Here is a 111,755-nt window from a genome sequence, read left to right on the forward strand (position 1 = left end):
ACTCGTGACGACGTGGCGTCCGCGTGGGGTTGCCAGCGCGATCCCCTTGACCGCGGTGTTCGCGCCCTCGGTCCCACCCGTGGTGAAGACGACCTCGGCCGGGCGGCAGCCGAGCACCCCGGCGACCGTGGCCCGTGCGGCCGCGAGCCCGCGTGCGGCTTCGTCCCCGACGCCGTGGGTCGACGACGGGTTGCCGAACACCCCGGTCAGGTACGGCCACATCGCCTCGAGGACCTCGCGGCGGACGGGGGTCGTGGCCGCCCGGTCCAGGTAGAACACGGTCAGTCCCCGGCCGCCACCGCGATGTCGAGCCCGAGGTCGAGCGCCCGGGCCGAGTGCGTGAGCGCCCCGACCGAGATGACGTCGACCCCGGTCGCGGCGATGGCCGCGACGGTGTCGAGGGACACCCCGCCCGACGCCTCGACGAGCGCGCGACCCGCGACGATGCCGACACCCGTCGCGAGCTCGGCCGGCGTGAAGTTGTCGAGCATGATCGTGTCGACGCCCGCTGCGACGACTGGCTCGATCTGGTCGATGCGGTCCACCTCGACCTCGACGTGCACGGTGTGCCCGAGCCGCTGCCGTGCTGCGGTGATCGCGTCACCGATGCCGATGCCACCGGCGAGCAGCACGGCCAGGTGGTTGTCCTTGGCGAGCACGGCGTCGGACAGCGACGTGCGGTGGTTGTGGCCGCCGCCGCAGCGCACGGCGTACCGCTCGAGGGCGCGGAGGCCGGGCGTGGTCTTCCGGGTGTCGACGATGCGCGCCGAGGTGCCCGCTGCGGCCGCGACGTGGGCCGCGGTGGCGGTGGCGATGCCCGACATGCGTTGCACCAGGTTCAGCGCCACCCGCTCGGCGCGGAGCACCGAACGCGCCGACCCCGTCACGGTGGCGAGCGTGTCACCGGCGGTGAACGCGTCCCCCTCGTCGGCGTGCACGGTCGCCCGGATCGACGGGTCGACCGCGTGCATGACGGCCACGAAGACGGTCCCGCCGCTCAGTACCCCGGGTTCACGGGCCGCGAGGGTCGCCGTCGCGGTCGCGTCGGCCGGGATGAGCGTCTCGCTGGTGACGTCGCCCCAGGGCGCGTCCTCTTCCAGCGCGCTCTCGATGACGCGGCGCAGGGCGTGCGGCGGGATGGTGCCGGGGTCGATGGTCATGCGGGAACCTCCTGCGGGACGGCGATGTGTCGAGTGACCGTCTCGGCGACCCAGGCGTACGAGGCCGGGGCTGCTGGATCGGTGTCGGGGTGGTCGGTGCGGGCGTGGGCGCCGCGGGACTCGGTGCGGGTCTCGGCGGCGAGCGCGACCAGCCGTGCCAGGTCGAGCAGTGCGCGGTCCTCGTGCTCGCGCACGCCGCCGGTGGCGGGCGCGGTGAGCGAGTCGAGGTCGCACCGGGCGCTCGCCAGTCCGGTCGCGTCACGCAGCAGCCCGACGCGGTCGGTCATGACGGCCTGGACCGCCTGGCGGACGTCGGTGGACCCGTCGCGGTGATCCGGGCCTCCTGGCCAGGTCTGACTGGGCCCACGCCTGCCGGTTCCGGCGCGCTGCGGAGCCTGCGGAGCGGCGTGACGGCCGAGCAGGTGGGGAGAGGCGCGGATCACCTCCGCCGCTCGGGGAACGCTGGTCACGCGCAGGTCTGCGTTCCCCCGCAGGCGGAGCAGGCCGGGCCGGGATCCGGCGACCGCGTCCGCTGCGCGGACCGCGAAGACGAGTCCCTCGAGCAGGGAGTTCGAGGCCAGACGGTTCGCTCCGTGGACCCCGGTGCAGGCGGCCTCGCCGACGGCCAGCAGCCCCGGGAGGCTGGTGCGCCCCTCGGCGTCGGTGGCGATGCCGCCCATCGAGTAGTGGGCCGCCGGCGAGATCGGCACGCCCTGGCGGGTCCAGTCGAAACCGGCCGCGCGGGTGGCCCGGGTGAGTCCGGGGAAGCGTCCGGTCAGGAAGTCCGCGCCGAGCCCGGTGGCGTCGAGGAGCACGGGTGCGCCGCCCTGGTCGCGGACGGCGGCGGCGATGCCGCGGGCGACGACGTCGCGCGGAGCGAGCTCGGCGTCCGGGTGCACCGCCGTCATGAAGCGGCGTCCGCGCGCGTCGCGGAGGACGGCTCCCTCGCCGCGGACGGCCTCGGAGACGAGCCCGCCGTCCGGTACTGCGAGGCGGGTCGGGTGGAACTGGACGAACTCCAGGTCGGCGACCACCGCTCCGGCACGCCACGCGGCGGCCACGCCGTCCCCCGTCGCCACGAGCGGGTTGGTGGTCTCGCGGTACAGGTGTCCCGCTCCCCCGGAGGCGATCACGACGGCGTCTGCGTCGATCCGTCGGGGTTCGCCGAGCAGGTCGAGGACGTCGACGCCGACGACGGCGCCGTCGCGCACGACGAGGTCGGTGAGGCAGGTGCGCTCGAGGATCGTGACGTGCTGGCGGTGCAGCGCGTCGATGAGCGTGCGCTCGATCGCCGCGCCGGTCGCGTCGCCGTCGGCGTGCACCACGCGCCAGCGTCCGTGTGCGGCTTCGCGCCCGCGGGCCAGGTCGTCGCCGTACCGGTCGAGGCTCGCCGGATCGGTCGAGCGGTCGAACGGCACACCGAGGGCGAGCAGGTCGCGGACGCGGGCCGGTCCGTCGCTGCAGAGGACCTCGACGGCGCGCGCGTCCGCGCTGCCGGCCGCCGCGACGTGGGTGTCGGCCTGGTGCAGTGCCGGCGAGTCGTCGGCGCCGAGCGCCACCGCGACTCCGCCCTGGGCGTACGCGGTGGCACTGTCGGCGAGCGCGCCCTTCGTCACCAGCGTGACGTCGTGGACGGCGCTGGCACGGATCGCTGCGGTCAGTCCGGCGATGCCGGAGCCGACGATGACGACGTGCACGGTGGTCTCCCTCGGTCGTTCGGGATCGGGATCGGGATCGGGCTTCAGCCGCGGGGCTTGGCCGCCAGCATGCGCTCGAGCGCGACCTTGGCGTCGGCCTGGACCTCGGCGGGGACCACGATCTCGTTGAGGACCTCACCGCGCACCAGGGCCTCGAGCACCCAGGCGAGGTAGCCCGGGTGGATCCGGTACATCGTCGAGCACGGGCAGACGACCGGGTCGAGGCAGAAGATCGTGTGCTGCGGGTACTCGGCGGCGAGCCGGTTCACCATGTTGATCTCGGTGCCGATCGCGAACGTGGTCGGTTCGGTGGCCGCGGCGACGGTCTTCCGGATCAGGTCGGTGCTGCCGGCGTGGTCGGCGGCGTCGACGACGGCCATCGGGCACTCCGGGTGGACGATGACCTGGACGCCGGGGTGCTCGCGTCGGGCCTGGTCGATCTGGTCGACCGTGAAGCGACGGTGCACCGAGCAGAAGCCGTGCCAGAGGATGACCTTCGCCGCTTCGAGGTCGCTCTCCTCGTTGCCGCCCAGGGGCTTCCGGGGGTTCCACATCGGCATCAGGTCGGTGCTGATCCCCATGGCCTTGGCGGTGTTGCGACCGAGGTGCTGGTCGGGGAAGAACAGCACGCGCTGCCCGCGCTCGAACGCCCACTCGAGCACCGTCGCGGCGTTCGAACTGGTGCAGACGATGCCGCCGTTGCGCCCGCAGAACGCCTTGAGGTCGGCAGCGGAGTTCATGTAGGTGACGGGGATGACGGGCACCCGGCCATCGGCGTCGGGCTCGGTGCCGTAGACGGCGGTGAGCTCGGCCCAGGCGGCCTCGACGCTGTCGATGTCGGCCATGTCCGCCATCGAGCAGCCCGCGGCCAGGTTCGGCAGGATGACGCGCTGGTCGTCGCGGGCCAGGATGTCGGCGGTCTCGGCCATGAAGTGCACACCGCAGAACACGATGGCCTCGGCGTCGGGCTTCGTCAGCGCGGCGTTGGCGAGCTGGAACGAGTCACCGAGGAAGTCCGCGTGCCGGACGACCTCGTCGCGCTGGTAGAAGTGCCCGAGGACGACGACCCGGTCGCCGAGCGTGGCCTTCGCGCGCTCGATGCGCGCGTGCAGCTCGTCGGTCGGCGCGGTCTTGTACTCCTCCGGCAGCACGCCCTGCCGTGGTGCGCTCGTCGGGATGACGTCGGTCATCGACGAGCCCGGGCCGTACCCGGGCCGGGAGTCGAAGTCCCACGTCGGCATGGCGAGGTCGGGCGTGCAGGTGCTGCCGCCGGCCTTGCCGTTCGAGATGAGGTCGATGGTCGTCGCGATGGACACGGTGGTTCCTATCGGTTCTGCGGTCGTGTGCCCTGCTGCAGCGGGCCGTTGTCCGCGTAGGCCAGGTCGGGGTTCGAGCGGTACAGCCGGGCCGGACGGTGCCGACCCCCGCTCGTGGTCTCGTCGGTCGGCAGGATCGCGTCGGTCTTCTCGACCTGCCGACGGAAGTTCGCGGGGTCGAGCGCGCGCCCGAGCACCGCCTCGTACACCCCGCGCAGCTCGGCGAGGGTGAACCGGTCCCCCAGGAAGGCCTGGGCGATGCGGGAGTACGACATCTTGGTGCGGAGCCGCCAGAGCGCGTACTCCACGATCCGGTCGTGGTCGAAGGCGAGCGGCGGGTGCTCGTCGGCGAGGAACCAGCGGACGTTCCAGTCGTCCGGCACGACGTTCGCCTCGTCCGGGTGCACGAGCGCCCAGTACACGATCGACACCACCCGGCTCGGTGAGCGGCCGACGTCGCCGAACGCGTAGAGCTGTTCGAGGTAGCGGGGCTGCACGTTCGTCGTCTCGCGCAGGCGGGCTGCGGCGGAGTCCTCGAGTCCCTCGTCGACGCCGACCCAGCCGCCGGGCAGTGCCCACGACCCCTCGAACGGTTCGGCCACCCGGCGTACCAGCGGCATCCACAGCGCCGGCACCCCGGTGTCGGGGTGCGGGCGCAGCGCGACGATCACCGTCGAGACCGCGACGCGGATGCCTGCTTCGTCCATGGCGGACCTTAATGTCAGTGTGACTCGAAGTGTTCGGGTTGCGATGACACTATCACCGCTGGGCGGTGTGTTGCGCCCGTGCGGGACTCCGGGTCGTCACGAACCGGAAACAGATCGTCACGAGGCCGAAAACTCCGGGACGCCCCGCGTGGATACGGTGAGCACCATGACGACGGTGACGAGGATGCATGCCGTGGTGTCGGGGACCGTCCAGGGGGTCGGGTTCCGGTACTGGACGGCACGGAAGGCCGACGGGCTCGACCTCGTCGGGTACGCCAGGAACCTCTGGGACGGCACCGTCGAGGTCGAGGCCGAGGGGCCGTCGGTCGCGGTCGAGACGTTGATGGAGTGCCTGCGGAGCGGGCCGCCGTCGGCCACCGTGACGGACGTCGAGCTCCGGCCGGTCGTACCGCACGGCGACGCCGACGGGTTCGCGATCCTGCACTGACCCGGTCGCACCGACCGTTCCCGTGCGGATGTCGGTGCGGAGCGGAATAATCGAATCCACTCAGGCGGTTGCCCTGTCTGCGCGTCCTGCGCCACCTCGTTCCACCAGTCGTGATCCACCAGGAGCTCCCGCATGACCCAGGCCGTCGATTCCGCCCCCCGCACGGGAAGCGTCTCGCAACCGACCGCTGCCGAGACCCGTCTCGTGATCGGGCTGCTGCTCGTGTCCGCGTTCGTCGTCATCCTCAACGAGACGATCATGGGCGTGGCGCTGCCGCGGCTGATGGACGACCTCGACATCAGTGCGGCGACCGGGCAGTGGCTGACCACGGGCTTCCTGCTCACCATGGCGGTCGTCATCCCGATCACCGGGTTCCTGCTGCAGCGGTTCAACACCCGCCCCGTCTTCGTCTGGGCGATGGGCCTGTTCTCGGCCGGCACCCTGATCGCCCTGCTCGCACCCGGGTTCACGCTGCTGCTCGTCGGCCGCATCGTCCAGGCGAGCGGCACCGCGATCATGATGCCGCTCCTGATGACGACGGTGCTCACCCTCGTCGACCCGGCCCACCGTGGCCGCATCATGGGCAACATCTCGATCGTCATCTCGGTCGCACCGGCCATCGGCCCGACGATCTCCGGGCTCATCCTCAACGCGTTCTCGTGGCGCTGGCTGTTCGGCTTCGTCCTGCCGATCGCGATCGCCGCGCTCATCCTCGGCATGGTCAAGGTCCGCAACGTCTCGACGCCCCGCAGGGCACCGCTCGACGTGTTCTCGGTGATCCTGTCCGCGTTCGCGTTCGGTGGGATCGTCTACGGCCTGTCCAGCATCGGCGAGGCCGGCACCACCGGCCTCTTCGTCCCGGTCACCGCGCTCGTCGTCGGTGCCGTCGCCCTGGCGGTGTTCATCCTCCGACAGACCCGCCTGCAGCGCACCGACAGCGCCCTGCTCGACCTGCGCACCTTCCAGACCCGCGGCTTCACCGTCCCGATCGTCGCGATGGCGCTGAGCTTCATGGCGATGTTCGGCACGCTCATCCTGCTGCCGATCTACCTGGAGCGCGTCCTCGGGCTCGAGGTCCTGAACGTCGGACTGCTGCTGCTCCCCGGCGGGCTGCTCATGGGGCTCCTCTCCCCCATCGTCGGACGCATCTACGACCGTCGCGGACCGCGCGTGCTGCTCATCCCCGGCTCGATCATCGTCAGCGCGGTGCTCTGGGCGCTCTCCACGGTCGGCGTGGACACCAGCGTGTGGTTCGTCCTCGGCGCGCACGTCGTCCTGAGCATCGGCCTGGCGCTCACCTTCACCCCGCTGTTCACGGCGGCACTCGGTGGCCTGCCCCCGAAGCTCTACTCGCACGGCAGCGCGGTGCTCGGCACGGCGCAGCAGCTCGCCGGAGCCGCCGGCACCGCCCTGTTCGTCACCCTGCTCACGATCGGCGCCGCCACGGCAGCGACCGGCGCGGGTGCGGACGCCGTGGCCGCAGCGACTGCCTCCGGCGTGAAGACCGCGTTCCTGGTCGGCGCGGTGATCTCGCTGTTCGGCATCCTGGCATCGGTCTTCGTCACCCGTCCGGCGGTGCCCGAGGGCGCGCCGACGCCCCCGCCCGCGCACTGACCGCGGTGCCGCCCACGGGTCCACGTGGCATCGTGGGCGGCATGCGGTCGACGGCGAGCGAACTGAACTGGTCCGGCACGGTCACCTACACGGCCGAGCAGGTGCTCCGACCGGGCTCGATCGACGAAGCAGCCGAGGTCGTCGCACGCTCCCCCCGGGTGCACGGGCTCGGCACCCGGCACTCGTTCAACGACGCCGCCGACGCACCGGGGGTCCTGCTCGACCTGACCGCGATCCCCACCGACCTGGTCGTCGACCCCGACCAGCGGACGGCGACCCTCGGAGCCGGCACCCGCTACGGAGTCGTCGCTCCCGACATCGAGCGCGCCGGGTTCGCGCTGCACAACCTCGGCTCGCTCCCGCACATCTCCGTCGGCGGCGCGGTCGCCACCGGCACCCACGGCTCCGGCACCACCCTCGGCTCGCTGAGCACCGCGGTCCGGTCCCTCGAACTGCTCGGGCCCGACGGTACGCTCCGGACCGTCGACCGCTCCGACCCGGCGTTCCCCGGCACCGCCCTGCACCTCGGGCTGTTCGGCATCGTGACCCGGGTCACGCTCGACCTCGAACCCACCTACCGGATGCGACAGGACTCGTACGGGCCGTTCCCGTGGAGCACGTTCACCGACCACGTCGCCGCGGTCCACGCAGCCGGGTACTCGGTGTGCGCCTACACGGTGTTCGGCGACGAGATCAGCGAGGCGCTCGTGAAGTCCCGGGTGCCCGACGGCGCCGACGACGTCGCCGTGCCGGACGACCTGTTCGGCGCACCCCGGCTGCCGGGTTCCCCCGGCGACGGCCACCACACGGCGCGCGACGGCTCGGTGGGGCCGTGGTGGAACCGGCTGCCGCACTTCCCCATCGAGTCCGTGCCGAGCCACGGGTCCGAGGTGCAGAGCGAGCACTTCGTCCCGCTCCGGCACGCGGCGGCGGCGCTCGACGCCCTGCGCGGGCTGGCCGACCGCATCCAGCCGCACCTGCACGTGTGCGAGCTCCGGACGATGGCGGCCGACGACCTCTGGCTGAGCCCGACCCAGGGCGAGGACGTGCTCTGCATCGCGTTCACCTGGCAGAAGCACCCGGAGGCGGTCGCTGCACTGCTGCCCGACCTCGAGGCGCGGCTCGCACCGTTCGACGGGCGACCGCACTGGGGCAAGATGAGCTCGCTCGACGGCGACGCGATCGCGGAGCTGTACCCGCGGGTGGCGGACGTCCGTGCGCTGATCGCACGAGCCGACCCGGACCGGACGTTCGCATCCGCGTTCGGCGAGCGGGTGCTGCGGGCCTGACCCGGGCCTCCCGTCCGACGCCCCGTTGCCCCGTTGCCCCGTTGCCCCGGAACCAGGTTCCGGACACAGCACCACGCGATCGCGCAGTTCCGTGTCCGGAACCTGGTTCCGCAGGTGCGTCGCGACCGGGAGGCCCGGTGCCGGTCCGCAGCGCGCGTCAGCGCAGTCGGGTGACCACCTTCACGTCCCCGTCCCAGTGCCGGAGACCGCCCACGGTGAGCACCTCGGGCAGGGGCGCGTCCGCAGCGAGGACCCGGAGCGCCGCCGGCAGGTCGACGTCGCGGATCCGCCGAGCGAGGGTGACGTGCGGTGCCCAACGACCCGGCAGCGACGAGTCGAGCGAGCCGGGAGCGGCGGCGTCGACCGCGCGGTGGAAGCGGGCGAGTGGCTCGTCGACGACCACGCCGAGGCCGAGCACGTGCCGACCAGGGCCGGCGGGGAACAGCAGGACACCGGCGACGCGCAGGGTCTCGGGCACCGCGACGTCGAGGTCCGGCGGCACGGGAACGGCCTCGCCGGCCACCAGGGTGACGTGCGGGTCGTTCGTGCCCGAGTGGCCGAGGCTCGGCAGCTCCGCGGCGACGAGGGCCTGCCAGAGCGCCCGGACCGCCGCGTCGGAGGGGCCGTCGAGGACGAGTTCGATGCTGCGCACGTACCGAGTGAACCAACGCACCCCGTGACGGCGATGTAACACGGCGGAACCGAACTCGCACCGGGGACCCGCGCCCGTCACACTCGACTCCACGCCGCGTACCCGACGCGGCTCCCCCGCACAGCACGGCCCACGAGGAGCACCAGCATGTCCGCAGCCCCCGCACTGCCCGAGAAGCCGAAGGGCAAGCGCCCGATCGGCTGGATCATCGCCGCCGTCATCGTCGTCGTGGCGATCGTCGTCGCCGTCATCGTCGGAGTCGTGCGCTCCGGTGGCGACAGCGGTGGCGCTGCCGCCGGTGACGCCGCCCCGAAGACCGTCACCATCGGCGTCTCGGACAAGTCGCTGCCCTACTGGAACACCTACGTGAAGGCCGCCAAGGAGCAGCTCAACGTCACCGTCAAGCTCCAGAACTTCTCGGACTACTCGCTGCCGAACCCTGCGCTCAAGGACAAGCAGATCGACATCAACCAGTTCCAGCACATCCAGTACCTGGCGAACTACAACGTCACCTCGGACGACGACCTGCAGCCGATCGGCGCGACGGCCGTCTACCCGCTGCCGCTCTACTCGACGAAGGTTTCCGACGTCAAGGACTTCGAGGACGGCGCGAAGGTCGCCATCCCGAACGACGCCATCAACGAGGCCCGTGCGCTCCTGGTCCTGCAGGCCGCCGACCTGCTCGAGCTCAAGGACGGCGGCAACGCCTTCTCGACCACGGCCGACATCACCTCGCACAAGGTCGACGTGCAGACGCTCGACGCCTCGCAGACCGCGAACGCCCTGCAGCAGGGCTCCGTCGAGGGCGCGATCGTCAACGTGAACTACGCCACCTCGGCCGGGCTCGACACCAAGGACGCGATCTTCCAGGACGACCCGAAGAGCGCCTCCGCCGCCCCGTACGTGAACGTCTTCGCCGTCCGCGACGCCGACAAGACCAACAAGACGTACCTCGACCTGGCGAAGCTGTTCCAGGACGACGCCGTGCAGAAGGTCTTCGCGAAGGACTACCCGGACGCCGTCCCGAGCGACGAGAGCGCCGCCTCGCTGCAGAAGGAGCTCGCGACGGTCGAGTCCGACGCGAAGGCGGCAGCGGAGTAGTGCCGGTCCTCGTCGAACTCCGCGGCGTCTCGAAGCACTACCGCCGCGCCGACACCGGCGAGACCGTGGTGGCCGTCGAGGACGTCTCCCTGGACGTGCACCAGGGAGAGGTCCTCGGCGTCATCGGGTACTCCGGTGCCGGCAAGTCCACCCTGGTCCGTCTGGTGAACGCCCTCGAGCTCCCCAGCTCCGGGACGGTCACCGTGGCGGGCAAGGAACTGACGGCGATCCCCGAGCGGGATCGCCGTCTGGCGCGTCGCAACATCGGGATGATCTTCCAGCAGTTCAACCTGTTCCGGTCCCGCACCATCGCCGGCAACGTCGCGTACCCGCTCAAGGTCGCCGGTGTGCCGAAGGACGAGCGGGACCGCCGCGTGGCCGAGCTGCTCGACTTCGTCGGGCTCCTCGAACGCGCCCACGCCTACCCGGAGCAGCTGTCCGGCGGTCAGAAGCAGCGCGTCGGCATCGCGCGGGCCCTCGCGGCGTCGCCCGACCTGCTGCTCGCCGACGAGGCCACGAGCGCCCTCGACCCGGAGACCACGTCCGAGGTGCTCGGGCTGCTCCGCCGGGTGAACGAGGAACTCGGCGTCACGATCATCGTCATCACGCACGAGATGGACGCCGTCCGCCAGATCGCCGACCGCGTCGCCGTGATGGAGCAGGGTCGCGTCGTCGAGGTCGGGGACGTCTACGACGTGTTCTCCGCGCCGAAGACGGGTGCTGCGCAGCGGTTCGTCCGCACCGCGCTGCATGACCGCCCCTCGGTCGACACGCTCGCTCGCCTGCGCGAGCGTCACCCCGGTCGCCTGGTGACCGTGCAGATCACCGACGAGGCCGGGCTGCAGAACCGGATCGACGCCGTGTTCCGGTCCGCCGGGGTCACCGCCGAGCTCGTCTACGGCGGGGTCGGCGAGATCCGCGAGCGGCGGATCGGTTCGCTCACCTACGAGCTGACGGCCGGCGACTCCGCCACCATCGACCGCGCCGTCGCCGCACTGCGCGCCGACGGCGTCACGACCGACGAGGAGGCAGCAGCGTGAACAACTCGTTCCAGAGCGTGATCGACACGTTCGACGTCTTCCTCGCAGCCATGCGCGACACCATCGTGATGTCGCTCGTGTCGCTCGTCATCGCCGGCGTCATCGGGCTCGCCCTCGGGCTGCTGCTCTACGCGACCCGGCCCGGCAACCTGCTCGGCAACCGCACCGCGTACACGATCATCAACGTCGTCGTGAACCTGGTCCGGCCGATCCCGTTCGTGATCTTCCTCGCCGCGATCGCCCCGCTGTCGCGCGTCGTGGTGCAGACCACGATCGGCGTGCCCGCGGTCACCTTCGCGATCTCGCTGGCAGCGGCCTTCGCGGTGTCGCGCATCGTCGAGCAGAACCTGCTCGCGGTCGACCCCGGCGTCGTCGAGGCGGCGCGAGCATCGGGTGCGCACCCGATCTCGATCCTGCTGACCGTCCTGATCCCCGAGGGCCTCGGGCCGCTCATCCTCGGCTACACGTTCATCTACATCGGCATCGTCGACATGACGGCGCAGGGTGCGTTGATCGGTGGCGGTGGACTCGGCGAGTACGCGATCACCTACGGATCGCAGCGGTACGACTGGTGGATCGTCTACGTGTCGGTGGCGGCGATCGTCGTCATCGTGCAGCTCGGCCAGTTCGTCGGCAACCGGCTGGCGCGCGCGACCCTGCGACGCTGACGCGGGCGCGCCGTCCGCGGTGTGCTGCGACCTCGGCACATGCCGTGGTCGTGACTGCCTGGAGGCCCGGTGCCGGTTCCTGGAACCGGCACCGGGCCTCCAGTGCGTTGCCGCGTTGCGGGCGCGCCCGGCGTCGTCCGCCGAGCGGTCACGGGGCGTCCGCGACGCGCCGCTCACGTCCGCCGAGGTTCCACGCACGCACGCTGGGGCTCCCGAGGTTCCGAGATCTCGGAGCCTCGGCGGCAGCGGGCGTGGCACGCGGAGCTTCGGCGCCGCTCGATGCCCTTCTTGCTCGGTTCCGGTCGCCGAGGTTCCACGACTCGCCGGACGCGATCCGCCGAGGTCCACGAACGCCCGCTGCGAGCGCCGAGATGCCGAGATTTCGGAACCTCGAGGCAGCGGGGAGGGCGCGGCGGGCGCAGGCCGCGCGGGTCAGGCTGCGCGGGTCAGGCTGCGCGGGTCAGGCGGCCGGGGACTCCACGGTCTCGATCGTGCCGGTCGCTCCGGGGTGCTCGTAGTGCGCGCGCACCAGGATCGGACGGTGGTCGGAGATGCCCGCCGGCAGGGTCTCGACACCGGCGATGTGCAGCCCGACGCTCGTCGCGAAGTCGAAGTGGCCCGTGAACTTGCGGTAGCGCAGGTACGTCGGCTGGTCGGACAGCGACAGTGCGAACCCGCCCTGCTCGATCTTGCGACGAAGGTTCGTCTGGAACCAGGGGTAGTTGAAGTCGCCGACCATGACCGCGGGGACGTCCTTCGCGAGCTCGCGGAGGAACTGGTGCGCCGCCTCGATCTGCTTGCGGCGGAGGGAGTTCGTCGCGGTCAGGGGTGAGGCGTGGAACGAGGCGACGACGACCTCGGCATCGGCCTCGGTGTCGCGCAGGTGCATCGCGATGAGCCGTTCGTGCGCGGGTGCGAGGACCCGGTCGTGCAGGGACTTCTGCAGCGAGTGGATGCTGAAGTCCTGCACCTCGAAGCGGTCGTCGCGCTTGTAGATGGCGAGTCCGAGGCGGTTCGTGCGGGTCGACGCGGCGAGCGAGAGCCCACCGATCGACGGCGCGAGGTCGTTGCTGTCGCACTCCTGCACGCAGAGGACGTCGGCGTCGGAGGCCTCGGCCAGGGCGGCGAGTTCCCCGTTCGCGGTGTGCTCCCGGAGGTTGTAGCTGACGACCCGGAGGGCAGTGGGCGGCACGCCTGCGTCGGTGGCGATCGTGCTCTGCTGTTCTGGCGCGGCCATGCTGCCTTCCTGTCCGGGTGGTCCGGTCACCCTGCCGCGGCAACCGTACTCGGCGTTCGCAAACGGATGCTGAGACTGTAACGCCTGTCGGGTTTCGCGCGTGTGACCGTGACGGAAACGGACAGCCGCGAGCCGGGCGCTGGGCTGCGCGGAACCGCGCGGGTCAGACGCGGACCCGGCGGGCGGGCCGGACGGTGTCCCCCGCTGTGCGGCTCATCAGGATGCCCTCGACGCACGCGACGGCGAGCAGCGCCGCGATCACCCAGAACGCGACGGTGTACGGACCGTCGCCACCGAGCCCGCCGGCCGCGCGGATCACCACCGCTGCGACGGCGACGCCGAACCCGGCGGCGGTCTGCTGCAGCGTCGACGAGAGCGTGTTCGCCGGGGTCATGTCGGCCTGCTCGACGTCGGCGAAGGCGATGGTGTTGTACGCCGTGAAGCCGACGGAGCGGGCGGCGCCGCTGACGACGAGCAGCACCGCGAGCAGCCAGAACGGGGCGTCCTCGGTCATGAACGCCATCGCGACGACGGTCAGCGCAGCGATCGCACTCGACACGATGATCACCGGGCGGTAGCCGAACCAGCGCAGGAACGGCGTCGTCATCGGCTTGATGCCGAGGTTGCCGACGAAGACCCACAGCACGGCGGACCCGGCGAGCACGGCGCTCCAGCCCCAGGCGTCCTGGAACAGCAGCGGGAGCACGAACGGCACCGCGGAGACCGCCAGGCGGAACAGGCTGCCGCCGGCGTGCGACACCCGGAACGTCTCGAGGCGGAACGCCTCGAGCCCCATGATCGGGTGCGGTGCCCGGCGGAAGTGCCGGATCGCGAACCAGCAGCAGACGGCCCCGACGACACCGGACACCACGACGGCCAGGACCGGGATGACGTCGAGTGCGAGCAGGGACGCCATCACGACGAGCGACCCGAGGCCGAAGCACGCGAGCAGCGATCCGAACCAGTCGAACGGCACGCGTTGCGCGGCGCGCTCCTGCGGGACGAGCACGAGCGCGGCGACGAACGCGATGACGCCGAGCGGGATGTTGATCAGGAAGATCCAGTGCCACGTCAAGGTGTCGACGAGCACGCCGCCGATGAACGGGGCGATGATCGGCGCGGCCAGGGCGGGCCAGGTGAGGATCGCGATGGCCGTGACGAGCTGCTCGCGCCCGGCGCTCCGGAGCACCACGAGGCGGCCGACGGGCACCATGAGCGCACCGCCGAGCCCCTGCAGGATGCGCCAGAGCGTCAGGTCGACGAGGCCGGTCGACATCGCGCAGAGTGCCGACGCGATCGTGAAGAGCGCGATCGCACCCGCGAAGACGGTGCGGGACCCGATCCGGTCGGTGAGCCAGCCCGAGACGGGGATGAAGACCGCCAGGGTGACCAGGTACGCGGTGATCGCGACGCCCACGGCGGCCGAGTCGACGCCGAGGTCACGCCCCATCGCGGGCGCCGCGGTCGCCAGGATCGTGCCGTCGAGGAGCTCCATGAAGAAGGTCCCCGCCACGAGCACGGCGACCGCCGTGCTGCCCGTCCGCCGTCTGGGTGTCGTCATCGTCGTCGCCATGTCGCGTCAAAGGCTATGCCCGGTGCCGGGTCGCGCGGGGATGGTGTCGGGAGGTTCCCCGATCGTGTTGTGCATTGCAGAATGATGCGCACCAGTGCGTTGCCCCGCGGGTCCGCCGAGCGCGAGCGTGGAGGCTGCGCGACGACAGGAGGCTCACCGATGACCGACGCCGACACGACGACCGGGACCGTGACCACGAAGGGCGCCTGGGACCCGGCAGCGGGGACTCCGCACCACGTCTTCGACCACGCCCACCTGCCCGTGATGACCGTGCGGGAGTCCGCCCTGGCGAACAACACCGCCGTCATGCAGGCCTACGTCGACCGCCACGGGCTGCTGTTCGCGCCGCACATGAAGACGCACATGGCGCCCGACCTCGCCGCGCGGCAGATCGACGCCGGAGCGTGGGGCGTCACGGTCGCGTCCGTGCAGCAGGCGATGGTCGCGTGGGAGCACGGGGTGCACCGGATCCTGGTCGCGAACGAGGTCCTCGACCCCGCCGGCCTCGCCTGGCTCGGGTCGCGGCGCACGGTCGACCCGGACGCCGACGTCCTCTGCTACGTCGACTCCGCAGCGGGCGTCACCGCCGCCGTCGCCGCGCAGAGCACCGTCGCCGGCGAGCTGCACGTCCTGGTCGAGCTCGGGTTCCCGGGCGGGCGCACCGGGGTCCGCTCCCCCGACGACGCTCGTGCCCTCGCGCTGCTCGCCCACGACGCCGGGCTCGTGCTCCGCGGTGTCTCCGGGTACGAGGGCGGGCTGCCCGGCGTCGACGCTGCCCGCGAGTACGTCGCCGGCGTGCTCGACGTCGCCGAGGACGTCCGCGGGCTCGTCGACGGTCGCGGGCTCCTCAGCATGGGCGGCAGCGCCTGGTTCGACGCCGTCGTCGACGCGGTGGCGCACCGCACCGACGACCTCGACGTGCTGCTGCGGTCTGGTGCGTACCTGACCCACGACGACGGCTTCTACGCCGAGCGCACGCCGTTCGGCCGCCACCCGGCCGAGGGCTCGCTCGTCGCCGCGATCGAGGTCTGGGGACGCGTGACGTCCTGCCCGGAGCCCGGGCTCGCGTTCGTCGCCGTGGGCAAGCGCGACATCTCCTTCGACGAAGGGCTGCCGGTGGTGCGGTCGGTGCGGCCGGCCCTGCCAGGAGGCCCGGCGGGCGCCACACAGGTCGTCCCGCCGCCCGGGGCGGTCACCGTCACCCGCCTCGACGACCAGCACTGCTACCTCGCGCTGGCGGACGGTGCCCCCGAGCTGACGCCCGGTGACGTCGTCGTGTTCGGCATCTCGCACCCCTGCACGGTGTTCGACAAGTGGCGGCAGGTGCACGTCCTGGCCGACGACGACACCGTGCTCCGGACGATCGCGACGTGGTTCTGATGCGCGCGACCACCGCGGCCCCGGTGCCGACGGACGGCGACGGTCCTGCCCGGAACGCCGCACTGTCCCTGCGTCGTGGGCTCCGCCTGCTCGACTGCATCGCCGACCGGACCCGCAGCGGCGCGGTGTCCGTCAGCCTGTCCGTGCTGGCCACCGAGCTCGGCGCCTCGAAGTCGACGGTGCTCCGCCTGACGGCCCCGATGCTCGAGAACGACCTGCTGCGCCGCACCCCGGACGCCGGGTTCACGCTCGGCCTCGGCGCGCTGCTGCTCGGGCAGAGCTACCTCGAGGGGATCGACCTGCGCTCCGCCGCCGCGCCGTTCCTGCGTCGGACGGCGGAGCAGACCGGGCTGACGTGCCACCTGGTCGTGCCGGACGGCACGGACATCGTCTACGTCGACAAGGTCGAGACCCGCGGCACCGTCCGCATGGGCTCCCGGATCGGGAACCGCCTGCCGATGCGGAACACGGCCTCCGGCAAGGCGATCGTCGCGTTCGGTGAACCGGAGCTGCTCGACCGCGTGCTCGCCGAGCCGGCCCAGGTCATGACGGAGCACACCATCACGGACGACGACCGCTGGCGGCACGAGGTCGACCGCACGCACGGACGGGGCTACGGCATCGACGACCGCGAGAACGAGCCGGACATCCGGTGCGTCGCCGCCCCGGTGTTCGACCACGCGAACCAGGTGGTCGGCGCGATGAGCATCTCCGGGCTGGCCTCGCGGTTCCCCGCAGCAGCGGTCCGCGAACTCGGCGACGGCGTCGTGCGGACCGCCCACGAGATCTCCGTCGCGCTCGGGTCCTCGTCGGCGCAGCTCGCCCTCGCGCGGGGTGCCCGGTGACCGGCTCGGTGCTGACGTTCGGCGAGACGATGCTGCTCCTGACCGGGCGCGACGTCGGCGCGGTGCCGGACCTGGAGCACATGCGGGTGGACACCGGCGGCGCCGAGAGCAACGTCGCGATCGGCCTCGTCCGCGCCGGGGTGCCGGCCACGTGGATCGGTCGGGTCGGCACGGACCCCGCCGGCGACCGGGTCACCGCCGACATCGGTGGTGAGGGCGTCGACGTGCTCGCGGTCCCCGACACCGAGCGATCCACCGGCATCATGATGAAGGAGCGGCTGCTCGACGGCCGTACCCGGGTGACCTACCACCGCCGGGGTTCGGCCGGCTCGGCGTTGGCCGCGACGGACCTGCCCGGCGGCGTCGTCGAGACCGCTGCGCTCGTGCACGTCACCGGGATCACCCTCGCGCTCTCCGAGTCCGCACACGACACCGTGACCGCAGCGCTCGACCGGGCGTCCGCCGCCGGTGTGCCGGTGTCGTTCGACGTCAACCACCGGCCGAAGCTCATCGGCGCCGACGCTGCACGCAACCGGTACCGGGCCGTCGCAGCAAGGGCCGCCGTGGTGTTCGCCGGCGACGACGAGGCCCGGCTCGTGCTCGGCCGCGAGGACCAGGACGATGACGAGGAGTCACTCGCGCACGAACTCGCCGCACTGGCACGGGGCCGCGCGGTCGTGAAGCTCGGCTCCCGCGGTGCCGTGGCGTCGATCGACGGCGTGTTCGTCCGTCGGCCCGCGACCCCGGTGCGCGTCGTCGACCCGGTCGGTGCCGGTGACGCGTTCGTCGCGGGCTGGCTCGCAGCGAGCCTGGGTGGAGCGGACGCCGCCGAGGCCCTCGACCGGGCCGCCGACGCCGGTGCACTCGCCTGCACCGTCGAGAGCGACTGGCGCCGTCCGGACCCAGCCGCGTTGCACCACGCCCCGGACCCGTCGGACACCGACCACACCGACCACACCGTGCACGACCGCGTCGACCGCTGACGCCGTGTCTCCCCACACCGTGTCCGCCGAACACCACCACTCGAGGAAGCGCACCATGACGAACGACACCACGAGCACCGAAGAGCACGCCGCCGCACGGCACCGTCACCAGGCCGGACCGGCGATCGCGATCCTCCGCGGCGGCACCGGCGACCACGTCGAGGACGTCATCGCCACCCTGGTCGACTCCGGCGTGACGGCGATCGAGATCACCACGAACACCCCGCGCTGGCGCGAGGGCATCGCGTGGGCGGTCGAGCGGTACGGTTCCGCGGCCTCCATCGGTGTCGGCACGGTGCTCGACGTCCGACAGCTCGACGAGGCCGCCGCTGCCGGAGCCTCGTTCGCCGTCAGTCCCCACCTCGACGCCGAGCTCGGCGAGCGCGCGCACGAGCGTGGCCTCGGCTGGTACCCCGGTGCCGCGACCCCGACCGAGATCGTCCGCGCGTGGCGGCTCGGCGCCCGTGCGGTGAAGGTGTTCCCGGCTGCGCAGCTCGGCGGCCCCGCGTTCCTGCAGCAGGTCCTGGCACCGCTCGACTTCGTCGACGTCATCCCGACCGGTGGCATCGGCGTCGACGACGCCCCGGACTACCTGGCCGCCGGTGCGGTCGCCGTCGGACTCGGGTCCCCGCTCGTCGGTGACGCGCTGACCTCGGGCGACCTCGACGCCCTGCGGGGGCGGGCCGGCCGCCTCGTCGCGGCACTCGACCGATGACCGGACAGCAGCCCACCGGCGAGCAGTCCGCCGTCGGCGTCGTCCTGCTGCGCGGCGGGTCGGTCCTCGGTGCGGACGGGTCCCCGGTGCGCGCCGACGTCCTCGTCACCGACGCCGTCATCCGCGCCGTCGGTGCCGATCTGGGCGCCCCTGCCGACGCGCACGTGATCGACTGCGACGGACGCCTGGTGCTGCCGGGCTTCGTGGACGCGCACTCGCACGCCGGATCGCTCGTGTTCGACGAGGGCGTGCAGCTCGCGCTCCTGCGCCAGGGCGTGACGACGATCGTGACCGGACAGGACGGCGTCGGACCGGCTCCGGGCGACGGGTCGTACGCCGACACGTACTTCGCCGCCATCGACGGTCCGCACCCGACGTACCGCGGTGGCGGGGTCGACGGCCTGCTGACGACCTACGACGGCACGACCCCGATCAACGTCGCGACGCTCGTACCCGCCGGCACGGTCCGTCACCAGGTCATGGGCGACGATCCTGGACCGGCGGACAGCACGCAGCTGGCCACGATGCGAGGGCTGGTGCGCACCGGCCTCGCGGACGGTGCGGTCGGTCTGGCGACGGGGCTCGACTACGTCCCCGGTCTGTTCGCCGGCACCGCAGAACTCGCGGCACTCTGCACCGAGGTCGCTGCCGTCGACGGCCTCTACGTGTCGCACATGCGCGGCGGGTACGAGGGGAACGCCCGTGCCGGCCTCGACGAGATCGCCGACATCGTCCGCGCGTCGAGCGTCCGCGCGCACGTCTCCCACCTGCACGCGCCCGTCGACCTCGCGGTGACCGCACTCGCCGAGCTCGAGGCCGAAGGCGCCCCGATGTCGTTCGACGCCTACCCGTACTCGCGTGGCTGCACGATCCTGTCGATGCTGCTCCTGCCCGCGGCCCTCGCCCGCCCCGGCACCGAGGACCTCGCCCACGCCATCGCCGACGACGAGGGTCGCGCTGCGGTCCGGGCGGCCGTGCTCGACCGCGTGCTGTCCCGCGCCGACCTCGGCACCGGCTGGGCGGAGCAGATCACGCTGTCACACGTACCCGCCGCCGAGTTCCACGCGCTGCAGGGCCGCACCCTCGCCGACGCCGCCGAGGCGACCGGGACGGACCCGGTGGACCTGGCCCTCGACGTCCTGGTCGACTCGGCACTGCAGGTCACCGCCGTGATGCGCGTGCCCCGTCCCCGGACCGCCGACGACCTGGCACCGCTCTTCCGGCTGCCCGGGCACACGGCCGGGTCCGACGGGATCTTCGTCGGCACACACCCGCACCCGCGGGCGTACGGCACGTTCGCCCGCTACCTGCAGGACTTCGCCCGCACAGGGCTCCTGTCGTGGCTCGAGGCCTCGCGGCACCTGTCCACCACTGCGGTCGAACGACTCGGCCTCGGTCGACGTGGCGCGGTCGCCGTCGGGGCGGTCGCCGAGCTCGTGGTCGTGGATCCCGATCGGGTCGCGGCGCGGTCGTCCTACGACGAACCGATGCGCCTGGCCGAGGGCATCGACGACGTCCTCGTCGCCGGTGTCCCCGTGCTGACGGACGGCGCCCTGACGTACGCGACCCCCGGCGCCGGGCTGCGTCGCCACCCGGGTCGGATCGACCACGAGCAGGGAGCAGCCGGCACCGGGGGTCGGTGACCCAGCGCGGTGACGCGCCTCGGTGAGGCTTCACACAGCCTGTACCGGCGTCACGCAGCGCTCGGCAGCACCGCCACGACGTCGATCTCGACCAGGATGTTCGCCAGGTGCGACTGCACCGTCGTGCGGACCGGGTACGGCTGCGAGAAGTGCTTCGCGTACTCCTCGTTGAAGGCCGGGAAGTCGCGGTCGGAGTGCTCGAGGTGCACCGTGGACTTCACGACGTCGTCGAGGGTGGCACCGTGCTCGGCCAGCACCGCTGCGACGTTGGCCAGCACCTGCGCGGTCTGACCGGCCACGTCGTCGGCGATCGCCCCCGTGGCGGGGTCCTGCGGGCCGAACCCGGCGGTGTAGATGAAGCCGTTGGCGACGATGCCCTGGCTGTAGGGCCCGGCGGGCTTCGGGGCGTCGTCGGTCACGATGGCGGTCTTCGGCGCGGTGGAGTTCGGCACGGTTGCTCCTGGGGTTCGTCGGTCGTCGGCGGAGACTCCAGGCTAGGCGGACGCCACGCGGTGGGGCCGACCACCCGGCCAGCGCATTCCGCATTGCAGAACGCGAGTCGGGCCTCCCGTCCGGGTGCCGCACCGACCACCCAGGCGGAGGGCGGCTACCCTGGCCGGGTGCCGTCCTCCCTGCCCGAACGCCGCGGAGCGCGCGCGTGAGCCGGCTCGACGGCGCGGTCACCGGGACCGCCGCGACCGGACGACGCCGCGCACTCGACACCGTCACCTCCCTGCCGGCGTGGGCGGCGGTGCTGCTCGTCTGGACCGGCGGCCGGATCGTGTCGACGCTGTGGCTGGCACTCGCGTACCCGCTCATCGGACGTGCGCTGCCGGACAACGCCATCTGGGGCAACGGGCACGGGTTCACGGCGTTCCTCACCGCCTGGGACGGCCAGTACTACGAGCAGATCTCGTTGCACGGGTACCCCGACGTGCTGCCGCTCGACGCCGCCGGCAACGTGGCGCAGAACGCTTGGGCCTTCCTGCCGGCGTTCCCGTTCACGATCCGGATGCTCACCGCCTCGACCGGGCTGCCGTTCACCGTCGGCGCCCCGCTCATCTCCGTGCTGGCCGGTCTGCTGGCGACCTACCTGCTGCACCGCCTGGTCCGCGACCGTGCGGGCAACGCCGCGGCGATGTGGGCGGTGTTCTTCTTCACGTGCGGGCCGCTGTCGTTCCTGTTGCAGGTCGGTTACGCGGAGAGCATGTTCCTCGCGCTCACGTTCGGCGCACTGCTCGCCCTGGAGCGTCGCCGGTACGGGCTGCTCACCGTGCTCGGGGTCGCTGCTGCCTTCACCCGTCCGGGGGCGCTGGCCGTCCCCCTCGTGCTCGGGGTCATCGCCCTGGTGCGGTGGGTCCGGGCTCGCCGTGAGACCGGGCGGGTGCTCGACACCTTCCCGCTCCGCGAGCAGGTGCAGGTCGTGGCCGCCGGTGTCGTGATGGTGGTGGCGGGTCTCGCCTGGCCGGTCATCGCGTCGCACGCGACCGGCACGCCGAACGCCTACCTCGAGACCGAGATGTCGTGGTGGGTGAACTTCATCGGCCGCGTGGACTTCGTGCCCTTGTCGCCGTGGTTCCTCATCGCCGGGCGCTGGCTCGGCGTCGGCGGGATCCTGATCGTGGTGTTCCTGCTCGTCGGGTTCCCGATCTGGCTGCTCCGCCGGTCGACGAAGCGGCTCGGTTCGACGACCGTGCTGTACTCGGCCGCCTACGCGCTCTACATCTTCGCGGTGTCCCTGCCGATGGCCTCGACCCCGCGATTGCTCATGCCCCTCGCGCCGTTGTTCGGCTCGCCGGAGCTCGTCGCGAAGCCGTGGATGCGGTGGGTGTTCGTCACCGCGGCGCTGGCCGGGCAGCCGGTGCTCGTCGCGGTGCTCTGGCTGCTCGGGCCTCCGTAGCGGGGACGGCGGCAACACCGACACCACGGACACCTCCGACGCCACCTCCGACTCGGAACGACGGAACCGACGTCGTACGACATCGATCCCGTCGTTCGAAGTCGGATCGAGCCGAGCCGAGCCGAGCCCGACCCGTCCGCTCCTAGAGCTCGACGGTCCCGTGGTCCCCGGTGTCCGGCTGGCTCTGCTTGCGCAACGCTGCCTTGAGCGTCTGCACGAGGCTGCCGACCGGACCGGTGTCCTGCGTCCAGTACTCGACCGAGTCGCCCGACACCGTGAGCAGCCGGATCGAGGGGTCGTCGCGGCCGTCCGGGAACCAGGCCTCGGCGAACGGCGACCACAGCTCGTCGATCACGGCACTGTCCTGCGTCACGGTGGCGGTGCCGGCGATGGACAGGTAGCCGCCCTGCGACTCGATGGAGACGTTGACGTGCGGGTTCCTGGCGATGTCGTCGACCTTCTCGCTGCCGTCCTGCACCAGGAAGCGGAGGGTCCCGTTGAACGCCTTGTCCTGCACGGCGAGCGGCCGGGCGTGCAGCTGGCCGTCCTCGCTCACCGTCGTCAACAGGGCCGTGTGGGCGCCGTGGACGATGTCCGAGATGGCGGCGCGCTGGTCCGTCTGCGTGTCGGTCATGATGCTCCTTTGCGTCGTGCGCCCCACCCGTCCCGACGTTCGACAGCGGGTCCGGCGGGGCCGTACCGTTCCCGCCAGTGTGCCCCTCGACGCTGGGCGCGTCCGGCACGCGGCAGCTCCACCCCGACCGGGAGGCCCGTCTCGACTCCCCCGGACACGTCCGGCCACGCAGGCGGCCGGTCCGCAGTGCCCGCGCCCGGTCCGGCGCACTCCATGCGTCCGCACACAGCGACACTCCACCAGACGATCACCGCGTGCATCGTCGGAACATGCACACGCACCGGATGCATGCGCAACGAGCGACACTCCACGAGTCGATCCGCGGGTGGTTCGTCGGAACATGCACACGCACCGGATGCGCCCGCACGGAACAGGTCAGGCTGGCTCGCGGATGGTGGTCTCGACGTCGACGACCTGCGGCACCCGCGGCATCGAGGCGAAGCCGAACGCCACGGGTGGGTCGAGCGGCGCCAGGGTGCCGAGGGGCTCCCCCGCCCAGGTCCCGCGCACACCGGTGACGTCGTGGGCCCCGGTCACGCCGTAGTACTCGCGCCGACCGTTCCCCGCCGAGCCGGCGGTACCGGATCCGGGAGCGACGAGCCGGGCGATCGGGTCGATCGCGGCGAGCCAACGGGGGTCGCGGGCGATCGGCTTCGGGACGACGCGCAGGATGCGTCCGAGCGGGGAGATCGTGCCGACGTCGACCGACATCTGCAAGGCGCCGGCGTCGAGCTCCAGGCCACGGGCCGTCCGTCGCGCCCGGACGTCCACCACGGACACGGTGTCGAACCGGTAGGTGCCGGAGACGTAGGCGGCGACGATCTCGTCCGGCGCGAGCAGCACGCTGGTGCCGTCGGGCAGCTCGAGGAACACGTCCGTGAACGCTCCGAAGGGCGAGCGGTCCCACATCCCGACGACGATCCGGACACCCGAGGTGGTGCCGACGCCCATGATCCGGCCGCGGAACCGGCGCTCGACGGGAGGGGTGCTGGGACGTGACGGCATGCCGTGGACCGTACCCGGCGCGCCCGTGAGGCGGACCGACGGAGCTGACCCGCGCCTCCCGGCTGACGGGTTCGCGAAAGCGACGGATCGCCGCGAACGTTCCACGGCGATCTGTCGCTCTCGCGGGGTGGGCCCGGGGTGACCGTCTACGGGACGGGGACGGGCTCGGCGAGCAGCTCGCGCACGCGCGGCGCGACCTTCGTGCCGTAGAGCTCGATGGACCGCAGCATGTCCTCGTGCGGCAGGCGACCGGTCGCGTACCGCATGTCGAACCGCGAGGCGCCGAGGATCCGCATGTTCCGGGCGATCTTCCGTGCCACGGTCTCCGGCGACCCGACGTACAGCGAGCCACCGGCGGACAGGCCCGCGTGGTACCCGGCGACGTCGAGGGGCGGCCAGCCGCGCTCCCGGCCGAGCTGGTCGGTGACGGCCTTGTGGTACGGCCAGTAGCGCTCGGCGGCTTCCTCGTCGGTCGCCGCGACGAAGCCCGGCGAGTGCATCGCGATGGGCTGCTGCGGCAGGTCGAGCTGGGCGAGCGCCTGACGGTACAGCCGTGAGAACGGGGCGAACTGCGCCGGCTGCCCGCCGATGATGGCGAGGAAGAGCGGCAGGCCGTAGGACGCCGCACGGATCACCGACTGCGGCGAGCCGCCGACGCCGATCCAGGTGGGGATGGCGCCGTGCTCGAGCTTCGGGAACACGTCCTGGTCGACCAGGCTCGCGCGCTTCGTGCCGGACCAGGTCACGGCGTCGCCGCCGCGCAGGGCCGCCCAGAGCTGCAGCTTCTCCTCGAACAGGACCTCGTAGTCGGACAGCTCGTAGCCGAACAGCGGGAACGACTCGGTGAAGGAGCCACGCCCGAGGATGACCTCGGCACGACCGTCCGAGATCGCGTCGACGGTGGCGAAGCGCTCGTAGACGCGCACGGGGTCGTCGGACGACAGCACCGTGACGGCAGAGCCCATCCGGATGCGGGAGGTCGAGGCGGCGATCGCGGCGAGGACGACCTCGGGTGCGCTCACCACGAAGTCGGCGCGGTGGTGCTCACCGACGCCGATGAAGTCGATGCCGACCTGGTCGGCGAGGACGGCCTGGGCGACGACGTCGCGGATGCTCTGTGCGTCGGACTTGAGACTGCCGTCGGCGAGTTCGGTGACGTCGCCGAAGGTGTCGATGCCGAGCTCCACGGGGCCGATCCGTTCGGGTGCGGGCGGCGGGACGTCCGAAGGGCGGTCGGTGCCGAATGCGTTGCTCATGGTTCCTCCTGATCGCACTTCCATGCGTTTGCATCAAACTACCACGGCAAGGCCGGCACGGCCAGCGCCCGCGTGTACGGTCGCCCGCATGCCGAAGCTCCCTGACCAGACCGGACGCAGGATCGTCGTCACCGGCTCCAACAGTGGCACCGGGAAGGAAGCCGCGACCCGTCTCGCGGCCGCCGGCGCGAGCGTCGTGCTCGCCGTGCGCACGACCGCGAAGGGCGATGCCGCCGCGGCCGAGATCCGCGCAGCCCACCCGAACGCCGACGTCGAGGTGCGCGAACTCGACCTCGCGGACCTGGCGAGCGTGCGCCGCTTCGCCGAGGGCATCGTCGGCGAGGACCGCCCGGTCGACGTCCTGGTGAACAACGCCGGGGTCATGGCACCGCCACAGCGCTTCGAGACGGTCGACGGCTTCGAGCTGCAGTTCGGCACGAACTTCCTCGGTCCCTTCGCGCTGACGAACCTGCTGCTGCCCTCGCTGTTGCGCGCCGAGACACCGCGGGTCGCGACCATGTCCAGCCTCGCCGCGATCCCCGGCCGGATCCGCTTCGGCGACCTCCAGTGGGAACGCGGGTACAACGGCTGGCGCGCCTACGGCCAGTCGAAGCTCGCCGACCTGCTCCTCGCACTGCACCTGCACCGGCTGACCGTCGAGGCGGACGTCCCCCTCGTCAGCACCGCCGCGCACCCCGGCTACACCCGCACGAACCTGCAGTCGGCCGGACGCTCGCTCGGACGCGCGAAGCCGGTGCGGCCCAGCAACCGCGCACTCCCCTTCACGCAGGCGGTCGAGCAGGGCACCGAGCCGCTGCTCTACGCCGCGGTCGGCCCGAACGCGGTCGGTGGCGCCTACTACGGCCCGGCCGGCCCCTTCGGCCTGACCGGACCGACGACCGCCGTCTCGATCCCCGGGTCGGCACGGAGCGCCGACCTCGCCCGCTCGCTCTGGGCCGTCGCCGAGGACCTCACCGGGACACGCCCGCCCCTCTGAGCGCGGGGCGCGACCGGGAGGCCCGTGGCACGTCCGGCGCACCGCCCGCGTCAGGCGCGGTGCAGCTCCACCGACCCGTCCAGCCGTCCGGGTTCGGTCAGGCGGGCGTGCTGCAGGACCGTGCGGCCCGGACCGATCGCCGCGGCGACGATGGACAGCGTCGTCATGTGCCCCTCGGACTCGTGCGCGTCGCGGAGGATCGCGTCGGGGTGGTCGCTCGGCAGCACAGCGGACTCGGCCAGGACACCGAACCAGCCGCCCCACCCGTCCCCGGCGTCGTCGCCCGCGTCCACCGTCCGGAGTTCGTCGAAGGGCCCGAGCACGGGTGGTCCGACCGGGGCGCCCGCCGCACGGAAGGCCTCGAGCCACCGGCCGATGCGCGGCGCAGCCGGGTCGTCCGGTTCGCCGTGCGTCACCATGTGCACGCCGGGGCCGAGCTCGGTCGTGCGGACCCGTGTGCCGTCCCAGGTCAGGACCGCGGCGCCGTCGGCGGTCGCCCGCACCAGGTTGAACGCGCGCGTGGTCGGCAGCGCGCCGTCGTGTCCGGGCAGCAGGTCGTCGGCGACGGCGTCGACCGGCACCACACCGCGGGTCGTCCACGTGCCGTCGACACTCGGCACCGGTTCGCCGCGGTTGAGCACGACCGCCAGCCCGGCGCGGTCCGAGGCAGCGAGCCACGCACCGCCGGCAGCACGGTCGCGGACACCGCGGACCCCGGGGTCGCGATCGGGCCACCAGGCCGCCGGCGGGTCCCACGGACGCTCGGGCGACTCGTCCCGCAGGGCGAGCACGGTGACGGGCCACGCGGACCCGGGGTCGACGCGGACGACGACGGTGCACATGCCGTCGATCCTCGCACGTGCCCCCGGTAGCGTGAGCGGCGTGAACGCAGCAGCAGAACGCACCCTGACCGTCATCGTGGGGATCACCGGGGGCATCGCCGCCTACAAGGCCGTCGGCGTGGTCCGCGACCTCGTCAAGCGCGGGCACGAGGTGCACGTCGTCCCGACCGAGGGAGCGCTGCGCTTCGTGGGGCTGCCGACGCTCGAGGCGCTCAGCCGCAACCCCGTCACCACGAGCGTCTGGGACGACGTCTCCGAGGTCCGCCACGTCGCCCTCGGCCGACGCGCGGACCTGGTCGTGGTGGCCCCGGCGACCGCGGACTCCCTGGCGCGGATGGCGAACGGCCTGGCGAGCGACCTGCTCGGCACGACGCTGCTCGCCACCGACGCCCCGGTCGTCGTCGCGCCGGCGATGCACCCGCAGATGTGGGAGCACCCCGCGACCCGGGCCAACGTCGCCGTCCTGCGCGAGCGGGGCGTGCACCTGGTCGGACCGGTGGTCGGCGCACTGACGGGCGACGACGCCGGCATCGGCCGGATGGCGGAACCCGAGGACATCGTCACCGCCGCGCTCGCCGTGCTGGACGGCCCTGCCGGTGCGGGGGCGGGGCGTCGCGCCGGCACCGACGGGGGGACGCAGTCCGGCGCCGGGGCCCGTGGCGAACAGGGCGACCTGTCCGGCGTCCGCGTGGTCGTCAGCGCGGGCGGCACCCGCGAGCCGTTCGACCCGGTGCGCTTCGTCGGCAACCGGTCGAGCGGCCGGCAGGGCCTGGCGATCGCCGCCGATGCCGCAGCGCGCGGCGCCGTCGTCACCGTCGTCGCCGCGAACGTCGAGGCCGGCCTGACGGCAGGCATCGACGCGACCGTCGTGCCGGTGGGGTCGGCGCTCGAGCTCGCCGAGGCCGTGCACGCCGCGGCGGTCGACGCCGACGTCGTCGTGATGACCGCCGCCGTCGCCGACTACCGGCCGGCCGAGGTCCTCGCAGAGAAGCTCAAGAAGGACGCCCAGGGCGAGCGGATGACGCTCGAGCTGGTGCGGAACCCCGACGTGCTCGCCGACCTGGTGGCGGCGCGGCGCACCGGGCAGGTCATCGTCGGGTTCGCCGCCGAGACCGAACCCGACCGCGACGCCCGCATCGCACTCGGGCGCGCGAAGATCGCCCGCAAGCCCGCCGACCTGCTCGTCGTGAACCACGTCGGCTGGTCCGCCGGGTTCGAGCGCGAGGAGAACGCGATCGAGGTCCTGGTGCCGGGCGGCGAGGTGGTCCGCGAGACCTCGGGCACGAAGGCCGAGGTGGCTGCGGCGGTCCTCGACCTCGTCGCGACCGCACTGACCTGATTCCGAGGACGGGCGAGCACGATGGGAGCCATGCGACGACGTGAGCGGATCAGACGAGCCACCCGGACTGCCACCCTGCTCGCCGTGCTGCTCGGCGGGGCCGGCGTCACCCACTTCCTCCAGCCGCGCCACTACGACCGGATCGTGCCGGACACACTGCCACCGCGCCTGACGACGGTCGCGTCCGGCGTGGCCGAACTCGGCATCGCCGCCGGGCTCGCGTTCCCGGCCACTCGCCGGGCCTCGGGGTGGGCTGCAGCTGCCCTGTTCGCCGCGGTCTTCCCCGCGAACGTGAAGATGGCGAACGACCTGCTCGACAGCCCGCGGTCGACCCGGGCGATGCGGCTCGTCTCCGTGCTGCGGCTCCCGCTGCAGGCCCCGCTCGTCCTGTGGGCCGTGCGCGTCGGTCGGCACGCACCGAAGCGGTGACCCAGCCGTCCTGGACCCGTGCGGCCGCACCGCTGCTGCACCGGCCGGTGACCCAGCACGCGTGGGACGACGTCGTCTTCGCGCACTGGCGGCACGATCCGGGTCCGCTGGCGCGACTCGTGCCGCGGGGGACGCGCCCCGACGTGGTCGACGGCAGCGCCTGGGTGGGACTGACGGCCTACGTCTTCCACGAGACGCGGGTGCCGCCCTTCCCCTCCGCCGGCCGCCTCGGGCGCATGACCGAGCTCACCATCGAGGTCCTGACCGTGGACGACCAGGGCCGGCGCGGCGTCGCCTACCGCACCGTGGACACCGCGAACGTGCCGGCGATCGTGGCCGCACACGCCCTGCTCGGCGTGCCGTACACCTTCGCGCACGCCCGGTCGCGCCGCCGCGGCGAGGTCGTCGCGCACCGGTCGGTCCGGCACCCCGCGCGTGCACTGCACCCGGTGCGCTGGGCGCGGTCGCTGCGGCAGGAACGCCCCTCGGGCACGGCCAGACCCCGGCACGCGGCCTCGATCCGCGTCACCGCCGGCGACGTCGTCGAGACGCCACTGGCCGCCGAGCTGACCACGCGCGCCGGCATCCACGCCCGGTACCTGGCCCAGACGCTCTTCTGGCAGCGACAGCACCCGCCACTCACCGTGCGGGCCGCGCACCTCGACCGGCTCGAGGGGGACCTGCCGGACGCCGTCGGCATGCCGGGGCTGTTCGATCGGCCGCCCGACTCGCTGCTCGTCGTCGACGGCACCACGGTGCGGTACGCCTGGGGTGGGGTCGTGCGGTGAGCGACCACGCCGGAGACGACGCTGGCCGGGACGACCTCGACCGCTTCGTGCGGGCGCAGGACGGCGTGCACGACGACGCCCTCGCCGAGTTGCGGCGCGGACGGAAGACCTCGCACTGGATGTGGTTCGTCTTCCCGCAGCTCGCCGGCCTCGGGCGGAGCGCCACCGCCGAGCGCTACGGCGTGCGCGGGCTCACCGAGGCCCGCGCGTACCTCGCACACCCGGTGCTCGGGGACCGGCTCCGGACCGCCGCGGCCGTCGTCGCGGCTGCGCCGGCGCTGTCTGCCGAGGCCCTGCTCGGTGGGACGGACGCCCTGAAGCTCCGGTCATCGATGACGCTGTTCGCCCGGGCGGCGACCGACCCGGAGCCCTTCGCCGCGGTGCTCGACCGGTGGTACGGCGGGGCGGAGGACCCGGTCACCGTCGGCCTGTTGGACGCGGGCGGGCGAGCGCCACGGGACACGCGCTGAACCGAGCGGAACGCCGGTCTCATATCAGGTACGTTGATCGGTGCGCGTGCACCGACCGCGCCCCGATCGAAGGAGAACGCATGCCGGTCCCCCGCAGCGCCCCGACCGAGCACCAGCTGCTCCGCGACACCGTCCGCCACAAGATCCACGACGCGATCATGGACGGCACGCTCGTCCCCGGCGAGCGGCTCAACGACGACGAGCTCATCGCCTGGCTCGGCGTCTCCCGCACGCCGATCCGCGAGGCACTGAGCCAGCTCTCCCGTGCCGGCCTGATCGAGATGGCGCCGAACCGGTACACGCGCGTCACGACACCGGACCCGGCCGAGGTCGTCGAGGCGATGCAGACCCTCGGGGTGCTGTTCGGCGGCGTCGTCCGCCTCGCCGTCCCCCGCCTCGGAGCCGGTGCACGGAAGAAGATCCTCGCGCAGCTCGACAAGACGATCGCCGAGCTCGAGTCGCACGACGTCCCCGCCGTGAACCACGACGCGCTCGACGTCTTCGCGCTCTACGTCGCCGAGTGCGGCAACGAGAACCTGCAGCGCGTGTGCCGCGACACCATGGACGGCCTGGCGTTCCGCCTGCGCCTGCCGAACCTCGACGAACTCGTCGACTGGGACCGGATGACCGAGGACTTCCGTCGACTGCGCACGGCGACCGAGTCCGGCGACAACGTCGCCGCCGAGCTCGCGGCCGAGGCGATCCACCAGCTGCCGGGCGAGAAGCGCTGAGTCCGGCTGTACCCCCGTACAGGAACCCGCCCGTCTCGTGGACGCGAGGCGGGCGGTCCGCGCTCAACGGGCCTCCCGGACACCCCGTCCAGGCCCGTGACCGACGCGCACGACGCTCCCAGACTGCGGCTCCGGCGAGCCGATAGCATCGCTGGCGACCACCCGATCGCCCACCCGGAGCAGCACATGAGTCCTCGATCGACGGACCGTACCGAGGTCGCCGCACGTCTGGCCGCGGCGGTCGGACGGATCAACCGGCGAGCACGGACGGACTCGGCTTCGCTCGGGTACGGGATCGTGTCCGCACTCGCCACCATCCAGCGCGAAGGCCCCCTGCGCCCGGGCGACCTGTCGCGGATCGAGGTGGTCACGAAGCCCACGATGACCCGGATCCTGACCGAGCTCGAACAGCGCGGGTTCATCGCGCGCGAAGCCGATCCGCGCGACGGCCGCGCCTTCATGGTCTCGGCCACCGACGAGGGCATCGCGGCGGTCGAACGAGCACGCTCGGACCGCACCGGGATCGTCGCCGAGCTCATCGCCGAACTCGGCGAGTCCGACGTCGCCGCCATCGCCGGAGCGCTCGACGCCCTCGAACGCGTCGCCCAGGGCGACCGCACCCAGGAACCTCACACGTTCTAGGTCCGAACCGGCCGTTACCGAACCGTTACCAACGGGTGGACGGACGGTTCTGCCAGCGATCCTGGACGCGCCATCCAGTCTGACGGGTCATCGTGTCGGCTTCGCCCGACGGCGCCTCCCCAGGGCCGGTCGCGGCGGACGGACGGGCCCCACACCACCGTCCGGTCCTCCCCGGTTCGCCAGACTCCCCCTGTTGCGCGCATCCCGACGCGCGCAGCATCGCTCACCGTCCCCGACGTGCCGAGCAGCGCGGAGTCCCGCACCACGAACCGCCCGACCACCGGAACCGATGCCAGGACACACTCCCGACCTCCCCACCACCACCGCCTCGACCCGACGTGAGGCCCTGAACTCCCCCAGCCGGCGCGTGCGCCGCGCCCTCCGCCACCGTGCGCTCCGACACCGTGCGACGTTGATCGTCGGCGGTGCCGCGGTCCTCGCCGTCGCCGGCGGTGCCGTCACGGTCGGCACCCAGCCCGCCATCGGTGAAGCGCTCGGCATGCCGACCGGCACCGCGAGTGCGTCCGCGACGGCCCAGCCCGCCCTGCGCGGCACCGCCCTCGACCGTGCCCAGGCAGCGGCGACCATCTCGACCGCGAAGACCGTGATGACGACGGCGAACGCCAAGACCGACACGGCCTCGCTCGAGCAGCACATCGACGCACTCAGTGACTACCCGGAGCTGTCCGGCGCCGCGCTCACGACGCGCATCTCGTCGACCGTCGAGTCGACCGCGCACGTCGCGCAGGCCAGCGCCACGCAGGACAAGCGGGACGTCGACGCGAAGGCAGCAGCCGTCGCGAAGGCCGCCGCCGAGAAGCGCGCCGCAGCGGCAGCAGCGGAGGCCGCCCAGAAGCTGGCGGCGGGCAACACCGTCGCGGGTGCCAAGGCGACGGCGACCTCGCTGGCGTCCTCGGAGTACGGCTGGGGCTCCGACCAGTTCCAGTGCCTCGACAACCTGTGGACCAAGGAGTCGGGCTGGAACTACCAGGCCGTCAACGCGAACGGCGGGGCGACCGGCATCCCGCAGGCGCTGCCCGGGTCGAAGATGGCGACCATCGGCTCGGACTGGCAGACGAACGCCACGACCCAGATCAAGTGGGGCCTGCAGTACATCAGCGCCGCGTACGGCACCCCGTGCTCAGCGTGGGCGCACTCGCAGGCGAACAACTTCTACTGAGCGGCGCGGGAGCAGCCTGTCGGCTCACGCACCTGCACGTCGAACGGCCCCGGGTACCGCCCGGGGCCGTTCGTCCTGTAGGCATGCCGGGTGACGACGATCGGACTGCGCCGGATGGCGCCCCGCGACCCCGCCGAGGGACACCGTGCCGCGAGCCCCCTGGAACTGCTGTTCGACCTGGTGTTCGTCGTCGCGGTGGGCTTCGCCGCCACCAACCTGCACGAGATCGAGGCCGAGGGACAGGTCAGCACTGCGGTGGTGGCGTACGCCATGGTGTTCTTCGCCATCTGGTGGGCGTGGCTGAACTTCAGCTGGTTCGCGACCTCGTTCGACACCGACGACTGGCTCTACCGCGTCACGACGTTCGTGCAGATGGCCGGCGTGCTCGTGCTCGCCGCCGGGGTGCACGCCGCCATGACCGCGGGCGACTTCACGGTGCCGGTGATCGGCTACGTCGTGATGCGGCTGGCGATGGTGGCGCAGTGGCTCCGCGTCGCCGTGTCGTCCCCGCGGTACCGCCGCACCGCACTCCGGTACGCCGTGGGCATCGTCGTCGTGCAGGTGCTCTGGGTCGGCATGCTCGCGCTGCCGCAGGGATCGACGGCGTGGGCGTTCCCCGTCCTCGTCCTGCTCGAGGTGCTCGTCCCGCCGATCGCCGAGGGCACGGGCGAGACGACGCCGTGGCACACGCACCACATCGCCGAGCGGTACGCGCTGTTCACCCTCATCGTGCTGGGCGAGGGACTCGTCGCCTCGGCGAACGCGGTCATCGACGGCATCGCCGAGGCCGACCACCTGGCGTCGCTGCTCGTCCTGGCCGCCGCCGGGCTCGTCATCGTCGCCGGACTGTGGTGGATCTACTTCTCGCGGGAGCAGCACGACCACATCCGGAACCTGCCGAGCGCGCTCGTGTTCGGCTACGGCCACTACTTCGTCTTCGCCGCCGCGGGTGCGCTGCCGGCCGGGATCGAGGTCGCGGTCAGCGCGGACGCCGGTGAGGCCGACCTGTCGCACGCCACGGTGGCTGCGACCGTGGCCGTCCCGGTCGCGCTGTTCGTGCTCGCGATCTGGGCGCTCGCACTCCGGCCGTCGCTGTCCGCCGGGTGGAACGCGATCGTCGTCGTGCTCGCCGTCGCGATCCTCGCGACGATCGCGGTGCCCGACGTCTCCCTCGTCGCGACCGCGCTGCTCCTCGCCGCGATCGTCGTCGTGCTCGAGGTCGCCGAGCGACGACCAGGGACGCGCCGCGTGCGCTGAGGACGCGACCGCGTGTCGGACGGGAGGCCCGTGGCGGCGCCGCCACGGGCCTCCCGTCCGTCAGCGAGCCGGGGTCACCCCACCCGCGCGACCCGCACGTCGACCCGCGTGAGCGCCAGGCCGTGTGCCGACGCCGTCGTCAGGGCGACGTCGTGCACGGCGCGGGCGACCTCGGGCGCGGGGCGGTGTCCGTCGGTGCCGATGACGACCCGCAGGACGCCGTCGTCGACCACGATGCGTGCGGGGGACGTGCTGGACGCCATGCCGCGGACGGCGCTGACCGTGCTGGCCACGGTCGGGCGGGCACGGTAGAGGTCGGTGACGCCGGGGACGTCGACCACGGCCTGTTCGACCGCAGCGAGGGTGTCGTCTGTGGTGCTCATCGGGTCCCCTCCGTGTCGGTGTCGTCCGTGTCGTCGTCGTCGTCAGCGTCGGTGTCGCGCTGCGGTTCGAGCAGGTCGCGGACCACCACGTCGATCGAGTCGACGACCAGGTCGGTCTGCTCGGCGAGCGCCTGGGCGACCCCGGTGCGGACCAGGTCCGCCGTCGCGACGATCGACGGGCCGGACATGATCGCGACCTCGACGACCACGCGGATCGGTGCGGCGAGTTCGGTGACGTCACCGTCGAGACTGCACCGGGCGACCAGGACGCCGGGAACACCGTCGCCGGTCCGGCGGATGAGCGACCGGATCGCTCCCTCGGTCATCACCGGGCGCTCCGACTCGGACAGCGCGCGGAGCGGGACGTCGCGTCCGGAGCGGGACTCCAGCGAGATGTTGGCGAGCACACCGCCGATCCACGACTCGTCGGCCGGGGCTTCGTCGCGGGCGGCAGCTTCGAGGGACCCGAGCGACGCGTGTCGCACCCGCAGGATCGCCGCGAGGGCGTTCTGGCACGCGGGTGAGCCGTCGATGCTGGGGTCCGGCGGCTGCATGCCGGCGTCCAGGTAGTCGGCGAGCTCGTCGATGGAGTGGCCGTCGAGGTCATCGAGTTCGAGTGCGTCGAGGTCGCTCATCGCCATCCCTCCATGAGTCGGATCATGTTCTTCCTCGCTCGGGACAGGAGTCCGCGGACCGTCGAGGGGGGCAGGTCGAGTTCGGCGGCGATGTCGTCGTAGCTGTACTCGAGCACCTCCTTCATGATCCAGCAGCGTCGTTGGGCTTCGGGCAGTTCGGCGAGCGCTGTCTCCGCCGCTTCCTCGCGCGAGCGGGCCTCGGCGACCCGGTCGGGTGCGTCGTCGGCGGGTGCGGCGACCTCGAGTTCGGTGACGTCGTCGTGGAACCGTCGCGCCCGGATGCGGTCCAGGCACTTGCGGCTGAGGATCCGCATCAGCCAGGACTTCACCTTGGCGTGGTCCTCGAGACGGTCCAGGCGGTCCCACGCGGTGATGAAGGTCTCCTGCACGACGTCGTCGAGTTCGTCGGTCGATCCCAGGGTCCGACGGGCGTAGGCGCGCAGGAGCGGTGTGTAGCGGCGGATCAGGACCTCGAAGGCCCGGACGTCGCCATCGGACGACCGGCCGGCGAGGACCGCGTCGTCGAGCTCGGCGAGGGACTGGTGGTGCACGCTTTCCTTCTACTGGTGGTGGATGGTGATCCGCTGGACGCGCTTCCGGACGGGGACGACGCGCAGCGGACCGACCGGTCGGGAGCTGAGCGAACGGATCCGGACCTGCGCCAACCCGTGCGCCGGTGCGTGCCTGCCGTGCGACGTCAGGCGGACGGCAACGATGTCGTCGTCGAGCATGGAGACTCCTCGGTCGGACCACCGGACGTGGTCCCTCACCGGTGTGACGCACCGAACCGGCGGTTCGTCACACGCGCCGACGGACTTGCGCCAGAGTTGTGGCATGTCGCTCGTCACCGCCGTCTGCCGCGTCGACCGCCTGCTGCCCGACTCCGGCACGATCGGCGTCACCGCCATCGACAAGCGTCCGGTCGACGGGAAGGTCCGGGTTCGACCGCTCGGGCTGTACGCCGACGTCCAGGCCGACCGGAAGCACCACGGTGGCGAGGACCAGGCCGTGTACGCCTACGCCGACGAGGACGCCGCCTACTTCGCCGCGGCGCTGGAGCGCGAGATCCCGCCGGGCCTCTTCGGCGAGAACCTGCGGACCACGGGCGTCGACGTCACCGGGGCCGTGACGGGCGAGCGGTGGCGCATCGGCGAGACGCTGGAGCTCGAGGTGACGATCCCGCGGATCCCGTGCGGCACGTTCGCGCGGCGGATGGGCGTCGACAAGTGGGTCCGGCGGTTCACCGAGGAAGGCCGTCCGGGCGCGTACCTGCGAGTCGTGAAGTCCGGCCCGGTGGCAGCTGGTGACCCGGTCGTCGTGACGTACCGGCCGGAGCACGGCGTGACGATCGGCGAGGTGTTCGCGGGGCTCACCCCAGAGCGTGCCCGGGCCGTGCTCGAGTCCGGGGAGCGACTCGCACCGAAGGTCGTCCGGGACGTCTCGAAGGTGCTCGCCCGGTCTTCGGCAACCGCCAGCTCCTGATCAGTCGCCTCGCGTCGGGTCGAGGGGCCGCTTCGCTCGGGGCAACCCGGCGACGACCAGGTCGTAGGCGTTCGCGACGAGGTCCTCGACCAGGGTCTCGTCGATGCCGTCACCGGGAGCGAGCGTGATCCAGTGCCGCTTGTTCATGTGCCACCCCGGTGTGATCTCGGCGTGGTCGCGGACGAGCGCTGCCCCGTGCGGCGGCGCGCACTTCAGGTTGACGATCGGCACACCCCGGAGCTCACTCGTCATCACGAACATCTTGTCGACGACCTTGTAGACGACGGCGCCCTCGCCGAAGGGCTCAGTCTCGAACACCGCGGGCAGGCCCATCGCGGTGCGACTCGCGATCTCGTGCAACTGCGCGCCGTCCATGCCCCCAGCATGCCCCAGACGCCCGACACCGCGGCTCGCGGACCGGACCTGTTCGGGGGCATGTCATGAGTGTCGTTCACATCGTAGGATCAGCTCGCCGCGTACCCGACGCGGCGGTCGCTCCCGCGATCACCCACTCGTTCCAGGGGGAACCCATGCGCATCATCCGTACCCTCGGCATCGCCGCCGCCACCGCAGTCCTCGCCACCACCGTCGTCGTCGGTGGGGCCTCCACCGCTCAGGCCGCCCCGAAGACCTACGCCAACTGCACCGCGGTGCACAAGGTGTACTCGGGCGGCATCGCGAAGAAGTCCGTCACGAAGAACAAGGTGGTCTCCGGCGGCAAGACCACGACCCGTGCGCTCAAGGGCACGGTGAAGAAGGACGACGCCCTGTACAAGGCGAACGCGAAGCTCGACCGCGACAAGGACGGCATCGCCTGCGAGAAGAGCTGAGCGGAGGCCGCGGGATGGCGGCGTTCCGCGCGGACGCCGGCGTCTGAGCAAGCCGCCGCACGCAGCAGCGGCGCGCACCTGTCAGAGCGTCGGGACGCCCTCGTGCCCGGACCTCGGGCGGGCGGTCCCGGCGACCCCGGTGACGACCGATCCTGCAGGGACGTCCTTCGTCACCACGGTGTTCGCACCCACGACGGAGTCCTGCCCGATGCTGATCGCCCCGATCAGGGACGATCCCGCGCCGAGCACGACGCGGTCGCCGACCACCGGGTGCCGTCGGGCTCCTGGGCCGTGGTCGCCGCCGCGCCCGCCGAGGGTCACCCCGTGGAACAGCACGACGTCGTCCCCGATCACCGCGGTCTCCCCGATCACGACGCCCATGCCGTGGTCGATGAAGAACCGACGGCCGATGCGGGCGCCGGGGTGGATCTCGATGCCCGTCACCGACCGTGCTGCCTGGCCGATGACGCGTGCGACGAACCGCGACCCGGGCAGGCCCCTGGCCAGCCAGAGCCGGTGCGTCACGCGGTAGGTCCAGATGGCGTGCAGCCCGGAGTAGACGATCGCGTTCTCGAGGTCACCACGGGCGGCGGGGTCGCCGCGGCGTGCTGCGGCCAGGTCCTCCCGGACCGTCCGCAGCACGCCTCGTCGGACGGGACGACTCACGCAGTGAGTCCCTCGAAGAGCACCGTCGACAGGTAGCGCTCCCCGGTGTCGCAGACGATCGCGACGATGCGCTTGCCGGCGTTCTCGGGTCGTGCGGCGATCTCGAGCGCGGCGTGGATGATCGCGCCGGACGAGATGCCGGCGAGGATGCCCTCGTCGGTCGCGAGCGCCCGCGCCACACGCAGGGCGTCGTCGAGCTCGACGTCGAACACCTCGTCGATGACGGACTGGTCGAGGACCTCGGGGATGAAGTTCGCGCCGATGCCCGCGATCTTGTGCGGTCCGGCCTTGCCCTCGGTCAGGAGCGGGGAGTCCTTCGGCTCGACCGCGACGATCTGCACGCCGGGCACGCGCTCCTTGAGCACCTGGCCGACACCCGTGATCGTGCCACCGGTCCCGACACCCGCGACGAACACGTCGACGTGCTCCTCGGTGTCGCGCAGGATCTCCTCAGCGGTGGTCTTCCGGTGGATCGCGGCGTTGGCGGCGGTCTCGAACTGGTGGGCGAGGATCGCTCCGGGCGTCTCGTCGACGATCGCAGCTGCTCGTTCGACGGCGCCCTTCATGCCCTCGGGACCCGGGGTGAGCACGATCTCGGCACCGTAGGCGCGCATCACCGCACGCCGCTCGACGCTCATCGTCTCCGGCATCGTGATGATGACCTTGTACCCGCGGGCCGCTCCGACGAGCGCGAGGGCGATGCCGGTGTTGCCCGACGACCCCTCGACGATGGTGCCGCCCGGCTGCAGGTCGCCGGACTGCTCGGCCGCGTCGATGATCGCGACGCCGAGGCGGTCCTTCACGCTGGCGCCGGGGTTGTAGAACTCGAGCTTGGCCAGCACCTCGGCACCGCCCGCCTTCGGCAGCCGGTTCAGCTTGACGAGCGGGGTGTTGCCGAACGCCTGGGAGATGTTGTCGTAGATCGTGCCGCTCATCCGGTCCGTCCTCATCGGGTCAGGTCGCGCATCGCTCTTCCTGGAGGCGCGGTGTGCGCCCGATCCTAGCGACCGGACCCCAGGTGGTCCTGTCCACGGCCGTGCACCCACACCGCGTTCGCCGCAGCTCGCTCCGCCGCGACGCGCTCCGGCAAAGCGACACTGTGCCGCCAACCTTTCGCGGGAGTGAGTCGCTTTCGCGGGACAGACAGGGGTCACGAGCGCGAAACCGTCGCTTTCGCGGCGCGGACCGGCCGGGGTCAGCGCACGAACGCCGTCCGCGCGAACCGCTCGTCGGTCGCCTCGAGCACCCGCAGCACGTTGCCCCCGGCGAGCGCCCGCAACTCGTCCCCACCCCACCCGCGCCGCTGCAGCTCGGTGGCGAGTACCGGGTACCGGGACACGTCGCGCAGGTCCGGCGGCAGCACCGGGGTGCCGTCGTAGTCCCCGCCGAGGCCGATGTGCGCTGCGCCGGCGAGGTCGCGGGCGTGCTCGACGTGGTCCGCCACGTCCGACACCGTCACGAGCGGCGGCTCCCCCACCGAGCCGGCGTCCTCCCAGTCCGCCCAGTCGCGTGAGACGAACTTCGGCACGAACGTGATCATCACGATGCCGCCGTTGTCCGACAGCCGGGCGAGCACATCGTCCGGTACGTTCCGCGGGTGGTCGTCGACCGCGACGGTGGACGAGTGGCTGAAGACGACGGGCTGTGTGGCGACGTCGAGGGTGTCCCGCATGGTCGCCGGTGCGGTGTGCGACAGGTCGACGAGCATGCCGATCCGCTCCATCTCGGCCACCACCTGGCGGCCGCGGTCGGTCAGCCCGCCGTGCGGGCGCGAGCCCGTCGCCGAGTCGGCCCAGGGGGTGTCGTCGTTGTGCGTGAGCGTCATGTAGCGCACGCCGAGTCGGGCGAAGTCGCGGAGCACCGCCAGGTCGTCGCCGATGGAGTGCCCGCCCTCGGCGCCGAGCAGCGACGCGATCCGGCCGGACTCGACCGCCGCCCGGACCTCGGTCGCCGTCCGGGCCAGTGCGAGCGACTCCGGGTACCGCTCGATGATCCGGTGCGCCAGGTCGATCTGCTGCAGCGTCGTCCGCACGGGGTCCGGTTCGTCGACGGGCACGAAGACCGACCAGAACTGGCCGACGACCCCACCGGCGCGGAGCTTCGGCAGGTCGGTGTGCAGCGAGTCGACCTCGATGTCGATGCCCTCGACCCCGGAGTAGTGGGTCTCGCGCCGCTCCCACGGCAGGTCGTTGTGGCCGTCGATGACCGGGAACGGGATCGCGTCGAACGTCATACCCCCGACGCTACCGCGCACGTCCCCGTGGCTAGGCTCGGTGCGTGGACCCCGTCACCCTCCGGACCGATCGCCTGGTGCTCTCCGTGCCGGTGCCCACCGACACCGAGGACGTCATCGCCTACGCGAACGACCCGGACGTCATCGCGTTCATCGCGATGCCCGAGCCGTACGGGCACGCCGAGGCGCACCGGTGGCTCACCGCGGTGGTGCAGGACGGCTGGGCGACGGACACCCGCTACGAGTTCGGCATCCGTCGTGCCGGTGACCCGCGCCTGCTCGGCACGGTCGGGCTCTTCGGCATCGATGGTGGCGGTGCCGAGATCGGGTACGCGACGCACCCGGACGCCCGTGGTCAGGGCCTGGTGACCGAAGCGGCCGAGCGGGTGCTGCAGTGGGCGTTCGCACCGGCTCCGCAGGGACTCGGACTCGTCCGGGTGCAGTGGCGGGCGAAGGCCGAGAACACCGGCTCGATCGCGGTGGCCCGCCGACTGGGCATGCGGTACGAGGGCCGACGGCGCTCGGCGGTCCTGCACCACGGTGTCCGGCACGACGAACTGCTCGCCGCGGTGCTCGTCGACGACGACCGCTCGGCCGGGACGGACTGGCCCGCGTCGTGACGGTGACGTTCCGAGTGGTGACCGAGCTCGCGACACCGCCCGAGCGCGCGTTCGCGCTGTCGCTCGACATCGGCGCGCACGAGCGGTCGATGGCTGCGACCGACGAACGCGCCGTCGCCGGTACGACGTCCGGCACGATCGGCCTGGGCGAGTCGGTCACGTGGCGCGCACGGCACTTCGGGATCGTCTGGCGGATGACGAGTCGGATCACCGCTCTGGAGGCTCCCCACCGGTTCGTCGACGAACAGGTGCGTGGGCCGTTCGCCCGCTTCCACCACGAGCACCGGTTCGAGTCGTCGGCCGGCGGCACGCGCATGGTCGACACCATCACGTTCCGCGCACCGTTCGGCCCGCTCGGGCGTCTGGCCGAGGTCGTCGCCCTCGAGCGCTACCTGCCGCGGCTCATCCGTGAGCGCAACGCGTCGCTCGCCACCGAGCTGCACGCCGACGGCCGCGACGGCCACGACGGTCAGGGCGCTGCGAGCTCCCCCAGCGCGTCGTAGGCACTCGCCACCGCGTCGACCCGCGTGCGGCCGGCCGGCCCCGAGGCTTCGTACACGTCGTTCGCGATGGCCGCGACGACCGCGAACAGGGCCGCCATCGAGTCGAACGCCGCCGGCGAGTCGACCGGGCACAGGATCGCGGTGTTCGCCGGTGCCGCGATGACGGCTGCGGTCGGGTCGCCCAGCACGACGACGTCGGCGCCGGTCGACACGCAGTGCCGCACGATCCGGTCGACCCCGGCGGTGTGCCGACGCACGGTCACCAGGACGACGAGGTCACGGCGGTCGAGGTCGGCGACCTCTTCGCCGAGCCGCTGCCCCGGTGCCGGACCGACCCGGACGTCGGATCGGACCTGGGCGAGCTGCGCGCGGAGCTGCAGCGCCACCGGGTAGGCGCCACGCTCCCCGAACACGAGCACGCGACGGGCGCGGACGATGCGGCGCGCGAGTCGCGGTCGATCGGCACGGGCCAGCGAGGCGAAGGCCGCGTCGAGGTTGCGGGCCTCGACGGCGCGCTGGTCGACGTGGGCGGCGTCCTCCGCCACCCACGGCAGGCCGGAGCCACGTGCGGACATCAGGTTCTGCCGGACCTCGGCCGCGTCCTGGAACCCGAGCGACCGGACGAGCCGGGACACCGTGGCCTTCGACGTGCCCGACTCGGCGGCGAGCTCGGCCGAGGTGCCGACGAGCAGGAGTTCCGGGTCGTGCCGGACCATCGCGGCGACGCGGCGTTCGGCGGGCGAGAGCTGCTCCCAGACGGAGTCGATGCGGGCGCGGACGTCCGGTCCGGCGGTGCTCATCCCCGGGCCACCCGCTCCACCGCGACGGCGAACGCGTCGAGCCCGAGGGCGATGTCCGGCGTCGAGACGAACTCGTCCGGGTGGTGGCTGATGCCGTCCGGGTTGCGCAGGAACAGCATCGCGACGTCGGTGACGAGCCCGAGCGACATGGCGTCGTGGCCAGCTCGCGAGAACAGCTCCATCGGCGCGGTCTCGCCCGTCGACTCGATGCCGGCGCGGAGGGCGTCCATCAGCCGCGGCGCGCAGAACACCGCCGGCGCGCGGTGCACCTCGGTCGGCGTGACGCTGACCCCGCGTCGTTCCCCGATCAACGCGAACGCCTTCGTGAGCTCGTCCCAGACCGCGTCGCGGCCGTCGTCGAACTCGCCGCGCAGGTCCACCGAGAACCGCGCGAGCCCGGGGACCACGTTCACCGCGCCCGGTTCAACGGTCATCGTGCCGACGGTGCCGACGTGGTGCGACGCCCGGCAGATCCGTTCGACGGCGAGGGCGGCCTCGGCCGCGGCGAGCAGCGCGTCGTGGCGACGCTCGTAGGGTGTTCCGCCGGCGTGCCGGGCCTCGCCGACGGCCTCGACCGAGAAGCGTCGGGCGCTCGCGATGCTCGTGACGACGCCGAGCGCCTGACCGGCCTGCTCGAGGTACGGGCCCTGTTCGATGTGCGCCTCGAGGTACCCGGCGAGCGTCGTCGGGTCGACCGCCGCATCACCCACCCGGGCCGGGTCGAGCCCGAACCGGGTGAAGGCCTCGCGCAGGGTGACGCCGTCGCCGTCCGCCAGGTCCCACCAGGACTCGTCCCACACCCCGGCGACGGCGGACGACCCGAGCAGGGCCTTGCCGAACCGGGTCCCCTCTTCGTCGGAGAACGCGATGACCTCGAGCGCGACGGACAACGGTCCCGCGGCCGTCAGTCGCGCAGCGGTGCGGACGGCCATCAGGACCCCGACGATCCCGTCGTAGCGGCCGGCGTCCACCACGGTGTCGAGGTGCGAGCCGAGCAGCAGCACGGGGGCGTCGGGCGTCGCGCCGTCGACCCGTCCGTGCAGGTTGCCGGCGGCGTCCTGCCAGGTGGTGAGTCCGGCGTCCTGCATCCACCCGGCGACGATCCCGTTGACGCGGGCGTGCTCGGGCGACAGGTACACGCGGGTGATCCGACCGGTCTCCTCGGTGACCAGGGCCAGCTCGTCGCACCAGCGCGCCACGAGCTCGGCATCGGCGGTGCCCAGGGCGGTGGCGGTCACGACCGGGGCCGCGCTCACGCCGGCACCCCGACCGGCGCACCGGAGAAGACGTCGAGGGCCGCGTCGACCCCACCGCCGTGCGGGACGGCGTGCCCCGCCCGGCGGAGCGCGTGCTCGAGGGCGGCGAGGGTCGTCACGACGGTGTCCTTGCGGGCGTTGTAGCCCATGGTGCCGATGCGCCAGACCTTGCCGTGGAGCGGTCCGAACGAGGTGCCGATCTCGATGCCGTGGTCGTCGAGCATCGAACCACGGACCTGGTCGCCGACGACGTCGGACGGGATCTCCACCGCGACGACGTTGTGCATCTTGTGCGCGACGTCGCCGAACACCCCGAGCCCGAGCGCCTGCACGCCCTGCAGCATCGCGCGCCCCGCGAGCTCGTGGCGTGCGATCGCCCGCTCGCGCCCTTCGTCGAGCAGGATGCGAGCGCACTCGTTGGCGGCGTAGAGCATCGACGCGGCCTCGGTGTGGTGGTTCAGCCGCCGCGGACCCCAGTAGTCCAGGATCATCGCGAGGTCGAGGTAGTTCGAGCGGATCGGCTCGTCGGCGACGTCGTCACCGGGTTCGCGGATGCCCGCCTCGACGCTGCGGCGCTCGTCGAGCACGGCGGTCGCACGCGGCGAGACGGTGACCGGCGCACTGCCCGACGGCCCGCCGAGGCACTTCTGCAGGCCGGCGCTGACCGCGTCGATGCCCCAGGCGTCGACCTCGAGCGGGTTGCCGCCGACGGTCGCCGTGGCGTCGGTGTAGAACAGCACGCCGTGCCGCTCGCAGATCTCGCCGAGTTCGTCGAGCGGCTGGTTCATCGTGGTGGAGGTGTCGCCCTGCACGATCGCCAACACCTTCGGCCGGACACGGACGATGGCGTCCTCGATCGCGGACGGCGTGAAGACCTGACCCCACGCGGTCTCGATGGTGTGGACCTCGGCCCCGGCACGGCCCGCGATCTCGGCGAGCAGGTGTCCGAACCGGCCGAACACCGGCACGAGCACGCGATCCCCGGGTGCGAGGAGCGACACGAGCACCGCCTCGATCCCGGCGCGCGAGGTGCCGTCGACGAGCACGGTGGCGTCGTTCGTGGTGCCGAACACACCGCGGTAGAGCTCCTGGGTGTCGTTCATGGCGGAGGTCATCCACGGGTCGTACTGCCCGACGAGCGGGGTCGACAGGGCCCGGAGCACACGCGGGTCGGCGGTGATCGGGCCGGGGCCCATGAGGAGGCGGGCTGGCGGGTTCACGGGGTGCATGGTTGGTCCTTCCGTTCCGATCACGAGCGTACCGGAACGATCGTTACAGACGTGTTTCGGTGACCCGGGCATCCGCGGTCACGGGAGCCGCGACGAGCTGCCCCCGGGCGGCGGTGACGCCGGACGCGGCGGACGCCACCACGCGCCCGCGCAGCCAGGTCTCGGTGACGCGGCCACGGGCCTCCAGGCCGGCGAACGCGGAGACCGGGTTGCGGTGTGCGAGGCCGGCCACGTCGATGACCGCCGTGACGGACGGGTCGAACACGGCGAAGTGGGCGAGCGTGCCCGGGGCGATGACCCCACGGTCGGTGAAGCCGACGAGTGCCGCCGGACCGGTGGTGAACAGCGGCAGCAGTGCCTCGAGCGGGACGCCGCGGCGGAGGGCCTCGGTCCAGACGGCGCGGAACCCGACCTGCAGGCCGGCGATGCCGCCCCAGGCGAGTCCCCAGTCGTCGACCTTGAGGTCGGCGGTCGACGGCGAGTGGTCGGAGACGATCATGTCGATCGTGCCGTCGAGCACGCCGGCCCACAGGGCGTCGCGGTTCGCGTCGTCACGGATCGGCGGGCAGCACTTGTACTCGGTCGCGCCGTCCGGGATGGAACCCGCCTCGAACGACAGGTAGTGCGGGCAGGTCTCGACCGTGATCCGGACGCCGTCGTCCTTCGCGGCGCGGATCATCGGGATCGCACCGGCGTCGGACAGGTGCAGGATGTGGACCCGCGCGCCGGTGGCCCGTGCACCGTCGATGACCCGCGCGATGGCGGACCGCTCGGCGTCGACCGGCCGGGTGGCGAGGAAGTCCTCGTAGTGGCCGCCGAGCGCGGCGTGGTCGACCAGGAACTCGGGGTCCTCGGCGTGCACGATGAGCAGGGCGTCGATCCGGGCGACCTCCTCGATCGCGGCGCGCAGTTGGTCGGCATCCAGGTGCGGGAACTCGTCGACCCCGGACGGCGCGGTGAAGCACTTGAACCCGAAGACGCCCGCGTCGTGCAGTGCGCCGAGCGCGCCGGCGTTATCGGGGACCGCTCCGCCCCAGAACCCGACGTCGACGGCGACCCGTCCCTCGGCACTCGCGCGCTTCACGGCGAGCGCCTCGACCGTCGTCGTCGCGGGGATCGAGTTGAGCGGCATGTCGATGATGGTCGTCACCCCGCCGAGGGCGGCGGCCCGGGTCGCGGATGCGAACCCCTCCCACTCGGTGCGTCCGGGTTCGTTGACGTGCACGTGGGTGTCGACGAGGCCGGGCAGCAGGACCTGGTCGTCCGGCACGGTGCGGTCGTCGACGGCGGCCACGGGTGCGTCGACCGGCAGGACGGTGTCGACGCGGCCGTCGCGCACGACGACCGCCGCTGGGCGGAAGGCTCCGTCGATCCACGCGCGGTCGGCGCGCAGGACGAGGTCCGCGATGGTGCCGGCGGCGGCCGGGAGGCCCGTCATGCGCCCGCCCCGACCGTCGCGCCCGCCGTCGGCTGGCGTTCGAAGCCCGCCAGCAGACCCGACATCGCCTTCGTCGGCGGGGTGGCGTACTCGCCGTGCTTGCCCGTCGAGAGCCCGAGCCGCACGAGCGACTCGGCGAGCACGGTCGCCGCGGCGACGCCGTCGACGACCGGCGCCCCGATCGCCCGCGAGACCTCGGCGCAGAAGTCCGCCATCCCCGCGCAGCCGAGCACGACCGCGTCGGCTCCGCCGGCGATGACGGCCCGGCACTCCTCGATCACCAGGGCGCGTGCTCCCGAAGCGGGGTCGTCCAGTTCGAGCACCGCGACCTCACACGCCCGGATCTCGGTGACGAGCGAGGCGAACCCGTAGCGCTCGGCGAGCTCGTGTGCCCGGCCGGTCGTCCGCGCCAGGGTCGTCACGACGCCGAACCGGCGCCCGAGCATCGCCGCCGCGTGGAAGCCCGCCTCGGCGATCCCGATGACCGGCCCGGAGGCGAGCTCCCGCGCGGCGTCGAGCCCCGGGTCACCGAAGCAGGCGACGACGTGGGCGTCCACGCCGTCCTGCTGCCCGAGCGCGATCTGCTCGAGGAGCCCCGGCACCGCGAGCGCCTCTTCGTAGTGGCTCTCGATCGACGCGGGGCCCATCGTGGGGTTCACCGCCTCGACGATGGTGCCCGGGCCGGCGACCGCGGTGGCGGCGACGCCGATCGAGCGGGTCATCGAAGCGGTGGTGTTCGGGTTGACGACGCGGATGCGCATCGGGGTCCTTCCGGTGGTGCGGGCGGTGCGGGTGTCGCTGGTGGTGCGGGGGCGTCTCAGGCTCGCCCGATGGCGGCGCCGTCGTCGACCGTCGGGTCGTCCGAGGCGAGTTCCGGCATGCTCGGCCGGATCCGCTCGAGGCCCCAGAAGACCACGAGTCCCAGGCCGCAGCCGATGAACCAGCTGTAGTTGTTCAGCCCCGGCAGGATCCCGAGCGCGGGCGGCAGGACCGCACTGGCGACCGAGACCACCCCGGTGACGACGAGGGTACCGATGGCGTTCGGGTTGAAGCCGCCGCGGTACCAGTACCGGGCCGAGGTGTCCTTCGTGTACATGTCGTCGACGGCGATGCACTGCTTCCCGACGATGTAGTAGCCGGCGATCAGGATGCCGAACAGCGGGCCGATGAGGGCACCGAGCACCCCGAGCGTGTACAGGATGGCCTGGTCGTTGCCGTACCAGTTCCACGGGGTCAGCAGCACGGAGCCGACCGCGGCGATCATGCCGCCGGCTCGCCACGAGATCCGGCGCGGCGCGACGTTCGAGAAGTCGAACGCGGGGCTGATGAAGTTCGCGACGATGTTGATGCCGACCGTCGCCGTGACGAAGGTCAGGCCGCCGAGCAGGATCGCGAACGGGGCGCCGATCGCCTGCACGGTCTCGATCGGGTCGGTGATGAGCTTGCCGAACACCGGCACGGTGGCACTCGCACACAGCACGGTGAGTACCGAGAAGAACAGGAAGTTGATCGGCAGGCCCCAGAAGTTGCCCCGCTTGACCGCCGCGAAGGACTTGCCGTAGCGCGAGAAGTCACCGAAGTTGAGCATCGGGCCGGAGAAGTAGCTGACCACCAGGGCGACCGCGGAGAGCATGACCGGGATCGATGCGCCGAAGGACAGCGGCTCGCCCACCGACAGCGTGAACGAGATGTTGCCGATGCCGGCCTGGCTGACGAGGTAGATCGCCAGGGCGATCATCACGACGTACACCGCCGGGCCCGCCCAGTCGATGAACTTCTTGATGGCCTCCATGCCCATCCAGAACAGGGCCCCCTGCGCGACCCACAGGATCGCGTACGAGATCCACCCGAGTGCCGACAGCCCCAGGAACGAGTGGTCGAGCAGCCCGGCCGAGGCGGGGATGAACTTCAGGAAGATGATGTTGAGCGACTGCGCGGCGAGGAACGTCTGCACGCCGTACCAGGCCATCGCGATCAGCCCGCGGATGATCGCGGGCACGTTCGCCCCGAGCACCCCGAACACCGCACGGTTGATGACCGGGTAGGGCACGCCGGTGCGCTGCGACGGCTTGGCGACGAGGTTGGCGAAGACCTGCACGATCAGGATGCCGACCACCAGGGCGATGAGCACCTGCCAGCTGGCGATGCCGAGTGCGAAGAGCGACCCGGCGGTGACGTAGCCGCCGACCGAGTGCACGTCGGACATCCAGAAGGCGAAGAAGTTGTAGCTCGTCCAGCTCTGCTTGCGCAGCGGGGCGAGGTCCTCGTTCGTGAGCGCCGGGTCGTACCCGGGCTTGACGACGCCGGCACCGGCGGGTGCGGCGGTCGTGGTGGGGGCGTGGGGCGCTGCGACGGGTGTCACGAGATCGGTAGCCATGGCGTCCTCCGAGGGAGTGGGGTGGGGAGGCGGTGATCGCCTCCACCACAGAAGCTAGGGAGCCTCTTCGCGCCCGCCGTTTCCCTCGTGTAACGGTCGTGTGTCGTGGGTGCCGTCCTGAAACGCTCGTTCCGACTCGCGGAACCTGCACAGGCGTGTGCAGGAAGATGCGTCCATGCCCGACACCATCCGTTACGTCGCGATCGGCGACAGCTTCTCGGAGGGCATCGGCGACGCCGGCGCCGTTCCGTTCCCCGGTTGGACCGGCCGACTCGCGAGCGGCATGGCCCGAGCGCACGACGCAGACGTCCGGTACGCCAACCTCGCCGTCCGCGGTCGCCTGCTCGCCGGGGTCCTCGGAGAGCAGCTCGACGCGGCGCTCGCACTCGACCCCACACCGACCCTGATCACGTTCTGCGCGGGCGGCAACGACCTGCTCCGGCCACGGTTCGACGCCCACGCCCTCATCGCCCCGCTCGAAGCGGCGGTCGCCACGGTCCTGAGCCGCGGCGTCCGGCTGGCGCTGCTGAGCCCCGCCGACCCGAGTGCCCGGCTCCCCCTCGGACGCCTCATCAACGCGCGCGGCGACGCCTGGGCGGATGCGCTCGCCGACCTCGCCGACCGGTACGACCTGCCATTCGTCGACGTGTCCCGTGATCCACACCTGCGCCGTGCAGAGTTCTGGTCCGACGACCGACTGCACATGAACGCGACCGGCCACCAACGCGTCGCCGACCTCGCCCTGCACGCGATCGTGGACGGCCCCCTGCCCGGAACGCCGGTGTCGGAGCCGACCGGTCGCACCCGACTCCCCGAGGAACTCCGCTACTACCGCGAGCACGTCCTGCCGTGGGTGCAGCGTCGCGTGACCCGACGGTCGTCGGGCGACGGGCGCTCGGCAACGTACCCGGCATGGACCGCCGTCGACTGATCGCGCACGATCGCGGCGGTTCTCCGCAAGCGACTGGTTGCCCGCTTGTCGCGCGGCAGACTGAGCGCTCTACTCGGTGGGATCACGTCCGAGCCGAACTCAGGGGAGACGGCACCATGACCACTGCGCCACGCCCATCCGGCACCACCGCGACACGCACCCCGACCGTCAGCACCCCGACGGGCACGCCCAGCACCGCACACGGCATCGACCACATCGGGCTCACCGTGCCCGACATCGACCAGGCCACCGACTTCTTCGTCCTGGGACTCGACGCCGTCCCCCTGTACGACCGGTTCCTCCGGAGCGAACCGCTCCGCGGTGAACCCGACGTCCAGCGCCGCCTCGGCATCCCGAAGACCATGGCCCAGGGTGCGCTGCGGATGCTCGCGCTACCGAACGGTCCAGGGCTCGAGCTGTTCGAGTACCACGGCCCGGACCAGCGATCGGCAGCTCGGGCCAGCGACCTCGGCTGGCAGCACGTCGCGTTCTACGTCGACGACATCGACCACGCGCTGTCGCACATCGAGACGGCGGGCGGCCAGCGGTACGCCGACCCGCGGGACCTCGGCGGCAACGAAGGCGGATCGGGCAACCGGTTCGCGTATGTCGGGACGCCGTGGGGATCCACAATCGAGTTGATCACCTACCCGACCCGGCAGTCGTACGAGGACCACGCCCCGCGACCGAAGTGGCGGGTCTGAGCGGTCAGCGCACCGAGGCCGCGGCGACGTAGGTCCGCGTCGGCTTGCCGGTGAGGGCATGCGGGAACTCGACTCCGTCCGCCCGGAACCCGCCGGCTTCGTAGAGCCGCAGCGCCCGCTCGTTGCCGGCGAGCGCGTGCAGGACGACCGCGGAGTGTCCCGCCGCCGCTGCTGCGTCGACCGACGCGGCCAGGAGCGCACGCCCGACCCCCCGCGCCTGCACGTCCGGGCGGACGGCGAGCAGCGACAGGTAGGCGGCGTCGCCCGGGTCGGTCGACCGTCCGGACCCCGGCGCCGTCACGAGCGCGAAGCCGTCGATCGCACCGGCCACTCCGGTGGCGACGAGCAGGGCGACGCGCGCCACGGCGAACTTCGACGCCGCACGGGCACGCACCGCGCCTGACTCCGGAACGCCGTCACGTGCCGCGACCGCTGCGACCCACAGGTCGACACAGGCCGACACCTCGTCCGGGGCCGCAGGACGCACGGACACGGACGGTTCGATCACCCGGTCAGCCTACGACCGCGCTGCTGCCGATCCTGAACGACGCCCCACGGTGCTCGTCGGGCAGCCGGTCGCCGCGGCCGTGCAGCTTGTGCCGCAGCGATCCGGGCTCGTAGCCGGTCGGGTACGCCCCGCGGGCACGGAGTTCGGGGATCACGAACTCAATGACGTCCTCCCACGTGCCCGGGGTCACCGCGTACGCCAGGTTGAACCCGTCGACGTCGGTGCGTTCCTGGATCTCCTGCAGCCGGTCGGCGATGGTCGCTCCCCCGCCGACGGCGACCGGCCCGAGGCCGCCGATCGCGGTGTGCCGGGCGAGGTCGCGGATCGTCCACGAACTGCCGTCCTCGCCGGTCGCCGCTGCGATGTTCGCCGCTGCCGACTGGATGGCGTTCGACTCCACGTCGCCGAGGGGCTCGTCGAGGTCCCACTGCGACAGGTCGACGCCCATCCAACCGGAGTTGAGCACCAGCGCACCGAGCTCCGACGCGTACGACAGGTAGTCCTCGTACTTCGCCTGGGCCAGCTCGTCGGTGGCGTCCGTGATCACGGTGAGCAGTGTGTAGACGCGAGCGGCGTAGCGGTCGCGACCAGCTGCCTCCAGGGCGTCACGGACCTTCGCGACGGTCGACGCGAGCTGCTCGACGGTCGGTGCGCCCACGAAGACGGCTTCGGCGTTCTCCGCTGCGAAGCGGATGCCGCGCGGCGACGCGCCCGCCTGGTAGATGACGGGCGAACGCTGCACCGACGGCTCGGACAGGTGGATGCCCGGCACGTCGAAGTGCTTGCCGTGGTGCTCGATCGGGTGCACCTTCGCCGGGTCCGTGAAGACGCCGGACGCTCGGTCGGCGACGACCGCGTCGTCCTCCCACGAGCCCTCCCACAGCTTGTAGAGGACCTCGAGGTACTCGTCGGCAACGTCGTAGCGGTCGTCGTGCGACAGCTGGTCGGTCTGGCCCATGTTCCGCGCGGCGCTCGGCAGGTACCCGGTGACGACGTTCCAGCCGACCCGCCCCTTGGTCAGGTGGTCGAGCGTGGAGATCCGCCGGGCGAACGGGTACGGGTGCTCGTACGCCGTGCCCGCCGTGATCCCGAAGCCGAGGTGCTCGGTCACCGACGCCATCGCCGACACCAGCAGGATCGGATCGTTGACCGGCACCTGCGAGCCGGTGCGGAGCGCGGCCTCGTTCGAGTCGCCGTAGACGTCGTACGTGCCCAGGACGTCGGCGATGAAGATGCCGTCGAACGCGCCGCCCTCGAGCGTCTTCGCCAGGTCCGTCCAGTACGTCAGGTCGCGGTAGTCGCGCGATCGGTCGCGCGGGTGCCGCCACAGCCCGGAGGACTGGTGCGCGACGCAGTTCATGTCGAACGCGTTGAAGCGGATCTGCCGGGGCTCGCTGCTGCTGGTCACGCCTGGCGACGCTACGTGCGGCTCCTGCTTCCGTCATGCATCGTGACGAAGCGTGACGGCCCGCAGCTGTCGACGGCCGGCTGTCGGCGCACTGGCGTGCGATGGCCGGTGCAGGTCCGGTCCGCACAACCGAAGTCGTCCCGAACCGGTGGATCGCGCGGCGCGGATGCACTTCGGTTGTGCGGCGGTGCGCCGGCCGCGACTCAGGCGCGGTCGTGCAGCGTGATCTGGTAGCCGTCCGGGTCGGCGAACGTGAACGTCCGGCCGAAGGGGCCGTCGATCGGCGCCGAGACGATCGTGTGACCGTCGGCCGCGAGTGCGTCGTGGATGGCCTGCACGTCGGTGGCGTGGAGCCAGATCGCCGCCCCGATGCCCGGTTGCGCGACCGCGTCGAGGTCGGTGCCGGGGACGACGTCCCGCAGCGCGAAGGCGATGGGCGTCGTCTCGAAGACGACGGCGTGCGGCGGGCCGGCCTGCGAGCGGACGAGACCGAGGTACTGCTCGTAGAACGCCTGCGACGCCGCCAGGTCGCGGGTCTGCAGGGAGATGAAGTCGGGGCCGGTGACGGGCATGTGGTGCTCCTTCTTGTTGTGTCAGTCTTCTGACACGGGACAACCTATGTCAGACTACTGACATGAGTCAAGACGGCAGCGACAACAGCGACGCCAGCGACGTCATCGACCTCGAGACGTCCCTCGGATACCTGCTGAAGGAGGCCGCGAGCGCGCTCCGCACCGCGATGGAGGGGGTGCTGCGCCCGCTCGGCATGACGATGACGCACTACTCGTGCCTCGAACTCCTGGCGCAGCGGCCCGGACTGTCGAACTCCGAGCTCGCGCGCGGCGCGTTCGTCACCCGGCAGTCGATGAACGTGCTGCTGCAGGCGCTGGAACGGGACGGCTTCGTGACGCGGGCCACCGAGGCGCCGTTCGGCAAGGCGCTCCCGACGCGCTTGACGGCGAGCGGCCGCACGAGCCTCGAGCGGGCGAGTGCAGCCGTCCGCGGTGTCGAGGTCCGCATGCTCGGCGGACTGTCCGACGAGCAGCAGGCAGCGGCGCGGGGGGCATTGCGCAGCATGGTGCGCTCCCTCCGTGGAACCGCCGACGACGGGGTCAGCTCGGTCTGACCACGCGGTACCCTGCCACTGACATTGACGTATTTCATGAGGGGGACCGTTCATGCACGAGGACTTCACCGGCCTGTACCTGTCGAGCCTCTGGCTCAGCGTCGCGATGCTCGCCGGCGGATTCGCCCGGACCAGGAACCGATCGGCGTGGACCTGGTTCGTCCTGACGCTGCTGTTCGGTCCGCTCGCGGTGCTGCTGCTCGTCACGTGGCCGGCACGCTCGCCGGGACGCACCCACCCCGCGCGGACCGATGCGTCCGCAAGGACACCGGACACGGGCGGTTCCGAGGAGTAGCCCTGACGCAGACGCGCGCAGGACCAGATCCTCTCAGGGAAGGGCGGACACCCATGGCGCTGCAGGACGACGTCGGCGGGAACCGACGACTGCGGACCGCGCTGCTGATCGTCGGCATCGTGGCGGTCCTCGTCGGCGTCGCATCGCTCGTGCTCCCACACGCGACACTGTTCGCGGTCGCGTGGGTGTTCGGCGTCTACCTGCTGGCCTCCGGACTGTCGATGATCGTCCGTGCATTCGCCCGCGGGATCGGCACCGGCCGCCGAATCGGCTTGGTCTCCCTCGGTGCACTGATCCTGGCCGGCGGCATCGTCGCGATCGTCGCCCCACCGGTCGGGGTGCGGTGGATCGCGTTCGTGATCGGCTTCGCATGGCTGCTCGAGGGCATCACACTGCTCTACGCCCCGACACCGACGAACCGTGCGCTGACCATCGGTGCCGCGGTGCTCAGCATCGTCATCGGCGTGCTCGTGATCAACCTGCCGTCCATCGGAGCAGCGCTCGCCGTCGTCGCGATCGCGGGCTTCCTGATCCTGTTCGGCATCGTGCAGATCGCACTCGGGATCACCCTCGGACGCGCTGACCGGTCCGAGCCGCCCGCCGGTCGAGTGGCCTGAACACTGCTTTCCGCAGGGGTTCGTCACCCAGCGGAGAAGACGACGGCACCGCCCCGCGGGGCGAACCGCGCTTCGAAGTCGCGTTCGTTGGGGATCCACACGTCTCGCCACAGGCGATCATGGTCACGTCCGAGCCGGCGATCGCGGGCCATGCCGCGACGAGCGGCGGTGTCGAGGTCCACATCGCACCAGACCGCGACATCGATGTGCGGCATGGCGTCCGGGTGGAAGAGGCCGATGAGGTCGACGATCACGACGTCCGTCGTCGGCAGCGGCTCTACGGGGCCGAGCGCCCGGACCGACCAGTCGAACCGCTGGAACGTACTCGCCCGTCCCGCTCGGTGCGGTTCGAGGACGGACGACGTCAGACGCTCCCGATCGACGCCGTCCCAGTCGATCGATCGCCGATGGGACCGCTCCGGATCGAGGAAGTCGTCTCCGCGGATCCGCACTGTGCCCGGCAACGCACCGGCCACACTGCGCGCCAGCGTGGACTTCCCGGAGCCGCAGTACCCCGAGATTCCGACGACGATGGGATGTCCAGCCGAGGTGCGGCGCCCCGCCACGAGGTCGATGACATCGTCCAGATCCATCGGGCCAGCGTACGAGTCCGTGGCCCACAGGGGATCCGTGCAGGGACTCGTAGGCTCGACGGGTGGACGTCGCACTGCGGGACAGCATCTCCGAGGACATCGAGTGGCTCGTCGAGCTCCGGGCCGTGGTGCTGCGCGACGACCTGACGCGGCTCGGGGTGTTCGACGAGACGCGCGTTCGACAGCGCCTCCGCGACGCGTTCCAGCCGCAGCTGACCCGGATCGTCGTGGTCGACGGCCGCGACGTCGGGTCGATCACCGTGCGGGTCGAGGACGACGTCCGCTGGGTCGAGCACTTCTACCTCGCGCCCGACGTCCAAGGGAAAGGGGTCGGGTCGACCGTGCTGCGCGCCGTCGTCGACGAACCCCACGACGGCCCGACGCGGCTCAACGTGCTGGTGGGCAGCCCTGCCCGCCGACTGTACGAACGACACGGCTTCGTGCTCGACACCGACGACGGCGTCGACGTGTTCATGACGCTGTGGGCCGCCGATCGAGCGCCCCACGGAGCGCGCTGAGCTGCTCGTCGACGATGTCGGCCATCCGGCGCTCGGCTGGTCCGGTGAGCCAGGCCTCGAGGGCCAGGTGGAACAGCATCACCGTCGTCTCGGCGATCACCGCCGCCTCGGACGGACCGAGTCCGCGGTTGACGAAGGCCTCGCGCACCGCGTCGGTGAGGTCAGCGCGCTTCCGGGCGTCGCGCTCCCGCAGTGAGGGCTCGGACAGCACCAGCCGCCGCACCGCACCGACCTGGTCGTGATGCCCCTCGAACCGCCCGTCGGCGACCTGGCGGAGACCGTGCACGACGATGTCGAGCGGGTCGATCCCGGCCGGCGCGGCCTCGATGGCGGCTCGGGCGAGGTCGGGGATCTCGTCGCCGGCGAAGATCACCTCGCGCTTGTCGGCGAAGTACCGGAAGAAGGTCCGGGTGGTGAGTCCCGCCCGTGCGGTGATCTGCGGAACGGTCGTCGCCGAGTAGCCCTGCTCGGCGAAGAGCTCGAAGGCCGCTCGCTCGAGTCGCCCTCGGGCATCCGGAGACCAACGCATGGGTCAACAGTAGTGGTGATGACACGCCGTGTCATGATTGAATGGTCGATGACACGTCGTGTCATGACCCACTTCGAGCAAGGGATCCGGACACCATGTCGTCAACGGACAACGCAGCACTCTGGACCACGTCGACCGGGCGGTTCACCGTCGGCCCCGCGCCGGCCCCCCAGCCCGGCCCCGGCGAACTCGTCGTCCGGGCCGAAGCCGTCGCCGTGAACCCGGTCGACGCCGTCGGCGGACTCTTCCGACACCTGGTGTTCCCGAAGCTCCGGTTCCCGGCGGTGCTCGGGTCGGACGTCGCCGGGACCGTCGTCGCGACCGGCGCCGGCGTCGAGCGTTTCCGCGTGGGCGACCGGGTCGGCGGGCACGCAGCGGGGCAGGAGCAGCACCGGAACAGCTCTGCCGAAGGAGCCTTCCAGCACCAGGTCCTGCTGCTCGAACGTGTGACGACCCCGGTGCCGGACGACCTGCCCGTCGAGCAAGCAGCGGTCCTGCCGCTCGCCGTCTCGACCGCAGCGGCCGGGCTCTTCGAACCGGACCAGCTCGCGCTGTCACTCCCGACGGCCGACACGTCCGACCGCCCGGGGGTCGTCCTGGTGTGGGGCGCGTCGACGAGCGTCGGCGCCAACGCCGTCCAGCTCGCCCGAGCCGCCGGGTACGCCGTGATCGGCACAGCGTCGCCGAAGAACCACGGGTTCGTGCAGTCCCTCGGTGCCGAGGCCGTGTTCGACTACCGCGACGACGCTGCCGCACGTCGCGTCCTCGACGCACTCGCCGACCGCGAGCTCGCCGGTACCCTCGCCTTCGGCCAGGGCTCGCTGACCCGCACGCTCCCGATCGTCCGGGCAGCCACCGGGTCCGGCCGACTCGCATCGGCGTACCCGACGCCGGTGACGACGATCCGTGCGCGGCTCGAGCGTCGACACGGCATCCACATCACCGCGATCTGGGGCGGCCGCCCGACCGAATCGGAGGTCGGCCCCGCGATCTACCGCGACTTCCTGCCCGAGGCACTCCGCACCGGTCGGTACCAGGCGACGCCGACCGCATCCGTCGTCGGATCCGGACTCGCCGCGATCCCGGAGGCCCTCGCCGAGCTCCGCGCCGGTGTCTCCGCCCGGAAGCTCGTCGTCACGCTCCCCTGACCCGGTAGCGTCAGCGACGTGACCGATGCCGACGTGCCCGACGACGAGACCTTCCGCTTCACGATGTCGGGCGGCGGCACGCCACGGGGCCACCTGCAGGATCCGAGCTCCGTGACCCTGCACCTCGACCCGCGGCGCATCGGCGACGCGGCCCGGGGCAAGGAGATGTTCACCCGGGCGATGGACCAGCAGCACACGGCGCTGACGGCGTACGCTGCGGCACTCGATGCCGCCGACGGCGACGTGACTGCCCTGGCGGTGCAGGACGCCGCGACCGCACTCCACGAGGCACTCCAGTTCCTCCCGATCGCCCACACCGTGTACACGGGCGTCGGCTTCCCCACGGCACGACACGACGACGCCGCGAAGGCGACAACGTCATCCTCCCCGGCGCGGGGCGAGCGCGGCTTCGGCGTGCACCCCGACATGCACACGGCGATCCGTGGCGACACCGGTCAGCGCTGGGAACTCGCCGGGACCGAAGACCTTCCCCTCGCCGTCGAGATCACTCTGGCGACCGACCCGGACGAGAACGTGCGGTCCGCGTTCCTGTCCGGAACCACCCGGTCGCGAACCGTCGTCCTGCTCATGGAACAGCGAGAGACCGACCCCGATGTGCTCGAACAGCTCGCCCAGCAGAGCTACGCCAGCCCCGAGCGGAAGTTCCCCCTGCCGCTCGCCGACCTCGTTCCCCGAGAACTGGACGGTCTCTACGAGCTCCTCGGTCTCGACGACCGGGCCGTCACGCTCGCGAAGGCCCGCTGGGCACGAGCGCAGGAACGCGACGAGCGCATCTCCGTCGGCGACGCGCTCCGCGAGATCGGCGCGGTCAGCTGAGCGGCTTCGCGTACCAGCGGTCCGAGTACGGGTCCGCGTTGAACGGGGCGACCCGGACGAACCCGAGCCGTTCGTAGAGCGCACAGGCCTCGGCGAGCTCGGCGCGGGTGTCCAGGCGCAACGACGTGATCCCGCGCGCCCGGCAGACGTCCTCGACGTGGCGCAGGAGCGCCGAACCGACACCTCGGCCGCGGTACTCCGGCAGCGTGAAGACCTTCGTCAGCTCGCCGACGTCGCCGACGAAGCGCACGCCGGTGCAGGCGATCGCCGCTCCCCCGTCGACGGCGACGACGAACAGCCCGGAGTCCCCCTGCAGGTCGTCGAACGGCTCGTCGAGCACCGCGCGGTCGACCTCGGCCGACGTCGCCGCCCGCCCGTACCACCGCGACGCGACCTCGGTCAGGTAGGCCCGCACGATCGCGTCGGCCCGGCCTGCGCCGGGTCGCTCCGTCTCGAAGATCATCGCGCCCCTTCGATCGGCACACTGTCCAAGCCTCTCGGGGGCCCGGTCGGCGACCAGCTGCGGACGGGAGGCGCGGGGCGGGCCCGCACCGGGCCTCCCGGTCGGTCGGTGGTCGCGATCGCGAGCCGCACCCGGCTCAGCGGGACGCGGTCGCCTCACGCGCGGCGGCTTCCGCCGCGACCCAGGCGAGCATGCCGCACTTGACCCGCATGACGAACTTCGAGACGCCGTGGAAGGCGATGAGGTCCTCGAGGACGTCCTCGTCGGGCTCGCCGACGCCGCGGGAGCGCATCATCGTGCGGAACTCGTCGGTCAGTGCGAGGAGCTCCGGGACCGTGCGGCCGATGGCCATGTCCGTCAGGACCGATGCCGAGGCCATCGAGATCGAGCAGCCGTCGCCCTGCCAGGCGAGACCGGCGATCCGGTCGGTGCCCGGGTCGAGACGGATGCGGACGGTGATCTCGTCGCCGCACGTGGGGTTGCGCTCGAAGTGCGAGGCGTCGGCGTCGGGCAGGTCGCCGTCGCCGTGTCGGGCCTTCGCGTGGTCGAGGATGACCTGCTGGTACAGGCTGTCGAGGGCGTTCACTCGGTCGCTCCGAAGTAGCCGCGGACCTCGCCGACGGCCGCGATGAACCGGTCGACGTCGTGCTCGGTCGTGTAGACGTAGGTGCTCGCGCGGCTGGTGGCGACCAGGCCGAGGCGGCGGTGCAGGGGCTGGGCGCAGTGGTGCCCCGAGCGGACGGCGATGCCCTGCGCATCGAGGTACTGCGACACGTCGTGGGCGTGCACGCCGTCGACGTCGAACGACACCAGGCCCGATCGCGGGACGCCGACCGGCGGACCGACGACGCGGATGCCGGGGACGGCGGCCAGGCCGTCGAGCATGCGCCGGGCGAGGTGCTCCTCGTGCGCGCGGACACGCTCCATGCCGATGCCCTGCAGGTAGCGGACGGCCTCGGCAAGGGCGACGGCCTGCGACACGGGCTGCGTGCCGGCCTCGAACCGCTCGGGCGCCGGCATGAACTCCGACGCCTGCATGGTCACGGTGGTGATCATGGACCCACCGGTGCGGAACGGGGGCAACGCGTTCAACAGCTCACTGCGGCCCCAGAGCACGCCGATGCCGTTCGGACCGAGCATCTTGTGCCCGGAGAACGCGGCGAAGTCGACGCCGAGCTGCTGCACGTCGAGCGGCCGGTGCGGCGCGGACTGGCAGGCGTCGAGCACGACCAGTGCGCCGCGGGCGTGGGCGAGACCGACGATCTGCTCGACGGGGGCGACCATGCCGGTGACGTTCGAGACGTGCGCGAACGCGACGACCTTGGTGTGGTCGGTGATCAGGGCAGCGGCGTCCTCGGCGGTCCAGGTGCCGTCGTCGGCGACCGGGACCCAGCGGAGCGTCGCACCCGTCAGCGCGGCGAGTTCCTGCCACGGCACCAGGTTCGCGTGGTGTTCGGCCTCGGTGACCAGGATCTCGTCGCCCGGTCCGATGCGGAAGCGAGCGGCGTCGACCCCGCCGCGGCCACGGCTGGCGTTCGCGATGCCGTAGGCGACGAGGTTGAGGGCGTCGGTGGCGTTCGCGGTCCAGACGACCTCGCTCGGACCGGCAGCGCCGATGAAGTCGGCGACGGTGGCACGGGCGTCCTCGTAGACATCGGTGCTCAGCGCCGCGAGCGTGTGCGCGCCGCGGTGCACGGCGGCGTTGTCGTGCTCGAGGAACCGGCGCTCGGCGTCGAGGACCGGGGTCGGGCGTTCCGCCGTCGCCCCGGAGTCCAGGTACGCCAGCGGTTGCCCGTTCACGTCCTGCGCGAGGATCGGGAAGTCCGACTTGATCGTCTCGACCTCGGCCTCGGTGAGCGGCTGGTTCGGCGCCACGACTGTCACGTCTCGTCCTCCTGGTGTTGCTTTCCGGAGCAACCCGTCAATGGTGGCCGTTGTTCCCGACGGCGTCCAGTCGGCACGGCAACGGCCCAGGACCGCGCCGGGTCCTGGGCCGTCGCACGGCGGGGCTACTCGTTGCCGATCTTCTTGTCCGCAGCGTCGCGGGCACCGTCGATCTTGTCGTCGTACTTGCCGCCGGTGGCCTTCTTGACCGCGTCGGCGACACCCCCGAGGACCTTGTCGCTGATGTCCTCGGCCTTCTCGCTCTTCAGGGCGTCCTGGACCTTGTTGTCCTTCAGGAAGTCCTGGGCCTTCTTCGTGATGTCGTCGAACCCCGCCATGGCCTGCTCCTCAGCTCGGTGCGGAGCCCGTCGCTCCGTCATGCCGCAGATCGTAGGCCGCAGAACCGTCGTCTGTCCCGGAACGTGACGAAGTGTTCACACCATCTGGGCGCTGCGTCGCCGCGCCAGGACGTACCCGACCGCGACCGCCCCGGACACCGCCAGGAGCGACGGGATGAGGATGTCGGTGCCCTCCTGCGTGAACTCGACCACCAGGACGAGCGCCGTGAACGGGGCCCGCATCGTGGTCGCCAGGAACGCCGCGGCGCCGACGAACGCGAACGCTGCCAGGCCCGGACCGTCGGCCGGCCAGAGCAGGAGCCACGCGCCACCGAGGCCGCCGCCGATCGCCGAACCGATCGCGATCGACGGCGTCAGGGTGCCTCCGACCGCGCCGGCACCGATGGTGGCCGACGTGGTGATCGTGCGGACGACGCCGAGCAGCAGGAGCAGCACGATCGGCGCCAGGCCGGCGACGGTGCCGTCGTCGAGCGAGGCGTTCATCGCGACGAGGCCCAGCGCCCGCCCGTTGCCGAGGATCTCGGGGAACGGCACCGCGATGAGCCCGACCATCGCGAACGCCACCGGCAGCACGACGAGCAGGTGCCAGCCCTTGGGAGCGATGCCCTGCAGCCGGTTGGTGAGCTTCACGAACCCGACGCCGGCCAGGCCGAGGACGGGCCCGACGATGATCGCCCAGACGAGCAGCGACGGCGACATGTGCATCGCCGGCACGTGGTAGAGCACCTCGTCCGGGATCACGAGCCGGGCGACGAACGCGGCGACGGCGCTCGTGGCGAACGCGGGCAGGGCCGTGGCGAAGCTGATCTCGCCGAGCAGGACCTCGACGGCGAACAGCGCACCGCCGAGCGGGACGTCGTACACCGCGGCGAGGCCCGCCGCCGCTCCGCAGGCGACCAGGATCTTCGTCTCGCGCGGGGTGAGACCGGCACGACGGGTGACGAGCTGGGAGAGCCAGGCGCCGACCTCGCGCGGAGCGACCTCCTTGCCGATCGAGGCACCGAGACCGACCGCCAGGATCTGCACGCCGGCGTTCGCCAGGGTCGCGAGTGCGGGCATCCGCTTGCCGCCGACCGCCGCGGTGACCGACACGATCGGACGCCCCCAGCGCCGGAGCGCCCACCAGGCGAAGCCCGTCAGGACACCGGCGGCCACGAGCGCGAGGAACCGGTTCAGCGCCGACGGTGCGTCCGCCGCCTCGAGGTGCCCACCGAAGTCGTACCCGAAGGCCACGAACTGGATGAGCTGCAACGCGAGCCACACGGCGATGCCGGCGATGCCGCCCGAGACGCCCACCAGGGCGGTGACGACGGCGAGCTTGAGCGCCCAGACGGGGGTCGCGTGTCCGGAGCGCGGCATGTCGAGAACCCTAGCGGCTCCGATCACCGGCACCGGGCCTCCCGGTCGTCCCACCTGCCGTCAGACGGCCGTGAGACGGAACGGGACCACGCAGTCGGCGGGCATGAGCGGCGGGTGCAGGCCGACCGTGCCGAGCACCCGACCGCTGAACACCCGTGCGCCGCTCCACCAGTCCGGTCGGACGATCCCGTGCCCGTCACCGACCACGATCGGGTCGACGCGGTACGAGACGTCCGGGTCGAGGTCGCGGAACGTGACCCGACCGGTGCCGGACACCTCGGACCGCCCGATGCTCGCCAGGAAGAAGACCGCCTGCTGCCGGTCCGGTGTGACCGTGCCGTACACGAGCCGGGAGTCGTCGACCTCGTCCATCCGCACCAGGTCGCCGCCGTGCAGCAGCCCGCGCAGCTCCTTGTACAGCGCGATCCACTCCGCCAGCGACACCGACTCCTCCGCCGTCGCCTCGGTGAGGTCCCACTCGATGCCCAGGTGCCCGACGAGCGCGGTTCCGGCCCGGAAGGCCAGGTCGTGCACGCGGCCCGTCGAGTGGTTCCTGCCGCTCGCGATGTGCGCGCCGAGGAGTTCCGGGGGCAGGAGCTGCTGCGTCCACCGGTGCATCTGCTGCCGCTCGAGGGGGTCGATGTCGTCGGACACCCAGACGCGGTCGGTGTGCTCGATCACGCCGAGGTCGACCCGTGCGCCACCCGACGCGCACGACTCGATCTCGAGCGTCGGGAAGCGATCCTTCAGGGTCGCCATCAGCCGGTACGTCGCCAGGGTCTGCTCGTGCACCGCCGCGCCGCCACCGGGGAACCCGGCCTCCACCAGGTCGCGGTTGTGGTCCCACTTGACGTACTCGATGCCGTACTCGCCGATGATCGCCGTCATCCGTTCGAGCACGTACTCGTACGCCTCGGGGATCGCCAGGTCGAGCACCTGCTGGTCGCGGGACCGCATCGGCAGTCGGCCGCCCGCCTGCATGATCCACTCCGGGTGAGCGCGGGCGAGGTCGCTGTCCTCGTTCACCATCTCGGGTTCGAACCACAGGCCGAACTCCATGCCGAGGGCCCGGACGCGGTCCACGATCGGCCCGAGCCCGTCGGGCCAGACGTCCTCGTCGACGTACCAGTCGCCGAGCCCGAGGTGGTCGTTCCGGCGCCCGCGGAACCACCCGTCGTCGAGCACGTACCGCTCGACGCCGAGGGCCGCGGCACGCTCCGCCAGGTCGGTCAGCCGAGCGAGGTCGTGGTCGAAGTACACGGCCTCCCAGACGTTGATCGTCATCGGCCGCGGGGTCGTCGGGTGCTGTGGGCGGCTGCGGAGCCACCGGTGGAAGCGTCGGGCCTGGTCGTCGAGCCCGTCACCGTGGGCGAACCACACCCACGGCCCCTCGTACGTCTCGCCCGTGCCGAGCCGGACCTCGCCCGGCAGCAGCAGTTCGCCGCCGCCGATCACCTGGCGCCCGGTCGACAGGCGTTCGGCGTGGTGCCGGTGGTTCCCGCTCCACCCGGTGTGCACACCCCAGACCTGACCGCCGGCGAAGCCGAAGCCGGGCTCCCCCACCGTCAGGACGGTCGCGGCGTCGGCACCGGTCCGGCCCTTCCGGCTCTCGCGCTGGTGGGTGCCGACGACGAGCTCGCGGCGCTGCGGGGTGCGTTCCTTGCCCCATCGACCGGCGAAGTCCAGGACCTCGCGCGCACCGGACGGGATCGGCATCGCCACCGTCAGGTCGTCCACCGTGTAGACGCCGTCGGCGGTGTTCGTGACCGCAGCCCGGGCACGGACGAGTCCGGAGACGAGCACCTCGATCGTCAGCCGGACGGCGAGCCCCGCGGTGTCGTCGGCAGCCTCGGCGGTGACGGTCGAGTCGGTCACGTCGAGCGACCGCACGGTGAACGCCGGCGACCAGTCGTGGCCGTCGCGGTGTCCGGCCAGGCCGGGTCGTCCGCTCCACCCGCGGTTCGGCTCGGGCAGCACGGCGACACGGACGGGGTCGTCCATCTCGTTCTGGGCCACGGGGGCGACGTCCGCGTCGGCGAGTGCGACGAGCGCGTCGTCGTCGAGTGGCCCGAGGGCTGCTCCCCAGTGCACCACCACGGGCAGCGCGTGGTCACGGCAGTCGAGGACGAGGGAGACGCCCCCGGCGGTCAGGTGGACGAGGTCGTGCGAGGTCACGGCCCCAGTGTTCCTCAGAACCAGCGCTTGACCTTGAACACGACCCACAGGATCGCGGCGAACAGGATCATCCCGACGATCGACAGCGGGTAGCCCCAGGTCCACGTCAGCTCGGGCATGTGCGTGAAGTTCATGCCGTAGATGGCGGCGATGAGCGTCGGGGCGAACAGGATCGCCGCCCAGCCGGAGATCCGCTTCGTGTCGTCGTTCTGCTTCTGCGCCGCCAGGGTGGAGTCGACGGTCAGCGCGTTCTGCAGCAGCTGCCGGAACGTGTCCAGCCGCTCCACCGTGCGGATGGCGTGGTCGAGGACGTCACGGAACCGGCGCTGCATCTCGATCGGCAGGTGGTACTTCTCGGCGCCGCGGTGCAGGTTCTCGATGATGTGGATCAGCGGGCGGGCCGCGCGCTGGAAGTCGACGACCTCGCCGAACAGTTCGTAGATGCGCCGCGAGACCCCGGCCTCGCCCGCGAACAGCTGGTCCTCGATCTGGTTGATGTCCTCTTCCAGCCCGTCGATCACCGGCACGTAGCCGTCGACGATCGTGTCCATGAGCGCCCAGAGCTGCGCCTGCGGTCCGACCGTCACCAGGCCGGGCTTGCCGCTCATCCGCTGCAGCGCTCGCGGGACGGTCGGCTTGCCGCGCGGGTCGGCCTTCACCACGACGAGGAAGAAGTCCTCGCCGACGAAGGCGTGCACCTCGCCGAACGCCACCTCTTCCTGCCCGTCGTTGTAGAGCGCGGGCTTGAGGACAACGAAGAGCGTCGAGCCGTACCGCTCGAGCTTCGGCCGCTGGTGCCCCTCGGCGGAGTCCTCGACCGCGAGCTCGTGCAGGCCCAGGGCGACCGCGACGTCGCCGAGCTCCTGCGCGTCCGGTTGGTACAGCACGATGCACGCGCTCGCACCCTGCTCGTCGAGCATCCGGAAGGTGTCGTCCAGCGACGGACTCGCCATCGGGGCGATCCGATCGACGTACACGGTGTTCATCTCGACGCTCACGCGACCACCGTACGCAGGTGACCGGCTTTCGGACGGGAGGCCCGTGGCGGGCCCGCCACGGGCCTCCCGTCCGCCGTCCCCCACAGGCTGAACGCACGCTGCGCGCCCGACAGGACCGCCCGCCTACGGTGCAGGTCATCAGCATGCTGACGAAGGGAACGGTCATGAAGAGGATCTGGAAGCGCATCGCGGTCGCCGTGAGTGCCGTCGTCGCGGTGGTCGGGGCGTTCGTCGGGTCCGGCGCGGCCGGCGGGACGCCGATCCAGGACGCTGCCGGCGGCGCGCTGTCCGCGTCGTCGACCGCCATCGCACCGGACGGCCCGGCGTTCTCGATCTGGAGCGTCGTCTACGTCGGCCTCATCGCCTACGCCGTCCGCCAGCTCTTCCGCACGTCGGACGACGACCGGCACGCGAAGCTGGCCGTGCCGGCGATCCTGTCGCTGCTGCTCAACGCGGCGTGGATCCTGTCAGTGCAGTTCGGGTTCCTGTGGGCGAGCGAACCGATCATCGTGGCCCTGCTCGCGGTGCTGGTCTGGACGTTCACGATCCTGCGGCGGACGAAGCCCTCCGGCGTCGTCGAGGCGATCGTCACCGACGGCACGTTCGGCCTCTACCTCGGGTGGGTGTGCGTCGCGACGGCGGCGAACACGGCCGCGGTGCTGACCGCAGCGGGCTTCCGGGGCTTCGACCTCGGGCAGGACGTCTGGGGTGTGCTCGTCGCAGCGGTGGCCGGGCTCGTCGGGCTGCTGCTGGCCGTGTGGGATCGGGGTCGCCTGGCGCCGATGCTCTCCCTGGCCTGGGGGCTGGCGTGGGTGGCGGTCGCCCGACTCGACGGTCCGCTGGTGTCGACGCCGACCGCCGTCGCTGCGGTCGTCGCAGCCGCCGCGGTCGTGGTGGTGACGGTCGCCGTGCGGGCGCGTGTCGGCTGGTCCGGCGCGCGTGGGCTGGCCCGAGTCTCGGCCTGAGCGACACTTCTCGGGCGCTCGGCTGCGAGAACTGTCGCCCAGCCCGAGTCTCGGGACTCGGGCTCTACCGCGGGGACGCCACGAGCCCGTGCGCAGCCGCCACGGCCTCGTTCGTGACCTCGCCGGCGTGCACGTTCAGCCCGAGGGCGAGCGACGGGTCGGCGGCCAGCGCTGCCTCCCACCCGTGGTCGGCGATCGCGACGGCGTACGGCAGCGTCGCGTTCGTCAGCGAGATCGTGCTCGTGCGCGGAACAGCACCGGGCATGTTCGCCACGCAGTAGTACACGGTGTCGTGCACCGCGAACGTCGGGTCGTCGTGGGTGGTCGGGTGCGAGCCCTCGAAGCAGCCGCCCTGGTCGATCGCGATGTCGACGAGCACCGATCCCGGCCGCATGTCCGCGACCATGGCATCGGTGACGAGCTTCGGTGCGGATGCCCCCGGGATGAGCACGGAACCGATCACCAGGTCGGCTTCTCTGAGTTCTGCAGCGATGGCGTGCGCCGACGACCGCAGGGTGGTGATGCGTCCGTCGAACCGGGCGTCGAGCGCGCGCAACCGCGGCAGGCTGATGTCGAAGACCGTCACGTCGGCCCCCATGCCGAGCGCCATCGTCGCGGCGTGCTCGCCTGCGACGCCACCGCCGATCACGACGACGCGGCCCTTCGGCGTGCCGGGCACCCCACCGAGCAGCAGTCCGCGTCCGCCGTTCGTGCGCATCAGGTTGTCGGCGCCGACCTGGGCCGACAGCCGCCCGGCGACCTCGGACATCGGCGACAACAGGGGCAGCGAGCGGTCCGGCAGCTGCACGGTCTCGTAGGCGATCGCGGTGGCCCCGGAGTCGATGAGTGCATCGGTCAGGGGACGGTCGGCCGCCAGGTGCAGGTACGTGAAGAGCACCTGGCCGGGGCGGATGAGCGGGTACTCGGACGCCACCGGCTCCTTGACCTTCAGGATCAGCTCGGCGCGCGCCCAGACCTCGGCGGCGGTGTCGACGATCTCGGCGCCGGCGGTGCGGTACTCGTCGTCGGGGAAGGCCGAACCCGTGCCCGCACCGGCCTGGACCAGGACCTGGTGGCCGTGCAGCGCCAGCTCGGCCACACCCGCCGGGGTGGCCGCCACGCGGTACTCGTTGTTCTTGATCTCGGTGGGGACGCCGATGCGCATCGCAGACTCCTTCGTGGGTGGTGCTCTCGTCCACACCATTCAGCGCCGGATTCGTTGCGGTGATGTTACGGCCGAACATCCGGATGAGCCAGCGCGAATCCGTGCGATGAGATTCGGTTGTCGACCGCTCAGAAGACCTTGCCCGGGTTCAGGATGCCCGCCGGGTCGAACACCCGGCGGATCCCCCGCTGCAGCTCGAGGACGTCATCGCCGAGCTCGTCGCCGATCCACCGACGCTTCAACACCCCCACGCCGTGCTCGCCGGTCAGGGTCCCGCCCAGCTCGATCGCCGCCCGGAACATCGCATCGGCGGCGTCCCAGACGTGAGCAGGCACCTCGTCGCCGTCGAACACGAAGTTCGGGTGCAGGTTGCCGTCACCGGCGTGCGCCACGGTCGGGATCGAGACCCCGTGTTCGCGGCCGATCTCCTCCACGCGGGCGAACATCTCGGCGAGTCGACTCCGCGGCACGGCGACGTCCTCGATGAGCACCCGGCCGCGCGACTCCATCGCGGCGTGGAAGGACCGACGGATCGTCAGCAGGCGCTCGCGTTCCGCCGCCGACCCGGCAAGCTGCACGGTTCCGCCCTCTGCCTGGAGGCGCGGCACGGCTCCCAGCGCGGCCTCGGTCGCGCCCGGGCCGTCGAACTCCACGAGCAGGAAGACCCCGCCCGCAGCGGTGCTCCCCACCGTCTCGACGATCACCTCGGGTCCCAGGTACGCCGCGATCCCCTCGAGGGCCAGGGCATCCAGCAGCTCGACCGTCGACGGCCGATCCGCTCCCGCCACCACGGCCGCTGCCGCGGCCGCCGCCTGCTGCACGGTCGGGTAGACGGCCCCGAGGGTCGCGGGCTCCCCCGCCGGGATCGGGACGAGTCGGACAGTCGCGCCGACGATGACGCCGAGCGTGCCCTCGGACCCGACGAGCAACGCCGTCAGGTCGAGACCGGTCACCCCCTTGACGGTGCGGTGGCCGGTCGACACGAGCCGGCCGTCCGCGAGCACGACGTCGAGTCCGAGAACGGCCTCACGGGTGACGCCGTACTTCACGCACCGAAGGCCACCGGCGTTCGTGGCGATGTTGCCGCCGATGCTCGCGATCGCCGCACTCGCCGGGTCCGGTGCGAAGCGCAGCCCGTGCTCGGCGGCGACGGCGTTCAGTGCGCCGTTGAGCACCCCGGGTTCGACGACGGCGAGTTCGTCCTCGACGGACACCTCGACGATGCGGTCCATCCGCGCCACGCTGAGCACGACCGTGCCCGCGGTGCCGTTCGCGCCCCCCGCCAGTCCGGTGCCGGCGCCGCGCGGGACGACGGGGACGCCCAGGGCCGAGCAGGTCCGGAGTGTCGCCTGCACGTGCTCGACGGTGCGGGCCTCGACGACGGCGACCGGACCGCCGGGAGCGATCCAGCCGGACTTGTCGGTCCGCGCGGCGTCGAGCTCGCCCGGTTCGGTCCGGACGACGGTGCCGTCGGGGTCCTGCAGGGCGGAGCGGAGCGCGGCGACGACGGTGTCCATGTCGTCACGCTACCGCCGCCGGGTGGACTCCCCCGGCTCGGTGCTCCACGGCGGTCAGCGCGTGCGGAGTGACTCGCTCGGCAGCTCACCGAAGCGGGCACGGTACGTCGCCGAGAACCGCCCGAGGTGCCCGAAGCCCCACGACCGGGCGACGTCGGCGACCGAGGTCTCGTCGCGCGTACCCCCGAGCAGGTCCGCCCGCGCACCGTCGAGCCGCACGCCGCGCAGCAGGTCGCCGGGGGTCTGGTCGAGGTGCCGTCGCAGCGACTGCTGGAGCCCGCGCGGGCTGAGGCCCGCGGCCGCGGCGATCTCGGGTGTGCCGATGGGCTCGCGGGCGTGCTCGTGCACGAAGTCGAGCGCCCGGCGGACCCGGCCGTGCTCCGGACCGCCGCCGGCCACGGTCGACCGCCAGCGGTCGCGCTGCGGGAACGCACGGATCGCGGCGGTCGCGAACGCCTCGGCGATGTCGCGCTGCGCGATCGGGTCGAGGTCGTGGTCGACGTCGAGCCACGTCGACGAGTACGTCCGGACCACGTCCTGCCACACGGCTGTGCCCGCAGCCGTCGGACGCTGCATCGACTCGAACGCGAAGTCGTCCTCGCCGACGAGCGACCGCACGAAGTCGCGGTCCAGATGGACGAGGTTCAGCGCGATGTCGCGGTGGTGCAGGGAGTACGGCTCGGCGAACGGCAGCACGACCGGAACGCCCGCTTCGAGCGTCCAGGTCTCGCCGCCGCAGGTGATCTGGCTGGAGCCGCTCCGCATCCACGCCACCAGGAACTCGTCGTCGACCTGGCTCTCGCTGCGCAGGTCGACCATGAAGCGCGACGATCGCAGCGACATCAGGTCGTCACCGACCCCGGCGAAGTCCCAGTGCGCGGTGGGGCGGGTGCGCCGGACCGCCGGCGCACGGAAGTCGTAGTCGCGCCCGAAGAACGCGAGCGCCTGGTCGACGTCGGTGCCGACCACGCGACGGGAGTACCGACCGCCCGGCCGGTCCATGGAGAGCGTCATGTCCGAGAACCTACGACGGACCACCGACAACTCGCGACACATCGCGATTCAGGGCTGCAGGATCGCCTGCCCGACGCTCTCGTCCAGGATCAGGTCGGTGATGAGACCGGAGGCCAGCGCACCCCGCAGGGACGCTGCCTTCGATCGGCCCGCGACGACGCAGACCCGACGCGGAGCCCGCTTGATGATGTCGAGGTCCGGCCCGCCGGCGCGCGCGTTCACGCCGATGTCCCGCCACGACCCGTCAGCCCGGTAGAACACCGTCGAGACGTCGCCGACGACCTGGGCCTTCGTGAGCTCGTCGCGGTCAGCGGGGTCGAGGTAGCCGCCGGAGTACACGTGCGACGGCACCGGGGCCTGCGGGGCGCCCACGCCGAACACCACCAGGTCCATCCGCTCGTGCAGGTCGAGCACGCGCCGGATCGAGCGCTCCCGGAACAGCGCCTCCTTCGTGGCCGGGTCGTCGAAGAACGCGGGCACCGGGAACTGCTGCACGAACGCGCCGTAGGCCTCGCCGAACCGCCGCAGGATCTCCGAGGCGTAGACGATGCCCGTGGTCCGGGTGTTCGCGGCGCCGTTGATCTGCACGACGGTCGACCCGTGCGTGGTCTTCGGCACCAGGTACCGGCTGACCGCGCTCACCGTCGAGCCCCACGAGATCCCGATCACCATGTTCGACTCGACGTACTGCGTCAGGATCCGGGCGGCGGACAGGGCGACCCGTTCCAGGCGGTCGACGTCGCTCGTGTGGTCCGGCACCGGCACGACGTGCGCGTGCACCCCGAACCGCGAGCGGATGCTGCGGCTCAGCGCGGCGGCCTGGTCCAGGGGCGAGCGGATCTGGATGTCGACGAGACCGGTGTCCCTGGCGTACTTCAGCAGCCGCGACACCGAGGAGCGCGAGGTCGCGAGTTCGTCCGCGATCGCGTCCATCGTCAGGTCCTGCAGGTAGTACAGGTGGGCAGCGCGCAGCGCCTGCTGCGTGCGCATGGGCTGAGCCGCATCGCTCATGGTGCTCCGATCTGTCGAACGCAACCATGCACGGACGTGCACGGCCTCTGCAACCCCTGTCGCGCCTCCCGGCCCCCGGATCGGAGCGCACGACACGTGTGCTGCACGTTCGTGCACGCGAGTTGCCCGACCTCCCAAACCGGCGCACGATCGATCCTGACCACGAGAACCGACGAAGGAAGCGACGAACCATGTCGAAGAAGACACAGCCCCGGAACACGGTGACCGCCCTCACCGAGCGCCCGAACGCGCAGGTCCTCGTCGTCGGCGGCGGCATCAACGGCATCGCCACGTTCCGCGACCTCGCACTGCAGGGCGTCGACGTCGCCCTGGTCGAGCGCGGCGACTACGCCTCGGGTGCGTCCGCTGCGTCGAGCCACATGATCCACGGCGGCATCCGCTACCTCGAGAACGGCGAGTTCCGCCTGGTGCGCGAGAGCGTGCAGGAGCGCAACGGCCTCATCCGCATCGCCCCGCACTACGTCAAGCCGCTGCAGACGACGATGCCGATCTTCTCGACGTTCTCCGGCATCATGAACGCTCCGCTGCGCATGCTGACGCACAAGCAGCGCTCCACCAAGGAGCGCGGCGCCATGCTCATCAAGATCGGCATGACGATCTACGACTCCTTCTCGCGCGACGGCGGCTCCGTCCCGAAGCACGTCTTCCGCACCAAGAAGGCCGCGCTCGAGGACATGCCCGCCCTCAACAAGGACCTGAAGTACACGGGCACCTACTACGACGCGAGCGTGCACGAGCCCGAGCGCCTGGCCCTCGACGTCCTCAAGGACGGCATCGCCGCGGGCACCGGGACCGGCTCCGCCGCGACCGCCCGCGCGACGAACTACGTCGAGGCAGCCGGCACCCGCGACGGCGGCGTGCTGCTGCGCGACCGCGAGACCGGCGAGGAGTTCGCGTTCACCGCCGAGGTCGTCATCAACGCGTCCGGCCCCTGGACCGACCTGACGAACGAGGCGTTCGGCGGCGAGACGAAGTTCATGGGCGGCACGAAGGGCTCGCACATCGTCGTCCAGAACGACGAGCTGCTCGAGGCCACGAAGGGCCGTGAGCTGTTCTTCGAGAACGACGACGGACGCATCGTGCTCATCTACCCGCTCAAGGGCCGGGTCCTCATCGGCACGACCGACATCGACGCCGACCCCTCGAAGCCGGTCACGACGACCGACGAGGAGATCGACTACTTCTTCGGGCTCGTCAAGCACGTGTTCCCGCAGATCGACGTCACCCGCGACCACATCGTCTACAGCTACTCCGGCATCCGCCCGCTCCCCCGCCACGAGGACACCGCCCCCGGCTTCGTGTCGCGTGACTACCGGATCGTGGACACCCAGATCGCCGGGCTGCCGGACTCGACCGTGCTGTCGCTCGTCGGTGGCAAGTGGACGACGTTCCGTGCCCTCGCCGCACACCTGTCGACCGAGGCCACCACGAAGCTCGGCATGACCCGCAAGGTCGACACCACCGGCATGCCGATCGGCGGTGGCAAGGAGTTCCCGACCACCGACGCGCAGCGCGCCCTGTGGATCACGTCACACCGTGACGGCCTGGACGAGTCCCTGGTCGAGGGCCTGCTCGAGCGCTACGGCACCCGTGCGGCCGAGGTCGTGGACGTCCTGACCGACGGCCCTGTCGAGGCCCTCGAGTCCGACCCGTCGCTCACCCGCGCCGAGGTCGCGTACTTCGCCGAGCACGAGCAGGCCGTCCACCTGGTCGACGTGGTGCTGCGCCGCACGAACCTCGCGTTCGTCGGCGGTGTCACGATCGACCTGCTCGACGAGCTGGCCGACGTCCTCGCGGGAGCGCTCGACTGGACGCCCGAGGAGCGCGCGGACGAGGTCCAGCGCACGCTCGACGTGCTGCGCGAGGCGCACCGCGTGATCGTGCCGCTGACGTCCGCAACAGCACAGGCGCCGGCGTCGCAGCTTGCGTAGTCGACGCGACCACGAGACGGACGGGAGGCCCGGTACCAGCTGGTACCGTCCCTCCCGTCTCGGCCGTCACCCCGCTGGCGCGGTGCGCCGGTACCGGCGGGTGGGGCCCACCTCCCGTCCGTCACGCGGTTGCGTTCTCGTGCGTCAGTAGCGCTCGCCGGTCGGGTCCAGTGCGGTCCGGTCGATGAGCTGCTCGCCGCCGACGGGCTCGCCCTCCCAGTCGACCAGGTGCCAGCCGTCGGCGAAGGACCCCTCGAGCTCGACGATGCCGGTGTTCTCGAGGTGGCGCTTCGTGCCGAAGTGGTCCGGGGTGTTGTCGGCGGCCGCGCTCGCCCAGGTACGGATCGCCGCACCGTGACTCACCGCCGCCGCCACGCCGACGCCGGTGGCCTCGATCTGCCGCACGGCGTCGTCGTACCGCTCGAAGAACTCGAGCCCGCTCTCCGCGCCCGGCATCCGCGTGCTGCGGTCCCCGCCGGACCAGCCGTGCACGGTGGAGATGTACAGCTGCACGGAAACCGTGTCGCTCTTGCCCTGGGTGTCGCCGGCCTCGATCTCACGGAGCCCCGGGAGCACGACGGGCTCGAGCCCGAGCGACGCCGCCAGGGGTGCCGCGGTGATCTGCGTCCGCACCATGGTCGAGGCGAAGAGCCGCTCGATCCCCCGGTCGGCCAGGGCTGCCGGCAGGGCGTCTGCCTGCTGCTGGCCGAGCTCGGTCAGTCCGGGTCCGGGCACCACGGCGTCGAGGACACCGTTCACGTTCGCGGGGGTCTGGCCGTGGCGGATGAGCAGCAGTCGCATGGATCCACCCTACGGAAGGCCGCCGACGTCAGCCCTGGCGGGTGTTCCAGCGGGGGTTCTGCTTGTTGATGACGTAGACCCGGCCGCGGCGCCGGACGACCTGCGAGCCGGGGATCTTCTTCAGTGCCTTGAGCGAGTTGCGGACCTTCATGGTTCTCCTCAGTCGGCGCTCTCTTGTTGAGAACGGTTTTCAGGTAGGGTACCCGACATGCGTGCTGCTGCCATCACCCTCGTCACCGCCCTCCACGAGGTCGACGCCGACCGCGTCGCCGCCCGGATCACCACCGGGCACCGGATGCACGTCGACGGGAGCGCGTTCGCAGCGGCCCGCGCGGTCGCCGAACGGGCCGACCACCTCGACCGCGTGTGCGGCCCCGACGCCGACCACGGCCTCGTCGTCACCCTGCGATCCGGCGCCGACGCCCGCGCCGTGGGCATGATGCTCGCGAACGCCGCCCGGAGCGAGACCGGCGACGACCGGGTGCTCCGACACGTCGTCGGGGTGCTGCGCGCCGACGACGTCGCCCACCTGCTGTGGTCCGACGTCGACGACGCGTTCGTGGCCGCCGACCGGGTCGCATCACTCGTCGAGTACGCGACCGTCATCGCGCTCGACCGTCTCGCGCCGCTGTCCCTGCGCCGCCGTCGCGCACTGGTCGCACTGCTGCACCGGCTCGCGCCGCAGGCCGTGATCGTGGCGCTGCCCGCACTCCGGACCGCGCGCGACCTGCCCGCGTCGAACGGCGGGGCCGCTCGGGTCCTGGCCTCGGGCGCCGGGTGGATGCGCGCCCTGTCGAGCGGTGCCGACACCGGCCGGGACGCCCGCGACGACCTGGTCGCGATGCGCTACCGGGAGCCGCTGCCGTTCCACCCCGGGCGACTGGCCACCGTGATCGAGCGGGACCTGGCCGCCGGCAGCTCGGGCCGGGTGCTGCGCTCGAAGGGGTTCTTCCGGCTCGCCTCACGCCCGGACCACGTCGGCTCGTGGTCGAGCTTCGGGGCGATGCTCGCGCTCGACCCCACCGCGAACCCGTCGTGGGACGCCGACGCCCCGATCGGGCAGGCGCTGTGGTTCGTCGGCGAGCGGCTCGACGTGCGGGCGATCGAACGAGCCCTCGACGGCGCGCTGCTCACGCCGCCGGAGCTGCTGGCCGGGCCGGATCTGTGGCGCGGGTGGGCGGACCCGTTCCCCGTGTGGCCGGCGGTGGACCCGGCGTCCGAGCACCGGCACGAGTGAGGGCGGGAGCACGACTGGGGCGCGTGCGTGCGTGCGCATCTTCCGACAGAACACGAGTCGATCGACGCGTGGATCGTCGCACCATGCGCACGCATCCGGTGCGTGCGCATCTTCCGACAGAACACGAGTCGATCGACGCGTGGATCGTCGCACCATGCGCACGCACAGACGGGAGGCGCGGTGCAGGTCGGACCTGCACCGCGCCTCCCGCCCGTGGTCGCGTCGCGAGCGCCCCCAGCGTCAGCGGGCCGGCACGGCTTCGGCCTCAGCATCGGCGGCGTCGCGCGCGGCCCGGGCTGCGGCGTCCTGCGCGGCGAACGGCAGGTCCCCCAGATCCAGGTGCGGGTTCGTGTCCTGCGTGAGCACGAGCTCCTTCGCCTCGGCCTCGGTCTCGACCGCCGGCATCGAGCCCGGCAGCGGACGGCGCGAGGACTCCTTCATGCAGAAGACACCGATCGCACCGACGACGCTCATCGCCATCAGGAAGTACGCGGGAGCGAGCTCGTCCCCGGTCACAGTCAGCAACGCCTGCACGATCAGGGGCGTGGTCCCACCGAAGACCGCGATGGCGATGTTGTAGGCGAAGCCCATGCCGCCGTACCGCGTCGAGGTCGGGAACAGCGCCGGCAGCGACGCAGCCTGGTTCGACACCCACAGCGCGGTCATCAGTGCGAGCAGCCCGAGCCCGGCCAGCGTGGACCACTGCGCACCGTGCCCGATCAGCATGAACGCCGGCACGACGAGCACCACGGTCGTCGCGGCACCGATCCACATCACGACGCGTCGACCGAGCTTGTCGGACAGCTTGCCGGTGAGCGGGAGCATGACCGCCAGCAGCAGGAGCACCGGGATCGTCAGCAGTGTGCCGTCGAGCGGGGAGTACCCGAGCGAGTCGGTCAGGTAGGTCGGCATGTACGAGGTCAGGGCGTACCCGACGGTGTTCGACGCCGCGACGAGCATGATCGCGATGACGATCGGCCGCCAGTGGTCTCGGACCATCACGAGCACGTTCGCGGGACGCTCCCCGTCGAAGGACGCGCGGGTCTCGGACGCGGCCTCCTGCGCGGCCTGGGTCGCCTGGAACACCGGCGACTCCTCGATGCGCAGACGGAACCAGATCGCGACGACGCCGATCAGACCGGCCGCCAGGAACGGGAAGCGCCAGCCGTAGGCGACCATCGCGTCCTCGCCGAGGGTGATCTGCAGCACCGAGACCACGGTCGCACCGAGCGCGAAGCCCAGGTAGCTGCCGAAGTCCAGGATGCTCGCGAAGAACCCGCGGCGACGGTCCGGGGCGTACTCGGTCACGAAGGTCGTCGCGCCGGCGTACTCACCACCGGTGGAGAACCCCTGCGCCAGCTTCAGCACGACCAGCACGATCGGTGCGAACACCCCGATCGTCGCGTAGGCGGGCAGCGCACCGATGAGGAACGTCGACGCCGCCATCATGATGAGCGTCGTCGCGAGCACCTTCTGGCGCCCGATGCGGTCGCCGAGACGGCCGAAGACGATGCCACCGAGCGGACGGGCGATGTACGTCGCAGCGAAGACACCGAGGCTGAACAGGATCTGCACGGCGGGCTCGGCGGTCGGCAGGAAGACCTTCCCCATCGTGACCGCCAGGTAGCCGTAGACACCGACGTCGTACCACTCCATCGTGTTGCCGACGACCATGCCGCTCACCGCGCGGCGCATCATGCTCTTGTCGACCACGGTGACGTCGCTCTCGCGCAGGCGTCGGTGCGGCCGGGTCGGGGTACGGCTGGGATCGGAGCCCATGTCTCTCCTCGAGGATCGTGACGAGCCGGCAGGGACCGGCTCGGGCCGGTGCAGACCGGCTCAGGAACAGCGAGCGACGTTACCGAGCAACCGAAATGTCATTGGCCGGTGATTCTCAGGCAATGGCGTGTCACCCGAATGGGGGTGGAGCCCGATCCGCATGCGTCTGCGGATCCGCAAGGCTGAGTAACGAGGACATAACATCGGCGCATGGCGATCGAACCCGAGACGAAGAGCTGGACCTGGGTCATCGAGGGCACCTGCCCCGAGTGCGGCTACGACGGCACCACGGTGTCGATCCGCGACGTGCCGGGGATCATCGACGCGAACACGACCGCGTGGCCGACCGAACTCGGCCGGGATGACGTGCGTGAGCGTCCCGACGACCACACCTGGTCGGCACTCGAGTACGGCGCCCACGTGCGCGACGTGCACCGGAAGATGACCGAGCGGCTCGCCCTGATGCTCGCCGAGGACGCCCCGACGTTCCCGAACTGGGACCAGGACGCCACCGCGGTCCAGGACCGGTACGGCGAGCAAGACCCGGCCGTCGTCGTCCGGGAGCTCGGCGAGGCCGCACACCGGGCAGCGCGGGCGTTCGACGAGGTCCGTGACGACCAGCTCGAGCGCACCGGGCTGCGGTCGGACGGCAGCGCCTTCACCGTCGCGACGCTTGCCACCTACTACGCGCACGACCCCGTCCACCACCTCTGGGACGTGCGGCGCACGCACTAGACGCGGCGACGGGCGGACGGGAGGCGCGGGGCGGCGCCGCCCCGCGCCTCCCGTCCGCCTCGTGGTCGCGGCAGACCGCTCAGGCGAGCGCGTCGAGCAGGGCGCGGGCCGTCGCGGCGTCCGACACCAGCTCGTTGACGAGTCCCCCGCGCACCGCGCCGACGATGCTGCCGACCTTGGCACTGCCGACGGCGACGCCGACGGCGTGCGGCACACCGGACAGGACCTCGCGCGAGGTCCGGACCATCCGGTCGCTGCCGGGGAACTCGATGGGCGAGCCGTCCGCGGCGTAGAAGTTGAGGCAGACGTCACCAGCGGCGTGGTCGAACGCGGCGTCCTCGACGGGGACGCCCCGTGCCAGCGCATCGCGTGTCGGGGTCGGGGCCCCGATGCCGAGGATCGCACCCTTCGCCCGACCCCAGAGCCCGACGACGTGCTGGAAGGCCGGGTCCTCGTCGAGCGAGGACCGCATCGCGGGCGACGGCAGCGCCTGCGCGAACAGGAAGGCGGGGATCGCTCCGGAGTGCTCCGCGGCGGTCCGGGTGATCTCGTTCGTCTGGAACCACGGCATCGGGTCGGCCTGGCCGCCCACCGTCGGGACGAGCTGCACGCCGGGCAGGCTCGGCATCCCGGCGTGTGCGACGTCGTACACCGTGCGGCCCGACGACATCAGGACGGCGTCACCCGGGACGAGTCCCATGCCCTCGACCGCAGCGGCCAGGGGTGCGGCGAGGTCGGCGCCGAGCGTGGCGGTGTGCGTGACGGCGGCCAGGTGCACCGCTCGGATGCCGAGCACGACCTGCAGCCGTTCGGCGAGCGCGACGGTCTCGTCCTGGAACGGGTCGACGACCTCGATGCGGACGAGTCCGGCTTTGCGCGCCTCGGCCACGAGCCGCGACACCGTCGGACGCGAGACACCGAGGCGCGACGCGATCTCGACCTGGGTGGCGTCCTCGAGGTAGTACATCCGCGCCGCCTGGTACACGGTGTCGAGCGGGAACCGGGTCCGGGCACCCTCGGCGGCAGGGTTCTCGGCGGACATGCGCCGATCGTATCCCTGGCACACCTCAGCGGATCGTGAACCCGCCGTCCACCCGGAGGTCGGCGCCGTTCACCATGGCGCTCGACTCCCCCGCCAGGAACAGCACCGCGGCGGCGATCTCGTCGGGAGTGGCGAAGCGGCCGGTGGGGATCTCGTCCTGGTGCCGGATGCCGTTCTCGTTCGCCCACGCGGCACGGCCGAGGTCGGTGAGCACGACGGTCGGCGACACGGTGTTGACGGTGACGCCGCGACCGCCCCACTCGAGCGCGAGGACCCGGGTGAGTCCGATGACGCCCGCCTTCGAGGCGCAGTAGGCGGCGTGCCCGTCGATGCCCACGTGCGCGGCCTGCGAGGCGATGTTCACCACGCGCCCGTACCCGGCGGCGAGCATGTGCCGACCGGCGGCCTGGGCGACGCGGAAGGTGCCCGTCAGGTTGACGTCGATCGTCCTCGACCAGGTCTCGGCGGACAGTTCGTCCGCCGGAGCGAGCGCGGCGATCCCGGCGCAGTTGACGAGCACGTCGACACGACCGAAGTGTGCGACCACGTCGGCGACGGTGCGCGCCACGGACGTCTCGTCCGTCACGTCGCAGCCGAACCCGGCATGGAGGCCCGTGGCCGCGCCCGGCGCCTCGGCCGCGCCAGGTGCGTCGGTCGCGTCCGGTGCGTCGGTCGCGGCCGGTGCGTCGGTCGCGTCCGGCAGATCGGCCGCCGCCGTGGTGGCGCCGTCCGCACGGACGTCGACGATCGCGACCCGCGCACCCCGTGCGGCGAGCGCCCGAGCGATGGCGTTCCCGATGCCGGAGGCGCCGCCGGTCACCACCGCGGTGCGGCCGGTGAAGTCGTTCGCCAGGTCGACGGTGTCCGGGCCCGAGCGCAGGGCTGCGGCGAAGTCGGTGGTGGTGCTGGTCGTCATGTTCGCTCCTTTGCGTCGGGTCGAACGTACCAGAAATTGTGTTCTGGACAAACGTTCTGCGAGGTGTACAGTCGTCGCCGAAGCCATCCAACGAAGGAGCAGCGCATGTCGACGACGACCGAGAACGCGGCCACGACCGCCACCACGACCATCCCCACGACGATGCGAGCCGTCGTCGTCCACGGCCCGGGCGACTACCGGCTCGAGGAACGCCCCGTACCGACGCCCGGCCCCGGCGAGCTCCTCCTCCGCACCGACGCCGTCGGCATCTGCGCGAGCGACCTGAAGTGCTACCACGGCGCCGCGAAGTTCTGGGGTGACGAGAACCGCGCCGCCTGGGCCGAAACGGACCGCATCCCCGGGCACGAATTCGTCGGCACCATCGTGTCCGGCGACGACGACACCCTGGCGAAGCGGAAGGTCTCGCTCGGCGACCGCATCGCGTGCGAGCAGATCGTGCCGTGCTGGGAGTGCCGCTACTGCCTCGAGGGCGCGTACTGGATGTGCAACGTCCACGACATGTTCGGTTTCAAGGGCTACGACGGCGCGATGGCCGAGTACGTGCTCGTCCCCGCCAAGGCCCTGACCCACCCGGTGTCGAGCGCCCTGCCCGGTCAGGTCGCCGCGTTCGCCGAGCCGCTGTCCTGCGCGTTCCACGCCGTCGAGCGCGGCGACATCAAGTTCGGCGACACCGTCGTGATCGCCGGCGCCGGACCGATCGGCCTCTCCGCGATCGCCGGTGCTCGACAGAAGAACCCGCTCCGGATCATCGCGCTCGACGTGGTCGAGGCGAAGCTCGAGCTGGCCCGCAAGGTCGGCGCGGACCTGACGATCAACATCGCCGAGGACGACGCGGTCGCCCGGGTCAAGGAGCTCACCGACGGGTACGGCGCCGACGTCTACATCGAGGCGACCGGCCACCCGTCCGCGGTCCCGCAGGGCCTCAACCTGCTGCGCAAGCTCGGCACCTTCGTCGAGTACTCGGTGTTCAAGGACGCCGTCTCCGTCGACTGGTCGATCATCTCGGACGACAAGGAGCTCGACGTCCGGGGTGCCCACCTCGGCCCGCACACCTGGCCGGCGGCGATCAAGCTGCTCGAGGCCGAGACCCTGCCGATGTCGGAGATCTGCACGCACCAGTTCCCGCTCGAGCGGTTCCAAGAGGCCCTCGACCTGGTCGGCGACTCCGCCGGCGCGAGCGTCAAGGTCTCGATCCTCCCGTCCCTGCAGGCCTGAGCCCGCCGACCCCTGGAGTCAGCAAGCATGTCAACGACGACACAGCGCGCCACCGGTGCGCCCACGACCCCCCGCGCCGAGGGCCGCCTCGACCGGATGGGGATCCCCCGCCCGCTCGCCCTCGGGTTCGTCGCGGTCCTGGTCTTCATGACCGGGAACGGCGTCGAGTCGAACTTCATCACCCCGCACATGGTCGCGGTCCTCGGCAGCCCCGAGGCCACCGTCGCGACCATCGTGACCTTCTACAGCCTCGCCGCCCTGATCGGCAGCTACGTCTCCGGCGCCCTCTCCGACCTGATCGGGCCGCGCCGGGTGATGATCCTCGGGTTCGCCGTCTGGGTCGTCTTCGAGGTGCTGTTCCTGCTCGCGCTGAACATGGGCAGCGTGCCGTTCGCGGCCGTCGCCTACGCCGTCCGGGGCTTCGGCTACCCGCTCTTCGCCTTCGCGTTCCTGGTCTGGGTGAACATCACCACGCCGGTCGAGCGGAACGGTTCGGCCGTCGGCTGGTTCTACGTCGCCTTCACGGGTGGCCTGCCGACGCTCGGTTCCCTCTTCGCGATCGGTGCCATCCCGGTGTTCGGCGGCGGCACGATCGGTGAGACCGGCGCGATGGTCGCCTCGATCGGCCTGGTCGTGATCGGCTTCCTCATCATGCTGTTCGGCGTCCGGCTGCCGAACGGGTTCTCCCGCATCGCCCCGGCCGGTGAGAGCGCCTGGCAGGTGCTGACGAGCGGCATCCGCCTCACCGTCACCCGGCCGAAGATCCTGATGGGCTTCCTGGTCCGCCTGATCAACACCGCGCCCGAGTTCGGCATGTTCGTCGTCCTGCCCGCCGTGATCGCGAACGAGCGCGGGTGGGGCCAGAGCCGCTGGCTGCTCATGACCGTGTGCGTCTACGCGACGAACATCCTGGTGAACGCCCTGTTCGGCTGGGTCGGCGACAAGATCGGCTGGCAGCGCACCGTCAAGTGGTTCGGCATCGTCGGGTCCGCCCTCGGCCTCATCGCCTGGTGGTACGTCCCGCAGCTCGTCCCCGCCGGGTCGGACTGGGGCTACGTGCTCTCCGTCGTCGCCGGTTGCGTGTTCGGTTGCCTGCTCGCCGGCTTCGTGCCGATGGGCGCGATCATGCCGGCGCTCGCCCCCGAGCACAAGGGCGCCGCGATGGCGATGTACACGACGGCGGCCGGTGGAGCGGCGTTCCTCGGCACCGGTGTGGTCGCCGCGGTCTTCGCGCTCGGCGGTGGCGGTCAGGCCGCGACCTGGACGTTCGTCGGCCTGTACGCCTGCGCGTTCGTGATGATCCACTTCCTCAAGGTGCCGCAGGGCACCCGTACCTCCCACTGAAGGACTCCAGCATGACCACGATCCACGACGCCCCCGACGAGTTCGCCGAGGACCAGCTCGCCGGCTGGCTCGCGCTCTACGCCGACCGCGTCCGCGGCGTCCACGGCGGCGTCGTCACCCTGCCCACCGAGGGCGCCGACCCGCAGGTCGCGGTGGTCGTCGGCGGCGGCTCCGGCCACTACCCCGCGTTCTGCGGGATCGTCGGCCCGGGGTTCGCCACCGGCGCCGTCGTCGGGAACGTCTTCACCTCGCCGTCCACCGCGCAGGTGTACTCGGTCGCCAAGGCCGCCGACCAGGGGAAGGGCGTCGTGCTGTCGTTCGGCAACTACGCCGGCGACACGATGAACTTCGGGCTCGCCGCCGAGCGGCTGCGCGCCGAGGGCATCGACACCCGGATCGTCGTGGTCACGGACGACATCGCGAGCGCCGACGAGGAGTCGAAGCGCCGTGGCATCGCCGGGGACTTCTCGGTCTTCAAGGCGATGGGTGCGGCCGCCGCCGCGGGCGCGGACCTCGACGAGGTCGAGCGCCTCGGCAACGCATCGAACGTGGCGACCCGCACGATCGGTGTCGCGTTCTCCGGGTGCACGATGCCCGGCGCGACCGAGCCGCTCTTCACGGTGCCCGACGGCCACCTCGGACTCGGGCTCGGCATCCACGGCGAGCCCGGCATCGAGGACGTCCCACTGCTCCGCGCGACCGACCTCGCGGCGCTGCTCGTCGAACGGCTGCTCGCCGACCGACCGGCGAACGCGGGCACCCGGGTCGCCCCGATCCTCAACGGCCTCGGCGACACCAAGTACGAGGAACTGTTCCTGCTCTGGGGCCGCGTGCTCCCGCTGCTGCGCGATGCCGGCCTCGAGATCGTCGAACCCGAGGTCGGCGAACTCGTCACGAGCCTCGACATGGGCGGCTGCTCGCTGACCCTGCAGTGGCTCGACGACGAGCTCGACGCCCTGTGGCGCGCCGACACCTACACGCCCGCGTACCGCAAGGCGGCGGCGCCGATCGCAGCGTTGCTGCCGGCCGACGCCGTGGACGACGCCGAGGACGAGGCGACGGTCGTGCCGGACGCGAGTGATGCCTCCCGGCAGGCCGCGCAGACGGCACGCGACGCGATCGCGGCGATCGACGCGCTCCTGCGCGAGCACGAGGAGGAACTCGGCCGCATCGACGCGGTCGCCGGCGACGGCGACCACGGACGCGGCATGGTCAAGGGGATCGGTGCAGCCCGCAGGGCGGTCGACCGGGTCGGCCGGGAGGCAGGGGTCGCCTTCGTCCTCGGACGCGCCGGTGACGCGTGGGCCGAGTTCGCGGGCGGCACCTCCGGCGTCCTGTGGGGTGCGGCACTCGAGGCCTTCGGCCGGTCGCTGCGCGACGACCGTTCCGCGTACGAGGCGTCCGACGTCGTCGAGGCCGCGCAGGCCTTCGCCGATTCGATCGTCCACCTGGGCGGGGCGTCCCGTGGGGACAAGACGCTGCTCGACGCACTGCTGCCGTTCGTCGACGCACTGCGGACCTCGGTCTCGGCTGGTTCCTCGCTCACCGACGCGTGGCAGGCTGCAGCGGAAGTCGCTCGTGACGAGGCCGACAAGACAGCCGACCTCACGCCGAAGGTCGGGCGTGCCCGGCCGCTGGCGGAGAAGAGCCTGGGGACACCCGACGCGGGTGCCACCTCGATGGGGATGATCCTCACGCGGGTCGGCGAGGTCCTCGCTGCCCGTGCGAACGAACTGGAAGGAACACACGTATGACGTACCGTCTCGTGATCGGGTCCGACGATGCCGGGTTCGACTACAAGGAGATCATCAAGCAGGACCTGCAGGCAGACCCGCGGGTGGCGTCGGTCGTCGACGTCGGCGTCGACGCGGACGGGCACACCGCGTACCCGCACGTTGCCGTCGACGCAGCGCGACTCGTCGCGTCGGGTGAGGCGGACCGCGCGATCCTGATCTGCGGCACCGGACTCGGTGTCGCGATCGCGGCGAACAAGGTCCCCGGCATCCGGGCCGTCACCGCGCACGACTCGTTCAGTGTCGAGCGTTCGGTCCTGTCGAACGACGCCCAGGTCCTCTGCATGGGCCAGCGCGTCGTCGGCGTCGAGGTCGCCCGCCGGATGGCGAAGGAGTGGTTGGGCTACGAGTTCGACCGCTCCAGCGCGAGCGCGTCGAAGGTCCAGGCCATCTGCGAGTACGACGGCAGCGCGCCGGCAGGCGTCGACGCCCCGGCCTAGGCGCCGCGCGGCGCGCAGCGGCGCGGACCGGCGCGGCGCGGCGCGGCGCGCAACCGTTCTGCACAACCAACGTGAGCCCGAGCCACGTGATCGCGCGGTTCGGGCTCACTTCGGTTGTGCGCGCCGCGGTCGCGCCACCTCAGCTGCGCGCGGCCAAGCGGTGCACGACGGCCTTCGTCGCCTCGTAGAGCTCGCGGTAGTCGCGGTACCCCGGCTCGTAGGCGGCGGCTGCGACGGGGTCGGGCTCGATGACGGTGGCCGGCGGGTTCCACTGCCGGATGTCGACGTCGGCCACGAGCGCTGCTGCCAAGAACGCCGACCCGTACGACGCCCCCACGGTCACCGACGGCACCGTCTGCCGCAGCCCGGTCACGTCGCTCACGATCGTCGGCCAGAGCCGTCCGAGCAACCCACCGCCCGCCCCGACGAGCTCGCGGACCTCGACCCCGGCCGCACGCAGCACCTCGATGTTGTGCCGGACCGCGTAGGCCGTCGCCTCGAGCGTCGCCCGGTAGATGTCCCCACGCGTGTGCCGCACCGTCAGCCCGGCGATCACTCCACGCGCGTCCGGATCGGCGATGGGCGTCCGCTCTCCCGCGAAGTACGGCAGCATCAGCAGCCCGTTCGCGCCGATCCCGGCGCACCGTGCCTCTTCGAGCATGGTCGGCCACTCGCCGTCGACCAGCCGTCGCAACCAGTCGGTGATCGCCCCGGAGGTCGCCATCCCACCCGACACGCTCGGCTGTCCCGGGTGCGTCCCGACCGTCGTCCACATGCCCGGCACCGGCGTCGGCTCGGCGGTCGGCGCGATCATGAACATCGTGGTGCCGTACTGCAGGAACATCCGGCCCGGCACGGACTCCCCGACGCTCACGCCCTCCGCCCACGCGTCGATGGTGCCGGCCGTCACGGGGATGCCGACCGGGAGGCCCGTGGCCGCGGCCGCCTCGCGCGTCACCACGCCCGCCTGGTCACCCGACCACAGCAACCGCGGCAGCGGCAGGCCGGGCGCGAGCTGCTCGCACCACTCCGGGATCCACGCGTTCTCGTGGACGTCGTAGAGCGGGGTGGTCTGGCTGGCCGAGTGGTGGTCGAGGACGTACTCGCCCGTCAGCAGCTCCACCACGCGTGACGCCGGCATCGTGAACCGGACCGCCCGCGCCCAGACGTCGGGCTCGTGCCGGGCGATCCAGGCGAGCTTCGCCCCGGCGGCCTGGGTGCTCAGTGCAGAGCCGCAGCGTGCCCGGATCGCGTCCTCGCCGCCGAGTTCCGCGGTCACCTCGTCGAGCAGGTCGGCGGTCCGGGTGTCGACGCCGTACAGGACCGCCGGGCGCAGCGGATCGCCTGCGTCGTCGGTCAGCAGGACGCAGGGGCCGATGCCGCTCACGCCCACCGCCTGCACGACGGCATCGGGGACGAGCGCGAGGAGCTCGTGCGTCAACGTCGTGAACTCGTCCCACCACACGGCCGCGTCCATCTCGACCAGGCCCTGGGTAGGACGGTCGACGTCGTGTCGGCGGCTCACCTCGGCGATCACGGTGCCGTCGAACCGGGCCAGCAGCGCCTTCGTGCTCGACGTCCCGATGTCCAGACCGAGCACCGCCCGCATGCCGCCTCCTTCGCCGCCACACGACCGCCGTCGGTCGCGTCCCGAGTCTACGAACCTTCCGCGGGCCGCCAGATCGACTCCAGATCCCAGCGCTCCGGCGCGCCGAGATCCGCAGTGCTCATACCCGGAACGTCGGGGAAGCCGTGGAGCAGGGCGGTGGCGCGCTCACGCCACGCGCAGTCAGCATCGATCCGACGCAGCAGGAAGGCCATGACCACCAACACTCCGTAGACCCCGAACACCACCTTCGCGTGTTCGGTTCGTCGAAGGTGGTCGAACTCGGGAACGTTCGCGGGGCGTTTCGGAGCAACCACGAGCTTGCGGTTGAACAGCCTGGCGTGATGCGCCGCGACGTTCCGGACGTAGTTGATCGAGGCGAGCCAGCTGCCGAGGACACGCTTCGACGGCGCTCCGAGCGCCATCGCGATCTCCGTCCCGAGCACGTTCGAGAGACCGCCGTACAGTCGGGCGACCTGTCCGAACTCCAGGATCTCGGTCATCGCCCAGACCGGCAGCTGTCCGTCGTACCTGGTCCGGAAGTGCGCGACGAAGACCTCGTCCGATCGGTCCTGCCGGGCGCGCACCCGCTCGATCCATCGTTCGTGACCGCTCGTTCCCGCTTCGCCCACCTGGAGGAACGACGGAGTGAACGAGACCGGATCCCGATGCGCGAACGGTCCGTTCCGGCCGAGCACGTGGGCGATCTTGGTGCGTACGGCGACCTCGATCCGCTCGACTCCGTCGAGCACGAGGAGCCGCAGCGCGCGGTCGTAGTCCATCAGGGAACGGGCGTACACGATCGACGCTCCGGTTCGGTACGTCTCACGCAGCGAGATGTGCCCCGCGACCTCGCATCCACCATCAACGGAATCGGGCTGTCGGAGCGGGTGGAGGTAGCCCGTCAGGCGGTAGTGACCGACTCGGTCGAGCAGCTCGGCAGCCGCCCGGTGGGACTCGACGACGAGCCCACGGCTGCGAAGCTGCTCGACCTGCTGATCCAGCGTGAGCCAGGGCTTCGAGTACTCGACCACCACACCCCCAGGTGAAAAGAAAATCAGCCCGGGCCGAATGGCGACGGGCTGATCGTGATGGGTTCGATCATACCCGAGGTCGACGACGCGGTGGGGTCCGATGAACGAGTGTGGACAACATGTTCTCCCCAGTCGAGACGCCCAGCGTCCTGTCGGGGGCCGGACGTACCGTACTCACGACTCCGATGCTCCACGAGGGGAACCCGATGAAGAAGTCAGCCTGGCTGCCAGCAGTCATCGCGCCGGTGGTCGTCGCCGGCGCCGTCGCCGCCCCGATGATCGCGAACGCCGCGAACGACCCGATCGCGGGGACGAACCCGACCGCGGCCGACGTCATCGCCAGCATCGCGAAGTCGTCGGACGCGCAGTACTCCGGCAAGCTCACGCAGTCGAGCGACCTCGGGCTCCCCGAACTGCCGACCGGCTCCGGCGGCTCCTCGCTCGAGGGCGACGCCTCGGACGTGCTCGGGCTGCTCACCTCGTCGCACACCGCCCGCGTGTACGTCGACGGCGCCGACAAGCAGCGCGTGCAGTTGACGCAGCAGCTCGCCGAGCAGGACGTGGTCCGCAACGGGTCCGAGGTCTGGACCTGGGACTCGAAGGAGCGCACGGCCACCCACGTGACCCTCCCCTCCGACTCGGCGAAGGACCCGCAGGACGGAACCACCACGCCGACCGACATCGCCGAGCAGGCCATCGACGCCATCACCCCGAGCACCACGGTCTCGAAGCCGACCGAGGTCAGCGTCGCGGGTCACGACGCCTGGCAGATCACGCTGACGCCGAAGTCCTCCGACACCCTGGTCGGCACCGTCCGACTGGCGGTCGACCAGCAGACCGGCCTGCCGCTGCGCGCGACGATCCAGGCCGCCGGGCAGGACGACCCCGCAGTGCAGGTCGGGTTCACGAGCCTCGACTACGGCGCACCGGCCGCACGGCTCTTCGACTTCACGCCCCCGTCGAACGCGAAGGTCACCGAGAAGGACCTGTCCGACGCCGAGCACGGAGCGCACGCGAAGGGCGACCACGCCCGCGGAGCGCACGACGGTGACGAGCCGACCTTCACGGGCGAGGGCTGGGGCACGATCGCCGAGCTCCCCGCCGGCACGGTGGACCAGTCGTCCCTCGGCGACGAGGCCTCGGGCCTGCTCGGCCAGCTCACGAAGGCCGTCGACGGCGGCCGTGCAGTCCAGACCTCGCTCGTGTCGGTCTACCTGACCGACGACGGCCGGGTCCTCGCCGGCGCCGTGCCGGTGTCGTCGCTGGTCGCCGCCGCGAAGTGAGCGCACCGGAACCTGCGTCCACGGCGGAACCGGCCGCCGTGGACGTGACCCGTCCGACCACGGACACCGACCTCGCGATCCGCACCACGGGCCTCCAGAAGGTCTTCCGCAAGCAGCGCGCCGTCGACGGCATCGACCTGTCGGTGCCGCGCGGCGCGGTGTTCGGGTTCCTCGGGCCGAACGGCTCCGGCAAGACGACCACCATCCGGATGCTCCTCGGGCTGTCGAGCGCGACCGGCGGCACGATCGAGGTGCTCGGTCAGTCGATGCCGAAGGCACTCCACCAGGTGCTGCCGCGCGTCGGTGCCCTGGTCGAGGGGCCGGCCTTCTACCCGTACCTGTCCGGGCGCGCGAACCTGCAGCGCTTCGACGCGGCCGACCCCACGTCGGACCCGCGCACCCGCAAGGCACGCGTGGCCCACGCCCTCGACCGGGTCGGCCTGACGCACGCGGCGGACAAGAAGGCACACGCGTACTCGCTCGGCATGAAGCAGCGACTGGGCCTGGCGAACGCCCTGCTCTCCCCGCGCGACCTGCTGGTGCTCGACGAGCCGACGAACGGCCTCGACCCGCAGGGCACGCGCGAGGTGCGCAACCTCATCCGGTCCCTGGCGGACGACGGCACGACGGTGTTCGTGTCGAGCCACCTGCTCGCCGAGATCGAGCAGGTCTGCACCCACGCCGCGGTGATGCGCACCGGCAAGCTCGTCGCGCAGGGCGAACTCGACGAACTGCGGTCCGCCGGGGCGCGCACCGTGACGGTCCGCACGCCCGACGTCGGGCAGGCCGGCAGCGTGCTGACCCGGCTCGGGCTCGTCCCCCGGCACGAGGGTGGCGCCGACGTCCTGGTCGCCGACCTGCCGCACGAGGTCCTGCCCGAGACCATCACCGCCGAACTCGTCCGCGCCGACGTCCGCGTCCGTGGGCTGACGGTCGGCGGCGGCACGCTCGAGGACCTGTTCGTCGCGCTCACCGGAGAGGGCTTCGATGTCGCTGCCTGACACTGCCCCTGCACTGCCCGACGCCGCTGCCGAGACACCGCGCCGGCAGCGTCCCTTCGCACTGCTCGGCTCCGAACTCGCACTGGTGTTCCGACGTCGCCGCACCTGGGCGATGCTCGGGGCGCTCGCCCTGGTGCCGATCCTGATCGCGGTCGCCGTGAAGCTGACGACCGACGGTGACGACGGCGGCCCGGCGTTCCTCGGCGACATCACCAACAACGGCCTCTTCGTGGCGTTCACCGCGTTGACGGTGTCGATCCCGCTGTTCCTGCCGCTCACGGTCGGCGTGGTCGCGGGCGACACCGTCGCGGGCGAGGCCAGCCACGGCACCATCCGCTACCTGCTCGTCGCACCGACCGGCCGGGTGCGGTTCATCCTGGTCAAGTTCGCCGGGGCGGTCGCGTTCTGCCTGGCGGCCACGCTGCTCGTCGTGCTCGTCGGTGCGGCGATCGGTGCCGTGCTGTTCCCGATCGGTCCGGTCACCCTGCTGTCCGGCACCCAGGTCGGCGGAGTGTCGTACGCCGGTCGGGCACTGCTCCTCGCCCTCTACGTGGCGATGTCCATGCTCGGACTCGTGGCGATCGGCATGTTCGCGTCGACGCTGACGAACGTACCGGTCGGGGCGATGGCCGCGACGGTGGTGCTGGCCGGGGCCTCCCAGGTCCTCGACCAGCTCCCCCAGCTCGATTGGCTGCACCCGTACCTGTTCTCGCACCAGTGGCTCGGGTTCGGCGACCTGCTCCGCGACCCGATCTCGTTCGACTCGTTCGGGTCGAACGCACTACTGCAGCTCGGCTACGTCGTCGTGTTCGGCGCGCTGGCGTACAGCCGGTTCGCCTCGAAGGACATCCTCAGCTGAGCCGACCGCCGATCCCGACCGCCGTCAGCTCGCCGAACCCGACCGCCGTCAGCTCGCCGGAGTCGCTGAGCCGCCTGCCATCGTCTCCGCCTCCGAGCCGCGCGCATCCGCGTAGCGGTCCCGCAGGTCGCGGGCCTTCTCGGAGCGGTACCAGTCGAGCCGCGCTCCGGTCTCGACCGTCTGCATCCCGATGACGACCTTGCCGCGTGACTTCATCTCGGCCAGGTCCTCGTACGCCTCGACGATGTACTCGAACGGGTAGAAGCCCGAGATGAGCACCTGGAAGCGACGTTCCTGCAAGGCCTTCGCCAGCAGGGTCAGGAGCTCCCGGGTCTCCTCGTCCTCTGCCGGGGCACGTAGGAACCGGAGCTCGATGTCGCGGCGTTCCTCCGAGGACACGAAGCGCTCGTCCCCGACCCCGAGGCGTTCCGCCAGGAGCTCGGCGTTGCTCTCCCCGTGGTTGTCGATGAAGGCGGTGATCGGTCGGCCGTCCGCGATCGCACGGATGCGGTCTTCCTCGCCCTCGCCGTACACGACCGGCAGCGTGCCGATCTGCCGCAGGTAGTCGTGGTTGCGCGCACTACCGAGGGTGATCACGGTCGCACCGGCGTCGTGCGCCAGCTGGCTCTCGATGTGGCCGACGCCGCCCGCTGCCGCGGTGATGACGACCGTGTCGTCCGGTCCGAGGCGGAGCGATCGCACCACCGACACCGCCGTGCACCCGGCCAGGTACAGACCACCGGCGACCTCCCACCCGACGTACTCGGGCTTCTTGATGACGGCACCACGCGGCACCGCGATCCAGTTCGCGTGCGAGCCGCCCTGCGGCGCGTGCCCCATGACCTCGTCGCCCACCCGCAGGTCCTTCACGTCGTCGCCCCGCGCCCGGACGATGCCGGCGAAGTCGACGCCCTGCCGTGCCGGGAACTCGAGCTCGATGTGGTCCCGGAGCTTCCCCTCGCGCAGGAAGCGCTCGATGTGGTTCAGCCCGGCGGCGACGATCTCGACGACGATCTCGCCGGGGCCGGCCGCCGGCTTCTCCTGCGGGACGAGCTCGACGACGCTGAAGTCGCCGTACCGGTCGTACTGGACTGCCTTGCCGTTCCGCATGGGTGCTCCTTCGCTGGCGTGTGGGTCCGGCCTACTCGGTTTCCCCGCGTGCAGCCCGAGCAGGCGGGGTACCTGCCGTGGGCGGAACCGACGAGCGGACGGGAGGCCCGTGGCGGCGTCGCCACGGGCCTCCCGTCCGTCGGTCGCGCACGTCCAGTGCGGCTCGCGCACCCGGTGCGCGTCGCGCGCTCAGCGCTTGCCGGCCGCTCACTGCACGCCGGCCGCTCAGTGCTTGCCGGCTGCCGCGATGACGGACGCGACGGTCTCGGCGTCGAGGTGGAACGCGAGCGGGTCGGCGTCGGGGTGTGGGACGCGCAGCGGTGTCGACCAGACGGAACCGTCCTCGGCGACGTCGACGACGAGGGCGCCGCTGTCGGCGGTCGCCGATTCCTCGTCGTACGCGCCGATGACGTCCGTGTCGTTCGCGACCCCGGGGGCGACGAGGACCGGGACGCCTGCCAGCGATCCGGCGAAGTGGTGGTGGTAGTGCCCGCCCAAGACCACGCGCACGTCGGAACCCCGGATCACGTCGGCGAGTGCGTCGGGGTTCTGCAGCCGGAGCGCCTCGTGCAGCTCGGTCGGAGCCGGCAGGGGCGGGTGGTGCAGGACGACGACCGTGCCGTGCGGGGCGTGGTCCCCGGCGAGCGCGGTGCGGAGCCGTTCGAGGCTGGCGTCGCTGAGCTCGCCGTAGCCGGCACCCGGCACGCTCGTGTCGACCGTGATGATCCTCCGGCCGGCGACGAGGGACTGCCCCCACACCGGAACGGTCGGCGGGTGGTACTCCATCGTGTGCATGACGGGGCGGCCGCCCTCGCCGAGGACGTGGCCGTTGGACAGCACCTGGCGGAAGCCCTCGCGCAGGTCGTGGTTGCCCGGGACCGCGATGAGGGCAGCGCCGTGACGTTCGGCCCAGCCGCCGACCCGCTCGAGGACGGCGGCGTAGGACTCGGGGCTGCCGTCCTCGGACACGTCGCCCGAGATGACGACGAGGCCGATGCCGGGTACCCCGTCGACGTGGGCGAGCACGCCGTCCAGCGCTGCGGTGGTGTCGACGGATCCCTGGTGCAGGGCGCCGTCGCCGGTCAGGTGGGTGTCGGAGAGGTGGAGGACGCGGAGGGTTCCTGCTGCGGGCGGCTGCATGGGGTCCACGGTAGCCACGGGGGCGATGGGTGGGCTGGGCTGGGCGGGTCGCGAGCGGTTCGTGAGCACCCGTGCTCAGTCCGGCAGCACCACGTCCGGGATGTCCCGCAGGAAGATCTCGATCGTCTTCGGGCCGACCCCCTTGAGCGCGCCGAGTCGGTCGCGCAGGTCCTTCCGCGAGGCCGCGGTCTTCACCAGGTGCGACACGGACCCCTCGTCGGCGTCGAGCGTGTGCATCGTCTCGTGCAGGGCATCGGTCATCTGGTGGTCGAACCGCGCGTAGCCGCCCTCGTCCAGGACCCTCCGCAGTTGCTCGCGTCCGGCGCCCGCGAACTTCCCAGGGCTGGTGAACCCGTGGTCGATGAGGACGCGGTAGGTCTCCGCCGCCTGCTCCTGCCGGATGGGCCGGCCGAAGAGCATGCTCGCGAGGAACCACCGGTAGAGCTGTTGGGGCTTGCCGTCGGACAGGTCGATCCCGAGGTCCGCGGCGTGGGTCACGTCGGCCATGGACCGGACGCTACCCGTGGTGGTCAGCCGTCGGTGCGCCGCGGCCCCCAGTGCAGCGCGCCGACGACGAGCCACCCGACGAACGACAGGATCGTGACGAGCTCGACGACCACGATGAACGGCAGGTCGATCGCGACACCGGCGCCCGCGATGTACGCGTAGCTGTACGTCTGTGACGAGACGGCGCTCACGATCCACCGCACGACGACGATCACGGCGCCGATCGCCGCGAGGGCACCGAGGGCGAACTGGAACGGGTTTCGGCCACGCAGGAATCGCATCCCGCCACCGTAGGGCTGCGGGCCGACGGCGCACGACTCCCCGTTCGAGGTGTTCAGCGCTTCGTGTCCGCGCGGGGCTCACTCTGCGGCGGCGGCCAGCTGGTCCTGCAAGTTGAACACCTCGGGCAGCACCCGCGCAGTCTGGTCCGCCCGGCCCGTGGCGCCGTCGAACAGGTCCTGCATGTGCGCCTCCCACGCGGCCGCGACCTCGGAGGCCGCGAGCGACGCGTCGGCATCGGCCACCGAGTCGGTCTCGTAGTAGCCGATCAGCAGGCCGTCGGCGTCGAGGAACAGGGAGTAGTTCCGCCGCCCCGCCGACGCGATCGCCCGGAGCATCGCCGGCCAGACCGCGGCGTGCCGCTCGCGGTAGGCGTCCAGGTGCTCGGCCTGCACCTGCAGCCGGAAACAGACGCGGGTCACCGGTCGGCCTCGGCGCGGCGACGCTGCTCGGCGTCCTGCACGGCGCGCTCGTCGGCGGTGCGCACGGTACCGGTGACGGTGGTCACGGTGCCGTACCGCTCGGCCTCGATCGCCTCGAGCGTCTTGCCCTGTGTGCGTGGCGCCCAGATGGTCCCGACCAGGAACGACATCGCGAGGAGCCCCAGGATGAGTCCGCCGAGTGCACGGAGTCCGATGTCCGACAGCAGCAGCGGGAACCAGATGCTCAGCAGACCGACCATGACCCGCGCGGCGAGGAAGAGCACACCCTGCGCACTGGCCCGGTACCGGGTGGCGAAGAGCTCGCTCGTCCAGAGGCCGTAGAACGCCTGCGCGCCGATGCCCGACGAGATGCCCCACGCCACGGCGAAGAACAGCAGCGTGCCGAGGTTCGCCGGTGCGTAGATCAGGACGGCCCAGGCGACGATCGCGAGCACCGCGCCGAGGGCGAAGAGCAACCGTCGACTGACCCGGTCGCCGTAGCGCATGAAGCCGAAGTAGGTCGCGGCGACGGTGCAGCCCCACACCAGGATCTGCAGGCCGTACTGCTCGGTGACGCTCGTGACCCCGGTGGCCGAGTACACCCGCGGCTGGAAGATGCCGGCCTGCCCGGCGACGGTGTTCCAGAGCGCGTAGACGCCGAACAGGAACAGCATCGCGGTCAGGTTCCGGCGCCGGCTGAACAGCTGGGTGATCCCGTGGAAGAAGTTCGCGGTGCCGGTCGCGGCGCGCTCGTCCTTCCAGATCGCCGACTCCGGCAGCCCGCGGCGGAGCCACCAGACGACGGCGGCGACGACGAACAGGTGCGCGAAGATGAGCCGGCTGCCGAGCAGTCCGAGGGGCGCGGCGGCGATGGCCAGCGCGAAGCCGACCATCGGGCCGATCGACCAGGCGAGCTGCGCGGTGCCGACGTGGGCGGCGCGCTTGTCCGCTGGCGCCTGCTCGGCGATGTAGGTCCAGCTCGCCGGCACCCCGGCGCCGACCGCGATGCCGGTCAGGATGAAGCCGACCAACAGCATGCCGTAGCTGCCGGCGAAGACCGCGAGCAGGATGCCGAGCATGTACAGCAGCAAGTCGTAGGTGTAGATGAACTTCCGGCCGTAGCGGTCGCACAGCGGTCCGCCGATGATGGCGCCGGCGGCCGCGCCGAACGCGTTCGCGGACAGGCTCGCCAGCAGGCCGACCTCGAGGTCGCCGACGTGGAACTGCGCTTGCCACAGGCTGAGGCTCGTGGCGATCGCGATGATCGACCCCGACTCGATGTAGTTCGACATGGCGACCGAGACGGTCGCCTTCCAGCCCGTGGTGCTCCGGGCTCCGATTCGGACCGCCATTGGTCCTCCGTTCGCGTGTTCGTCAGTGAATCGTTTCAACGGGACAGCGAGACGATAGTGCGCTCCGGCGGGCATTGGCAAGTCCGCCCGTACGTCCGAGTCCGTGCCGAGCGGTGCGGGCCCGCGTCCGCGTGCGGCGGGCCCGCGTCCGCACGGTGCGCGGTCGCTCATTCGGTGCGAGGTTGCACGCTCCGTGCGGCGCTGCAAGCGCGCACCGAGCGGGCAACCTCGCACGCGTCGGCGCAGCACGCACGGTGCGACGCCGGGGACGAGGGCGCACGGGCGCGGCCGCACCCACGATCTCGCACCGTGCGGTGGACCTGCGCCCCCACCGGACGGGAGGCCCGGGTCCAGCCCGCACCGCGCCTCCCGTCCGCCGTTTTCCACAGATCACGGCGCGCACCGCCCGGAAGCGCAGGTGCGATGCCAGGATGGCCACATGGCGGTCAGTGTGCGAGAGGTGGCAGCGCTCGCCGGCGTGTCCCTGGGCACGGTGTCGAACGTCCTGAACCGCCCCGACAAGGTGGCTCCGACCACGGTCGACCGGGTGCAGTCCGCCATCGCCGCGCTCGGGTTCGTCCGCAACGACTCCGCACGCCAGCTCCGGGCCGGCCGCAGCTCCACCGTCGGCCTGATCGTGCTCGACGGCGGCAACCCGTTCTTCACCGACGTCGCGCGCGGTGCCGAAGACGCCGCGATGGACAAGGGCCTGGCGGTCCTGATCGGCAACTCCGACGAGTCCACCGACCGCGAGCGCACCTACGTCGACCTGTTCGAGGAACGCCGCGTCGCCGGCCTGCTCATCTCCCCCGCCGGTGACGACCTGTCCCGCCTCGCCCGCCTGCGCGACCAGGGCACCGCGGTCGTGCTCGTCGACCGCCGCGCCGACGACGAGCACTTCGCCTCGGTGTCGGTGGACGACGTCGCGGGCGGTCGCATCGCGGTCGAGCACCTCGCGGCCATCGGGCGGACGCGCATCGCGTTCGTCGGCGGCCCGTCCAGCATCCGTCAGGTGGCCGACCGGCACGCCGGGGCACTGTCGGCGGCCCGGGCAGCGGGCATCGAGCTCGAGGTCCTGCCGACCGCGTCACTGTCGGTGCTCGAAGGGCGTCGCATCGGCGAAGCACTCCAGGCACGCCCCCGCGCCGAACGGCCGGACGCGGTGTTCGCGGCGAACGACCTGCTCGCGGTCGGCCTCGAACAGGCGTTCATCATGCGCGGCACGATCGCGGTGCCGGACGAGATCGCGATCGTGGGCTACGACGACATCGCCTTCGCCGAGGCGGCCGTCGTCCCGTTGACCTCGGTGCGCCAGCCTGCGCAGGACCTCGGGCGCCAGGCGATCGAGCTGTTGACGAAGCAGGTCGAGCTCGGGCAGGGCATCGACCTCGAGCACGTCGAATTCACGCCGGAGCTCGTGGTCCGGCAGTCCTCCGTCGCCGACGCGTAGCCGAGCCTTCGCGCCTCCCGCCACCCTGCCCGGCCCTGCGGCACGGACCGGCCGCCGCTGCGGCCTACGATCGGAGCATGGTGCACGTTCCCCGGCGCGACGGCCCGCCGAGCGTGCACCACGTCGCAGCTCGCGCCGGCGTCTCGCTGGCGACGGTGTCGAACGTCCTGAACCACCCCGAGCGGGTCGCCGAGTCCACGGCCGCACGCGTGCACGACGCGATCGCCGAACTCGGGTACACGCCGAACCGCAACGCCCGGGTGCTGGCATCCGGCAGCAGCCGTTCGATCGGGCTCGTCGTGATGTCGCTCCGGAACTCGCTGTTCAGCGACATGGTCAACGGTGCGCAGCTCGCGGCCCGGAAACGCGGGTTCACGCTCCTCATCGCGAGCAGCGAGGACGATCTGCAGGCGCAGGGCGAACACCTCGCGTACCTCGAGAGCGCTCGGGTGTCCGGCATCCTGCTCGCCTCGATGACCGAGTCGCGCGATCAGGTCGAGCTCACCCGCCGGCACGGTCGGCCGGTCGTCTACGTGAACTTCGCACCGGCGACGGTCGACGCTTGCTCCGTCGTCGTCGACAACGAGCAGGCGGCCTTCCTCGCCACGGAGCACCTGATCGCCTGTGGGTGTCGACGCATCGGCTTCGTGAGCGCGCGCGCCGAGCTGCAGCCGGTGTCGCTCCGCCGAGCCGGGGTCCTCCGGGCGATCGCAGGTCACCCAGGGGTGGAACTCATCGACATCGACGCCGGTGACATCGACCCGCCCGGCGGCACCGACGCCGGTGCGCGCATCGCCGCGATGCCGCTCGCCGAGCGGCCCGACGGCGTCCTGGGCGTCACCGACCTGCTCGCGATGGCGGTCGTCTCCGAGCTCCGCGCCGCCGGCATCCGCGTGCCGGAGGACATCCCGGTGTCCGGGTGCGACCACAACTCGGTGGCATGGGGCGGCGCGGTGCCGCTGACGTCGGTGACCATGCACGGTGCGGAGATGGGCGCGGCGGCGGTCGAACTGCTGCTCGAGGAACTCACCGACCCGATGCACGTCCACCGCACCGTGGTGCTCGGCAGCGAGCTCGTCCCCCGCGAGAGCACGCTCGGCCGCGCCGGTGCGGCAGCAGCGCGGGCCACGGCGCCGAGCGACCCGCGCCGTACCGAGGCCTGAGCGCCCGAGTCTCGGAGCGAGGGCGCCGAGTCTCGGGGTGAGCGACAGTTCGCGGGCTGCGGGGCGCGAGGACTGTCGCGCACCCCGAGACTCGGGACCGCGCGCACCAGGCGTGCGCGTTCCCGTAACGAAAACGGCACAGCGATTGACACGCTTCAATCGACGTGGTTCCATCCTGATTGAAACGTTCTAAACAGCAGCAACCGGAACCCACGACGACGCGGGATCCGGGTCCGTTTCACCCGGGGTACCCCGCCCCGGGCCTTACGAGGAGGTAAGGAATGTCAGCTCGTTCCCTGACCACGAGGACGCTCACCACGCGCGCCGTCGTCGGACGTCTCGTCGCCATCGGCGGCGCCACGGTCCTGATCGGCGGGCTCGCGGCGTGTTCGTCCGGCGGTTCTGCCGACGAAGGCGGCGGCAAGGTGCAGATCACCTACCAGGCCGACAACTCACCCGCGACCGCAGCCACCGCGAAGCCGCTCATCGAGGCGTTCGAGAAGGCCAACCCGGACATCACGGTCAAGTTCGACACCCGCCCCCAGGGCACCGACGGCGACAACCTGGTGAAGACCCAGCTGTCGACCGGCGAGATGGCCGACGTCTTCAACTACAACTCCGGTTCGCTCATGCAGGCCCTCAACCCGGACAACACCCTGGTGGACCTGTCCGACGAGAGCTGGACCAAGGACGTCGACGAGCAGTTCACCAAGGTCGTCAGCACCGACAAGGGCGTCTACGGCGCTCCGTTCGGCACGAGCTTCGGCGGCGGCGTCATGTACAACAAGAAGGTCTACGCGGACCTCGGCCTCAGCGTCCCCACCACGTGGGACGAGTTCATCAGCAACAGCGAGAAGATCAAGGACGCCGGCAAGGTCGCCCCGATCATCCAGACGTACGGCGACACCTGGAGCAGCCAGCTGTTCGTGCTCGGCGACTTCGCCAACATCACGGCGCAGGACAAGGACTGGGCGGAGAACTACACCGCCAACAAGGAGTCCTACGCCGAGGAGCCTGCACTCGCCGGCTTCGACCACCTCGCCGAGGGCAAGGACAAGGACCTCTACAACGAGGACTACGCCTCGGCCACGCAGGCGAACGGCTTGAAGATGCTCGCCGACGGCACCGGGGCGCAGTACCCGATGCTGACGAACGCGATCTCGACCCTGCAGCAGGACAGCCCCGACGCCGTCGAGGACATCGGAGCGTTCGCGCTGCCGGCCGAGGACGCCGACGACACGAACCTGACCATCTGGGAGCCGAACGGCCTGTACATCCCGAAGACCACCGAGGGCGACGAGCTCGCCGCGGCGAAGAAGTTCATCGCCTTCGCGAACTCGGCCGACGGCTGCAAGGTGCAGAACGACACCGGAACGCCCGGTGGCCCGTACGTCATCTCGACCTGCTCGCTGCCGGACGACGTGCCCCCGATGATCGACGACCTGCAGAAGTACCTGGACGACGGCAAGGCGAGCCCGGCGCTCGAGTTCCTGTCCCCGATCAAGGGCCCGAACCTCGAGAAGATCTGCGTGCAGGTCGGCTCCGGCATCACCAACGCTGCCAAGGGTGCTGACCAGTACGACGACGACGTCGTCCAGCAGGCGCAGCAGCTCGGCATCAAGGGCTGGTGACACGGTGACCGCGACACTCACGACGGCACTCGAGCCGGCGAAGACCCGAGCGGGTTCCGGCGGGACCGGTCCCGCGCGCAAGCGGATGCGCTCGTTCTACCCCGCGTGGTTCTTCATCCCCGCGATCGCGCTGTACGTCGTGTTCTTCGCGGTCCCCACCTTCGCCGGGTTCTACTTCTCCCTCACCCGCTGGACGCTGTTCGACCAGACCTTCATCGGTTTCGACAACTTCGTCCGGTTCTTCCAGGACCCGCAGCTCGTCTCCGGGTTCGTGCACACGTTCCAGTACGGCTTCGTGACGAGCGCGGCGAAGGTGGTCATCGGACTCGCCCTCGCCCTGCTCCTCACGTCGCCCGTGCTGGGGCGCGGCTACCTGCGGGCAGTCGTGTTCTTCCCGGTGCTGGTGTCGACGATCGGCATCGGCATCACGTTCAAGGCCCTGATGGACCCGTTCCACGGGATCATCAACGGAGTCCTCGCCTCGGTCGGCCTCCCCACACCGGGGTGGCTGACCGACCCGGCCCTCGCCCTGTGGAGTGTCGCCGCGGTGGACGTCTGGAAGGGTGTCGGCATCGCGACGCTCATCTTCATCGCCGGCATCGTGGCGATCCCGCAGGAGTACTTCGAGGCCGCACGGGTCGACGGCGCGAGCGCGTGGTCGATCTTCCGGAACATCACCCTGCCGCTGTCGCGTCCCGCGATGGGCACCGTCATCATCCTGTCGCTGATCGGCGGGCTGCGGTCCTTCGACCTGATCTGGGCGATGACCGGCGGTGGGCCAGGGTTCACCAGCGACGTCATCGCGAGCGTCATCTACAAGCAGTACCAGGCCGGGTTCTACGGCCTGTCGACCGCCGGCAACGTGGTCCTGTTCGTGGTCGTGACAGCGATCATGGTCCCGATCTCGTGGCTCCTCAACCGCAAGGAGGCGGACCTGTGATCACCGCACTGCGCCCACTCCCGATCTCGTGGCTCCTCAACCGCAAGGAGGCGGACCTGTGACCGCCGTCACCAGCCCCCGCCGGACCACCGGCCGCGCGCCGACACCGGCGACGAAGAACCGTCACCCCGGCCGGGCCCGACGGTGGATCATCGGCTCGATCGCCATCGTCGTCAGCTTCGTGGTCTTCCTGGTGCCGTTCGTCTTCGTCCTGCTGCAGGCCGCGAAGAACCCGGCCGAGGCGAACCAGCTCGGCTTCAGCCTGCCGACCGAGTGGCAGCTCTGGCAGAACCTGCAGGCCGTGTTCGGATCCGGCGACGGCGTGATCGTCCGCGCGTTCCTGAACAGCGCGGTCCTGACCGTGGGCAGCGTGATCGTGATGGTCGTGTTCTCCGCGATGGTCGGGTACGTGCTGCAGCGTCGTCCGAGCAAGTGGAACGGCGTGATCAACTTCTTCGTCCTGGCGGGCCTCATCGTCCCGCCCGCGATCGTCCCGACGATCTGGGTGCTGCAGGGACTCAACCTGTTCAAGACCATGGGCGGGATGATCCTCATCGAGGCGACCTTCGGCCTGTCGTTCTGCATCCTGCTCTTCCGCGCGTTCGTGGCGACGATCCCGAAGGAGCTCGACGAGGCAGCCGTCCTCGACGGTGCCGGACCGATCCGCCTGTTCTTCGGCGTCGTGCTGCCGCTGCTCAAGCCGGTCATCATCACGGTCGTGCTCGTGCAGTCCGTCACGGTGTTCAACGACTTCACGAACCCGCTGTACTTCCTGCCGGGGTCCGAGAACGCCACGGTGCAGCAGACGCTCTACTCGTTCCAGAGCCAGTCGGTCAGCCAGCTCAACCTGCTGTTCACCGACGTCCTGCTCATCACGATCCCGCCGCTGATCCTCTACATCTTCTTCAACCGCCAGATCGTCGCCGGCATGACCAGCGGCGCCGTCAAGGGCTGACGCCCGACCCCCGGCCTGGAGGCGCGACCCGCCTCCGCCGCACCGCCCACCCGGGCGGGCGGCCGGGCCCACGACCCCGCTCCGGTCGACGACGACCGGTCGCGTGAAAGGACACACCCCATGACCGCCTGGACCGCACCGTTCATCACGAGCGACGCCGACCTCGGGAGCGCACCGATCCTGCGCCGTGAGTTCACCCTCGACGACGGCCACGGCGCCGTCACGAGCGCGACCCTCGACGTCAGCGCCCTCGGCGTCGTCGAGGCGTGGCTCGGTGGCGAACGCGTCTCCGACCACCTGCTCGAACCGGGGTGGACGAGCTACGAGTGGCGCATCCGCGTCGTCTCGCACGACGTCACGGCGCACCTGGCCGAGACGGCCGCGGGCAGCGCCGCCGTGCTCGCCCTCGTGCTCGGCAAGGGCTGGGCCGCCGGTCGGCTCGCCTGGGGCGGTGGCGGCGGCTGGTACGCCGACGAGCCCGCCGGGTTCGCCGAGCTCCGCATCACGTTCGCCGACGGCCACGAACAGCTCGTCGCCACCGACACGGACTGGCAGGCCCTGTCCAGCGCGATCACCGCCGACCAGCTGTACGACGGCGAGGACATCGACGCACGGCTCCGCGACGGCTCCTTCCTGACGCCCGGCGAGGTCACCACGCCGAGCATCGACGGCCACGAGGGACGCACCAGCGCCGTGCGCACCGTCGACATCGGCGAACGCGAACTCGTCGCCGACACCGTGCCGCCGGTCCGGCCCCTCGCCGAGATCGCCCCCGTCGAGGTCTGGACGAGCCCGTCCGGCGCGACGCTGATCGACTTCGGCGTGAACCTGGTCGGCTGGCTCCGTGTGACCGCCAGCGGACCGGCCGGCACCGTCCTGACCCTCAAGCACGCCGAGGTGCTCGAACACGATGAGCTCGGCACCCGCCCGCTGCGCACCGCGAAGGCGACGGACCACTTCACCCTGAGCGGCAGCGGCGCGGACGGTTCCGGCACCCCGGACGTGTTCGAGCCCCGCTTCACCTTCCACGGCTTCCGGTACGCCCAGGTCGACGGGTGGACCGGCACGCTCGACGAACTCCGCGCGGCCGTCACCGCGGTGCAGGTCGGCTCCGACCTGACCCGGACGGGCACGTTCGAGTCCAGCCACGAGCTGCTCAACACGTTCCACGACAACGTCGTCCGGGGCATGCAGGGCAACTTCCTGAGCGTCCCGACGGACTGCCCGCAGCGCGACGAGCGCCTCGGTTGGACGGGCGACATCGCGGCGTTCGCGCCGACGGCGTCCTACCTGTTCGACACCCGCGCGTTCCTGGGCGACTGGCTCCGCGACGTGTGGCTCGAGCAGCAGCACGCCGACGGGGTCATCCCGTTCGTGGTGCCGGACGTGCTCAAGTACTCCCCCGCCGAGGACTTCGGCACCCCCGATGCCACCGCCATCTGGTCGGACGCCGGCGTGTGGGTGCCGTGGACCCTGTACCAGGCGTACGGCGACACCGCGGTGCTCGAGGAGCAGCTCGACTCGATGACGGCGCACCTCCGCCGCATCGAGGGCCACCTGTCACCGGAGGGCCTGTGGGACACCGTCTTCCAGTTCGGCGACTGGCTCGACCCGGACGCCCCGCCGGAGGACGCCGCCAAGGCGAAGGCCGACCCCGGCGTCGTCGCGACGGCGTGCGCGTACCGCAGCGCCACCCTGGTGGCGCAGGCGGCGCGGTTGACGGGCCACGAAGCGGAAGCGACGGAAGCCGAGGAGCTGGCCACGGGCCTCCAGGCCGCGTTCCGTCAGCACTACGTGACCGACGGCCGCATCCGGAGCGACTGCACCACCGTCTACGCGCTCGCGATCGTGTTCGGCATCCTCGACGAGGACGACGAGCGCCGTGCGGGCGACCGCCTGGCGGAGCTCGCCGAGCAGTCCGGGTACCGGATCTCGACTGGCTTCGCGGGCACGCCGTTCATCACCGACGCACTGACGCAGACCGGCCACCTCGACGACGCGTACCGGCTGCTGCTGCAGACGGAGTGCCCGTCGTGGCTGTACCCGGTGACGATGGGGGCGACGACGGTCTGGGAGCGTTGGGACTCGATGCTGCCGGACGGCACCATCAACCCGGGTGAGATGACCTCGTTCAACCACTACGCACTCGGTGCCGTGGCGGACTGGATGCACCGGGTGGTCGGCGGCTTGTCGGCGCTCGAACCGGGGTACGCCTCCGTGCTCATCGCGCCCCAGCCGGGCGGCGGTCTGACGTGGGCGTCGACGTCGCTCGACTCCGTGCACGGGCACATCGCGGTGCGGTGGGAGCTCGTCGACGGCGAGCTGCTCGTCCGTGCACAGGTGCCCGAGGGGGTCACCGCGGTGGTGCGCTTGCCGGGTGCTGCGGAGCAGCGGCTCGGAGGCGGCTCGCACGAGCTGCGCGCGCCGGCTGCGGTGCCGGCGGCGTAGCGCGGGGAGCGGACGGTGGGCTGGTCACGGTGGGCGCGCGGGACGCCTGACGGCGCTCGCCCGGTGTCGCGCCCCCGGGTGGTCTTCGCACCCCGACTCCCCGGGGCGCGAAGGCCGCAACGGGGCGCGCAGCCCGCCCGCGCCCCGCGCCCCGCGCTCGCCCCGCGCCCGTCCCGCGCCCGTCCCGCATCGCGCCCCCGTGCGCGCATCGCGCCCCGACTCTCCGGGGCGCGAAGACCGCAACGGGGCGCGCGACGCAGCACCACCCCACCCGGTTGCGGCAGCCCGCCGCTACCAGTACTGTATGAAACGATTCAATCGCACACGAGGAAGTGACACGATGACATCGACCCCGACCTTCGCCGGCATCGCCGACCAGCTCGCACGACAGCAGATCGAGCTGCCCAGCTGGGCCTTCGGCAACTCCGGCACCCGCTTCAAGGTGTTCAGCACGCCCGGCACCCCGCGCGACCCGTACGAGAAGATCGCCGACGCTGCCCAGGTGCACCGGTACACCGGCCTCGCGCCGACCGTGGCGCTGCACATCCCGTGGGATCTCGTCGACGACTTCAGCGACCTCAAGCGGCACGCCGAAGAGCACGGCGTCGCGCTCGGGACGATCAACTCGAACACGTTCCAGGACGACGACTACAAGTTCGGTGCCCTCACCCACACTGACGCGAGCATCCGGCAGAAGGCGATCGACCACCACCTGCGCTGCATCGACGTGATGGACGCCACCGGCAGCCGCGACCTGAAGATCTGGCTCGCCGAGGGGTCGAACTACCCCGGCCAGGCCGACATGCGCGAGCGCCAGGACCGCCTGCACGAGTCGCTCAGCACGATCTACGACCGCCTCGGAGCCGACCAGCGCCTGGTCCTCGAGTACAAGTTCTTCGAGCCGTCGTTCTACCACACCGACGTGCCGGACTGGGGGACGAGCTACGTGCAGACGGCGGCACTCGGCGACAAGGCGATGGTCTGCCTCGACACCGGCCACCACGCCCCCGGCACGAACATCGAGTTCATCGTGATGCAGCTCCTGCGCCTCGGCAAGCTCGGCAGCTTCGACTTCAACTCCCGCTTCTACGCCGACGACGACCTGATCGTGGGCGCAGCGGACCCGTTCCAGCTGTTCCGCATCCTGGTCGAGGTCATCCGCGGCGGCGGCTACGACAACCACGACGTCGCGTTCATGCTCGACCAGTGCCACAACATCGAGGACAAGATCCCCGGTCAGATCCGCTCGGTGCTGAACGTGCAGGAGATGACGGCCCGGGCGCTGCTCCTCGACCGCGTGGCACTGACGGCAGCACAGGAGGCGCACGACGTCCTCGGCGCGAACGAGGTCTTCATGGACGCGTACCAGACCGACGTCCGGGCAGACCTCGCCGCGTGGCGCGAATCCCGCGGCCTGCCGGCGAACCCGATGCGCGCGTACCTGGACTCCGGGTACCAGCAGTCGATCGCCGAGGACCGCGTCGGCGGCGTCCAGGCCGGTTGGGGCGCGTAGACAGATGACGATCAACGACCTGGAGGCACGGGTGGACCCCGCAACGCACGGCACCGACGCGGACACGACGATCAGTGCCCTCATCGCACGTTCCAACGCGCTCGGCTCGGATCCGCGGATCACGAACTACGCCGGCGGGAACACCTCGGCGAAGGGCACCGCGACCGACCCGGTCACGGGCGAGCCGGTGGAGCTGCTCTGGGTGAAGGGCTCCGGGGGCGACCTCGGCACCCTCACCCCGGCAGGCCTCGCGGTCCTGCGCGTCGACCGCGTCCGTGCGCTCCGGGGCGTCTACCCGGGGGTGGAGCGTGAAGACGAGATGGTGGCAGCGTTCGACTACACGCTGCACGGCAAGGGCGGTGCCGCGCCGTCGATCGACACGGCGATGCACGCCCTGGTCGACGCCGCGCACGTCGACCACCTCCACCCGGACGCCGGCATCGCCATCGCGACGGCGGCGGACGGACCAGCCCTGACGTCGACGATCTTCGGCGACAGGGTGGTGTGGGTGCCGTGGCGCCGACCCGGGTTCCAGCTCGGGCTCGACATCGCCGCGATCAAGCGGGACAACCCCCAGGCGATCGGCACGGTCCTCGGCGGCCACGGCATCACGGCGTGGGGCGACACCAGTGACGAAGCCGAGGCGAACTCGCGCTGGATCATCGACACCGCCGAGCAGTACATCGCCGAGCACGGCGCCGGCCAGCCGTTCGGTGCGGTCCGACCGGGCTTCGAAGCACTGCCGACCGACGATCGCCACGCTCGTGCAGCGGCGCTCGCACCGACGGTCCGCGGCATCGCCGGGCACGACAAGCCCGTGGTGGGTCACTTCACCGACAGTGACGTCGTGCTCGACTTCCTGGCGAGTGCACGCGCCGAGGAGCTCGCCGCGCTCGGCACGAGCTGCCCGGACCACTTCCTGCGCACCAAGGTGAAGCCGCTCATCCTCGACCTGCCCGCCACCACGAGCGTCGACGAGCAGACTGCCCGCCTGCACGAACTCCACGAGCAGTACCGCGCGGACTACCAGGCCTACTACGACCGCCACGCGACCCCGGACTCCCCCGCGATCCGCGGCGCCGACCCGCTCATCGTCCTGGTACCCGGTGTCGGGATGTTCTCGTACGGCAAGGACGCCCAGACCGCCCGCGTCGCCGGGGAGTTCTACGTCAACGCGATCAACGTCATGCGCGGCGCCGAGTCGCTGAGCACCTACGCCCCGATCGACGAGGCCGAGAAGTTCCGAATCGAGTACTGGGCCCTCGAAGAGGCGAAGCTCCAGCGGATGCCGGCACCCAAGAAGCTCGCCACCCGCATCGCCCTGGTCACCGGAGCCGCGAGCGGCATCGGCAAGGCGATCGCGAAGCGCCTGGCGGCCGAGGGCGCCGCGGTCGTCATCGCCGACCTCGACGTCGACAAGGCCGCCGCCGCGGCAGCCGAGATCGGCGGCCCGGACCAGGCCATCGGCGTCGCGGCGAACGTGACGAGCGCGGCGGACATCGAGCAGGCGATCCAGCAGACCCTCCTACACTTCGGCGGCCTCGACCTGGTCGTCAACAACGCCGGACTGTCGCTCAGCAAGAGCCTGCTCGAGACCACCGAACAAGACTGGGACCTGCAGCACGACGTCATGGCGAAGGGGTCGTTCCTGGTGTCCAAGGCAGCGGCGAAGGTCCTCATCGAGCAGGGCCTCGGCGGCGACATCGTCTACATCTCGTCGAAGAACTCGGTGTTCGCCGGGCCGAACAACATCGCGTACTCGGCGACCAAGGCCGACCAGGCACACCAGGTCCGGTTGTTGGCGGCGGAGCTCGGTGAGCACGGCGTCCGCGTCAACGGGATCAACCCCGACGGCGTCGTCCGTGGCTCGGGGATCTTCGCGAGCGGCTGGGGAGCGAACCGCGCGAAGACCTACGGCATCGAGGAGCAGGACCTCGGCGCGTTCTACGCCCAGCGCACGATCCTCAAGCGCGAGGTCGTGCCGGAGAACGTCGCCAACGCCGTCTACGCCATCTGCACCGACGACTTCTCGCACACGACCGGGTTGCACGTGCCCGTCGACGCTGGCGTCGCCGCGGCGTTCCTCCGCTGATGTCCGACAAGAGGTAGTCACATGTCCACCACCGGCACCGTCGCCGCCGTCGACCTCGGGGCCACCAGCGGCCGGGTGATCCTCGGGCACGTCGACGCCGACGGCGTGCGGATGGAGCACGTCGCCCGGTTTCCGAACGGCCCCGTGACCCTGCACGAGCACGACCACGAGGCCCTGCACTGGGACGTCGTCGAGCTCCACCGACAGGTGACCGACGGCCTCCGTCAGGCGTTCGCCACGCACCCGGCGATCGTCAGCATCGGCATCGACTCGTGGGCGGTCGACTACGGTCTGCTGCGCGACGGCCGGCTGCTCGGGCTGCCGTACCACTACCGCGACGAGCGGCACGAGGGCGGCGTCGACCGTGTGCACCGACGGATGGACGCCGCCGAGCTGTACGCCCGGAACGGTCTGCAGCACCTGCCCTTCAACACGGTGTTCCAGTTCGCCGCCGACCCGTCGCTGCAGCTCGCGCAGCGAGCACTGCTCGTCCCCGACCTGCTCGGCTACTGGCTCACCGGTGTCGAGGCGGCCGAGCGCACGAACGCCTCGACGACCGGGGTCCTGAACGCGACGACCCGTGGATGGGACCCGGCGTTGCGGGCTGCTGCGGGCCTCCCGGCCGGCTTCCTGCCCACCCTGCGCGACCCGGGCGACCGACTCGGCCCCCTGCTGCCGTCCGTCGCCGACGCCGTCGGCGGGAAGGCACCCGTCACGCTCGTCGGCTCGCACGACACGGCCTCCGCCGTCGTCGCGGTCCCCGGGACCGACCCGGACTTCGCGTACATCTCGTCCGGCACCTGGTCGCTCGTCGGCGTCGAGCTCGACGCACCCGTCCTGTCGGACGCGGCGCGCGACGCGAACTGCACCAACGAGGGCGGGGTCGACGGCCGCGTCCGGTTCCTGAAGAACGTGTCCGGCCTGTGGTTGCTGTCCGAGAGCGTCCGCACCTGGGAGCGTGACGGCGCTCCGCTCGACCTGGAGGCCCTGCTCGCCTCCGCCGCGGCCGTCACGGCCCCGGTCCCCGTCTTCGACCCCGCCGACGAGTCGTTCACGGCACCTGGCGACATGCCCGCGCGCATCGCCGCCTGGTGCGGCGACCACGGGCTGAGCGCGCCCGCGTCGCGGGCCGAGTTCGTGCGCTCGATCCTCGAGTCGCTGGCCGCCGCGTACGCGGAGACACTCGCGACGATCAGCACCATCACGGGCAAAGACGTCCGACAGGTGCACATCGTCGGCGGCGGATCGCAGAACCGGCTGCTCTGCCAGCTGACGGCCGACCGCACCGGGCTGCCCGTCCTGGCCGGGCCCGTCGAGGCGACGGCGCTCGGCAACATCCTGGTGCAGGCGCGGGCCGCTCGCCTCGGCGGGCTGGACGGCGCCTCGCTCGAGGGCCTCCGCGCGACCGTCGCTCGCACCGTCGAGCCCGTCCGGTACACCCCTCGGGCCTCCCACACCTCCCCACAATCCACTCCGAGACGTAGGATGTCTGTATGACCTCGATCGACGACCAGCACCGAGTCGACCCCGCAACCGGGGCTCCGGCAGCAACCCCAGGGGCACCGTCGACCCGGCGGACACCGATCAAGCGGCAACTGCCGACGGTGCACGACCTCGCGCCGCTCATGCAGTTCAAGAAGCCCTCGCTGCCGGGTCGGCGACAGCGTCTCGAGTCGGCGCTGACGATCTGGGACCTGCGCGACATCGCCGCCCGCCGCACACCGAAGGCCGCGTTCGACTACACCGAGGGCGCCGCCGAGGCCGAGATCTCACTCGCGCGCGCCCGCCAGGCGTTCGAGGACATCGAGTTCACGCCCGCGATCCTGCGCGACGCGTCGTCCGTGGACACCTCGCGCTCGGTGTTGGGTGCGCCGGTCGCGTACCCGTTCGGCATCGCCCCCACCGGGTTCACGCGCATGATGCAGACCGAGGGCGAGCGTGCCGGCGCCCGGGCAGCCGGACGCGCGGGCATCCCGTTCTCACTCTCCACCATGGGCACCACGGCCATCGAGGACGTCCGCGATGCCAACCCGAACGGCCGCAACTGGTTCCAGCTGTACATGTGGAAGGACCGCGAGAAGTCGATGGCGCTGGTCTCCCGCGCCGAGAAGGCCGGGTTCGACACGCTGCTCGTCACCGTGGACGTGCCCGTCGCCGGGGCGCGCCTGCGGGACAAGCGCAACGGCTTCTCGATCCCGCCGCAGCTCAGCGCCCGGACCGTGCTGAACGCCATCCCGCGGCCGTGGTGGTGGTTCGACTTCCTGACCACCGAGCCCCTGGCGTTCGCGTCGCTCGACCGGTGGTCCGGCACCGTCGGGGAGCTCCTCGACCACATGTTCGACCCCACCGTCACCTACGAGGACCTCGCCTGGATCCGCGACCAGTGGAAGGGCAAGGTCGTCGTGAAGGGCGTGCAGTCCCTGGCCGACGCCCGTCGCCTGGCGGAGATGGGCGTCGACGGGATCACGCTGTCGAACCACGGCGGACGCCAGCTCGACCGGGCACCCGTGCCGTTCCACCTGCTGCCCTCCGTGGTGAAGGAGGTCGGCATGGACACCGAGGTGCACCTCGACACCGGCATCATGTCCGGCGCGGACATCGTCGCCGCCGTGGCGCTCGGTGCGAAGTTCACGATGGTCGGCCGGGCGTACCTGTACGGACTGATGGCGGGCGGTGAGGCCGGCGTCGACCGGATGATCCAGATCCTGTCGGAGCAGATAGAGCGCACGATGCGGCTGCTCGGCGTCACCTCGCTCGACGAGCTCGAGCCCGGGCACGTGACGCAGCTGCAGCGGTTGCAGCCGGTGCCGCGCGGCTGAGGTTGCGGGCCGGCCCGAGACTCGGGGTGGGCGACGGTTCCCGCGGCTTCGGCCGCGAGCCCGGTCGCTCACCCCGAGTCTCGTGTGCCCGCCATTGACCGCGCGTTCGAGTGCCGATTCGGGCGATTACCCCCGAACGGGGCACAAATGATGCAAGATGTCCGTGGACGCGTCACCGAACCCCTCGGCATCCTGCCCCCTGGCGCGCCCGTCCCCTCCCCGCATCCTGCGCCCGAGCACCACGAGGAGCCCGACATCTCGACCCGAAGCACGTGCACGCCCATGCGCGGCACGACCCCCGCGACCACCACGCCCATCACCTCCACCACCGAACGGCACACCCGATGAGCCGCCGTCGCGCGATCCTGGCGGCAGCGACCGCCGGTTGCCTGGCACTCGGAGTCCCCACCGCCTCCGCCGCCTCCGCCGACAGCTGGTGGGGCTGGGGCGGACACCGCCACGGGCAGCACGCCCCGGTGACCCCCACCCCGACCCCGTCGGACACTGCGACCCCGGCCCCGTCGGACGACGAGGAGTCGGACGCGACGTCGACGCCGACGCCCGCGCCGACCGCCGAGGCCGCACCGATCGAGGACACCACCCCGACCGAAGCCGCGGAGCCGGAAGCCGAGGCCTCGGCCGAACCGCAGGACGAGGTCGCCGACACCTCCGCTGCGCCGGCCGCCTCGTTCGTCGAGGACTTCACCACCGACGCCGTCACCGGCCTCGTCTCGCGGCTCTACCCGCAGTCGTGGCAGCCCTACCCCGACGGCACCTCCGGCATCTACGCGCCGAGCAAGACCGTCTCGGTGCACGACGGTGTGATGGACGTCGCCCTCGGCACCGGAGCGGGGGCGGCCGGCACGTTCGGCTCCTCCGCCGGAGCCTGGGACCACGTCGGCGGCTCGTTCTCCGTCCGCGCCAAGGCGACCGGTGGCGACGGCAACGGCGCGGCGTTCATGCTGTGGCCGACGTCGGGCACCTGGTCCGACGGCGAGATCGACTTCCCCGAGGGCAACTTCGAGGACAGTCCCTCGGCCTTCCACCACTCGATGACCCCGGGCAAGGAAGCCGACCGCGTGCAGATCGGCACCGGCGTCTCGTGGCGCGACTGGCACACCTACACGGTGGACTGGGTGCCCGGCGAGTCGGTCACCTACAGCGTCGACGGCAAGGTGCTCGACACGATCACCCACGACGTGCCGACGACCCCGCACCGCTTCATGTTCCAGGTCGGCAACTGGGGCGACCAGGGCAACCTGCTCATCGACTGGGTCTCCACCACGGAGTGAGCGTTCGGCCCGCAGAGTGAGCAGAAGACGTCGGGTTCCCACCAGGGACCCGACGTCTTCTGCTCACTGGATGACCGTGCCGCGCTGGGTCGCCAGCAGGTGGTCGATGTTCCGCAGTGCCCGTCGGGTCTCCCAGACGGAGTACGCGAAGAGGCCGACGAACAGCACCAGGATCGCCCACCAGAACGGACTGACCGTCAGGGCTGCCCAGACCGAGAACGCCGCGAAGACAACGACCATGATCGGCACGATGACCCGGTTGTTGCGGTACCGCTTGCGGGTCGACTCGAGCTCGCGGGTCCACACGACGTGGTCCACGTCGTCCGGCAGTTCCCCGGTGCGGACCGCTCGCTGGATCGCGGCAGCACCCTTGGTTCCGCCTGCCTGACGGCGACGGATCGCGATCATGATGCCGAACCCCGCGGTCGCGATCGTTGCGTACGCGATGGCTCCGATCGCTCGCTCGACGGGCTCGAACTCACCGGGGCCGGTGAGGAGGCCCATCGCGAACCACACCGACCACAGCACCACGAACAGCAGGGGCAGCAGCGCCGGCAGCGGTAGTCGTCGGAAGCGATCCACGGTGTCCCCTCGTCATGTTCGAGTCGTCCTCGGTTCTTCCACGATGCCGACGGTATCCGGGAGTCCGCTGGGTACTCGGGCTGCTACTGGCCGCTGCGCTCCCGCCGGCGGACCACGAGCGTGCCGACGCCCTGCACGACGAAGAACAGCCCGCTCGCGATGACCAGCACCGCTGTCAGGAGCCCGGCAACCGTCGCACCGTCGAACACGAGGGGCGCGACGCCCACGGCGACGAAGATCCCGCCCATCACGATGACCACGACCGGGTTCGGGGCGATGAAGAACCGGCGGCCACCGTTCGCCTCGGCGACGGCATGGTCGCGAGCCTGCGGGACGGCGTCCGGCGACCGACCCGCGATCCGGTCTGCACGGCGCCGCAGCGCTCGGAGGACGAGCCACACGACGAGGCCGATCACGATGCCACCGAGGAGCGCGGCCCACTCGGCCAGGCCGAGGAAACCGAGGACGACCCGCGCGAGGAAGCCGGCCACGATGCCGATGACCATCGCCGTGGTGGTCCGGTCGGTTCGACCGTCGACGCCCGTCACGTAGCCGGGACGGCGGGCGTAGGGATCGTGCTCGTCGGCGGGTCTCTCGTCGACTCGTTCGGTTGCCATGGGTCGAACCTACCGATCGCCGGACGGCTCGTGACCAATGCCTAGGGTGGGCGGGTGATGGACGACGGGCGCGCACGGGCAGCACTGGCGGAGGTCGCGGCGGCCGGGTGGGGCGACGCCGAGCCGCTCGTCGAACCCGGCGGCTCGGCCTCCCCGCGGCACGCTGCCGTCCTGATGCTCTTCGGCGCGCTCGACCGCACCCCCAGCGACCGCCCTGCCGTCGCCGCCGACGTGCCCCGCGACCTCGACGTCCTGTTGCTCGCTCGCGCCA

114 protein-coding genes (2 of these 114 running past the window's edge) are annotated in these 111,755 nt (G+C 71.6%); 56 read left to right on the top strand and 58 right to left on the bottom strand.

All coding sequences use genetic code 11. The features are described from left to right. The 5 genes in view from ABH929_RS07340 to ABH929_RS07360 are tightly spaced (at most 44 nt apart) and all read right to left on the bottom strand, a layout consistent with a single transcriptional unit that may run on beyond the window. Positions 1-279, bottom strand: the 5' portion of a protein-coding gene (locus tag ABH929_RS07340) for a cysteine desulfurase family protein (RefSeq protein ID WP_404560680.1). Its footprint begins 915 nt before the window's first position; only the first 279 of its 1,194 coding nucleotides appear in the window; its start codon is at positions 277-279; its stop codon lies off the left edge, out of view. A 2-nt stretch (positions 280-281) separates the two neighbouring features. Beyond that, complete coding sequence (gene nadC / locus ABH929_RS07345) at positions 282-1,160, bottom strand: carboxylating nicotinate-nucleotide diphosphorylase (protein ID WP_404560682.1); 879 nt, start codon at positions 1,158-1,160, stop codon at positions 282-284. Next, entirely contained in the window at positions 1,157-2,857 is a 1,701-nt protein-coding gene (locus ABH929_RS07350) for an L-aspartate oxidase (RefSeq protein ID WP_404560684.1), read from the bottom strand. The genes nadC and ABH929_RS07350 overlap by 4 nt, the downstream gene beginning before the upstream one ends. 44 nt (positions 2,858-2,901) lie before the next feature. Next, a complete protein-coding gene (gene nadA / locus ABH929_RS07355) occupies positions 2,902-4,173 on the bottom strand; it encodes a quinolinate synthase NadA (protein ID WP_404560685.1) in 1,272 nt (423 codons plus the stop codon). A gap of 8 nt (positions 4,174-4,181) precedes the next feature. Further along, entirely contained in the window at positions 4,182-4,880 is a 699-nt protein-coding gene (locus tag ABH929_RS07360) for an NrtR DNA-binding winged helix domain-containing protein (protein WP_404560687.1), read from the bottom strand. A 166-nt stretch (positions 4,881-5,046) separates the two neighbouring features. Here ABH929_RS07360 and ABH929_RS07365 point away from each other — a divergent pair, with 166 nt between their 5' ends. The 3 genes from ABH929_RS07365 to ABH929_RS07375 all read left to right on the top strand — a co-directional run bounded on the left by ABH929_RS07365 (position 5,047) and on the right by ABH929_RS07375 (position 8,231). Beyond that, complete coding sequence (locus ABH929_RS07365) at positions 5,047-5,328, top strand: acylphosphatase (RefSeq protein WP_228511574.1); 282 nt, start codon at positions 5,047-5,049, stop codon at positions 5,326-5,328. 132 nt (positions 5,329-5,460) lie between these two features. Further along, a complete protein-coding gene (locus ABH929_RS07370) occupies positions 5,461-6,942 on the top strand; it encodes an MDR family MFS transporter (protein WP_111084340.1) in 1,482 nt (493 codons plus the stop codon). 41 nt (positions 6,943-6,983) lie between these two features. Further along, positions 6,984-8,231 (top strand): FAD-binding protein, encoded by a 1,248-nt coding sequence (locus ABH929_RS07375; RefSeq protein WP_404560688.1) that lies wholly within the window; start codon positions 6,984-6,986, stop codon positions 8,229-8,231. Between the two features lie 157 nt (positions 8,232-8,388). Here ABH929_RS07375 and ABH929_RS07380 read toward each other — a convergent pair whose 3' ends face one another. Then, positions 8,389-8,883 (bottom strand): 2'-5' RNA ligase family protein, encoded by a 495-nt coding sequence (locus ABH929_RS07380; RefSeq protein ID WP_404560689.1) that lies wholly within the window; start codon positions 8,881-8,883, stop codon positions 8,389-8,391. A gap of 147 nt (positions 8,884-9,030) precedes the next feature. Here ABH929_RS07380 and ABH929_RS07385 point away from each other — a divergent pair, with 147 nt between their 5' ends. Genes ABH929_RS07385 through ABH929_RS07395 form a run of 3 tightly spaced genes read left to right on the top strand, consistent with a single transcriptional unit; the run spans position 9,031 to position 11,692 of the window. Further along, the gene (locus ABH929_RS07385) at positions 9,031-9,984 is read left to right on the top strand and encodes a MetQ/NlpA family ABC transporter substrate-binding protein (RefSeq protein ID WP_404560691.1); all 954 of its coding nucleotides are present in this window, start codon (positions 9,031-9,033) and stop codon (positions 9,982-9,984) included. Next, on the top strand, positions 9,984-11,024 hold the full coding sequence (locus ABH929_RS07390; protein WP_404560693.1) for a methionine ABC transporter ATP-binding protein: 1,041 nt from the start codon (positions 9,984-9,986) through the stop codon (positions 11,022-11,024). Before ABH929_RS07385 ends, ABH929_RS07390 begins: the two co-directional genes overlap by 1 nt. A gap of 50 nt (positions 11,025-11,074) precedes the next feature. Further along, complete coding sequence (locus tag ABH929_RS07395) at positions 11,075-11,692, top strand: methionine ABC transporter permease (protein WP_111084480.1); 618 nt, start codon at positions 11,075-11,077, stop codon at positions 11,690-11,692. Positions 11,693-12,152: 460 nt separating this feature from the next. On the opposite strand, the gene ABH929_RS07400 is transcribed toward ABH929_RS07395, so the two are convergent. Continuing rightward, positions 12,153-12,929, bottom strand: a complete 777-nt coding sequence (locus ABH929_RS07400; RefSeq protein ID WP_111084345.1) for an endonuclease/exonuclease/phosphatase family protein — start codon at positions 12,927-12,929, stop codon at positions 12,153-12,155. 163 nt (positions 12,930-13,092) lie between these two features. Beyond that, the gene (locus ABH929_RS07405) at positions 13,093-14,502 is read right to left on the bottom strand and encodes an MFS transporter (RefSeq protein ID WP_263091304.1); all 1,410 of its coding nucleotides are present in this window, start codon (positions 14,500-14,502) and stop codon (positions 13,093-13,095) included. Between the two features lie 159 nt (positions 14,503-14,661). Between ABH929_RS07405 and ABH929_RS07410 the strand changes: the two genes are divergently transcribed. From ABH929_RS07410 to ABH929_RS07430, 5 genes are read left to right on the top strand one after another with little or no spacing between them, the layout of a single operon-like run. Then, complete coding sequence (locus tag ABH929_RS07410; protein ID WP_263091303.1) at positions 14,662-15,882, top strand: alanine racemase; 1,221 nt, start codon at positions 14,662-14,664, stop codon at positions 15,880-15,882. After that, a complete protein-coding gene (locus ABH929_RS07415) occupies positions 15,882-16,727 on the top strand; it encodes an IclR family transcriptional regulator (RefSeq protein WP_240347750.1) in 846 nt (281 codons plus the stop codon). Before ABH929_RS07410 ends, ABH929_RS07415 begins: the two co-directional genes overlap by 1 nt. After that, on the top strand, positions 16,724-17,710 hold the full coding sequence (locus ABH929_RS07420) for a sugar kinase (RefSeq protein ID WP_404560695.1): 987 nt from the start codon (positions 16,724-16,726) through the stop codon (positions 17,708-17,710). The genes ABH929_RS07415 and ABH929_RS07420 overlap by 4 nt, the downstream gene beginning before the upstream one ends. Before the next feature lie 55 nt (positions 17,711-17,765). Then, entirely contained in the window at positions 17,766-18,425 is a 660-nt protein-coding gene (locus tag ABH929_RS07425; RefSeq protein WP_263091301.1) for a bifunctional 4-hydroxy-2-oxoglutarate aldolase/2-dehydro-3-deoxy-phosphogluconate aldolase, read from the top strand. Next, positions 18,422-20,068, top strand: coding sequence for an amidohydrolase family protein (locus ABH929_RS07430; RefSeq protein WP_404560696.1), 1,647 nt, complete (start codon positions 18,422-18,424; stop codon positions 20,066-20,068). Before ABH929_RS07425 ends, ABH929_RS07430 begins: the two co-directional genes overlap by 4 nt. A 50-nt stretch (positions 20,069-20,118) precedes the next feature. Here ABH929_RS07430 and ABH929_RS07435 read toward each other — a convergent pair whose 3' ends face one another. Then, entirely contained in the window at positions 20,119-20,520 is a 402-nt protein-coding gene (locus tag ABH929_RS07435; protein ID WP_205462845.1) for a RidA family protein, read from the bottom strand. 206 nt (positions 20,521-20,726) lie between these two features. Between ABH929_RS07435 and ABH929_RS07440 the strand changes: the two genes are divergently transcribed. Further along, on the top strand, positions 20,727-21,968 hold the full coding sequence (locus ABH929_RS07440; protein ID WP_404560697.1) for a hypothetical protein: 1,242 nt from the start codon (positions 20,727-20,729) through the stop codon (positions 21,966-21,968). A gap of 142 nt (positions 21,969-22,110) precedes the next feature. Here the strand turns inward: ABH929_RS07440 and ABH929_RS07445 are convergent, their stop codons facing one another. From ABH929_RS07445 to ABH929_RS07455, 3 genes are all read right to left on the bottom strand, one after another. Next, complete coding sequence (locus ABH929_RS07445; RefSeq protein WP_205462848.1) at positions 22,111-22,602, bottom strand: pyridoxamine 5'-phosphate oxidase family protein; 492 nt, start codon at positions 22,600-22,602, stop codon at positions 22,111-22,113. Between the two features lie 375 nt (positions 22,603-22,977). Next, positions 22,978-23,607: a hypothetical protein gene (locus ABH929_RS07450; protein WP_263091298.1), complete on the bottom strand. Its 630-nt coding sequence runs from the start codon at positions 23,605-23,607 to the stop codon at positions 22,978-22,980. Positions 23,608-23,753: 146 nt separating this feature from the next. Further along, positions 23,754-24,863, bottom strand: a complete 1,110-nt coding sequence (locus ABH929_RS07455) for an LLM class flavin-dependent oxidoreductase (protein WP_240347373.1) — start codon at positions 24,861-24,863, stop codon at positions 23,754-23,756. Positions 24,864-24,951: 88 nt separating this feature from the next. On the opposite strand from ABH929_RS07455, the gene ABH929_RS07460 reads away from it, so the two are divergent. Further along, a complete protein-coding gene (locus ABH929_RS07460) occupies positions 24,952-25,860 on the top strand; it encodes an SDR family oxidoreductase (protein WP_263091297.1) in 909 nt (302 codons plus the stop codon). Between the two features lie 50 nt (positions 25,861-25,910). Here ABH929_RS07460 and ABH929_RS07465 read toward each other — a convergent pair whose 3' ends face one another. Continuing rightward, on the bottom strand, positions 25,911-26,702 hold the full coding sequence (locus ABH929_RS07465; protein WP_404560699.1) for an NRDE family protein: 792 nt from the start codon (positions 26,700-26,702) through the stop codon (positions 25,911-25,913). Positions 26,703-26,766: 64 nt separating this feature from the next. Between ABH929_RS07465 and ABH929_RS07470 the strand changes: the two genes are divergently transcribed. The 8 genes from ABH929_RS07470 (at position 26,767) to ABH929_RS07505 (ending at position 33,538) form a co-directional block, all read left to right on the top strand. Beyond that, positions 26,767-28,041: a phosphopantothenate--cysteine ligase family flavoprotein gene (locus ABH929_RS07470; RefSeq protein WP_263091327.1), complete on the top strand. Its 1,275-nt coding sequence runs from the start codon at positions 26,767-26,769 to the stop codon at positions 28,039-28,041. Between the two features lie 30 nt (positions 28,042-28,071). Then, positions 28,072-28,470, top strand: a complete 399-nt coding sequence (locus ABH929_RS07475; protein ID WP_123672409.1) for a hypothetical protein — start codon at positions 28,072-28,074, stop codon at positions 28,468-28,470. After that, positions 28,467-29,258 (top strand): YqjF family protein, encoded by a 792-nt coding sequence (locus ABH929_RS07480; RefSeq protein WP_404560700.1) that lies wholly within the window; start codon positions 28,467-28,469, stop codon positions 29,256-29,258. The genes ABH929_RS07475 and ABH929_RS07480 overlap by 4 nt, the downstream gene beginning before the upstream one ends. Next, positions 29,255-29,728, top strand: coding sequence for a DUF1810 domain-containing protein (locus ABH929_RS07485; RefSeq protein ID WP_404560701.1), 474 nt, complete (start codon positions 29,255-29,257; stop codon positions 29,726-29,728). Before ABH929_RS07480 ends, ABH929_RS07485 begins: the two co-directional genes overlap by 4 nt. An 80-nt stretch (positions 29,729-29,808) precedes the next feature. Then, positions 29,809-30,459, top strand: coding sequence for a GntR family transcriptional regulator (locus ABH929_RS07490; protein ID WP_205462852.1), 651 nt, complete (start codon positions 29,809-29,811; stop codon positions 30,457-30,459). Positions 30,460-30,645: 186 nt separating this feature from the next. Continuing rightward, positions 30,646-31,101 (top strand): MarR family winged helix-turn-helix transcriptional regulator, encoded by a 456-nt coding sequence (locus ABH929_RS07495; protein WP_263091293.1) that lies wholly within the window; start codon positions 30,646-30,648, stop codon positions 31,099-31,101. A 289-nt stretch (positions 31,102-31,390) separates the two neighbouring features. Beyond that, positions 31,391-32,281 (top strand): phospholipase, encoded by an 891-nt coding sequence (locus tag ABH929_RS07500; RefSeq protein WP_404560704.1) that lies wholly within the window; start codon positions 31,391-31,393, stop codon positions 32,279-32,281. A 90-nt stretch (positions 32,282-32,371) separates the two neighbouring features. Next, complete coding sequence (locus ABH929_RS07505; RefSeq protein ID WP_404560706.1) at positions 32,372-33,538, top strand: low temperature requirement protein A; 1,167 nt, start codon at positions 32,372-32,374, stop codon at positions 33,536-33,538. Positions 33,539-33,612: 74 nt separating this feature from the next. On the opposite strand, the gene ABH929_RS07510 is transcribed toward ABH929_RS07505, so the two are convergent. Genes ABH929_RS07510 through ABH929_RS07525 form a run of 4 tightly spaced genes read right to left on the bottom strand, consistent with a single transcriptional unit; the run spans position 33,613 to position 35,287 of the window. After that, positions 33,613-33,921, bottom strand: coding sequence for a hypothetical protein (locus ABH929_RS07510; protein ID WP_263091290.1), 309 nt, complete (start codon positions 33,919-33,921; stop codon positions 33,613-33,615). Further along, positions 33,918-34,556, bottom strand: coding sequence for a hypothetical protein (locus tag ABH929_RS07515; protein ID WP_404560707.1), 639 nt, complete (start codon positions 34,554-34,556; stop codon positions 33,918-33,920). Before ABH929_RS07515 ends, ABH929_RS07510 begins: the two co-directional genes overlap by 4 nt. Beyond that, positions 34,553-35,107: an RNA polymerase sigma factor gene (locus ABH929_RS07520; RefSeq protein ID WP_111084365.1), complete on the bottom strand. Its 555-nt coding sequence runs from the start codon at positions 35,105-35,107 to the stop codon at positions 34,553-34,555. Before ABH929_RS07520 ends, ABH929_RS07515 begins: the two co-directional genes overlap by 4 nt. Before the next feature lie 9 nt (positions 35,108-35,116). Then, on the bottom strand, positions 35,117-35,287 hold the full coding sequence (locus ABH929_RS07525; RefSeq protein WP_404560708.1) for a hypothetical protein: 171 nt from the start codon (positions 35,285-35,287) through the stop codon (positions 35,117-35,119). A 103-nt stretch (positions 35,288-35,390) separates the two neighbouring features. On the opposite strand from ABH929_RS07525, the gene ABH929_RS07530 reads away from it, so the two are divergent. Continuing rightward, positions 35,391-36,038, top strand: a complete 648-nt coding sequence (locus ABH929_RS07530) for an MOSC domain-containing protein (protein ID WP_404560709.1) — start codon at positions 35,391-35,393, stop codon at positions 36,036-36,038. Here the strand turns inward: ABH929_RS07530 and ABH929_RS07535 are convergent, their stop codons facing one another. Then, positions 36,039-36,413, bottom strand: coding sequence for an MmcQ/YjbR family DNA-binding protein (locus ABH929_RS07535; protein WP_132100013.1), 375 nt, complete (start codon positions 36,411-36,413; stop codon positions 36,039-36,041). Positions 36,414-36,568: 155 nt separating this feature from the next. Between ABH929_RS07535 and ABH929_RS07540 the strand changes: the two genes are divergently transcribed. Continuing rightward, positions 36,569-36,868, top strand: a complete 300-nt coding sequence (locus tag ABH929_RS07540; RefSeq protein WP_235035941.1) for an excalibur calcium-binding domain-containing protein — start codon at positions 36,569-36,571, stop codon at positions 36,866-36,868. An 81-nt stretch (positions 36,869-36,949) separates the two neighbouring features. Here the strand turns inward: ABH929_RS07540 and epsC are convergent, their stop codons facing one another. The 3 genes from epsC to ABH929_RS07555 form a co-directional block, all read right to left on the bottom strand. Beyond that, the gene (gene epsC, locus ABH929_RS07545; RefSeq protein ID WP_235035942.1) at positions 36,950-37,534 is read right to left on the bottom strand and encodes a serine O-acetyltransferase EpsC; all 585 of its coding nucleotides are present in this window, start codon (positions 37,532-37,534) and stop codon (positions 36,950-36,952) included. Continuing rightward, entirely contained in the window at positions 37,531-38,469 is a 939-nt protein-coding gene (gene cysK, locus ABH929_RS07550) for a cysteine synthase A (protein ID WP_111084370.1), read from the bottom strand. Before cysK ends, epsC begins: the two co-directional genes overlap by 4 nt. A 260-nt stretch (positions 38,470-38,729) precedes the next feature. Beyond that, positions 38,730-39,767 carry a dipeptidase gene (locus tag ABH929_RS07555; protein WP_404560711.1) on the bottom strand — a complete coding sequence of 346 codons (1,038 nt, stop codon included), beginning with the start codon at positions 39,765-39,767 and terminating at the stop codon, positions 38,730-38,732. A 44-nt stretch (positions 39,768-39,811) separates the two neighbouring features. Here ABH929_RS07555 and ABH929_RS07560 point away from each other — a divergent pair, with 44 nt between their 5' ends. Both ABH929_RS07560 and ABH929_RS07565 read left to right on the top strand, forming a co-directional pair. Further along, on the top strand, positions 39,812-40,387 hold the full coding sequence (locus tag ABH929_RS07560; protein WP_404560713.1) for a GNAT family N-acetyltransferase: 576 nt from the start codon (positions 39,812-39,814) through the stop codon (positions 40,385-40,387). Further along, the gene (locus ABH929_RS07565) at positions 40,384-40,890 is read left to right on the top strand and encodes an SRPBCC family protein (protein ID WP_404560715.1); all 507 of its coding nucleotides are present in this window, start codon (positions 40,384-40,386) and stop codon (positions 40,888-40,890) included. The genes ABH929_RS07560 and ABH929_RS07565 overlap by 4 nt, the downstream gene beginning before the upstream one ends. Here the strand turns inward: ABH929_RS07565 and ABH929_RS07570 are convergent. Genes ABH929_RS07570 through ABH929_RS07595 form a run of 6 tightly spaced genes read right to left on the bottom strand, consistent with a single transcriptional unit; the run spans position 40,857 to position 47,990 of the window. Next, positions 40,857-41,690 carry a MurR/RpiR family transcriptional regulator gene (locus ABH929_RS07570; RefSeq protein ID WP_404560717.1) on the bottom strand — a complete coding sequence of 278 codons (834 nt, stop codon included), beginning with the start codon at positions 41,688-41,690 and terminating at the stop codon, positions 40,857-40,859. The genes ABH929_RS07565 and ABH929_RS07570 overlap by 34 nt on opposite strands. After that, positions 41,687-42,946 (bottom strand): allantoate amidohydrolase, encoded by a 1,260-nt coding sequence (locus ABH929_RS07575; RefSeq protein ID WP_404560718.1) that lies wholly within the window; start codon positions 42,944-42,946, stop codon positions 41,687-41,689. The genes ABH929_RS07570 and ABH929_RS07575 overlap by 4 nt, the downstream gene beginning before the upstream one ends. After that, positions 42,943-44,175, bottom strand: a complete 1,233-nt coding sequence (locus ABH929_RS07580) for a pyridoxal-phosphate-dependent aminotransferase family protein (RefSeq protein ID WP_404560719.1) — start codon at positions 44,173-44,175, stop codon at positions 42,943-42,945. The genes ABH929_RS07575 and ABH929_RS07580 overlap by 4 nt, the downstream gene beginning before the upstream one ends. Before the next feature lie 43 nt (positions 44,176-44,218). Next, entirely contained in the window at positions 44,219-45,613 is a 1,395-nt protein-coding gene (gene allB, locus ABH929_RS07585) for an allantoinase AllB (protein WP_404560720.1), read from the bottom strand. Beyond that, the gene (locus ABH929_RS07590; RefSeq protein ID WP_404560722.1) at positions 45,610-46,374 is read right to left on the bottom strand and encodes an aspartate/glutamate racemase family protein; all 765 of its coding nucleotides are present in this window, start codon (positions 46,372-46,374) and stop codon (positions 45,610-45,612) included. The genes allB and ABH929_RS07590 overlap by 4 nt, the downstream gene beginning before the upstream one ends. A 56-nt stretch (positions 46,375-46,430) precedes the next feature. After that, positions 46,431-47,990 carry an NCS1 family nucleobase:cation symporter-1 gene (locus ABH929_RS07595; protein WP_404560723.1) on the bottom strand — a complete coding sequence of 520 codons (1,560 nt, stop codon included), beginning with the start codon at positions 47,988-47,990 and terminating at the stop codon, positions 46,431-46,433. A 175-nt stretch (positions 47,991-48,165) separates the two neighbouring features. On the opposite strand from ABH929_RS07595, the gene ABH929_RS07600 reads away from it, so the two are divergent. Both ABH929_RS07600 and ABH929_RS07605 read left to right on the top strand, forming a co-directional pair. Next, on the top strand, positions 48,166-48,921 hold the full coding sequence (locus ABH929_RS07600; protein WP_263091277.1) for an SGNH/GDSL hydrolase family protein: 756 nt from the start codon (positions 48,166-48,168) through the stop codon (positions 48,919-48,921). A 116-nt stretch (positions 48,922-49,037) separates the two neighbouring features. Further along, positions 49,038-49,625, top strand: a complete 588-nt coding sequence (locus tag ABH929_RS07605) for a VOC family protein (RefSeq protein WP_404560724.1) — start codon at positions 49,038-49,040, stop codon at positions 49,623-49,625. Positions 49,626-49,629: 4 nt separating this feature from the next. Here the strand turns inward: ABH929_RS07605 and ABH929_RS07610 are convergent, their stop codons facing one another. The 3 genes from ABH929_RS07610 to ABH929_RS07620 form a co-directional block, all read right to left on the bottom strand. Further along, a complete protein-coding gene (locus ABH929_RS07610; protein WP_263091275.1) occupies positions 49,630-50,133 on the bottom strand; it encodes a GNAT family N-acetyltransferase in 504 nt (167 codons plus the stop codon). 4 nt (positions 50,134-50,137) lie between these two features. Beyond that, entirely contained in the window at positions 50,138-51,541 is a 1,404-nt protein-coding gene (locus tag ABH929_RS07615) for an LLM class flavin-dependent oxidoreductase (protein WP_263091274.1), read from the bottom strand. 203 nt (positions 51,542-51,744) lie between these two features. Beyond that, a complete protein-coding gene (locus ABH929_RS07620; RefSeq protein ID WP_404560725.1) occupies positions 51,745-52,113 on the bottom strand; it encodes a VOC family protein in 369 nt (122 codons plus the stop codon). Positions 52,114-52,175: 62 nt separating this feature from the next. Here ABH929_RS07620 and ABH929_RS07625 point away from each other — a divergent pair, with 62 nt between their 5' ends. The 3 genes from ABH929_RS07625 to ABH929_RS07635 are packed head-to-tail and all read left to right on the top strand — an operon-like array spanning position 52,176 to position 53,579. Beyond that, complete coding sequence (locus tag ABH929_RS07625) at positions 52,176-52,667, top strand: MarR family winged helix-turn-helix transcriptional regulator (RefSeq protein ID WP_404560727.1); 492 nt, start codon at positions 52,176-52,178, stop codon at positions 52,665-52,667. Between the two features lie 52 nt (positions 52,668-52,719). After that, positions 52,720-52,962: a hypothetical protein gene (locus ABH929_RS07630; RefSeq protein WP_340197544.1), complete on the top strand. Its 243-nt coding sequence runs from the start codon at positions 52,720-52,722 to the stop codon at positions 52,960-52,962. Between the two features lie 53 nt (positions 52,963-53,015). Then, positions 53,016-53,579 (top strand): HdeD family acid-resistance protein, encoded by a 564-nt coding sequence (locus tag ABH929_RS07635; RefSeq protein ID WP_404560728.1) that lies wholly within the window; start codon positions 53,016-53,018, stop codon positions 53,577-53,579. A 23-nt stretch (positions 53,580-53,602) separates the two neighbouring features. Here ABH929_RS07635 and ABH929_RS07640 read toward each other — a convergent pair whose 3' ends face one another. Beyond that, positions 53,603-53,833, bottom strand: coding sequence for a hypothetical protein (locus tag ABH929_RS07640; RefSeq protein WP_404560729.1), 231 nt, complete (start codon positions 53,831-53,833; stop codon positions 53,603-53,605). A 401-nt stretch (positions 53,834-54,234) separates the two neighbouring features. Between ABH929_RS07640 and ABH929_RS07645 the strand changes: the two genes are divergently transcribed. Further along, a complete protein-coding gene (locus ABH929_RS07645) occupies positions 54,235-54,690 on the top strand; it encodes a GNAT family N-acetyltransferase (protein WP_404560730.1) in 456 nt (151 codons plus the stop codon). Here ABH929_RS07645 and ABH929_RS07650 read toward each other — a convergent pair. Then, the gene (locus ABH929_RS07650; protein WP_404560731.1) at positions 54,644-55,219 is read right to left on the bottom strand and encodes a TetR family transcriptional regulator; all 576 of its coding nucleotides are present in this window, start codon (positions 55,217-55,219) and stop codon (positions 54,644-54,646) included. The genes ABH929_RS07645 and ABH929_RS07650 overlap by 47 nt on opposite strands. A 95-nt stretch (positions 55,220-55,314) precedes the next feature. Between ABH929_RS07650 and ABH929_RS07655 the strand changes: the two genes are divergently transcribed. Together ABH929_RS07655 and ABH929_RS07660 are read left to right on the top strand one after the other, a co-directional pair. Then, positions 55,315-56,367 (top strand): zinc-binding alcohol dehydrogenase family protein, encoded by a 1,053-nt coding sequence (locus ABH929_RS07655; protein ID WP_404560732.1) that lies wholly within the window; start codon positions 55,315-55,317, stop codon positions 56,365-56,367. Between the two features lie 18 nt (positions 56,368-56,385). Continuing rightward, positions 56,386-57,204: a hypothetical protein gene (locus ABH929_RS07660; RefSeq protein WP_404560733.1), complete on the top strand. Its 819-nt coding sequence runs from the start codon at positions 56,386-56,388 to the stop codon at positions 57,202-57,204. Here ABH929_RS07660 and ABH929_RS07665 read toward each other — a convergent pair. From ABH929_RS07665 to ABH929_RS07695, 7 genes are all read right to left on the bottom strand, one after another. Next, complete coding sequence (locus ABH929_RS07665) at positions 57,197-57,826, bottom strand: GNAT family N-acetyltransferase (protein ID WP_404560734.1); 630 nt, start codon at positions 57,824-57,826, stop codon at positions 57,197-57,199. The genes ABH929_RS07660 and ABH929_RS07665 overlap by 8 nt on opposite strands. Further along, entirely contained in the window at positions 57,804-58,253 is a 450-nt protein-coding gene (sufU, locus tag ABH929_RS07670) for a Fe-S cluster assembly sulfur transfer protein SufU (protein ID WP_404560735.1), read from the bottom strand. Before sufU ends, ABH929_RS07665 begins: the two co-directional genes overlap by 23 nt. Next, positions 58,250-59,542, bottom strand: coding sequence for an aminotransferase class V-fold PLP-dependent enzyme (locus ABH929_RS07675; RefSeq protein ID WP_404560884.1), 1,293 nt, complete (start codon positions 59,540-59,542; stop codon positions 58,250-58,252). Before ABH929_RS07675 ends, sufU begins: the two co-directional genes overlap by 4 nt. Before the next feature lie 134 nt (positions 59,543-59,676). Beyond that, on the bottom strand, positions 59,677-59,931 hold the full coding sequence (locus ABH929_RS07680) for an antitoxin (protein ID WP_374102075.1): 255 nt from the start codon (positions 59,929-59,931) through the stop codon (positions 59,677-59,679). Positions 59,932-59,985: 54 nt separating this feature from the next. After that, on the bottom strand, positions 59,986-61,269 hold the full coding sequence (locus ABH929_RS07685) for a chloride channel protein (RefSeq protein ID WP_404560736.1): 1,284 nt from the start codon (positions 61,267-61,269) through the stop codon (positions 59,986-59,988). A 60-nt stretch (positions 61,270-61,329) separates the two neighbouring features. Next, positions 61,330-63,444 carry an alpha-galactosidase gene (locus ABH929_RS07690; RefSeq protein WP_404560737.1) on the bottom strand — a complete coding sequence of 705 codons (2,115 nt, stop codon included), beginning with the start codon at positions 63,442-63,444 and terminating at the stop codon, positions 61,330-61,332. A 14-nt stretch (positions 63,445-63,458) separates the two neighbouring features. Next, the gene (locus ABH929_RS07695) at positions 63,459-64,442 is read right to left on the bottom strand and encodes a magnesium and cobalt transport protein CorA (RefSeq protein ID WP_240347381.1); all 984 of its coding nucleotides are present in this window, start codon (positions 64,440-64,442) and stop codon (positions 63,459-63,461) included. Between the two features lie 164 nt (positions 64,443-64,606). Here ABH929_RS07695 and ABH929_RS07700 point away from each other — a divergent pair, with 164 nt between their 5' ends. Further along, positions 64,607-65,407: a tryptophan-rich sensory protein gene (locus tag ABH929_RS07700; protein ID WP_404560740.1), complete on the top strand. Its 801-nt coding sequence runs from the start codon at positions 64,607-64,609 to the stop codon at positions 65,405-65,407. Positions 65,408-65,471: 64 nt separating this feature from the next. On the opposite strand, the gene ald is transcribed toward ABH929_RS07700, so the two are convergent. The 4 genes from ald to ABH929_RS07720 form a co-directional block, all read right to left on the bottom strand. Next, positions 65,472-66,572, bottom strand: coding sequence for an alanine dehydrogenase (gene ald / locus ABH929_RS07705; protein ID WP_263091263.1), 1,101 nt, complete (start codon positions 66,570-66,572; stop codon positions 65,472-65,474). 128 nt (positions 66,573-66,700) lie between these two features. Next, the gene (locus ABH929_RS07710) at positions 66,701-68,089 is read right to left on the bottom strand and encodes an FAD-binding oxidoreductase (RefSeq protein WP_263091262.1); all 1,389 of its coding nucleotides are present in this window, start codon (positions 68,087-68,089) and stop codon (positions 66,701-66,703) included. Between the two features lie 54 nt (positions 68,090-68,143). Beyond that, positions 68,144-69,103, bottom strand: a complete 960-nt coding sequence (locus ABH929_RS07715) for an AraC family transcriptional regulator (RefSeq protein ID WP_404560741.1) — start codon at positions 69,101-69,103, stop codon at positions 68,144-68,146. A 48-nt stretch (positions 69,104-69,151) separates the two neighbouring features. After that, positions 69,152-70,114 carry a sugar-binding transcriptional regulator gene (locus ABH929_RS07720; protein ID WP_263091261.1) on the bottom strand — a complete coding sequence of 321 codons (963 nt, stop codon included), beginning with the start codon at positions 70,112-70,114 and terminating at the stop codon, positions 69,152-69,154. A 191-nt stretch (positions 70,115-70,305) separates the two neighbouring features. Here ABH929_RS07720 and ABH929_RS07725 point away from each other — a divergent pair, with 191 nt between their 5' ends. Next, positions 70,306-72,066 (top strand): glycerol-3-phosphate dehydrogenase/oxidase, encoded by a 1,761-nt coding sequence (locus ABH929_RS07725; protein WP_263091260.1) that lies wholly within the window; start codon positions 70,306-70,308, stop codon positions 72,064-72,066. A gap of 144 nt (positions 72,067-72,210) precedes the next feature. Here the strand turns inward: ABH929_RS07725 and ABH929_RS07730 are convergent, their stop codons facing one another. Together ABH929_RS07730 and ykgO are read right to left on the bottom strand one after the other, a co-directional pair. Beyond that, the gene (locus ABH929_RS07730; protein WP_263091259.1) at positions 72,211-72,867 is read right to left on the bottom strand and encodes a histidine phosphatase family protein; all 657 of its coding nucleotides are present in this window, start codon (positions 72,865-72,867) and stop codon (positions 72,211-72,213) included. A 28-nt stretch (positions 72,868-72,895) separates the two neighbouring features. Next, on the bottom strand, positions 72,896-73,018 hold the full coding sequence (gene ykgO / locus ABH929_RS07735; RefSeq protein ID WP_022905672.1) for a type B 50S ribosomal protein L36: 123 nt from the start codon (positions 73,016-73,018) through the stop codon (positions 72,896-72,898). A 57-nt stretch (positions 73,019-73,075) separates the two neighbouring features. Between ykgO and ABH929_RS07740 the strand changes: the two genes are divergently transcribed. Next, entirely contained in the window at positions 73,076-74,104 is a 1,029-nt protein-coding gene (locus tag ABH929_RS07740; RefSeq protein WP_404560742.1) for a GTP-binding protein, read from the top strand. A 240-nt stretch (positions 74,105-74,344) separates the two neighbouring features. On the opposite strand, the gene ABH929_RS07745 is transcribed toward ABH929_RS07740, so the two are convergent. Continuing rightward, complete coding sequence (locus ABH929_RS07745; protein ID WP_404560743.1) at positions 74,345-75,883, bottom strand: MFS transporter; 1,539 nt, start codon at positions 75,881-75,883, stop codon at positions 74,345-74,347. 210 nt (positions 75,884-76,093) lie between these two features. Here ABH929_RS07745 and ABH929_RS07750 point away from each other — a divergent pair, with 210 nt between their 5' ends. Beyond that, entirely contained in the window at positions 76,094-76,618 is a 525-nt protein-coding gene (locus ABH929_RS07750) for a DinB family protein (RefSeq protein ID WP_123338749.1), read from the top strand. A gap of 79 nt (positions 76,619-76,697) precedes the next feature. Here the strand turns inward: ABH929_RS07750 and ABH929_RS07755 are convergent, their stop codons facing one another. Together ABH929_RS07755 and ABH929_RS07760 are read right to left on the bottom strand one after the other, a co-directional pair. Further along, positions 76,698-77,660 carry a sugar-binding transcriptional regulator gene (locus ABH929_RS07755; protein ID WP_111084401.1) on the bottom strand — a complete coding sequence of 321 codons (963 nt, stop codon included), beginning with the start codon at positions 77,658-77,660 and terminating at the stop codon, positions 76,698-76,700. A gap of 25 nt (positions 77,661-77,685) precedes the next feature. After that, positions 77,686-78,576 carry a GolD/DthD family dehydrogenase gene (locus ABH929_RS07760; protein ID WP_404560744.1) on the bottom strand — a complete coding sequence of 297 codons (891 nt, stop codon included), beginning with the start codon at positions 78,574-78,576 and terminating at the stop codon, positions 77,686-77,688. 105 nt (positions 78,577-78,681) lie between these two features. On the opposite strand from ABH929_RS07760, the gene ABH929_RS07765 reads away from it, so the two are divergent. Genes ABH929_RS07765 through ABH929_RS07780 form a run of 4 tightly spaced genes read left to right on the top strand, consistent with a single transcriptional unit; the run spans position 78,682 to position 83,389 of the window. Further along, complete coding sequence (locus tag ABH929_RS07765) at positions 78,682-79,812, top strand: zinc-binding dehydrogenase (protein WP_123672438.1); 1,131 nt, start codon at positions 78,682-78,684, stop codon at positions 79,810-79,812. A 27-nt stretch (positions 79,813-79,839) separates the two neighbouring features. Next, positions 79,840-81,156 carry an MFS transporter gene (locus ABH929_RS07770; protein WP_404560745.1) on the top strand — a complete coding sequence of 439 codons (1,317 nt, stop codon included), beginning with the start codon at positions 79,840-79,842 and terminating at the stop codon, positions 81,154-81,156. Positions 81,157-81,167: 11 nt separating this feature from the next. Then, positions 81,168-82,910 carry a dihydroxyacetone kinase family protein gene (locus tag ABH929_RS07775; protein WP_404560746.1) on the top strand — a complete coding sequence of 581 codons (1,743 nt, stop codon included), beginning with the start codon at positions 81,168-81,170 and terminating at the stop codon, positions 82,908-82,910. Further along, a complete protein-coding gene (locus ABH929_RS07780; RefSeq protein ID WP_123672440.1) occupies positions 82,907-83,389 on the top strand; it encodes a ribose-5-phosphate isomerase in 483 nt (160 codons plus the stop codon). The genes ABH929_RS07775 and ABH929_RS07780 overlap by 4 nt, the downstream gene beginning before the upstream one ends. Positions 83,390-83,528: 139 nt before the next feature. Here the strand turns inward: ABH929_RS07780 and ABH929_RS07785 are convergent, their stop codons facing one another. Beyond that, a complete protein-coding gene (locus tag ABH929_RS07785; protein ID WP_404560747.1) occupies positions 83,529-84,998 on the bottom strand; it encodes an FGGY-family carbohydrate kinase in 1,470 nt (489 codons plus the stop codon). Positions 84,999-85,045: 47 nt separating this feature from the next. Beyond that, a complete protein-coding gene (locus tag ABH929_RS07790; protein WP_404560748.1) occupies positions 85,046-86,032 on the bottom strand; it encodes an Abi family protein in 987 nt (328 codons plus the stop codon). A 203-nt stretch (positions 86,033-86,235) separates the two neighbouring features. On the opposite strand from ABH929_RS07790, the gene ABH929_RS07795 reads away from it, so the two are divergent. Genes ABH929_RS07795 through ABH929_RS07805 form a run of 3 tightly spaced genes read left to right on the top strand, consistent with a single transcriptional unit; the run spans position 86,236 to position 89,172 of the window. Further along, positions 86,236-87,312: an outer membrane lipoprotein carrier protein LolA gene (locus ABH929_RS07795; protein WP_404560749.1), complete on the top strand. Its 1,077-nt coding sequence runs from the start codon at positions 86,236-86,238 to the stop codon at positions 87,310-87,312. Positions 87,313-87,356: 44 nt separating this feature from the next. Further along, a complete protein-coding gene (locus tag ABH929_RS07800; RefSeq protein ID WP_404560750.1) occupies positions 87,357-88,313 on the top strand; it encodes an ABC transporter ATP-binding protein in 957 nt (318 codons plus the stop codon). Then, the gene (locus ABH929_RS07805) at positions 88,300-89,172 is read left to right on the top strand and encodes an ABC transporter permease (protein ID WP_404560751.1); all 873 of its coding nucleotides are present in this window, start codon (positions 88,300-88,302) and stop codon (positions 89,170-89,172) included. Before ABH929_RS07800 ends, ABH929_RS07805 begins: the two co-directional genes overlap by 14 nt. 48 nt (positions 89,173-89,220) lie before the next feature. On the opposite strand, the gene ABH929_RS07810 is transcribed toward ABH929_RS07805, so the two are convergent. The 6 genes from ABH929_RS07810 to ABH929_RS07835 form a co-directional block, all read right to left on the bottom strand. After that, entirely contained in the window at positions 89,221-90,282 is a 1,062-nt protein-coding gene (locus tag ABH929_RS07810) for an NADP-dependent oxidoreductase (protein ID WP_404560752.1), read from the bottom strand. Positions 90,283-90,507: 225 nt separating this feature from the next. Then, entirely contained in the window at positions 90,508-91,422 is a 915-nt protein-coding gene (locus ABH929_RS07815; protein WP_404560753.1) for a metallophosphoesterase, read from the bottom strand. A 75-nt stretch (positions 91,423-91,497) separates the two neighbouring features. Continuing rightward, positions 91,498-91,929: a hypothetical protein gene (locus ABH929_RS07820; RefSeq protein WP_404560755.1), complete on the bottom strand. Its 432-nt coding sequence runs from the start codon at positions 91,927-91,929 to the stop codon at positions 91,498-91,500. A gap of 23 nt (positions 91,930-91,952) precedes the next feature. Continuing rightward, entirely contained in the window at positions 91,953-92,210 is a 258-nt protein-coding gene (locus ABH929_RS07825; RefSeq protein WP_205462886.1) for a hypothetical protein, read from the bottom strand. A 78-nt stretch (positions 92,211-92,288) separates the two neighbouring features. Further along, a complete protein-coding gene (locus ABH929_RS07830; protein WP_404560756.1) occupies positions 92,289-92,630 on the bottom strand; it encodes an L-rhamnose mutarotase in 342 nt (113 codons plus the stop codon). After that, complete coding sequence (locus ABH929_RS07835) at positions 92,627-93,982, bottom strand: MFS transporter (protein ID WP_220036387.1); 1,356 nt, start codon at positions 93,980-93,982, stop codon at positions 92,627-92,629. Before ABH929_RS07835 ends, ABH929_RS07830 begins: the two co-directional genes overlap by 4 nt. A gap of 439 nt (positions 93,983-94,421) precedes the next feature. Between ABH929_RS07835 and ABH929_RS07840 the strand changes: the two genes are divergently transcribed. The 11 genes from ABH929_RS07840 (at position 94,422) to ABH929_RS07890 (ending at position 110,285) form a co-directional block, all read left to right on the top strand. Then, positions 94,422-95,432 (top strand): LacI family DNA-binding transcriptional regulator, encoded by a 1,011-nt coding sequence (locus ABH929_RS07840; protein WP_404560757.1) that lies wholly within the window; start codon positions 94,422-94,424, stop codon positions 95,430-95,432. 77 nt (positions 95,433-95,509) lie between these two features. Then, positions 95,510-96,595 carry a LacI family DNA-binding transcriptional regulator gene (locus tag ABH929_RS07845; protein ID WP_263092222.1) on the top strand — a complete coding sequence of 362 codons (1,086 nt, stop codon included), beginning with the start codon at positions 95,510-95,512 and terminating at the stop codon, positions 96,593-96,595. 281 nt (positions 96,596-96,876) lie between these two features. After that, positions 96,877-98,226: an ABC transporter substrate-binding protein gene (locus ABH929_RS07850; protein ID WP_404560758.1), complete on the top strand. Its 1,350-nt coding sequence runs from the start codon at positions 96,877-96,879 to the stop codon at positions 98,224-98,226. A gap of 4 nt (positions 98,227-98,230) precedes the next feature. After that, the gene (locus tag ABH929_RS07855; RefSeq protein WP_404560759.1) at positions 98,231-99,166 is read left to right on the top strand and encodes a carbohydrate ABC transporter permease; all 936 of its coding nucleotides are present in this window, start codon (positions 98,231-98,233) and stop codon (positions 99,164-99,166) included. Between the two features lie 148 nt (positions 99,167-99,314). Next, positions 99,315-100,121: a carbohydrate ABC transporter permease gene (locus tag ABH929_RS07860; protein ID WP_263092226.1), complete on the top strand. Its 807-nt coding sequence runs from the start codon at positions 99,315-99,317 to the stop codon at positions 100,119-100,121. Between the two features lie 120 nt (positions 100,122-100,241). Continuing rightward, on the top strand, positions 100,242-102,569 hold the full coding sequence (locus ABH929_RS07865; RefSeq protein ID WP_404560760.1) for a family 78 glycoside hydrolase catalytic domain: 2,328 nt from the start codon (positions 100,242-100,244) through the stop codon (positions 102,567-102,569). A gap of 340 nt (positions 102,570-102,909) precedes the next feature. Next, positions 102,910-104,082: an L-rhamnose isomerase gene (gene rhaI, locus ABH929_RS07870; RefSeq protein WP_205462892.1), complete on the top strand. Its 1,173-nt coding sequence runs from the start codon at positions 102,910-102,912 to the stop codon at positions 104,080-104,082. Positions 104,083-104,086: 4 nt separating this feature from the next. Continuing rightward, a complete protein-coding gene (locus ABH929_RS07875; RefSeq protein ID WP_404560762.1) occupies positions 104,087-106,174 on the top strand; it encodes a bifunctional aldolase/short-chain dehydrogenase in 2,088 nt (695 codons plus the stop codon). Positions 106,175-106,195: 21 nt separating this feature from the next. Further along, the gene (locus ABH929_RS07880) at positions 106,196-107,671 is read left to right on the top strand and encodes a rhamnulokinase family protein (RefSeq protein WP_404560763.1); all 1,476 of its coding nucleotides are present in this window, start codon (positions 106,196-106,198) and stop codon (positions 107,669-107,671) included. Between the two features lie 128 nt (positions 107,672-107,799). Then, positions 107,800-108,993 carry an alpha-hydroxy-acid oxidizing protein gene (locus tag ABH929_RS07885; RefSeq protein WP_404560885.1) on the top strand — a complete coding sequence of 398 codons (1,194 nt, stop codon included), beginning with the start codon at positions 107,800-107,802 and terminating at the stop codon, positions 108,991-108,993. Positions 108,994-109,337: 344 nt separating this feature from the next. Then, on the top strand, positions 109,338-110,285 hold the full coding sequence (locus ABH929_RS07890) for a family 16 glycosylhydrolase (protein WP_404560764.1): 948 nt from the start codon (positions 109,338-109,340) through the stop codon (positions 110,283-110,285). 63 nt (positions 110,286-110,348) lie between these two features. On the opposite strand, the gene ABH929_RS07895 is transcribed toward ABH929_RS07890, so the two are convergent. Continuing rightward, positions 110,349-110,867, bottom strand: a complete 519-nt coding sequence (locus tag ABH929_RS07895) for a hypothetical protein (RefSeq protein ID WP_404560765.1) — start codon at positions 110,865-110,867, stop codon at positions 110,349-110,351. Positions 110,868-110,950: 83 nt separating this feature from the next. After that, positions 110,951-111,484, bottom strand: a complete 534-nt coding sequence (locus ABH929_RS07900; protein WP_404560766.1) for a hypothetical protein — start codon at positions 111,482-111,484, stop codon at positions 110,951-110,953. A 57-nt stretch (positions 111,485-111,541) separates the two neighbouring features. Between ABH929_RS07900 and ABH929_RS07905 the strand changes: the two genes are divergently transcribed. Continuing rightward, positions 111,542-111,755 carry the beginning of an NUDIX hydrolase gene (locus tag ABH929_RS07905; RefSeq protein WP_404560767.1) on the top strand. The gene runs 479 nt beyond the window's last position, so 214 of the gene's 693 nt are visible here — the first part of the coding sequence; it begins with the start codon at positions 111,542-111,544; its stop codon lies beyond the right edge, outside the window.

It is taken from the genome of Curtobacterium sp. AB7 (assembly GCF_044909335.1).
Taxonomy (GTDB): Bacteria; Actinomycetota; Actinomycetes; order Actinomycetales; family Microbacteriaceae; genus Curtobacterium.

Bases quoted from the DNA above. Each gene is read 5' to 3' on its own strand.
- nadC (WP_404560682.1), bottom strand. From the start codon at position 1,160: ATGACCATCGACCCCGGCACCATCCCGCCGCACGCCCTGCGCCGCGTC.
- ABH929_RS07360 (WP_404560687.1), bottom strand. From the start codon at position 4,880: ATGGACGAAGCAGGCATCCGCGTCGCGGTCTCGACGGTGATCGTCGCG.
- ABH929_RS07365 (WP_228511574.1), top strand. From the start codon at position 5,047: ATGACGACGGTGACGAGGATGCATGCCGTGGTGTCGGGGACCGTCCAG.
- ABH929_RS07370 (WP_111084340.1), top strand. From the start codon at position 5,461: ATGACCCAGGCCGTCGATTCCGCCCCCCGCACGGGAAGCGTCTCGCAA.
- ABH929_RS07375 (WP_404560688.1), top strand. From the start codon at position 6,984: ATGCGGTCGACGGCGAGCGAACTGAACTGGTCCGGCACGGTCACCTAC.
- ABH929_RS07385 (WP_404560691.1), top strand. From the start codon at position 9,031: ATGTCCGCAGCCCCCGCACTGCCCGAGAAGCCGAAGGGCAAGCGCCCG.
- ABH929_RS07395 (WP_111084480.1), top strand. From the start codon at position 11,075: ATGCGCGACACCATCGTGATGTCGCTCGTGTCGCTCGTCATCGCCGGC.
- ABH929_RS07400 (WP_111084345.1), bottom strand. From the start codon at position 12,929: ATGGCCGCGCCAGAACAGCAGAGCACGATCGCCACCGACGCAGGCGTG.
- ABH929_RS07405 (WP_263091304.1), bottom strand. From the start codon at position 14,502: ATGGCGACGACGATGACGACACCCAGACGGCGGACGGGCAGCACGGCG.
- ABH929_RS07410 (WP_263091303.1), top strand. From the start codon at position 14,662: ATGACCGACGCCGACACGACGACCGGGACCGTGACCACGAAGGGCGCC.
- ABH929_RS07415 (WP_240347750.1), top strand. From the start codon at position 15,882: ATGCGCGCGACCACCGCGGCCCCGGTGCCGACGGACGGCGACGGTCCT.
- ABH929_RS07425 (WP_263091301.1), top strand. From the start codon at position 17,766: ATGACGAACGACACCACGAGCACCGAAGAGCACGCCGCCGCACGGCAC.
- ABH929_RS07430 (WP_404560696.1), top strand. From the start codon at position 18,422: ATGACCGGACAGCAGCCCACCGGCGAGCAGTCCGCCGTCGGCGTCGTC.
- ABH929_RS07445 (WP_205462848.1), bottom strand. From the start codon at position 22,602: ATGACCGACACGCAGACGGACCAGCGCGCCGCCATCTCGGACATCGTC.
- ABH929_RS07450 (WP_263091298.1), bottom strand. From the start codon at position 23,607: ATGCCGTCACGTCCCAGCACCCCTCCCGTCGAGCGCCGGTTCCGCGGC.
- ABH929_RS07455 (WP_240347373.1), bottom strand. From the start codon at position 24,863: ATGAGCAACGCATTCGGCACCGACCGCCCTTCGGACGTCCCGCCGCCC.
- ABH929_RS07460 (WP_263091297.1), top strand. From the start codon at position 24,952: ATGCCGAAGCTCCCTGACCAGACCGGACGCAGGATCGTCGTCACCGGC.
- ABH929_RS07465 (WP_404560699.1), bottom strand. From the start codon at position 26,702: ATGTGCACCGTCGTCGTCCGCGTCGACCCCGGGTCCGCGTGGCCCGTC.
- ABH929_RS07475 (WP_123672409.1), top strand. From the start codon at position 28,072: ATGCGACGACGTGAGCGGATCAGACGAGCCACCCGGACTGCCACCCTG.
- ABH929_RS07490 (WP_205462852.1), top strand. From the start codon at position 29,809: ATGCCGGTCCCCCGCAGCGCCCCGACCGAGCACCAGCTGCTCCGCGAC.
- ABH929_RS07495 (WP_263091293.1), top strand. From the start codon at position 30,646: ATGAGTCCTCGATCGACGGACCGTACCGAGGTCGCCGCACGTCTGGCC.
- ABH929_RS07500 (WP_404560704.1), top strand. From the start codon at position 31,391: ATGCCAGGACACACTCCCGACCTCCCCACCACCACCGCCTCGACCCGA.
- ABH929_RS07510 (WP_263091290.1), bottom strand. From the start codon at position 33,921: ATGAGCACCACAGACGACACCCTCGCTGCGGTCGAACAGGCCGTGGTC.
- ABH929_RS07515 (WP_404560707.1), bottom strand. From the start codon at position 34,556: ATGAGCGACCTCGACGCACTCGAACTCGATGACCTCGACGGCCACTCC.
- ABH929_RS07525 (WP_404560708.1), bottom strand. From the start codon at position 35,287: ATGCTCGACGACGACATCGTTGCCGTCCGCCTGACGTCGCACGGCAGG.
- ABH929_RS07530 (WP_404560709.1), top strand. From the start codon at position 35,391: ATGTCGCTCGTCACCGCCGTCTGCCGCGTCGACCGCCTGCTGCCCGAC.
- ABH929_RS07535 (WP_132100013.1), bottom strand. From the start codon at position 36,413: ATGGACGGCGCGCAGTTGCACGAGATCGCGAGTCGCACCGCGATGGGC.
- ABH929_RS07540 (WP_235035941.1), top strand. From the start codon at position 36,569: ATGCGCATCATCCGTACCCTCGGCATCGCCGCCGCCACCGCAGTCCTC.
- cysK (WP_111084370.1), bottom strand. From the start codon at position 38,469: ATGAGCGGCACGATCTACGACAACATCTCCCAGGCGTTCGGCAACACC.
- ABH929_RS07555 (WP_404560711.1), bottom strand. From the start codon at position 39,767: ATGACGTTCGACGCGATCCCGTTCCCGGTCATCGACGGCCACAACGAC.
- ABH929_RS07570 (WP_404560717.1), bottom strand. From the start codon at position 41,690: ATGAGCACCGCCGGACCGGACGTCCGCGCCCGCATCGACTCCGTCTGG.
- ABH929_RS07580 (WP_404560719.1), bottom strand. From the start codon at position 44,175: ATGCACCCCGTGAACCCGCCAGCCCGCCTCCTCATGGGCCCCGGCCCG.
- allB (WP_404560720.1), bottom strand. From the start codon at position 45,613: ATGACGGGCCTCCCGGCCGCCGCCGGCACCATCGCGGACCTCGTCCTG.
- ABH929_RS07590 (WP_404560722.1), bottom strand. From the start codon at position 46,374: ATGCGCATCCGCGTCGTCAACCCGAACACCACCGCTTCGATGACCCGC.
- ABH929_RS07595 (WP_404560723.1), bottom strand. From the start codon at position 47,990: ATGGCTACCGATCTCGTGACACCCGTCGCAGCGCCCCACGCCCCCACC.
- ABH929_RS07600 (WP_263091277.1), top strand. From the start codon at position 48,166: ATGCCCGACACCATCCGTTACGTCGCGATCGGCGACAGCTTCTCGGAG.
- ABH929_RS07605 (WP_404560724.1), top strand. From the start codon at position 49,038: ATGACCACTGCGCCACGCCCATCCGGCACCACCGCGACACGCACCCCG.
- ABH929_RS07620 (WP_404560725.1), bottom strand. From the start codon at position 52,113: ATGCCCGTCACCGGCCCCGACTTCATCTCCCTGCAGACCCGCGACCTG.
- ABH929_RS07625 (WP_404560727.1), top strand. From the start codon at position 52,176: ATGAGTCAAGACGGCAGCGACAACAGCGACGCCAGCGACGTCATCGAC.
- ABH929_RS07630 (WP_340197544.1), top strand. From the start codon at position 52,720: ATGCACGAGGACTTCACCGGCCTGTACCTGTCGAGCCTCTGGCTCAGC.
- ABH929_RS07635 (WP_404560728.1), top strand. From the start codon at position 53,016: ATGGCGCTGCAGGACGACGTCGGCGGGAACCGACGACTGCGGACCGCG.
- ABH929_RS07650 (WP_404560731.1), bottom strand. From the start codon at position 55,219: ATGCGTTGGTCTCCGGATGCCCGAGGGCGACTCGAGCGAGCGGCCTTC.
- ABH929_RS07655 (WP_404560732.1), top strand. From the start codon at position 55,315: ATGTCGTCAACGGACAACGCAGCACTCTGGACCACGTCGACCGGGCGG.
- ABH929_RS07680 (WP_374102075.1), bottom strand. From the start codon at position 59,931: ATGACGGAGCGACGGGCTCCGCACCGAGCTGAGGAGCAGGCCATGGCG.
- ABH929_RS07685 (WP_404560736.1), bottom strand. From the start codon at position 61,269: ATGCCGCGCTCCGGACACGCGACCCCCGTCTGGGCGCTCAAGCTCGCC.
- ABH929_RS07700 (WP_404560740.1), top strand. From the start codon at position 64,607: ATGAAGAGGATCTGGAAGCGCATCGCGGTCGCCGTGAGTGCCGTCGTC.
- ald (WP_263091263.1), bottom strand. From the start codon at position 66,572: ATGCGCATCGGCGTCCCCACCGAGATCAAGAACAACGAGTACCGCGTG.
- ABH929_RS07710 (WP_263091262.1), bottom strand. From the start codon at position 68,089: ATGGACACCGTCGTCGCCGCGCTCCGCTCCGCCCTGCAGGACCCCGAC.
- ABH929_RS07715 (WP_404560741.1), bottom strand. From the start codon at position 69,103: ATGACGCTCTCCATGGACCGGCCGGGCGGTCGGTACTCCCGTCGCGTG.
- ABH929_RS07720 (WP_263091261.1), bottom strand. From the start codon at position 70,114: ATGAGCGATGCGGCTCAGCCCATGCGCACGCAGCAGGCGCTGCGCGCT.
- ABH929_RS07725 (WP_263091260.1), top strand. From the start codon at position 70,306: ATGTCGAAGAAGACACAGCCCCGGAACACGGTGACCGCCCTCACCGAG.
- ABH929_RS07730 (WP_263091259.1), bottom strand. From the start codon at position 72,867: ATGCGACTGCTGCTCATCCGCCACGGCCAGACCCCCGCGAACGTGAAC.
- ykgO (WP_022905672.1), bottom strand. From the start codon at position 73,018: ATGAAGGTCCGCAACTCGCTCAAGGCACTGAAGAAGATCCCCGGCTCG.
- ABH929_RS07740 (WP_404560742.1), top strand. From the start codon at position 73,076: ATGCGTGCTGCTGCCATCACCCTCGTCACCGCCCTCCACGAGGTCGAC.
- ABH929_RS07745 (WP_404560743.1), bottom strand. From the start codon at position 75,883: ATGGGCTCCGATCCCAGCCGTACCCCGACCCGGCCGCACCGACGCCTG.
- ABH929_RS07750 (WP_123338749.1), top strand. From the start codon at position 76,094: ATGGCGATCGAACCCGAGACGAAGAGCTGGACCTGGGTCATCGAGGGC.
- ABH929_RS07755 (WP_111084401.1), bottom strand. From the start codon at position 77,660: ATGTCCGCCGAGAACCCTGCCGCCGAGGGTGCCCGGACCCGGTTCCCG.
- ABH929_RS07760 (WP_404560744.1), bottom strand. From the start codon at position 78,576: ATGACGACCAGCACCACCACCGACTTCGCCGCAGCCCTGCGCTCGGGC.
- ABH929_RS07765 (WP_123672438.1), top strand. From the start codon at position 78,682: ATGTCGACGACGACCGAGAACGCGGCCACGACCGCCACCACGACCATC.
- ABH929_RS07770 (WP_404560745.1), top strand. From the start codon at position 79,840: ATGTCAACGACGACACAGCGCGCCACCGGTGCGCCCACGACCCCCCGC.
- ABH929_RS07775 (WP_404560746.1), top strand. From the start codon at position 81,168: ATGACCACGATCCACGACGCCCCCGACGAGTTCGCCGAGGACCAGCTC.
- ABH929_RS07780 (WP_123672440.1), top strand. From the start codon at position 82,907: ATGACGTACCGTCTCGTGATCGGGTCCGACGATGCCGGGTTCGACTAC.
- ABH929_RS07785 (WP_404560747.1), bottom strand. From the start codon at position 84,998: ATGCGGGCGGTGCTCGGTCTGGACATCGGGACGTCGAGCACGAAGGCG.
- ABH929_RS07795 (WP_404560749.1), top strand. From the start codon at position 86,236: ATGAAGAAGTCAGCCTGGCTGCCAGCAGTCATCGCGCCGGTGGTCGTC.
- ABH929_RS07805 (WP_404560751.1), top strand. From the start codon at position 88,300: ATGTCGCTGCCTGACACTGCCCCTGCACTGCCCGACGCCGCTGCCGAG.
- ABH929_RS07810 (WP_404560752.1), bottom strand. From the start codon at position 90,282: ATGCGGAACGGCAAGGCAGTCCAGTACGACCGGTACGGCGACTTCAGC.
- ABH929_RS07815 (WP_404560753.1), bottom strand. From the start codon at position 91,422: ATGCAGCCGCCCGCAGCAGGAACCCTCCGCGTCCTCCACCTCTCCGAC.
- ABH929_RS07820 (WP_404560755.1), bottom strand. From the start codon at position 91,929: ATGGCCGACGTGACCCACGCCGCGGACCTCGGGATCGACCTGTCCGAC.
- ABH929_RS07825 (WP_205462886.1), bottom strand. From the start codon at position 92,210: ATGCGATTCCTGCGTGGCCGAAACCCGTTCCAGTTCGCCCTCGGTGCC.
- ABH929_RS07835 (WP_220036387.1), bottom strand. From the start codon at position 93,982: ATGGCGGTCCGAATCGGAGCCCGGAGCACCACGGGCTGGAAGGCGACC.
- ABH929_RS07840 (WP_404560757.1), top strand. From the start codon at position 94,422: ATGGCGGTCAGTGTGCGAGAGGTGGCAGCGCTCGCCGGCGTGTCCCTG.
- ABH929_RS07845 (WP_263092222.1), top strand. From the start codon at position 95,510: ATGGTGCACGTTCCCCGGCGCGACGGCCCGCCGAGCGTGCACCACGTC.
- ABH929_RS07850 (WP_404560758.1), top strand. From the start codon at position 96,877: ATGTCAGCTCGTTCCCTGACCACGAGGACGCTCACCACGCGCGCCGTC.
- ABH929_RS07865 (WP_404560760.1), top strand. From the start codon at position 100,242: ATGACCGCCTGGACCGCACCGTTCATCACGAGCGACGCCGACCTCGGG.
- rhaI (WP_205462892.1), top strand. From the start codon at position 102,910: ATGACATCGACCCCGACCTTCGCCGGCATCGCCGACCAGCTCGCACGA.
- ABH929_RS07875 (WP_404560762.1), top strand. From the start codon at position 104,087: ATGACGATCAACGACCTGGAGGCACGGGTGGACCCCGCAACGCACGGC.
- ABH929_RS07880 (WP_404560763.1), top strand. From the start codon at position 106,196: ATGTCCACCACCGGCACCGTCGCCGCCGTCGACCTCGGGGCCACCAGC.
- ABH929_RS07885 (WP_404560885.1), top strand. From the start codon at position 107,800: ATGCAGTTCAAGAAGCCCTCGCTGCCGGGTCGGCGACAGCGTCTCGAG.
- ABH929_RS07890 (WP_404560764.1), top strand. From the start codon at position 109,338: ATGAGCCGCCGTCGCGCGATCCTGGCGGCAGCGACCGCCGGTTGCCTG.
- ABH929_RS07900 (WP_404560766.1), bottom strand. From the start codon at position 111,484: ATGGCAACCGAACGAGTCGACGAGAGACCCGCCGACGAGCACGATCCC.